Source organism: Pseudomonas putida W15Oct28 (genome assembly GCF_000708715.2).
In the GTDB taxonomy this organism is placed as follows: Bacteria; Pseudomonadota; Gammaproteobacteria; order Pseudomonadales; family Pseudomonadaceae; genus Aquipseudomonas; species Aquipseudomonas putida_R.
The window spans coordinates 113,437-228,779 of sequence record NZ_JENB01000001.1 but is presented as its reverse complement, the minus strand read 5'-3'; the positions used below and the strand labels follow the sequence as shown (position 1 = coordinate 228,779).

Annotated in this window: 96 protein-coding genes (2 of these 96 only partly in view); 46 read left to right on the top strand and 50 right to left on the bottom strand. The window is 61.9% G+C overall.

Translation table 11 applies throughout. The features are described 5' to 3' along the window. Both AK81_RS00970 and AK81_RS00965 read left to right on the top strand, forming a co-directional pair. On the top strand, positions 1-1,250 hold the 3' portion of the coding sequence (locus AK81_RS00970) for a thiamine pyrophosphate-binding protein (protein ID WP_043196059.1). 436 nt of this gene lie to the left of the window's left edge; only the last 1,250 of its 1,686 coding nucleotides appear in the window; its start codon lies beyond the left edge, outside the window; the stop codon is at positions 1,248-1,250. Positions 1,251-1,313: 63 nt separating this feature from the next. Further along, positions 1,314-2,762 carry an NAD-dependent succinate-semialdehyde dehydrogenase gene (locus tag AK81_RS00965; RefSeq protein WP_043196057.1) on the top strand — a complete coding sequence of 483 codons (1,449 nt, stop codon included), beginning with the start codon at positions 1,314-1,316 and terminating at the stop codon, positions 2,760-2,762. A 139-nt stretch (positions 2,763-2,901) separates the two neighbouring features. On the opposite strand, the gene AK81_RS00960 is transcribed toward AK81_RS00965, so the two are convergent. Continuing rightward, complete coding sequence (locus AK81_RS00960; RefSeq protein WP_043196055.1) at positions 2,902-3,627, bottom strand: FadR/GntR family transcriptional regulator; 726 nt, start codon at positions 3,625-3,627, stop codon at positions 2,902-2,904. A gap of 329 nt (positions 3,628-3,956) precedes the next feature. Here AK81_RS00960 and AK81_RS00955 point away from each other — a divergent pair, with 329 nt between their 5' ends. The 5 genes from AK81_RS00955 (at position 3,957) to AK81_RS00935 (ending at position 8,915) form a co-directional block, all read left to right on the top strand. Beyond that, positions 3,957-5,105 carry a branched-chain amino acid ABC transporter substrate-binding protein gene (locus AK81_RS00955; RefSeq protein WP_241496043.1) on the top strand — a complete coding sequence of 383 codons (1,149 nt, stop codon included), beginning with the start codon at positions 3,957-3,959 and terminating at the stop codon, positions 5,103-5,105. A 130-nt stretch (positions 5,106-5,235) separates the two neighbouring features. Beyond that, positions 5,236-6,174, top strand: a complete 939-nt coding sequence (locus AK81_RS00950; protein ID WP_043196052.1) for a branched-chain amino acid ABC transporter permease — start codon at positions 5,236-5,238, stop codon at positions 6,172-6,174. A gap of 10 nt (positions 6,175-6,184) precedes the next feature. Then, the gene (locus AK81_RS00945) at positions 6,185-7,432 is read left to right on the top strand and encodes an ABC transporter permease subunit (protein ID WP_043196051.1); all 1,248 of its coding nucleotides are present in this window, start codon (positions 6,185-6,187) and stop codon (positions 7,430-7,432) included. Continuing rightward, the gene (locus AK81_RS00940) at positions 7,429-8,202 is read left to right on the top strand and encodes an ABC transporter ATP-binding protein (protein WP_043196050.1); all 774 of its coding nucleotides are present in this window, start codon (positions 7,429-7,431) and stop codon (positions 8,200-8,202) included. The genes AK81_RS00945 and AK81_RS00940 overlap by 4 nt, the downstream gene beginning before the upstream one ends. Further along, positions 8,199-8,915: an ABC transporter ATP-binding protein gene (locus AK81_RS00935; protein ID WP_043196049.1), complete on the top strand. Its 717-nt coding sequence runs from the start codon at positions 8,199-8,201 to the stop codon at positions 8,913-8,915. Before AK81_RS00940 ends, AK81_RS00935 begins: the two co-directional genes overlap by 4 nt. Positions 8,916-9,114: 199 nt before the next feature. On the opposite strand, the gene mrdA is transcribed toward AK81_RS00935, so the two are convergent. Beyond that, positions 9,115-11,010, bottom strand: coding sequence for a penicillin-binding protein 2 (mrdA, locus tag AK81_RS00930; RefSeq protein ID WP_043196048.1), 1,896 nt, complete (start codon positions 11,008-11,010; stop codon positions 9,115-9,117). A gap of 569 nt (positions 11,011-11,579) precedes the next feature. Between mrdA and AK81_RS00925 the strand changes: the two genes are divergently transcribed. After that, the gene (locus AK81_RS00925; protein ID WP_043196047.1) at positions 11,580-12,911 is read left to right on the top strand and encodes an MFS transporter; all 1,332 of its coding nucleotides are present in this window, start codon (positions 11,580-11,582) and stop codon (positions 12,909-12,911) included. Here the strand turns inward: AK81_RS00925 and AK81_RS00920 are convergent. Beyond that, positions 12,908-13,804, bottom strand: coding sequence for a LysR family transcriptional regulator (locus AK81_RS00920; RefSeq protein WP_043196046.1), 897 nt, complete (start codon positions 13,802-13,804; stop codon positions 12,908-12,910). The two genes, AK81_RS00925 and AK81_RS00920, sit on opposite strands and share 4 nt — an antisense overlap. Before the next feature lie 117 nt (positions 13,805-13,921). On the opposite strand from AK81_RS00920, the gene mdlC reads away from it, so the two are divergent. The 5 genes from mdlC to AK81_RS00895 all read left to right on the top strand — a co-directional run bounded on the left by mdlC (position 13,922) and on the right by AK81_RS00895 (position 20,762). After that, entirely contained in the window at positions 13,922-15,508 is a 1,587-nt protein-coding gene (gene mdlC, locus AK81_RS00915) for a benzoylformate decarboxylase (protein WP_043196045.1), read from the top strand. Positions 15,509-15,563: 55 nt separating this feature from the next. After that, entirely contained in the window at positions 15,564-16,904 is a 1,341-nt protein-coding gene (locus AK81_RS00910; protein ID WP_043196043.1) for an MFS transporter, read from the top strand. A 14-nt stretch (positions 16,905-16,918) separates the two neighbouring features. Further along, on the top strand, positions 16,919-18,394 hold the full coding sequence (locus AK81_RS00905) for an aldehyde dehydrogenase family protein (protein WP_043196042.1): 1,476 nt from the start codon (positions 16,919-16,921) through the stop codon (positions 18,392-18,394). 119 nt (positions 18,395-18,513) lie between these two features. Beyond that, positions 18,514-19,767 carry an OprD family porin gene (locus tag AK81_RS00900; RefSeq protein WP_193393738.1) on the top strand — a complete coding sequence of 418 codons (1,254 nt, stop codon included), beginning with the start codon at positions 18,514-18,516 and terminating at the stop codon, positions 19,765-19,767. Positions 19,768-20,048: 281 nt separating this feature from the next. After that, a complete protein-coding gene (locus tag AK81_RS00895; RefSeq protein WP_043196040.1) occupies positions 20,049-20,762 on the top strand; it encodes a GntR family transcriptional regulator in 714 nt (237 codons plus the stop codon). A gap of 6 nt (positions 20,763-20,768) precedes the next feature. Here AK81_RS00895 and AK81_RS00890 read toward each other — a convergent pair whose 3' ends face one another. Continuing rightward, on the bottom strand, positions 20,769-21,719 hold the full coding sequence (locus AK81_RS00890; protein ID WP_043196038.1) for a PDR/VanB family oxidoreductase: 951 nt from the start codon (positions 21,717-21,719) through the stop codon (positions 20,769-20,771). A 12-nt stretch (positions 21,720-21,731) separates the two neighbouring features. After that, positions 21,732-22,799 carry an aromatic ring-hydroxylating oxygenase subunit alpha gene (locus AK81_RS00885; protein ID WP_043196036.1) on the bottom strand — a complete coding sequence of 356 codons (1,068 nt, stop codon included), beginning with the start codon at positions 22,797-22,799 and terminating at the stop codon, positions 21,732-21,734. 504 nt (positions 22,800-23,303) lie between these two features. On the opposite strand from AK81_RS00885, the gene AK81_RS00880 reads away from it, so the two are divergent. Further along, positions 23,304-24,164 (top strand): DMT family transporter, encoded by an 861-nt coding sequence (locus AK81_RS00880; RefSeq protein WP_193393737.1) that lies wholly within the window; start codon positions 23,304-23,306, stop codon positions 24,162-24,164. A 190-nt stretch (positions 24,165-24,354) separates the two neighbouring features. Here AK81_RS00880 and AK81_RS00875 read toward each other — a convergent pair whose 3' ends face one another. The 5 genes from AK81_RS00875 to AK81_RS00865 form a co-directional block, all read right to left on the bottom strand. After that, positions 24,355-24,618, bottom strand: a complete 264-nt coding sequence (locus tag AK81_RS00875) for a PAAR domain-containing protein (RefSeq protein WP_043196034.1) — start codon at positions 24,616-24,618, stop codon at positions 24,355-24,357. A 389-nt stretch (positions 24,619-25,007) separates the two neighbouring features. Beyond that, positions 25,008-25,358 carry a hypothetical protein gene (locus AK81_RS00870; RefSeq protein WP_043196032.1) on the bottom strand — a complete coding sequence of 117 codons (351 nt, stop codon included), beginning with the start codon at positions 25,356-25,358 and terminating at the stop codon, positions 25,008-25,010. Positions 25,359-26,642: 1,284 nt separating this feature from the next. Next, positions 26,643-26,741: an RHS repeat-associated core domain-containing protein gene (locus AK81_RS30345; RefSeq protein WP_081041994.1), complete on the bottom strand. Its 99-nt coding sequence runs from the start codon at positions 26,739-26,741 to the stop codon at positions 26,643-26,645. Between the two features lie 291 nt (positions 26,742-27,032). After that, positions 27,033-27,542 carry an Imm15 family immunity protein gene (locus tag AK81_RS27750; RefSeq protein WP_160325554.1) on the bottom strand — a complete coding sequence of 170 codons (510 nt, stop codon included), beginning with the start codon at positions 27,540-27,542 and terminating at the stop codon, positions 27,033-27,035. Positions 27,543-27,544: 2 nt separating this feature from the next. Continuing rightward, the gene (locus tag AK81_RS00865) at positions 27,545-28,351 is read right to left on the bottom strand and encodes an RHS repeat domain-containing protein (RefSeq protein WP_241496042.1); all 807 of its coding nucleotides are present in this window, start codon (positions 28,349-28,351) and stop codon (positions 27,545-27,547) included. Positions 28,352-28,948: 597 nt separating this feature from the next. Here AK81_RS00865 and AK81_RS00855 point away from each other — a divergent pair. Further along, on the top strand, positions 28,949-29,695 hold the full coding sequence (locus AK81_RS00855) for an SDR family oxidoreductase (RefSeq protein WP_043196030.1): 747 nt from the start codon (positions 28,949-28,951) through the stop codon (positions 29,693-29,695). 12 nt (positions 29,696-29,707) lie between these two features. On the opposite strand, the gene AK81_RS00850 is transcribed toward AK81_RS00855, so the two are convergent. The 6 genes from AK81_RS00850 to AK81_RS00825 all read right to left on the bottom strand — a co-directional run bounded on the left by AK81_RS00850 (position 29,708) and on the right by AK81_RS00825 (position 38,919). Continuing rightward, positions 29,708-31,432 carry an ATP-binding protein gene (locus AK81_RS00850; RefSeq protein ID WP_193393736.1) on the bottom strand — a complete coding sequence of 575 codons (1,725 nt, stop codon included), beginning with the start codon at positions 31,430-31,432 and terminating at the stop codon, positions 29,708-29,710. Next, positions 31,429-33,522, bottom strand: a complete 2,094-nt coding sequence (locus AK81_RS00845; RefSeq protein ID WP_043196027.1) for a hybrid sensor histidine kinase/response regulator — start codon at positions 33,520-33,522, stop codon at positions 31,429-31,431. Before AK81_RS00845 ends, AK81_RS00850 begins: the two co-directional genes overlap by 4 nt. A 63-nt stretch (positions 33,523-33,585) precedes the next feature. After that, a complete protein-coding gene (locus AK81_RS00840) occupies positions 33,586-35,517 on the bottom strand; it encodes a PAS domain-containing sensor histidine kinase (protein WP_241496041.1) in 1,932 nt (643 codons plus the stop codon). Positions 35,518-35,694: 177 nt separating this feature from the next. Further along, complete coding sequence (mapR, locus tag AK81_RS00835) at positions 35,695-37,104, bottom strand: GntR family transcriptional regulator MpaR (RefSeq protein WP_043196025.1); 1,410 nt, start codon at positions 37,102-37,104, stop codon at positions 35,695-35,697. A gap of 50 nt (positions 37,105-37,154) precedes the next feature. Next, the gene (gene ccoG, locus AK81_RS00830) at positions 37,155-38,558 is read right to left on the bottom strand and encodes a cytochrome c oxidase accessory protein CcoG (RefSeq protein WP_043196022.1); all 1,404 of its coding nucleotides are present in this window, start codon (positions 38,556-38,558) and stop codon (positions 37,155-37,157) included. Between the two features lie 121 nt (positions 38,559-38,679). Continuing rightward, the gene (locus AK81_RS00825; protein WP_043196021.1) at positions 38,680-38,919 is read right to left on the bottom strand and encodes a DUF3203 family protein; all 240 of its coding nucleotides are present in this window, start codon (positions 38,917-38,919) and stop codon (positions 38,680-38,682) included. A 251-nt stretch (positions 38,920-39,170) separates the two neighbouring features. Between AK81_RS00825 and AK81_RS00820 the strand changes: the two genes are divergently transcribed. Continuing rightward, positions 39,171-39,695, top strand: coding sequence for an MgtC/SapB family protein (locus tag AK81_RS00820; protein ID WP_043196019.1), 525 nt, complete (start codon positions 39,171-39,173; stop codon positions 39,693-39,695). A gap of 529 nt (positions 39,696-40,224) precedes the next feature. Here the strand turns inward: AK81_RS00820 and AK81_RS00815 are convergent. The 3 genes from AK81_RS00815 to AK81_RS00805 all read right to left on the bottom strand — a co-directional run bounded on the left by AK81_RS00815 (position 40,225) and on the right by AK81_RS00805 (position 42,601). Then, positions 40,225-41,124: a hydroxymethylglutaryl-CoA lyase gene (locus AK81_RS00815; protein WP_043196017.1), complete on the bottom strand. Its 900-nt coding sequence runs from the start codon at positions 41,122-41,124 to the stop codon at positions 40,225-40,227. A gap of 19 nt (positions 41,125-41,143) precedes the next feature. Then, positions 41,144-41,542: a MerR family transcriptional regulator gene (locus AK81_RS00810; RefSeq protein WP_016487404.1), complete on the bottom strand. Its 399-nt coding sequence runs from the start codon at positions 41,540-41,542 to the stop codon at positions 41,144-41,146. Between the two features lie 180 nt (positions 41,543-41,722). Further along, on the bottom strand, positions 41,723-42,601 hold the full coding sequence (locus tag AK81_RS00805; protein ID WP_043196010.1) for a helix-turn-helix domain-containing protein: 879 nt from the start codon (positions 42,599-42,601) through the stop codon (positions 41,723-41,725). Positions 42,602-42,773: 172 nt separating this feature from the next. Here AK81_RS00805 and pobA point away from each other — a divergent pair, with 172 nt between their 5' ends. Beyond that, positions 42,774-43,961: a 4-hydroxybenzoate 3-monooxygenase gene (gene pobA, locus AK81_RS00800; protein WP_043196008.1), complete on the top strand. Its 1,188-nt coding sequence runs from the start codon at positions 42,774-42,776 to the stop codon at positions 43,959-43,961. A gap of 162 nt (positions 43,962-44,123) precedes the next feature. Here the strand turns inward: pobA and AK81_RS00795 are convergent, their stop codons facing one another. Beyond that, entirely contained in the window at positions 44,124-44,774 is a 651-nt protein-coding gene (locus AK81_RS00795) for an ankyrin repeat domain-containing protein (RefSeq protein WP_043196007.1), read from the bottom strand. Between the two features lie 115 nt (positions 44,775-44,889). On the opposite strand from AK81_RS00795, the gene ggt reads away from it, so the two are divergent. After that, positions 44,890-46,680, top strand: coding sequence for a gamma-glutamyltransferase (gene ggt / locus AK81_RS00790; protein ID WP_043196006.1), 1,791 nt, complete (start codon positions 44,890-44,892; stop codon positions 46,678-46,680). Between the two features lie 44 nt (positions 46,681-46,724). Next, complete coding sequence (locus tag AK81_RS00785) at positions 46,725-47,606, top strand: LysR substrate-binding domain-containing protein (protein WP_016487399.1); 882 nt, start codon at positions 46,725-46,727, stop codon at positions 47,604-47,606. 189 nt (positions 47,607-47,795) lie between these two features. Here the strand turns inward: AK81_RS00785 and ctlX are convergent, their stop codons facing one another. Both ctlX and AK81_RS00775 read right to left on the bottom strand, forming a co-directional pair. Beyond that, positions 47,796-48,749, bottom strand: a complete 954-nt coding sequence (gene ctlX, locus AK81_RS00780) for a citrulline utilization hydrolase CtlX (protein WP_050491822.1) — start codon at positions 48,747-48,749, stop codon at positions 47,796-47,798. 26 nt (positions 48,750-48,775) lie between these two features. Further along, positions 48,776-49,828: an ornithine cyclodeaminase gene (locus tag AK81_RS00775; protein ID WP_043196005.1), complete on the bottom strand. Its 1,053-nt coding sequence runs from the start codon at positions 49,826-49,828 to the stop codon at positions 48,776-48,778. 191 nt (positions 49,829-50,019) lie between these two features. On the opposite strand from AK81_RS00775, the gene AK81_RS00770 reads away from it, so the two are divergent. Continuing rightward, complete coding sequence (locus AK81_RS00770; RefSeq protein WP_016499380.1) at positions 50,020-50,442, top strand: Lrp/AsnC family transcriptional regulator; 423 nt, start codon at positions 50,020-50,022, stop codon at positions 50,440-50,442. Between the two features lie 343 nt (positions 50,443-50,785). Next, positions 50,786-52,204 carry an amino acid permease gene (locus tag AK81_RS00765; protein ID WP_043196002.1) on the top strand — a complete coding sequence of 473 codons (1,419 nt, stop codon included), beginning with the start codon at positions 50,786-50,788 and terminating at the stop codon, positions 52,202-52,204. Positions 52,205-52,364: 160 nt separating this feature from the next. Here the strand turns inward: AK81_RS00765 and AK81_RS00760 are convergent, their stop codons facing one another. From AK81_RS00760 to tssF, 15 genes are all read right to left on the bottom strand, one after another. Further along, positions 52,365-52,964, bottom strand: coding sequence for an START domain-containing protein (locus tag AK81_RS00760; protein WP_043196001.1), 600 nt, complete (start codon positions 52,962-52,964; stop codon positions 52,365-52,367). Positions 52,965-53,437: 473 nt separating this feature from the next. Beyond that, positions 53,438-54,136: a hypothetical protein gene (locus AK81_RS30695; RefSeq protein ID WP_241496040.1), complete on the bottom strand. Its 699-nt coding sequence runs from the start codon at positions 54,134-54,136 to the stop codon at positions 53,438-53,440. A gap of 882 nt (positions 54,137-55,018) precedes the next feature. Then, positions 55,019-55,573 carry a hypothetical protein gene (locus AK81_RS28965; RefSeq protein WP_154100709.1) on the bottom strand — a complete coding sequence of 185 codons (555 nt, stop codon included), beginning with the start codon at positions 55,571-55,573 and terminating at the stop codon, positions 55,019-55,021. A 277-nt stretch (positions 55,574-55,850) separates the two neighbouring features. Beyond that, positions 55,851-56,177: a hypothetical protein gene (locus AK81_RS28960; RefSeq protein WP_154100708.1), complete on the bottom strand. Its 327-nt coding sequence runs from the start codon at positions 56,175-56,177 to the stop codon at positions 55,851-55,853. After that, the gene (locus AK81_RS27745; protein WP_154100707.1) at positions 56,174-57,229 is read right to left on the bottom strand and encodes an RHS repeat-associated core domain-containing protein; all 1,056 of its coding nucleotides are present in this window, start codon (positions 57,227-57,229) and stop codon (positions 56,174-56,176) included. The genes AK81_RS28960 and AK81_RS27745 overlap by 4 nt, the downstream gene beginning before the upstream one ends. Next, a complete protein-coding gene (locus tag AK81_RS30340; protein ID WP_050491821.1) occupies positions 57,202-57,447 on the bottom strand; it encodes a hypothetical protein in 246 nt (81 codons plus the stop codon). Before AK81_RS30340 ends, AK81_RS27745 begins: the two co-directional genes overlap by 28 nt. Next, positions 57,444-57,812, bottom strand: a complete 369-nt coding sequence (locus tag AK81_RS30335) for a hypothetical protein (protein WP_050491820.1) — start codon at positions 57,810-57,812, stop codon at positions 57,444-57,446. Before AK81_RS30335 ends, AK81_RS30340 begins: the two co-directional genes overlap by 4 nt. A gap of 897 nt (positions 57,813-58,709) precedes the next feature. After that, positions 58,710-59,291 carry an RHS repeat-associated core domain-containing protein gene (locus AK81_RS30185; protein WP_241496039.1) on the bottom strand — a complete coding sequence of 194 codons (582 nt, stop codon included), beginning with the start codon at positions 59,289-59,291 and terminating at the stop codon, positions 58,710-58,712. After that, complete coding sequence (locus AK81_RS30325) at positions 59,206-60,396, bottom strand: RHS repeat protein (RefSeq protein WP_043195997.1); 1,191 nt, start codon at positions 60,394-60,396, stop codon at positions 59,206-59,208. The genes AK81_RS30185 and AK81_RS30325 overlap by 86 nt, the downstream gene beginning before the upstream one ends. Positions 60,397-60,687: 291 nt before the next feature. Then, entirely contained in the window at positions 60,688-61,119 is a 432-nt protein-coding gene (locus tag AK81_RS28945) for a hypothetical protein (protein WP_154100705.1), read from the bottom strand. Between the two features lie 2 nt (positions 61,120-61,121). Beyond that, positions 61,122-62,582 (bottom strand): RHS repeat-associated core domain-containing protein, encoded by a 1,461-nt coding sequence (locus tag AK81_RS30180; protein WP_050491819.1) that lies wholly within the window; start codon positions 62,580-62,582, stop codon positions 61,122-61,124. 147 nt (positions 62,583-62,729) lie between these two features. Beyond that, on the bottom strand, positions 62,730-65,840 hold the full coding sequence (locus AK81_RS00720; protein WP_050491818.1) for a DUF6531 domain-containing protein: 3,111 nt from the start codon (positions 65,838-65,840) through the stop codon (positions 62,730-62,732). Positions 65,841-65,844: 4 nt separating this feature from the next. Then, positions 65,845-68,580: a type VI secretion system Vgr family protein gene (locus tag AK81_RS00715; RefSeq protein WP_050491817.1), complete on the bottom strand. Its 2,736-nt coding sequence runs from the start codon at positions 68,578-68,580 to the stop codon at positions 65,845-65,847. Between the two features lie 240 nt (positions 68,581-68,820). Then, on the bottom strand, positions 68,821-69,624 hold the full coding sequence (gene icmH / locus AK81_RS00710) for a type IVB secretion system protein IcmH/DotU (protein ID WP_050491816.1): 804 nt from the start codon (positions 69,622-69,624) through the stop codon (positions 68,821-68,823). 15 nt (positions 69,625-69,639) lie between these two features. Next, the gene (tssF, locus tag AK81_RS00705; RefSeq protein WP_081041989.1) at positions 69,640-71,382 is read right to left on the bottom strand and encodes a type VI secretion system baseplate subunit TssF; all 1,743 of its coding nucleotides are present in this window, start codon (positions 71,380-71,382) and stop codon (positions 69,640-69,642) included. Positions 71,383-71,684: 302 nt separating this feature from the next. Here tssF and tssM point away from each other — a divergent pair, with 302 nt between their 5' ends. Beyond that, positions 71,685-75,359 (top strand): type VI secretion system membrane subunit TssM, encoded by a 3,675-nt coding sequence (gene tssM / locus AK81_RS00700; protein WP_043196147.1) that lies wholly within the window; start codon positions 71,685-71,687, stop codon positions 75,357-75,359. A gap of 67 nt (positions 75,360-75,426) precedes the next feature. Here the strand turns inward: tssM and tssJ are convergent, their stop codons facing one another. Genes tssJ through tssG form a run of 3 tightly spaced genes read right to left on the bottom strand, consistent with a single transcriptional unit; the run spans position 75,427 to position 77,785 of the window. Beyond that, entirely contained in the window at positions 75,427-76,209 is a 783-nt protein-coding gene (gene tssJ, locus AK81_RS00695) for a type VI secretion system lipoprotein TssJ (RefSeq protein ID WP_043195995.1), read from the bottom strand. Beyond that, complete coding sequence (locus AK81_RS00690) at positions 76,206-76,778, bottom strand: FHA domain-containing protein (RefSeq protein ID WP_043195994.1); 573 nt, start codon at positions 76,776-76,778, stop codon at positions 76,206-76,208. The genes tssJ and AK81_RS00690 overlap by 4 nt, the downstream gene beginning before the upstream one ends. After that, a complete protein-coding gene (gene tssG, locus AK81_RS00685) occupies positions 76,775-77,785 on the bottom strand; it encodes a type VI secretion system baseplate subunit TssG (RefSeq protein ID WP_043195993.1) in 1,011 nt (336 codons plus the stop codon). Before tssG ends, AK81_RS00690 begins: the two co-directional genes overlap by 4 nt. A gap of 330 nt (positions 77,786-78,115) precedes the next feature. On the opposite strand from tssG, the gene AK81_RS00680 reads away from it, so the two are divergent. Genes AK81_RS00680 through AK81_RS00670 form a run of 3 tightly spaced genes read left to right on the top strand, consistent with a single transcriptional unit; the run spans position 78,116 to position 82,279 of the window. Then, positions 78,116-78,781 carry an ABC transporter ATP-binding protein gene (locus AK81_RS00680; protein ID WP_043195992.1) on the top strand — a complete coding sequence of 222 codons (666 nt, stop codon included), beginning with the start codon at positions 78,116-78,118 and terminating at the stop codon, positions 78,779-78,781. Next, positions 78,781-81,234 (top strand): FtsX-like permease family protein, encoded by a 2,454-nt coding sequence (locus AK81_RS00675; protein WP_043195991.1) that lies wholly within the window; start codon positions 78,781-78,783, stop codon positions 81,232-81,234. Before AK81_RS00680 ends, AK81_RS00675 begins: the two co-directional genes overlap by 1 nt. Continuing rightward, entirely contained in the window at positions 81,224-82,279 is a 1,056-nt protein-coding gene (locus tag AK81_RS00670) for a lipocalin-like domain-containing protein (RefSeq protein ID WP_043195990.1), read from the top strand. Before AK81_RS00675 ends, AK81_RS00670 begins: the two co-directional genes overlap by 11 nt. 226 nt (positions 82,280-82,505) lie before the next feature. On the opposite strand, the gene AK81_RS00665 is transcribed toward AK81_RS00670, so the two are convergent. Next, positions 82,506-83,252 carry an enoyl-CoA hydratase gene (locus tag AK81_RS00665; RefSeq protein ID WP_043195988.1) on the bottom strand — a complete coding sequence of 249 codons (747 nt, stop codon included), beginning with the start codon at positions 83,250-83,252 and terminating at the stop codon, positions 82,506-82,508. 102 nt (positions 83,253-83,354) lie between these two features. On the opposite strand from AK81_RS00665, the gene AK81_RS00660 reads away from it, so the two are divergent. From AK81_RS00660 to AK81_RS00600, 13 genes are all read left to right on the top strand, one after another. Then, positions 83,355-83,999 (top strand): TetR family transcriptional regulator C-terminal domain-containing protein, encoded by a 645-nt coding sequence (locus AK81_RS00660; RefSeq protein ID WP_016499178.1) that lies wholly within the window; start codon positions 83,355-83,357, stop codon positions 83,997-83,999. A gap of 74 nt (positions 84,000-84,073) precedes the next feature. Then, the gene (locus AK81_RS00655; RefSeq protein WP_016499179.1) at positions 84,074-84,790 is read left to right on the top strand and encodes a response regulator; all 717 of its coding nucleotides are present in this window, start codon (positions 84,074-84,076) and stop codon (positions 84,788-84,790) included. Next, complete coding sequence (locus AK81_RS00650) at positions 84,787-85,572, top strand: substrate-binding periplasmic protein (protein WP_043195979.1); 786 nt, start codon at positions 84,787-84,789, stop codon at positions 85,570-85,572. The genes AK81_RS00655 and AK81_RS00650 overlap by 4 nt, the downstream gene beginning before the upstream one ends. Continuing rightward, positions 85,569-87,821, top strand: coding sequence for a hybrid sensor histidine kinase/response regulator (locus AK81_RS00645; RefSeq protein WP_043195977.1), 2,253 nt, complete (start codon positions 85,569-85,571; stop codon positions 87,819-87,821). Before AK81_RS00650 ends, AK81_RS00645 begins: the two co-directional genes overlap by 4 nt. A gap of 196 nt (positions 87,822-88,017) precedes the next feature. Next, positions 88,018-89,424 (top strand): amino acid permease, encoded by a 1,407-nt coding sequence (locus tag AK81_RS00640; RefSeq protein ID WP_043195975.1) that lies wholly within the window; start codon positions 88,018-88,020, stop codon positions 89,422-89,424. 376 nt (positions 89,425-89,800) lie between these two features. Further along, a complete protein-coding gene (locus AK81_RS00635) occupies positions 89,801-90,595 on the top strand; it encodes an enoyl-CoA hydratase/isomerase family protein (protein WP_043195972.1) in 795 nt (264 codons plus the stop codon). 32 nt (positions 90,596-90,627) lie between these two features. Further along, positions 90,628-91,788 (top strand): acyl-CoA dehydrogenase family protein, encoded by a 1,161-nt coding sequence (locus AK81_RS00630; RefSeq protein ID WP_043195970.1) that lies wholly within the window; start codon positions 90,628-90,630, stop codon positions 91,786-91,788. 17 nt (positions 91,789-91,805) lie between these two features. After that, positions 91,806-93,923, top strand: a complete 2,118-nt coding sequence (locus tag AK81_RS00625; protein ID WP_043195968.1) for an acetate--CoA ligase family protein — start codon at positions 91,806-91,808, stop codon at positions 93,921-93,923. Further along, entirely contained in the window at positions 93,916-95,523 is a 1,608-nt protein-coding gene (locus AK81_RS00620) for a 5-guanidino-2-oxopentanoate decarboxylase (protein ID WP_043195967.1), read from the top strand. The genes AK81_RS00625 and AK81_RS00620 overlap by 8 nt, the downstream gene beginning before the upstream one ends. Positions 95,524-95,557: 34 nt before the next feature. Then, the gene (alr, locus tag AK81_RS00615; RefSeq protein WP_043195966.1) at positions 95,558-96,787 is read left to right on the top strand and encodes an alanine racemase; all 1,230 of its coding nucleotides are present in this window, start codon (positions 95,558-95,560) and stop codon (positions 96,785-96,787) included. Between the two features lie 24 nt (positions 96,788-96,811). Beyond that, positions 96,812-98,002, top strand: a complete 1,191-nt coding sequence (locus tag AK81_RS00610) for a pyridoxal phosphate-dependent aminotransferase (RefSeq protein WP_043195964.1) — start codon at positions 96,812-96,814, stop codon at positions 98,000-98,002. Next, positions 97,995-99,407: an aldehyde dehydrogenase family protein gene (locus tag AK81_RS00605; protein ID WP_043195961.1), complete on the top strand. Its 1,413-nt coding sequence runs from the start codon at positions 97,995-97,997 to the stop codon at positions 99,405-99,407. The genes AK81_RS00610 and AK81_RS00605 overlap by 8 nt, the downstream gene beginning before the upstream one ends. A gap of 43 nt (positions 99,408-99,450) precedes the next feature. Beyond that, positions 99,451-100,152: an NAD(P)H-dependent oxidoreductase gene (locus tag AK81_RS00600; RefSeq protein ID WP_043196146.1), complete on the top strand. Its 702-nt coding sequence runs from the start codon at positions 99,451-99,453 to the stop codon at positions 100,150-100,152. 158 nt (positions 100,153-100,310) lie between these two features. Here the strand turns inward: AK81_RS00600 and AK81_RS00595 are convergent, their stop codons facing one another. Then, the gene (locus tag AK81_RS00595) at positions 100,311-101,537 is read right to left on the bottom strand and encodes an MFS transporter (protein ID WP_043195959.1); all 1,227 of its coding nucleotides are present in this window, start codon (positions 101,535-101,537) and stop codon (positions 100,311-100,313) included. 244 nt (positions 101,538-101,781) lie between these two features. On the opposite strand from AK81_RS00595, the gene AK81_RS00590 reads away from it, so the two are divergent. After that, positions 101,782-102,345, top strand: a complete 564-nt coding sequence (locus AK81_RS00590; RefSeq protein WP_043195957.1) for an adenylate kinase — start codon at positions 101,782-101,784, stop codon at positions 102,343-102,345. A 12-nt stretch (positions 102,346-102,357) separates the two neighbouring features. Here AK81_RS00590 and AK81_RS00585 read toward each other — a convergent pair whose 3' ends face one another. From AK81_RS00585 to AK81_RS00555, 7 genes are all read right to left on the bottom strand, one after another. Beyond that, positions 102,358-103,068: a TetR/AcrR family transcriptional regulator gene (locus AK81_RS00585; RefSeq protein ID WP_081041988.1), complete on the bottom strand. Its 711-nt coding sequence runs from the start codon at positions 103,066-103,068 to the stop codon at positions 102,358-102,360. A 148-nt stretch (positions 103,069-103,216) separates the two neighbouring features. Next, positions 103,217-104,092 carry a universal stress protein gene (locus tag AK81_RS00580; RefSeq protein ID WP_043195956.1) on the bottom strand — a complete coding sequence of 292 codons (876 nt, stop codon included), beginning with the start codon at positions 104,090-104,092 and terminating at the stop codon, positions 103,217-103,219. A gap of 292 nt (positions 104,093-104,384) precedes the next feature. Further along, a complete protein-coding gene (locus AK81_RS00575; RefSeq protein ID WP_043195955.1) occupies positions 104,385-105,398 on the bottom strand; it encodes a methionine ABC transporter ATP-binding protein in 1,014 nt (337 codons plus the stop codon). Positions 105,399-105,439: 41 nt separating this feature from the next. Further along, on the bottom strand, positions 105,440-106,210 hold the full coding sequence (locus tag AK81_RS00570; RefSeq protein ID WP_043195954.1) for a MetQ/NlpA family ABC transporter substrate-binding protein: 771 nt from the start codon (positions 106,208-106,210) through the stop codon (positions 105,440-105,442). Between the two features lie 26 nt (positions 106,211-106,236). After that, complete coding sequence (locus AK81_RS00565) at positions 106,237-106,902, bottom strand: methionine ABC transporter permease (RefSeq protein WP_043195953.1); 666 nt, start codon at positions 106,900-106,902, stop codon at positions 106,237-106,239. A 9-nt stretch (positions 106,903-106,911) separates the two neighbouring features. Then, positions 106,912-108,135 (bottom strand): SfnB family sulfur acquisition oxidoreductase, encoded by a 1,224-nt coding sequence (locus AK81_RS00560; RefSeq protein WP_043195952.1) that lies wholly within the window; start codon positions 108,133-108,135, stop codon positions 106,912-106,914. Positions 108,136-108,251: 116 nt separating this feature from the next. Further along, positions 108,252-109,190, bottom strand: a complete 939-nt coding sequence (locus AK81_RS00555) for a LysR family transcriptional regulator (RefSeq protein WP_043195951.1) — start codon at positions 109,188-109,190, stop codon at positions 108,252-108,254. A gap of 142 nt (positions 109,191-109,332) precedes the next feature. On the opposite strand from AK81_RS00555, the gene AK81_RS00550 reads away from it, so the two are divergent. The 3 genes from AK81_RS00550 to AK81_RS00540 all read left to right on the top strand — a co-directional run bounded on the left by AK81_RS00550 (position 109,333) and on the right by AK81_RS00540 (position 112,903). Further along, positions 109,333-110,475 carry an iron-containing alcohol dehydrogenase gene (locus AK81_RS00550; protein ID WP_043195950.1) on the top strand — a complete coding sequence of 381 codons (1,143 nt, stop codon included), beginning with the start codon at positions 109,333-109,335 and terminating at the stop codon, positions 110,473-110,475. Between the two features lie 43 nt (positions 110,476-110,518). Next, entirely contained in the window at positions 110,519-111,862 is a 1,344-nt protein-coding gene (locus AK81_RS00545) for an MFS transporter (RefSeq protein ID WP_043195948.1), read from the top strand. A gap of 255 nt (positions 111,863-112,117) precedes the next feature. Beyond that, complete coding sequence (locus tag AK81_RS00540) at positions 112,118-112,903, top strand: 2-keto-4-pentenoate hydratase (RefSeq protein ID WP_043195947.1); 786 nt, start codon at positions 112,118-112,120, stop codon at positions 112,901-112,903. On the opposite strand, the gene AK81_RS00535 is transcribed toward AK81_RS00540, so the two are convergent. Next, entirely contained in the window at positions 112,893-113,711 is an 819-nt protein-coding gene (locus AK81_RS00535) for a helix-turn-helix domain-containing protein (RefSeq protein ID WP_043196144.1), read from the bottom strand. The genes AK81_RS00540 and AK81_RS00535 overlap by 11 nt on opposite strands. Before the next feature lie 107 nt (positions 113,712-113,818). On the opposite strand from AK81_RS00535, the gene AK81_RS00530 reads away from it, so the two are divergent. The 4 genes from AK81_RS00530 to AK81_RS00515 all read left to right on the top strand — a co-directional run. After that, on the top strand, positions 113,819-114,133 hold the full coding sequence (locus tag AK81_RS00530) for a DUF2834 domain-containing protein (protein WP_043195946.1): 315 nt from the start codon (positions 113,819-113,821) through the stop codon (positions 114,131-114,133). Beyond that, positions 114,130-114,555: an MAPEG family protein gene (locus tag AK81_RS00525; RefSeq protein WP_043195945.1), complete on the top strand. Its 426-nt coding sequence runs from the start codon at positions 114,130-114,132 to the stop codon at positions 114,553-114,555. The genes AK81_RS00530 and AK81_RS00525 overlap by 4 nt, the downstream gene beginning before the upstream one ends. Positions 114,556-114,633: 78 nt before the next feature. Then, a complete protein-coding gene (locus AK81_RS00520; protein WP_043195943.1) occupies positions 114,634-114,861 on the top strand; it encodes a hypothetical protein in 228 nt (75 codons plus the stop codon). A gap of 102 nt (positions 114,862-114,963) precedes the next feature. Further along, a protein-coding gene (locus AK81_RS00515; protein ID WP_050491815.1) for an NUDIX domain-containing protein crosses the window boundary here: on the top strand, positions 114,964-115,343 show its 5' portion. It continues 10 nt past the right edge of the window; 380 of the gene's 390 nt are visible here — the first part of the coding sequence; the start codon lies at positions 114,964-114,966; its stop codon lies beyond the right edge, outside the window.

Here is a 115,343-nt window from a genome sequence, read left to right as displayed (position 1 = left end):
TGGTCAACCAGGCCTTCCAGCGCGCCATCAGCGGCCGCCCTGGCCCGGTGGTGATCGCGCTGCCAGAAGACATGCTCACCGACCTGGTACGGGTCGCCGATGCGCGCCCGGCCCAGCGTGTCGAGGCTGCTCCGGCGCCACAGGCACTGGGCGAATTGCAGGCGCTGCTGGCCAAGGCCCAGCGGCCACTGGTGATTGCCGGTGGCGGTGGCTGGAACGACCAGGCGGTGGCCGACCTGAAGCGCTTCGTGCAGGCGCAGAACCTGCCACTGGCGGCGTCGTTCCGCTGCCAGGACCTGTTCGACAACACCGACCCGCACTATGCCGGTGACCTCGGCCTGGCTGCCGGCCCGGTGCTGGTCGACGCGGTTAAGCAGTCTGACCTGCTGATCGTGGTGGGTGCCCGCCTGGGTGAGATGACCACGGGCGGTTATGCGCTGGTCGACATTCCAACGCCAAAGCAGGCACTGGTGCATGTGCACGCCAGCGCCGAGGAGATCGGCCGGGTTTACCAGCCGACCCTGGGCATCAATGCCGGCCCCGGCAGCTTCCTGGCCCAGGCCGCTGCTTTGCCGGCAGTGCGCCCGGCGGCGTTCGCCGACTGGGTCGCCAGCCTGAACAGCGGCTACTGCGGCAACTTCGAAACCCCGCGCTCGCCGGGTGATGTGCAGATGAGCGAAGTGATCGCCTGGCTGAACAAGACCCTGCCAGCCGACAGCATCCTCACCTGTGGTGCCGGCAACTACACCGGCTGGGTGCACCGTGGCTACCAGCACCGCGTGTTCCGCACGCTGCTCGGGCCAACCAACGGCTCGATGGGCTACGGTGTGCCGGCAGCGGTGGCGGCCAAGCTCACGTACCCGCAGCGCACGGTGGTGGCTTTCGCCGGCGATGGCTGCTTCCTGATGAATGGCCAGGAGCTGGCCACTGCGGTGCACTACGACGCACGGGTGATCACGGTGGTGGTCAACAATGGCATGTACGGCACCATCCGTATGCACCAGGAGCGCACTTATCCTGGCCGGGTGTCTGGTACCGAGTTGCACAACCCCGATTTCGCCGCTCTGGCGCGTGCCTATGGGCTGCACGGTGAAACCGTCACCCGTACCGAGGACTTCGCTGCCGCTTTCGAGCGTTGCCAGGCGTCCGGCAAGCCGGCGCTGATCGAAGTGCAGGTCGACCCCGAAGCCCTGACCCCGCGCATGACCCTCAGCCAGATCCGCGACAAGGCCCTGCAAGCCAAGCGCTGATTCACCTCAGGTGGGGCGCGGTCCGGCCCCACCTTTTTTCATTCTTCGAACGAGCCAATCGACATGAAACTTGCCGATCGTGACCTGCTGCGTGAAGTTTGCTACATCGATGGAAAATGGCTGGCGGCGGATAGCGGCCAGCGCATTGCCGTGACCAACCCGGCCACTGGCCAAGTGCTAGGCCACGTACCGCGGATGGGGGCGGAAGAAACCCGCCGTGCCATCGCCGCTGCCGAGCGCGCCTTGCCGGCGTGGCGGGCGCTGACTGCCAAGGAGCGCGCCGCCCGGCTGCAGGCCTGGTTCCGCGAAATCCTTGCCCATCAGGAAGACCTGGCGCGCATCATGACTGCCGAGCAAGGCAAGCCGCTGGCCGAGTCCCGTGGCGAGATTGCCTTTGCCGCTGCTTATGTGGAGTTCTATGCCGAGGAAGGCAAACGCATCTATGGCGATGTGATCCCTTCGCCGAACGCTGATCGGCGCTTGATCGTGACCAAGGAGCCGATTGGTGTGTGCGCGGCGATTACACCTTGGAACTTCCCGGCGGCGATGATCACCCGCAAGGCGGCGCCGGCTTTGGCGGCGGGCTGTACGTTGGTCCTCAAGCCCGCTTCGCAAACCCCGTTCAGCGCGCTGGCACTGTGCGTGCTGGCCGAGCGTGCCGGTATCCCGGCGGGCGTGCTCAGTGTGGTCACCGGTGACTCGGCGGCCATTGGTGGCGAGCTGACGGCCAGCCCGGTGGTGCGCAAGTTGTCGTTCACCGGCTCGACGCCCATCGGCATCCAGTTGCTGCAGCAGTCGGCGGTAACGGTGAAGAAGGTGACCATGGAGCTGGGTGGCAATGCCCCGTTCATCGTGTTCGACGATGCCGACCTGGAAAAGGCGGTGGAAGGCGCGCTGATCGCCAAGTTCCGCAACAGCGGGCAAACCTGTGTGTGCGCCAACCGTTTCTATATCCAGGACGGCATCTACGCGCGCTTCGTGGCGCGCTTTGCCGAGCGTGTGGGTGAGCTGGTGGTCGGGCAGGGCGATGCATCGGGTACCCAGGTCGGGCCGATGATCGATGGGCGTGCGGCCAGTGGTGTCGAGCGGCTGGTTGGGGAGGCTGTGGAGGCGGGTGCGCGGGTGGTGACGGGAGGGCGTCGGCATGCCTTGGGCGAGGCCTTCTTCGAGCCGACCTTGCTGGCGGATGTGACGCCGGACATGCGCGTGGCGCGCGAGGAAATCTTCGGCCCGGTGGCGCCGATCTTCCGCTTTGGCAGCGAGGAGGAGGTTATTGCCCAGGCCAACGACACCGAGTTCGGCCTGGCCTGCTACCTGTATGCCCGGGATGTCGGGCGCATCTGGCGGGTGACGGAAGCGCTGGAGTACGGCATGGTCGGGGTCAACGTCGGCGTGGTGGCGACCGAAGTGGCGCCGTTTGGCGGGGTGAAGGCCTCGGGGTTGGGCAGGGAAGGGTCACGCTACGGGATCGAGGATTACCTGGAGCTCAAGTATGTGTGCCTTGGGCTATAAGGTATTCCTGAGCCTCTGAGGTTGCCTGTACCGGCCTCTTCGCGGGCTTGCCCGCTCCCGCAGGATCACCGCAGGGCTCGAACCTGCGGGGTCCTGTGGGAGCGGGCAAGCCCGCGAAGAGGCCGGCACAGGATAATGATCAGGCCTTGCTGTCGAGCAGCCGCTGGTAGCGCGACAGGCTTTCTTCCAGGTGCTTGCGCAGCGCGGTGCGTGCACTGGACACATCGCCCAGGCTGATCGCCGACAGAATCGCCCCGTGCTCACGGGCGATCTTCTTGATGTGTGCCTGGCGGTTCTTGCCGGTGACCTGGCCATGCTTTAGGTTCAGGTCAAGGATGATGTCCGGCCCCAGCGCTTCCAGCAATTGCGTGAAATGCGGGTTGTTGGTGGCACGTGCAATCGCCAGGTGGAATTCGAAGTCGGCCTTGGCTTCTTCTTCCTGCGTGGCACCGTCCAGCGAGTTGAAGCGGTCGAACGCCTCGGTGATCGCCGCCATGCTGGCCGGGCTGCGACGCTCGGCGGCGCGGGCCACCGATTCCGCCTCGATCCCCAGGCGTAATTCAAGGATCTGCGCGGCAGCGCGTACGTCATCGACCACGCTGTCGATGGCAAAGCCGATGCGTTTCACATCCTGCTCGACCACGAATACGCCCACACCTTGACGGGCAATCAGGCGCCCGCCCAGGCGCAGCGAGGCCACCGCTTCGCGGATGACCGGGCGGCTGACGTTGAACTCTTTGCACAGCGCCTGTTCCGACGGCAGCTTGTCGCCCGGGCCGTAGGTGCCGTTGTCGATCCGGCTGGAAAGCTCCTGGATCACGATTTCCGCCAGATTGGCGCGACGCGTGCCTAACGACGCATTCATAGAAGGGTTGCTCCTGAAACTGATTGGCTCATCACGGTTGATTCTCCGGCAGGTTGCGCGCAGCCCTCATGCCCCTTGCGGCGGGATCCGTAGCCAACCAGCGGTGATGTTGTCGGCATATGTTATCAAACATCTTACTAGCTCGTCTGATGCCCCACTTCTTGACCATGCAGATCTCGTCGCCGGAAAAATTATTTTACCTGCTCGCGTAGCATACACCCATTGACAGTTGCCTGCTGACTGTTATCTTACAAGTGCGATGGCGTTCCGGCCAATTCGCATGCGGTAAGCGATGTCGAGGTTCGTCCAATCACTACTGGGAGCTGAGCATGAATAACAACAAGGGAGGGCGCACAGCCCTCGCGACCGCGGTAACATTGCTGATGGCCATGGGGACGGCAAACGCAGCAGACAGTGAAATTGTCAGGATCGGCTTCGCCGGCCCCCTGACCGGTCCTTCGGCGCACCAGGGACAGGACGTCGAGCATGGCATTCAGATTGCCGTAGAAGAGGCCAACCAGCAGCAACTGAAAATCGGTGACAAGGTGGCCCGGTTCAAACTGGTCTCCGAAGACGATGTCGCCGACCCACGTACGGGCACGGCGGTGGCGCAACGCCTGGTGGACTCGAAAGTGGCGGTGGTGATCGGCCACTACAACTCTGGCACCAGCATCCCGGCTTCGAAGATCTACGCCGCCGCCGGCATCCCGCAAATCTCGCCCTCGGCCACCAACCCCACCTTGACCCAGCAGGGCATCCCTTCGGTGTTCCGCACGGTCAACGACGACGCCACCCTGGGCCGTTATGCCGGCAACTACCTGGTCAGCCAGCTCAAGGCCCAACGCATCGCCATCTTTGACGACCGCACCGCCTATGGCCAAGGGCTGGCCGACGAGGTGACCCGGGCGGTCAAGGCGGCTGGCGGCAATGTGGTGGTGCGCGAGTACACCAACGACAAGTCCACCGATTTCAACGCCATCCTCACCACCGCCAAGGCGCAAAAGGCCGACGCGGTGTTCTTCGCGGCACTCGACTACCAGGCTGCACCCATGGCCAAGCAGATGAAGAACCTGGGCCTGAAGGCGCGTTTCATGAACATCGGCAACCTGCCCAACGACTCGTTCAAGCAGATGGCCGGCAGCGCCGCCGAAGGTACCTACGCCTGGAACTACGGCACGCCGCTGCTGGACATGCCCAAAGGCGCAGCCTTCGAACAGAAGCTCAAGGACAAGTTCGGCGTGGGTGTGGTGCAGTCGTCGCCCGCTGCGTATGACGCCACCTGGGCCGCGATCAACGCCATGGTCAAGGCCGGCTCCGACGACCCCAAAGTGTACCTGCCAGTGCTCAAGAGCCAGAGCTATGACGGCGTCACCGGCACCATCGCCTTCGATGACAAGGGCAACCTGAAGAACCCGGCGGCCACCGTGTTCCAGTTCGCCGACGGTGGCTGGAAAACCTTGTCGGTCGAGCGCGACTGAGTTTCACCCCATAACAAGCGGGCGCACGCCTGCGACATAACAAGAAGACTTTTCCCACCTGCCAGGCCAGTCGGCGTGTGGCGCTGAGCCGCCGCGCGCCGACGACAATGCAGTTTCGAGGATTCAGCGCGTGGACGGTAATTTCGATATCTTGTTGCAACAGGTCCTCAACGGCCTGGTGCTGGGCAGCATCTATGCCCTGGTAGCCTTGGGCTACACCATGGTCTACGGCATCATCGGCCTGATCAACTTCGCCCACGGCGAGGTGGTGATGATCGGCGCCATGGTCACCATTTCGGTACTGACAATGCTCGCTGGCGCAGGCTTTGCTCCCGGCATCATCACGTTGCTGCTGGCGATCATGGCCGCTGCGGTGGTGTGCATGCTGCTGGCGCAGGGCATGGAAAAGTACGCCTATCGGCCCTTGCGCAAAGCCCCGCGGCTGACCCCGCTGATCCTTGCCATCGGCATCTCCATCGCCTTGCAGAACCTGGCGATGATGATCTGGGGGCGCGGCTACAAGACCTTCCCCGAAGTGGTCGAGACGCGCCCCGTGGACGTGTTCGGCGCCACCGTCACCAACGTGCAGCTGTCGATCATGCTGGTTGCCGTGGTGATCATGCTTGGCCTGTGGCTGCTGGTGGACAAGACCCGCCTGGGCAAGGCCATGCGCGCCACCGCGCAGAACCAGGAAGTGGCCGGGCTGATGGGTATCAATATCAATCGGGTGATCAGCGCCACCTTCCTGATCGGCGCCAGCCTAGGCGCCATCGCCGGGGTAATGCGCGCCATCAACTACGGCCAGGCCGATGCCTACATGGGCCTGCTGCTGGGCCTGAAGGCGTTCTCCGCGGCGGTGCTCGGCGGTATCGGCAACCTGTTCGGGGCCATGGCCGGCGGCCTGTTGCTGGGGCTGATCGAATCGCTGGCAGCAGGCTACACCGGGCAGTTGACGGGGGGCTTTCTGGGGGCCAACTACCAGGACATCTTCGCCTTTGCGGTGCTGATCCTGGTGTTGCTGTTCCGGCCCAATGGGCTGCTTGGCGAACGCCAGGCTGACCGGGCGTGAGGAGGCAGTCATGAAAAACCTCAAAACCCAGTACCTGCTGATGATTGTCGGCTTCATCGCCTTGCCGTTCCTGGTCGAGGCCATCCCCATGCTGGGCCCCACCTGGGTGCGCATTCTTGGCTTTGCCATGCTCTACGTGCTGCTGGCGTTGGGCCTGAACATTGTCATCGGTTATGCCGGCCTGCTCGACATGGGCTACATCGGCTTTTACGCCATTGGCGCCTACCTGTACGCACTGCTGGCCTCGCCCCACCTGCAAATGGCCGGCCTGCTTGAGGCTGTGCTGGACTGGCCGGTGTGGGTGATCATCCCGTTGGCCGCCGTGGCTGCGGCCATTTGCGGGGTGCTGATCGGTGCGCCGGTACTGAAGTTGCGCGGCGATTACCTGGCCATCGTCACCCTGGGCTTCGGCGAGATCATCCGCATTTTCATGAACAACCTGGACCAGCCGGTGAACCTCACCAACGGCCCCCAGGGCATCAGCAACATTGCCCCGCTGCATATGGATTTCGGGGCATGGGCGCATGCGCCAGGTGCCGGTGCAACACCGGTGTTGTCGCTGCAGCAAAGCTGGAGCCTGTTCGGCCTGCCCGTGTCGCCGGTGATCAGCTACTACCTGTTCTTCCTGTTCGTCGTCATCCTCTGCATCGTGCTGTCCAAGCGCCTGGAAGTGTCGCGTATCGGCCGCGCCTGGATGGCCCTGCGCGAAGACGAAGTGGCTGCCGAAGCCATGGGCCTGAACAAGCGCAACCTCAAGCTGCTGGCCTTCGCCATGGGGGCGACCTTTGGCGGGGTGTCCGGTGTGCTGTTCTCCAGCTACCAGGGTTTCGTCAGCCCTGAATCGTTCACCCTCATGGAGTCGATCATGGTCCTGGCCATGGTGGTGCTCGGGGGCATGGGCTCGATCCGGGGCGTGGTGCTGGGGGCGCTGATCCTGTCGGTGATGCCTGAGTTGTTCCGCGACCTGGTCAACTGGGTCCAGCCGTGGGTGATGGACAACGTTACCTTCATCAGCCGCGACATTCTGCGCAACGTGCTGGATGCCTCAACCCTGCGCATGCTGGTGTTCGGCCTGGCGCTGATCCTGGTGATGCGTTTTCGCCCCGAAGGCCTCTGGCCGTCCAGTCGCCGCCGTGCCGAGCTGCACGATGACGACCCTGAAGCCGAGCCGGCGCCTGCGGTGCTCAGCACTGCAATCCATACCCCTGCCGGTGAAGCCTCCTTCGAACTCCCGATCAAACAGGCGGACAAGGCATGAGCGATATCCTTCTCGAGCTGCATCAGGTGAGCAAGTTCTTCGGTGGCCTGCAGGCTCTGCATGGCATTGACCTGAGCATCCGCCGCGGCGAAATCCGCGGCCTGCTGGGCCCCAACGGCGCCGGCAAGACCACGCTGTTCAACGTGCTTACCGGGCTGTGCCGGGCCGAGCAGGGCCGGGTGATGTTCGACGGCAAGCCGCTGCGCATCAGAAAACCGCACAAGGTGGTGGAGGCCGGTATCTCGCGCACCTTCCAGAATATCCGCCTGTTCCACAACATGACCGCCCTGGAGAACGTGATGATCGGCCGCCACGTGCGCACCCGCAGTGGTGTGTTCGGCGCAATCCTGCGTACCCCGGCCTGCGTGCGTGAAGAGCGGGAAATCCGCCAGGCCGCGCGGTACTGGCTGAACTACGTCGGCATCGGCCACCTGGCCGGTGAACTGGCCAAAAGCCTGTCCTACGGCGACCAGCGCCGCCTGGAAATCGCGCGGGCGCTGGCCACCGAGCCCAAACTGATTGCGCTCGACGAGCCGGCGGCGGGCATGAACGCCTCGGAAACCGAAGGCTTGCGCCAGCTGATGTGCAAGATGAAGGCAGATGGCAAGACCGTGTTGTTGATCGAGCACGACGTGAAGCTGGTGATGGGCCTGTGCGACCACATCACCGTACTGGAATTCGGCCGCAAGATCGCCGACGGCCTGCCGGCCGACGTGCGCAAGGATCCACGCGTGATCGAGGCCTACCTGGGTGCAGAGGCAGTGGCATGAAAAACATCCTGCAAGTGAATGACCTGACAGTCAGCTACGGGGCTATCCAGGCCATCAAGGGCATCGACCTGACGGTGGGCGAGGGCGAGATGGTTGCGCTGATCGGCGCCAATGGCGCCGGCAAGACCACCACCCTGAAAACCCTGGCCGGGTTGCTGAAGCCCAGCGCCGGCAGCATCACCTTCGATGGCAAGGCGCATGCGGCGATCAAGGGGCATGACCTGATTCGCGAAGGGTTGGCGCTGGTGCCGGAAGGGCGGGGCATCTTCCCCAAGCTGACGGTGCACGAAAACCTCGAGATGGGGGCCTTCAGCCGGCGCGACGGCAAGGACGCCATCGGTGCCGACATCGAACGCATGTACGGCATCTTCCCGCGTTTGAAAGAACGTGCCTTTCAGCTGGCCGGCACCATGTCGGGCGGCGAGCAGCAGATGCTGGCCATCTCCCGGGCGTTGATGGGGCGGCCCAAGCTGCTGTTGCTGGACGAGCCCTCTATGGGGTTGGCGCCGATCATCGTGCAGAAGATTTTCGAAACCATCGTCGAGGTGGTCAAGGGCGGGGTAACACTGCTGCTGGTGGAGCAGAACGCCCGCCTGGCGCTGCAGACCTGCCAGCGCGCCTACGTGATCGATGGCGGGCGCATCAGCCTGGAAGGCTGTGCCAAGACCTTGCTGCATGACGACCAGGTGAAGAAGGCCTACCTGGGCGAATGATCCATTGCTGGTGTGCGTGACGCGGCGGCGAGTGGGTATGGCGGGGAGGGCGGTGTTCGGGGGGTGAGAATTTGGGGCTGCTTTGCAGCCCATCGCGACGCAAGGCCGCTCCTACAGGAGAGCGCATTCTCCCTGCAAACGCGATCCCCTGTAGGAGCGGCCTTGCGTCGCGATGGGGCGCAAAGCGGCCCCCAAATTCTCAAATGTGTGGCACGTTCCGGCCACTTGCACCGCCCGCATACTCAGGCTTCAGATGCCCCTGCTCATCCAGCAGATAAGCATCCATCACCTCCCGCACCACCGGCCCCGCCACCCGGCCCCCAGCCTCACCGTTCTCGATCATCACCGCCACCACCACACTCGGGTGGTCAGCCGGTGCAAAGCCGACAAACAGGGCGTTGTCGCGGTGCCGTTCCAGGGTCTTGTTGCGGTTGTAACGCTCGCCCTGCTTGATCGCCACCACCTGTGCGGTACCACTCTTGCCGGCAATCCGGTACTGCGCGCCAGCAGCCGAAGCGCGGGCAATGCCGCGCGGGTCGTGCATGACCATCTGCATGCCCTGGCTGACCTGGTCCCAGGCATGCTTGTCGTGCAGCACGATGTTGGGCATCGGGTTGGGGTCGATCGGCACATCGCCACCCACAGTCATGGCCAGGTGCGGGCGATGCCACACGCCTTTGCTCGCCAGCAGGCTGGTGGCCTGGGCCAGCTGCAGCGGGGTGACCTGCATGTAGCCCTGGCCGATACCCAGGATCAGCGTTTCGCCCGGGAACCAGGCCTGGCGCCGGGTGGCGCGTTTCCAGGCGGCCGACGGCATCAGCCCGGAGGCTTCCTCGAACATGTCCAGCGACACCTTCTGGCCCAGGCCGAACTCGGCCATGTAGTCGTGCAGCCGGTCGATGCCCAGCTTGTGCGCCAGGTCGTAGAAGTAGGTGTCGTTGGACCGCATGATGGCGGTGTACATGTCCACCCAACCGTCGCCGCTGCGGTTCCAGTTGCGGTACTTGTGGTCGTAGTTGGGCAGCTCGTAGTAGCCCGGGTCGAACACCCGGCTGCCCGGGGTGATCACGCCGCTGTCGAGGCCAGCGATGGCCACTTCCGGCTTCACCGTCGAGCCGGGTGCATACAGGCCGCGCAGCACGCGGTTGAACAGCGGGCGGTCGATGGAATCGCGCAGTTCGGCGTATTGCTTGAAGCTGATGCCCTTGACGAACAGGTTGGGGTCGAAGCTGGGGTTGCTGACCATGGCCAGCACGTCGCCATTGGCAGGGTCCAGTACCACCACCGAGCCACGGCGGTCGCCCAGCGCTTTTTCAGCGGCCACCTGCAAGTGGGCGTCCAGAGTCAGGACGATGTCCTGGCCCGGGGTCGGGGCCTTGTGGTTGAGCACGCGCATCACCCGGCCCTGGGCGTTGGTCTCGACCTCTTCGTAGCCCACGTGGCCATGCAGCTGGCTTTCGTAGAAGTGTTCGATACCGGTCTTGCCGATTGACTGGGTGCCACGGTACTCGGTGCTGTCGAGGACCTTGGCTTCTTTTTCGTTGATGCGCCCCACATAGCCCACCGAATGGGCGAAATGCTCGGCCAGCGGATATTCGCGGATGAACTGCGGCTCCACCTCCAGGCCCGGCAGGCGGAACTGGTTCACCGCCACCAGGGCGATCTGCTCTTCGCTCAGGCCCACCATCAGGGTCACCGGTTCGAACGGTTTGCGGCCACGGCGCAGGTCTTTGTCGAACTGCTTGCGGTCGTCGTCGGTCAGGCCCAGCACCTGGGTGAGGGTGTCGAGTACCTTGGCCGAGTCGCCGCCGGCCCGTTCGCGGGTCATGGTCAGGTCGAAGCTGGGTTTGTTGTCGGCCAGCACCACGCCGTTGCGGTCGTAGATCAGTCCGCGTTCGGGGGCGATGGGCAGCACGTGCACACGGTTGTTTTCCGACACGGCGGTTTGCTGGTCGTGCTGCAGCACCTGCAATACATACAGCCGCCCCACCAGCACGGCGACCAGGCTGAAGACCAGGATGGCGCAGGCCAGGAGCCGGCGATTGACCAGGTGCTTTTCCTTTTCGTGGTCCTTGAGGGGGATGGGTTGTGGCATCAGTAGCTCTTTTCAGCAGGTATCGCGGTGGCTGTACGGGCGCGCGATCGGGCCGGGGATGCTACGCAACACCTACCGCGCCCTCAAGGCGAGTGGCGGCTGGCGGTGGGCGGGTAACGGCTGTCCACCCCGAAATCAGGGCGCTGGCGGGGAACATGAAGATTTGTTCATGGCTGCCAAGAGATGATTGGTCAGGTGTGGATTTTAGCGCTTATATGGATCCATAAAATTGTAGTGTTCGATAAACGAACAAAAATTGGCCTAGGCGTTAAATTTTCAACATATTGATTTATATAGGAAAAATAAATTTTGTATTGAGCGTAGACCTTGTTTAGGAGCGGTTTTCATGGAAGGCACAAGCATTGCTTGTTGTTCGTGGATCCATTATCTGGTTGATTAGCGCCTGACAACGGCCGGAGCCCTCCTGCCGTATGCAATAACAATTACAAAAAGGGTTCAGTCATGAATGGCTATCCAGCGGCCCGGAACTGTCAGGGTTCCCTCCGTCTTGCCTGCGCGTGCGCATCTGTCCTCCCGCCTGTGGCCAACCCTGGCCGGCAGGTGACCCCATGAATACCGATCTCAAGCAACGCCTGGACAACGACCCGATGGGCCGCTTCCAGTACCTGGCCATTGGTATTTGCATCGTCCTCAACATGATCGATGGCTTTGACGTACTGGTCATGGCCTTCACTGCGTCGTCGGTGTCCGCCGAGTGGAACCTGAACGGTGCACAGGTCGGGCTGCTGCTCAGCGCCGGCCTGTTCGGCATGGCGGCGGGGTCGCTGTTCATCGCGCCGTGGGCCGACCGCTTTGGCCGCCGCCCGTTGATTTTGCTGTGCCTGGCAGTTTCCGGCGTTGGCATGCTGCTCTCGGCAATGAGCCAGAGCCCGTTGCAACTGGCGCTGCTGCGTGGCCTGACCGGGCTGGGCATCGGCGGCATCCTGGCCAGCAGCAACGTGATTGCCAGTGAGTACGCCAGCAAACGCTGGCGCGGCCTGGCAGTGAGCCTGCAGTCGACCGGTTACGCCCTGGGTGCGACGCTGGGTGGTTTGCTGGCGGTATGGCTGCTGGGGCATTGGGGCTGGCGCTCAGTGTTCCTGTTTGGCGGTATTGTCACCGTGCTGGTGATCCCGCTGGTGCTGTTGTGGCTGCCGGAGTCGCTGGACTTTCTGCTGGCGCGTCGCCCGGCCAATGCCCTGGCACGGGTCAACCGCCTGGCCGTGCGCCTTGGCCAGCCGGCGCTGGCACAACTGCCAACAGCCACGGCAAGGGAACAGGGCGCCGCCCGCGGCTTCCGGCAATTGCTTGCGCCTGCCATGCGCCGCACCACGCTGGTGATCTGGTTGTTGTTCTTCCTGGTCATGTTCGGCTTCTACTTCGTCATGAGCTGGACGCCGAAACTGCTGGTGGCCGCGGGCCTGTCGGCACAGCAGGGCATTACCGGCGGGGTGCTGTTGAGTGTCGGCGGCATCCTCGGTGCGGCGCTGATCGGGGGCCTGTCTTCGCGCTGGCCACTCACCCGCGTGCTGGGGCTGTTCATGCTGATTACGGCGGCGCTGCTGGTGCTGTTCGTGGTCAATGGCGCGTCGGTCAGTGCCGTCTTGGCGCTGGGGCTGCTGATCGGGCTGTTCTCCAACGGCTGCGTGGCCGGCCTGTATGCCCTGTCGCCGGTGGTCTATGACGCCTCGGTGCGCGCTACCGGCGTGGGCTGGGGCATCGGCATCGGCCGCATGGGCGCAATCCTGTCGCCGACCGTGGCCGGCGTGTTGCTCGATGGCGGCTGGCAACCGCTGCACCTGTACGGGGTGTTTGCCATCGTATTCGTGCTTGCTGCGGGTTGCCTGCTGTTGCTGCGCCCGGCGGCCAGCCCCGCGCAGCCAGTGCTGGCCGACGCCTAGGCCTGGCCATCGATGATCGCCTGGGCGACCGTGGCGTAGAACCATTGCAGGGCGGCGGAGTTGTCGCTGTTGGGGTGCCAGTTCAGCGACACGTTGAACTCGGCAACCTGGAACGGCAGCTCAAGCATTTTCAAACCCCCGTCCTGCATGAACAGCCGGCCGATCTGCGCTGGCAGTACGGCGAGCAGGTCGGTGCCGGGGATGATTTTCGGCAGCACCGAGAAGTGCGGCACCTGCAGGCTGATGCGCCGCTGCAACTGCATGCTGGTGAGTACGTCTTCGACACTGCCGTGGCCGGTGGTACGGGTAACGCTTATGTGGCGCTCGGCAATGAACTGCTCAAGGGTCAGTTCATTGCCGATGCGTGGGTGGTCGCAGCTGAGCAGGCATACATAACGTTCGCGCATCAGTACCTGGCTACGCGTGCCCGGCACGGGCGGGCGGCAGATGGCGGCGTCGATCTTGCCGCTGGCCAGCCAGTCGCCCACCTGGTCGACCTGCAGTGGCAGCACCTCGACTTCGGCCTGCGGGGCATCGCGGTTCAGGCGCGCCAGAATCAGCGGCAAAAAGCCCATTTCGCCAAGGTCGGAAAGGGCGATGCGAAACCTGCGTTCGGTGGTTGCGGGGTTGAACTGGCGGGTGCTCTGCACGGCGCCTTCAATGCGCGTCAGCGCGTCACGCAGGGTGCCGTACAGCTGCTCGGCAACAAAGGTTGGCTGGATGCCGTCACGCGTGCGGCTGAACAGGGCGTCGTCGAACAGTTCGCGCAGGCGTGCCAGGCCATAGCTCACCGACGGCTGGGTGACGAACAGGCGCTCGGCGGCAAGGGTGACGCTGCGGGCCTCGTACAGGGTGACGAAGGTGCGGATCAGGTTCAGGTCGATGTGGCTCATGGGGTGCTGGCTTCACATAGATAGGTTTTATTTTTAGTAAAGATAGTATCAATTTGATCAATCTGGCCGTGACTGCAAAAGTAACCCGAATTCCAAAAACAAGCTGCAAGGGGCTTTATGAAAACTGTTCACGGCGCCACTTACGACATTCTTCGCCAGCACGGCCTGACCACCATCTTCGGCAACCCCGGCTCCAACGAACTGCCGTTTCTCAAGGGCTTTCCGGAGGATTTTCGCTACATTCTCGGCCTGCACGAAGGTGCCGTGGTCGGCATGGCCGATGGCTACGCACTGGCCAGCGGTCAGCCCACCTTTGTGAACCTGCACGCGGCTGCCGGTACCGGCAATGGCATGGGCGCCCTGACCAATGCCTGGTACTCGCACAGCCCGCTGGTGATCACCGCCGGCCAGCAAGTGCGCTCGATGATCGGAGTGGAGGCGATGCTGGCCAATGTCGATGCCGCACAGTTGCCCAAACCGCTGGTCAAGTGGAGCCACGAACCCGCTGCCGCGCAGGACGTGCCGCGTGCCCTGAGCCAGGCGATCCACACCGCCAGCCTGCCGCCACGCGGGCCGGTGTACGTGTCGATCCCGTATGACGACTGGGCGTGCGAAGCCCCAAGCGGTGTCGAGCACCTGGCGCGGCGCCAGGTGAGCAGTGCCGGGCTGCCGTCGTCGGCACAGTTGCAGCACCTGTGCGAACGCCTGGCAGCGGCGCGCAACCCGGTGCTGGTGCTGGGCCCGGATGTCGATGGCAGCGCCGCCAATGGCCTGGCTGTGCAATTGGCCGAGAAGCTGCGCATGCCGGCCTGGGTCGCGCCTTCGGCCTCGCGCTGCCCGTTCCCTACACGGCATGCGTGCTTCCGCGGGGTATTGCCGGCTGCCATTGCCGGTATCAGCCACAACCTGGCCGGGCACGACCTGATTCTGGTAGTGGGTGCCCCCGTGTTCCGCTACCACCAGTTCGCCCCAGGCAACTACCTGCCGGCCGACTGCGAGCTGCTGCACCTGACCTGCGACCCGGGCGAGGCGGCGCGTGCGCCCATGGGCGACGCCCTGGTCGGCGACATTGCGCTCACCCTCGAAGCCGTGCTGGGCGGCGTGCCGCAGAGCGTGCGGCCGATGCCCACCGCTTTGCCTGCTGCCGAAGCGGTGGCGGATGACGGTGGCCTGTTGCGGCCTGAAACCGTGTTCGACCTGCTCAACGCCCTGGCGCCCAAGGACGCCATCTACGTCAAGGAGTCCACCTCCACCGTGGGGGCGTTCTGGCGCCGCGTGGAAATGCGTGAGCCGGGCAGTTATTTCTTCCCCGCAGCCGGTGGCCTGGGCTTTGGCCTGCCAGCAGCCGTAGGCGTGCAGCTGGCATCGCCAGGCCGGCAGGTAATCGGCGTGATCGGCGACGGCTCGGCCAACTACGGCATCACCGCGCTGTGGACCGCCGCGCAATACAACATCCCGGTGGTGTTCATCATCCTCAAGAACGGCACCTACGGCGCGTTGCGCTGGTTCGCCGATGTGCTGGACGTCAACGACGCGCCCGGGCTGGACGTGCCTGGCCTGGACTTCTGCGCCATCGCCCGTGGCTATGGCGTGCAGGCGGTGCATGCGGCCAGCGGCAGCGCCTTCGCCCAGGCCTTGCGTGAAGCGCTGGAGAGCGACCGGCCCGTGCTGATCGAAGTGCCGACCCAGACCATCGAACCCTGAACCCGACACACACGCACACCACGCGACACCGACAAAAACAATAAACGAGGTGGCTATGAAGACGACTTCCGTCAGTGAAGTGATCGATGCTGCACCCTTCAACCGCACGCACCTGCTGATACTGCTGTGGGGCTGTTTCATCATGCTGTTCGACGGCTATGACATGGTGATCTACGGCTCTGTGGTGCCACGCCTGATGCAGGAATGGCAACTCACTGCCATCGAAGCCGGCACGCTCGGCAGCTGTGCGCTGTTCGGCATGTTGTTCGGCGGTACCTTGCTGGCGCCACTGGCCGACCGTTTCGGCCGGCGCAAGCTGATCATCCTCACCACACTGCTGGCCAGCCTGGCGGCGTTCATGACCGGGCATGCAGAAACCCCGCTGGAGCTCGGTGCCTGCCGCCTGGTGACCGGGCTGGCCCTGGGCGCGCTGGTACCCAGCGCCGTCAACCTGATCAGCGAGTTCGCCCCACAAGGGCGGCGCAGCACCATGATCACCGTGATGTCCAGCTTCTACTCGGTGGGCGCAGTGCTGTCCGCCTTGCTGGCGATTGCGGTGATCCCGCAGTGGGGGTGGCAGGCTGTGTTCTATGTGGCGGTGCTGCCGGTGCTGGCCGTGCCGTTCATGCTGCGCTACCTGCCGGAGTCGGCGGCGTTTCTTGAACTCAAGGGCCGCCGTGCCGAGCTTGAGCAGTTGCTGGCGAAGGTCGACCCGGCGTTTCGCCCAAGCACCGAGCTGCGCCTGGCGGGCAGCGACCAACCGGTAGACAAGGCACGCCTGGCGCAGTTGTTTGGCCGTGGTCAGGCCCTGGCCACCTTGTTGCTGTGGGTGGCGTTCGCCATGTGCATGCTGATGAGCTACGGCCTCAATACCTGGTTGCCCAAGCTGATGGCGCAGGGCGGCTACGCCCTGGGTTCGAGCCTGGCGTTTCTGGTCACGCTGAACATTGGCGCCACGGTCGGTGCGTTGTTTGGTGGCTGGCTCGCCGACCGCCTGGGGGTGCAGCGCACGCTGGCGCTGTTCTTCGTGCTGGCATCGCTGTCGCTGGCGGCGCTGGGGCTGAACCCGGGCCCGCTGCTGCTGAACCTGCTGTTGCTGATTGCCGGCGCTACCACCATCGGCACGCTGGCAGTAATCCACGCCTATGCCTCTATCGCCTACCCGGCGCACATCCGCTCCACTGGGGTGGGCTGGGCTGCCGGTATCGGCCGCCTCGGCGCCATCGCCGGGCCCATGCTGGGCGGCACCCTGCTGTCGTTGCAGCTGCCGATCCAGCAAAACTTCCTCGCCTTCGCCCTGCCTGGGGTGATCGGTGCGCTGGCCATCGCCTTCATCCAGGTGCGTGCGCCACAACAGGCCGGTGAGCCTGAAGCTGCCAACAAACCTACGTGCTGACCAAGGAGCCTTGCATGTCTGCCATTAGCCCTCGTTATCAAGACCTTCAACTGCTGCCGATTGCCGGCCAGTGGCGCGCCGGCAGTGCCGGCAAGACCCTGAACGTGCACAACCCGTACAACGACGACCTGTTGCTGCAGGTTGAACAGGCCAACCGCGCCGACCTTGATGTCGCCTACCAGGCGGCAGCCCGGGTACAGCTTAAATGGGCGGCACTGGGGCCCGCCGCACGCGCCGCGGTGCTGTACGAAGTGGTGGCGATCTTTGATCGTCGCCGCGACGAAATTATCGAGTGGATCATTCGCGAGTCTGGCAGTACCCGGCTCAAGGCCCAGCTGGAATGGGGCGCGGCGCGGGCAATTGCGCTGGAGTCGGCATCGTTCCCGTCGCGGGTGCACGGGCGCATTGTCGAGTCCAACGTGCCGGGCAAGGAAAGCCGCGTGTACCGCAGTGCCCTGGGGGTGGTCGGGGTGATCAGCCCGTGGAATTTCCCCCTGCACTTGACCCAGCGCTCGATTGCCCCGGCGCTGGCGCTGGGCAATGCCGTGGTGGTCAAGCCTGCCAGCGACACCCCGGTGTGCGGCGGCCTGCTGCTGGCACGCATCTTTGAAGAGGCCGGGTTGCCGGCCGGGGTACTTAGCGTGGTGGTGGGCGCGGGCAGCGACATTGGTGATGCCTTCGTCGAGCACCCGGTGCCGGCGCTGATCACCTTCACTGGCTCCACCCCGGTCGGGCGCGGCATTGGCCGTATTGCCAGCGGTGGCGAACACCTCAAGCACGTTGCGCTGGAACTGGGCGGCAACAGCCCGTTCGTGGTGCTGGACGACGCCGACGTTGAACAGGCAGTGAATGCGGCCGTGTTCGGCAAGTTCCTGCATCAGGGGCAGATCTGCATGGCAGTGAACCGGATCATCGTTGACGACAGCCTCTACGACGCTTTTGCGCAGCGCTTCGTCGAGCGTGTCAGGGCGCTGGTGGTAGGCGACCCGGACTCGCCCGCTACGGTGATCGGGCCGGTGATCAATGCCCGGCAATTGCAGGGCCTGCTGGACAAGATCAGCCTGGCACGCGGCGAAGGTGCCGAGCCGCTGTACGAGGGCGGGGTCGACGGTAACTTGCTGGCGCCGCATGTGTATGGCGAGGTCACCGTCGACATGGACGTTGCGCGTAACGAAATCTTCGGCCCGTTGGTGGGCTTGCTGCGCGCGCGTGACGAAGCGCATGCCCTGGAGCTGGCCAATGCCAGCGAATTCGGCCTGTCCAGCGCGGTATTCAGCCGCAACCTGGAGCGCGCCGTGCGCTTTGCCCGCCAGGTGCGTGCGGGCATGAGCCACATCAACGACATCCCGGTGAACGACGAGGCCAACGCGCCGTTCGGCGGCGAGAAGAACTCGGGGCTTGGCCGTTTCAACGGGGACTGGGCCATCGACGAGTTCACCCGCGATCACTGGGTCAGCGTGCAGCATGTGCCGCGTCAGTATCCGTTCTGATGCATTAAGCCACTGAGTAGCGCCCGGCCCAGGCCGGGCATTCATGCAGCCTCTCGACCACGGGCTCTGTGCAGCCTGCGGGGGCCGGCTGCGCCCAAGTAACGCGGAGAACAATAATAATGATGCACACAACCTGCACCCTGGCCCGTTCGGCCCTGGCGGTTTCGCTGGCGCTTGGCCTGGGTTTGCCGGCCTGGGCCGAGGAGGGGGGCTTCCTTGAAGATGCCAAGGCCGGGCTGACCCTGCGCAACTACTACTTCAACCGCGATTTCCGCGACCCGGGGGCGGCCAAGAGCAAAGTCGAAGAATGGGCCCAGGGCTTCATCTTCAAGTTCAGCTCTGGCTACACCCCGGGGCTGATCGGTGTTGGCCTGGACGGCATCGCCATGTTCGGCGTGAAGCTGGACAGTGGCCGCGGTACCAGCGGCTCCGAACTGCTGCCGGTGCACGACGACGGGCGTGCGGCCGACAACTATGGCCGCGCCGGGCTGGCAGCCAAGCTGCGTGTTTCATCGACCGAGCTGAAGGTGGGTGAGTTGCTGCCGGACATTCCGCTGCTGCGCTACGACGATGGCCGCCTGCTGCCGCAAACCTTCCGGGGCGCCATGCTCGACTCGCGGGAGATCGAAGGCCTGAGCCTGCAAGCCGGCCAGTACCGCGAGGTCAGCCTGCGCAACTCGTCCGACATGCAGGACCTTTCTGCCTGGGCCGCGCCCATGGTCACCTCGGACGGCTTCAACTACGCCGGTGCCGAGTACCGCTTCAACCAGCAGCGCACCCTGATCGGCGCCTGGCATTCGCAGCTCGAGGACATCTACCAGCAAAGCTACTTCAACCTGCTGCACAGCCAGCGGGTGGGCGAGTGGACGCTGGGGGCCAACCTGGGTTACTTCATCGACCGGGATGATGGCCAGGCACGCATCGGCGACATCCAGAGCCGCACGGGCTACGCCTTGCTGTCGGCCGCGCACAGTGGCCACACGCTGTACCTGGGCTTGCAGAAGGTCAGTGGTGACAGCCAGTGGATGTCGGTGTACGGCAGCAGCGGCCGCACCTTGGGCAACGACATGTTCAACGGCAACTTCAGCAACGCCGACGAGCGCTCGTGGCAAGTGCGCTACGACTACAACTTTGCCGCGCTGGGTGTGCCGGGGCTGCTGGCCATGGTGCGTTACGGGCATGGTGAGAATGCAACCACGGCGGCGGGCAGCAATGGCAAGGAGTGGGAGCGCGATACCGAGGTGAACTACACGTTCCAGAGCGGGACCTTGAAGAACCTCAACATCCGCCTGAACAACGCGACCAACCGGCGCAGCTTCAACAGCGACTTCGACCAGACTCGCCTGATCGTCAGCTATCCCCTGACACTGTAAGCAGCAATATCCCTGATGCGTACGGCCCTGGTGGGAACAACTGTCCTGCGCAAAATCTAAACGTTAGCGCGATCACTGTGGGAGCGGGCGTGCCCGCGAACACCGGCGTAGCCGGTGCCATGCAGCGCGTCGAATTCTTCGCGGGCACGCCCGCTCCCACAGGGTAACGCGGCAGGCACCACTCGTGGCTTAAGCCAGCACGGTGGTGCACGCTGAACAGGCCTGTAGCAACCCTCCGCCTTGCGCTAAGATGCCCGCTCACGCCCCTGGAAGAAGCCTGGATGAGCAAACCCGGTCAAATGGTGCTGGTTGCGCTGCGCAAGATGATCGCCTCGGGCGAGCTGGCGGCCGGCGAGCGCCTGATGGAAGTCCCCACCGCCGAACTGTTCGGCGTCTCACGCATGCCAGTGCGCATGGCGTTTCGTACCCTTGAGCAGGAAGGCCTGCTGGTGCGCTTCGGCGGCCGGGGGTTTCAGGTGCGCTCGGTCAGCGCCGAGGATATCGCTGGCGCGGTCGAGGTGCGTGGTGTACTGGAGGGGTTGGCCGCTCGCCAGGCCGCAGAGCGTGGCTTGTCAGCGCAAGCACGCGCGGCGCTGCAACAGTGCCTGGTCGATGGCGACCAGCTGTTCGACAAGGGCTTTGTGACCGAAGAAGACCTGCAGGCCTACCACGACCTGAACATGCGCTTTCACCAGGTGATCATCGAAGCCAGCCACAACCCGGCCATCGCCGATGCCCTGGCGCGCAACGACCACCTGCCTTTCGCGTCGGTCACCGCATTGGCAGTGGACCGCCATGACCTGGCCCGCGAATACCGGCGCTTCAACTTCGCCCATATGCAGCACCACGCAGTGTTCGACGCCCTGAGCAACCGCCAGGGTGCCCGCGCCGAAGCGATTATGCGCGAGCATGCCAATGCCACCTTGCGTTACGCAGAGACCTTTGGCGGGGCAACGGCAGACGCGGGCATGAAGGTTATCCTGCCCTCGTCGTAAACCGGTTCAGATATCCAGCACCAGCAGCGGCGTTTTCGAGCGCGAGCAGCAGGGCGTGAACTGATCGTTCAGCGCCTGCTCCTCTTCGGTGAGGAACATGTCGCGGTGGTCCGGCGTACCCTGCAGCACACGGGTCAGGCAGGTGCCGCAAATACCCTGCTCGCACGACATGGCAATCTCGATACCGTGCTGTTCCAGCACCTGCACCACGGTCTGGTCCGCTGGCACCTCGAACACCTGCCCCGTGCTGCCCACCTGCACCGAGAAACTGCCGTCGTTGCTGGCATCCACTGGCGCCGCTGCAAAGTACTCGCGGTGCAGGTTGGCCTCCTGCCAGCCCAGCCCCTTGGCGCTGTCCAGCACATGCTGCATGAACCCGCCAGGCCCGCAAACATACAGGTGCACACTCTCTAGCGGGTTGCCCAGCACCCGGGCGATATCCAGTGCGGTTTCCGGTTGCTCGTCAAAGTGCACGAACAGGCGATCAGCGAACGGCGCGTTGCGAATACGCTCGACAAAGGCCGCCCGCTCGCTGGAGCGTGCGCAGTAGTGCAGCTCGAAGTCATGGCCGCTGTGGGACAGTTGCTCGGCCATGCACAGGATCGGGGTAATGCCGATGCCGCCGGCAAACAACAGGCTGCGCTGCGACCCCTCGGCCAGCGGGAACAGGTTGCGCGGCGCGCTGATGCGCAGCCGTGCGCCGGCCTGCACCTGCTCGTGCAGGCTGCGTGAGCCGCCCCGCGAAGCCGGGTCGTTGAGCACACCAATCAGGTAGCGGTGGCGTTCTTCGGGGTGGTTGCACAGCGAATACTGGCGCACCAGCCCATCGGGCAAGTGCACGTCGATATGCGCACCGGCGCTGAACGCCGGCAGCAGGCTGCCATCCGCTGCCGCCAGCTCGAAGCTGCAAATACCCTGCGCTTCATCGTTACGGGATACCACTACGGCATCGATCATGTCGGCTGTTCCTCAGGCAGGGGTGGCGCTGGTAGCGATCAGTTGCGGTTGCGGCGCACGCTCTTTGGCGATGATCCGCTCCAGCACCTTGCGCGACTGCACGCCGCCAGCATCGATGTTCAGCTTCAGCAGGTTGCGCTCGGGGTAGGCCAGCAGGTTCTGTTGCTGGCGCTCGAGCATCTCCAGGTCTTCACTGAAAATCTTGCCCTGGCCCTCACGGATGTTGTCGGTGAGGGTCTGGTCGTGCGCGGCGAAGTTGCGCGCCATGCCCCAGAAGTACCAGATCGAGGTGTCGGTTTCCGGGGTGATGAAATCCACCACGATGCTCGACGCCTTGTGCTGCGCCTCCGCGTGGTAGCCACCCTTGCCCGCATGCGCCACGCCCACTTCGATCAGCACATGGCTGGGCGGGGTGAAGCGGCAGATCTGCCAGCGGTCCACCGGCACATCGTCGGCCAGCCCGTTGCCACGCAGGGCCATGCGCCAGAAGGGCGGGGCCATGATGTTTTCCATGTGCCGCGAGGTGACCACCTCGTCGCCGGTGACGGTGGTGACAGGCGGCGCCTCGTCGATTTCCTTCTGGCCGATGCTGGAAGCGTGCACGTAGGTTTCGTGGGTGAGGTCCATCAGGTTGTCGATCATCAGGCGGTAGTCGCAGCCGATGTGGAACAGGCCGCCACCGTAGGCCCACTCATCATTCACCGCCCATTCAAGGTGCGGAATCAGCGCCGGGTCGGCCTGCGCCTGGTCGCCGGGCCAGACCCAGATAAAGCCATAGCGCTCGACGGCGGCGAAGGTCTTGTTGCAAGGAAATCCCCGCACACGCTGGCCCGGCATCGACACGGTCTTGCCATCGCAGCCCATGACCAGGCCGTGGTAGCCACACACCAGGTTGCCGTCTTCTACATAGCCCAGCGACAACGGTGCGCCACGGTGCGGGCAAAAGTCCTCGACGGCGGCCACTTTGTTCTCCTGGGCACGGTAGAACACGATCTTTTCCCCGCAGATCTGCCGGCCCAGCGGCTTGGTGGCGATCTCATCGGGGGTGCAGGCGACGTACCAGGTGTTTTTGGGGTACATGGGAGGCTCTCCAGGGTTTTGTTTTTATTTAATGGATCCATTAGAGCCGTGGCGGAGTCGTGCGGTCAATACGTGTAAGCAGTGTTTTGCGGGTTTTGTGCGATTATCGGATTTTTCATGGATCCATTGACTCTAGGGTGCGGAAATTCACCCTACGGTGAGGTGAGGGCGGCTTCAGCAGCACGTCACCAGGTCAGAAGGGCGCCTGCGAAATCGGCTAATGCGGTCGGTGTAGGAGCGGGCTTGCCCGCGAACACGGGCGCAGCCTGTGCCATTTGGATTGCAATTTATGTGAGTAATCGAAGGAAGGACTGAATCAGTCGTTAGTTTTGTAGGATATTTATTCTTTTTGTTGTCAGGTGATTCCTTTGCGATGAGTTTGTAACTTCCGCTCGTATTTGGGGTGTTGACAGCCTTATCAGTCGGCTTATTGAATGAATTGGTCGCGAGCGCAAATAGTGTGGGCGAGGAGAGACACGCTAGATAAAGGCAAGGGGAATCAGTGTGGATGTAATAATGGGGTTGTTGGCGGCTGTGTGCTGGGGTGTCACAGACTATTTGGTAAGTGTAAACGGCAGGTCGCTCGGTATCAGGCGCTCAGTGCTCTACAGCCAGATAATAGGCCTGATTGTCCTGAGCTTTGTTGCTTTGCAAACAAGCAGCTTTAATTCGATTGTCGCAGTCAGTGTCGTATCCATGATCATCTGTCTTGTCGCGGCGGTGTTGACGCTACTCGGTGCTCTTTCCCTGACCAGGGCGTTAACTCAGGGGCGCACAGCAATTGTTGCACCGCTGGTCACGTCCTACGGTATTGTCACAACGGTCTTGGCCTGGGCAGGGGGTGAACGCTTGACTGCTTATCAGTTTCTTGGCATCGCTATCTGTGCATTTGGTGTGATGGCTGTGGGCCTGGGGCATAGCAATCCCAACTCTCGTTTGAACCGTCGCGAAGGGCAGGCGATTGTTTTTGCGCTCGTGGCTGCTGGGTGTTACGGCGTCAGTTTCTGGGTTCAAGGTAAATATGCACTGCCCGCTATTGGGCCAATCAATATGCTCTGGTTGAACTACTGCGTGGGCACGCTGTTTCTGTTGCTTATGTATCGTGATTTTCGAGGGTGTAACAATTTGACCTTAAAGGATTATGGCGCCTTGAGCGGAGCGAGTCTTTTCAATCTGGGTGGTTTTGCAGCGTTTTCATTTGGGGTACTTGAGGGCTCTATTGCTGTTGTCACTGTTATTAGTACGCTTTCTGGTGGAGTGGCGGCCTTGCTCGGCTATGTGTTCTATAAAGAGCGTTTAGTGTCAGGGCAGCTTCTGGGTGTGGGCCTCGTTTTGCTTGGTGCGGTATTTTTGCATCTGCTATAGGTCGGGCGTGGGCCTCCATGGTTCCTCTCAGAGCAAAAAGTCATGTTGGTGGCCAGTGAGCGCGAGCCGCTGCAGGGCAGGTCCCGAGAGTTAGTGCGTTTTCTCACCCCGGCATTCGCAGGAAGCATCACCAAGGGGGCTGCCAACAAGCCCCCTCTTTGGGTTTTTCACGAGCAATTCAAATCGTGTTTCAGCCGTGCACACTGCCGTGGGAAATGCTGGCAATCAAGTTAGCCCCGCAAGCCGTTTTCATCCCGTCCAATGCCACAGGCGTACCGTTGACCCTGTAGGTGCTGCTACCTTCGATAATCGGGAAGATGCCTTTGCACAGCGGGCAGGACACCATATTACCTTTGCCGGCCATGGGCTTACCGTTGAGATTGGTGTGGGGGATAGATTCGACTACCAGGCCGCCATGGGTGGTCGAGTCTCCGAGGCGTACGATATTTTTCATTTAAATTACTCATGTGATTATTTAGGTTTTAGCTTTGTCAGCTCTGGTTTGTTTTGTCATATTTTGGTTAATCAGGATTATGTCTATGTGATTGGTTTGGGAGAAATTTGAAGATAGATCTTGAAGGTGTATGTGCTCGATTTCGTTTTTCTCCATTTCAAATGCCGCGTTTATCAAGAAAGCACCTAGGCTTCGAATCATTGTTGGCGTTGTTAGTATTGATATTTCGTCGAGTCTTATAGGTTTCTCGCTACCTACCTCTGTGCCCCATGCACTTATGTTTTCGAGTTCTATCATTGGCTAAATCTCCGGGTTGATGTTTTTAAGTGGCGTGGGTTTTATAGTCTATTTTCATAGTTGAGGGTTTTGGTGTTGGTTTGGTGTTGGTGTTAGGGAGCTCTAGTCCATTCCTTTAGGGTGGCTATGAGTTCTGGAAGGTTAGCTATCCCGCCAAATACTATGGTCTCTTCTCCGTAGTCGGTATTCTTGTAATCTGTGGATATTTTGTCCACTTCATCCTCTATGATGATTCGGATTATTTTCTTTCGTTCTATGTCTCTAGCTGAAAATATAGGATTTGCATCGCCGAAGGGTTGTCCGTTGTCGAATGTAGTCCTGTAGAAAGGGGCTATGAGGTTTGCGTGGTCCTTATATTTGCTGACTGTCTGTGTGAAGGCGTCAGTAAACAACTGCTCGAGTGCAGTGTGGGCTGTGCTATTTGTCAAGTAGTCTCCATGCATTGGTGGTTAGTCCTTGATTGGGCTTGCAGTAATAGTTTCAATTATTTTCTATTTCGCAGTTAAAAGTTTTTAGCTTGATTGTGCTTGTTTATTTCATTGCCTAGCAATGCTCTGCTTGTTAAAAGATCTAAATGCGCGGCGCTAGATGCTGCTATGCTGTTCTTGGGGTTTTTTAGGAAGTTTTCTATGCCTTCTTCAAGCGCTTTAAGTAACTCTCGGTGGCTTGTCTTAATGCTTTAATTTTTCCCGTGAATTATTGGAACTACATCTTTTTGCTTTTTGAATCTTATGCGAAACGAAGAGTCAGCTGCGATTAATTCAAAATTTGTACTATTTCTTGTAATCCCGTCGATCAGTGATGTGATTGAGAGGTATACCATGTTCGAATGTTTTGGATTGAACTTCGAGGTTATGCAGGTATTTTCTGAGATCAAGGAAATACCCCATGGTCAAATTCGTGTGCAAGATAGGAGTCACCGACTCGTGTAAATTCAAATTTAATCATGGCTTCTTACGTCTTACTTGGAGCATGTTAATGGTTCTCCCGTAGTGCTCTCGTGCAGAATGTCAATATGACGTCAGGTTTTTTTGTTGAGCGATCCACAATGAAATGTCTTGGCGTGCCGAAACTAATTTCGGAGATCTTCATAACTAGGCAGATCTCTTCAGATTCGTCAATGGTATTGTGGTTTCTTGCATACTCACTCACGTCTTCAGTTATGACGATTCTTAAAATGCTGCCCGTCTCCGTATTCACAGCTGAGAATATTGGGTTCCCATCCATGAATGGGTTGCCATCAGCAATGAGCACCGTAATGAGGGGTTGTATATTTCGCGCGGATCGACTTTTGCTTTTCAAACTCTTCATTGAAGATGTTTAAAAAAACTCCTCTAGTAGCTTGTATTTTTCTGGGGATTCTAGGAAGTCTGCATGCATATTATTGCTCCGTGAAAGCTTTGCCTGACCTGGTTTCGATATCGACACGTTCGTGAGCCGTACCTTTAACTTGAAAGGTGCGTCGCTCTTCTTTTTGCAGTCCACCGCATTTGCATGCCCTGTCAATCCAACGCTCTGCTTGCTCAAAAGTTCCCTCGCGTATTTTTAAATCTTTTTTTGAAAGCTTCCCTTTTAGCTCTTCAGTTTTTTGTTTTGCATCAACAACTGTTAATGGTGTGTCCTGATTCCAGCTGACAGACTCCTCAAGCTTTACACCTTGTGCTTGAATACGTCCTCTATAGTGCGGCTAAGCCAAGCGGGTCCACCCATCCGACCGGGTTCGTTGTTTACGTATAAATGTTTAACCCGCCAGAAAAGCCAATCGGATCCTTCCCACTAAATCGCCCTACCTGCGGGTCATAGTAGCGATACCGGTTATAGTGCAGCCTCGTCTAAACATCTCAATACTGCCCCTGAAAGCGTAGCGGATTCCGGATGCCCCCCCACTTCGCCTTGTCGCTCCGTGTCTCCTCCGCCAACCCCTAAGGCTTGTGGGGCCCGCGCCAGGAAATCTCGCGGTCAAGAGGTCATCTTCCTAACCCCGCAATCGGTTTAGAGATCACAGAGAAACTGGCCCTGCTTCAGCAGGCTGCCTCGCTCGTCGTAGCGCCGCGGCGTGTAGCGATACGCTGTTTTCTATTTGGTATGAGTGCATCATGGATGCAATATTGAATTTATTAATTCAGGACTGCATAGACTCTTATAATATCCTCGTTGCAAGCCGGATCAAAGAAACGGCTTTCGTAGAATGAAAATAATGGCCTTATCCTACATGCATCAAATCGCTCTTGGACTAGTTTCATTTCTGGCGAGACTTCCATTTTTTGCTTTTTTTTCAGCTTTTCTAAAGAGCTGATTTTTGTAGTATTTGGATTTACAAAGAAATTGGGTATTGGGGGTTCGGTTTTATTTTCAAAATTAAAATCAGTGTAGGTTATTGCGATAAAGTGTTCTTCGTTCTTTGCTTTTTTTGTGCGCATGTATAGCATGGCTGAATTGAGTACAAAGAACGAAATGTTTAGCAGTATGTCTGCTGCTTCTGATTGTTGTGGGTTGGCTTTCAAGATTTCTAGTTTTTTGTATCGTGAAATTATAGGTATCTCCTCGAAGGTCTCATGTTCTTCCAGGAATACATTAAGGTTGATGTAGGGTTCCTTTTCTACTAATTTGTCGAATAGTTTTTGCATGTTCATTTTTTGGGGATACTCCACCCGTGATCGTTTAGCCATTCTATGGTTTTGTTTGAGAAGGTGACATCCCCTTTGCCTTTGTCATGAATTGAACCGTCTAAATTGTATCCTGATCCACATGGGCAATGTGAATGCCATTGACTTTTGGGGACATCTTCCTCTGGAGCATCAATTCTCGTTATTTCTTTCGGGGCCTGTCCTCGTTCTACCTTTCTCTTCGCCTGCTTAGGTACACCGGTTGGCCTGTTTTTAGCGAGACCTAATGGATCATTCCACTCTGTCGGATTTGGAGCGTAGAGGTACACATTAAGACCTCCTTCAAATCCAATCGGATCCTTGCCAATAAAACGCCCTACCTGCGGATCATAGTAGCGATATCGGTTGTAATGCAGCCCCGTCTCAACATCCCAATACTGCCCCTGAAAGCGTAGCGGATTCCGGATATCCGCCCACTTCGCCTTGTCGCTGCGTGTCTCCTCCGCCAACCCCCAGGCCTTGTACGTCCCGCGCCAGGCAATCTCGCCATCCTCGCCGGTCAATTCCATCGGCGTGCCCAGGTGATCACACTGGTACCACGCCAGCGCATCAAACGGCTTGGGCGTTGGCTTGTGCTGCCACACCGGATCTTTGTCGATGTCATACGGGAAGACATACACCGGCTGCGGTATCAGTTCGACCACACGGTTGGACACCGCCTGCGCCACCGGCACAAAGGTCCCGGGTTCGAACACGTAATGCGTGCTTCGCCCATGGCGCTCGCGGTCCCGGCATTCAAACGCCAGCGTGTCGATGGCCTTGCTTGCCATCGGTGGTGCGCTCCAGCAGGTTGCCGCGCTCGTCGTAGCGGTACTGCGTGCCGCAATAGCTGCGCAGTACGTTGTCGCTCAGCCGTTGCGGTGAGTGCCGGTTGGGGCCGGGCGGTGCCTTTGGGTCCAGCAGGTTGCTGGCGGGGTCGAAGGCGAAGATTTCTTTTTTTACCTTGCACCTTCGCCCCCTTGGAAGATTGAGTCAATCAATAGAGGCGACAGGTAGGCTGACACGGGGGGAACGCGACAAAAAGTAACCAAAAAACACTGCGCTCCGATCATCCGGCCCCTGCGCTACGCTCCGGGGTTCCCTCACTCCGGCCTTGCTCCCGGGAGGACCGCGCTGCAGGCCACATCCTGTGGCCCAGCGCTTGACGGGCATCCATGCCCGTCACCTCCCTTCGCAAGGCCTGCGTTCGGCCTCCTGAAGTCGCGAAGATCAAAAGCCAGAGCCAGAGCCAGAGCCAGAGCAAGAGCAAGCGCAGGGCGGAGCGGAGCAGGGCAGGTACAGGGATGTTTGAGCTGATCCTGGTCATTCCCATCTGTAATCTTTTCGCCTATTGTCGATCCTCCCTTCCCCAAGCGATTGGCAAATTCATGGAGAACGTCATCGTCATCACCGGCGGCAGCCGCGGTATCGGTGCCGCCACGGCGCTGTTGGCCGCCCGCCAGGGCTACCGCATCTGCATCAACTACCACGCCGACGACCAGGCCGCCGAAAACCTCCTCGGCCAGGTCCGCGCCCTGGGCGCCGAGGCCATCGCCGTGCGCGCCGACGCCAGCGTCGAGGATGAGATCATCCAGCTGTTCCAGCGCGTCGATGAAGAGCTCGGCCCGGTCACCGCACTGGTCAACAACGCCGGCACCATCGGCCAGCAAAGCAGGGTCGAGGACATGTCCGAGTTCCGCCTGCTCAAAGTCATGAAGACCAACGTCGTCGGCCCCATGCTCTGCGCCAAGCACGCCTTGCTGCGTATGGCGCGCCGGCATGGCGGGCAGGGCGGGGCCATCGTCAATGTGTCATCGATGGCGGCGCGCCTGGGCTCACCCAACGAATATGTCGACTATGCCGCCTCCAAGGGCGCGCTCGACACCTTCACCATTGGCCTGGCCAAAGAAGTGGCAGGCGAGGGCGTGCGGGTCAATGGCGTACGCCCGGGCTACATCCATACAGGGTTCCATGCCTTGTCCGGCGACCCGGACCGGGTCAGCAAGCTTGAGCCCGGTTTGCCCATGGGGCGCGGCGGACGCCCCGAGGAAGTGGCCGAAGCCATCCTCTGGCTGCTCTCGGACAAAGCGTCCTATTCCACCGGCAGTTTCATCGACCTGAGCGGCGGGCGCTGAGCGCCCACTGCTTCACGCTTCAAGCATCTGGCTGACGCGGGTTGCCAGTGCTGGCAGGGTGAACGGCTTGGTCAGAACACTCATACCGTCGTCCAGGGAACCCTCGGCGAGCACGGCATGCTCATCGTACCCGGTAACGAATAAAACCTTGAGGCCCGGGTAGGACAAACGCAGCCTGTCGGCCAGCTGCCGCCCGTTGATACCCCCCGGCAAGCCGACATCGCTGATCAGCAGGTCGGGCCGAGGGCGGCCCTCCATCCCGGCAAGCGCGGTGGGGCCGTCTTCGAACACCTTGACCGTATGCCCCAGGTCATGCAGCGTTTCTGCAATGACCAGGTGCATGGCGTCTACGTCTTCCACCACGACGATCTCTCGCACGGTGCTTGCAGGCAGGTACGCCACTGATTGTTCCGGGTCGGGCAAGCGGGCGTCTGGACGCGCATGATGCCGCGGCATGAACAGGCTCACCCGTGTCCCCTGGCCCTGCGCCGACTCGATTTGCAACTGCCCCCCTGACTGGCGCACGAAACCGTACACCATCGACAGGCCAAGCCCGGTACCCTGGCCCATGGGTTTGGTGGTGAAGAACGGGTCTACAGCGCGCGCCCTGACTTCATCTGTCATGCCGCGCCCGTTGTCCTCGACGCTCAGGCACAGGTATTCGCCTGGCGCCAGGTCCAGTGGCTCGGCGCGTTCTGCAGGTATTTTCAGATTATCCAGCGTTATCCGGATCATGCCCCCGGCAGGGAGGGCGTCGCGTGCATTTATGCAGAGGTTGAGCAGTGCGCTTTCCAGCTGTGGCGGGTCGATGCGCACCACCCACGCAGCCTCGTTGCACCAGCAGTCGAGCGTGATGTGCGGCCCAATAGTGCGGCTGATGAGCTCCAGCATGCCATTGACCAGCTCTGAAACATTCGTGGGGCAGGGTTGCAAGGTCTGCTGGCGGGAAAATGCCAGCAGGCGGTGGATGAGCGCGGCAGCCCGATGCGCGGCATTGTGCGCACTGTCCAGCAGCGCCGGAAGCGTGGCTTGTTGGTGTTCGTCGGTCACCCTGCACCTGGCAAGCTCTAGAGCCCCAAGCACGCCACCGAGCAGGTTGTTGAGGTCGTGCGCAAGCCCCCCCGTCAACTGGCCGACCGCTTCGAGCTTTTGCGCCTGCTGCAAGGCTGCTTCAGCTTTTTGGTGCTTGGCAACAGCCAGTGCGACGCGTTCCTCAAGTTCTTCGTTCAGGGCCCGTAGTGCATTTTCAGCGTGTTTGCGTGCAGTCACATCACGAAATATCACGGCGACCAGGTGATCTTCGGACGTTTCGATTCGGATCGCTGCCAAGCCCAGGCAGCGCCCGGTGGAGAGCAGCTCATGCTCGAAGTACAGCGGTTCTCCCGTGCGCTCCACGGTGCCGAAGTAATTCAGCCAGACATCCGCCTCGTCAGGAATGACTTCTCGCAATCTGCGCCCCACCACATTGGTGAGCCCTGCATGGCGGCAGTAGGCCGGGTTGGCCATCAGATGAACATAGTCACTCAGAGGCCCGTGGGGGCCGTCGATGAACTGAATGATGCAAAAGCCTTCCTCCATGTTCTCGAACAGAAACCGGTACCGATCCGCCTCTTGCAGGCGTTGGGCAATGCCTGTCAGTGCGGATTGCAGCTGGTGATTATGCCGTTCGAGGTATGCAATTCGTTCGTGCAGGCGTTGCAGTTCTTCGGCTACTTCCAAAGGGCAGTCATTGCTCATCCCTGGCGCTCCGTGTCCACAGGCAATTGCCCCAGCAACCTCGTCACTTCATTGGCCAAGGTAGTCAGGTCAAAGGGTTTGGTAAGCACGCTGGAGTGCTCCAGCGGCTGCCCCTGGTTCAGTACTGCGCTCTCATCGTAACCGGTGATGAACAGCACTGGGGTGAGCGGGTGCCAGGCTCGGCAGCGCTCGGCGACTTGTCGGCCATTCAGCCCGCCGGGCAGGCCGATGTCGCTGATCAGCAGGCCAGGCGTGTTGCAGCTTTCCAGATAACCCAGTGCTTGCGGGCCCGTCGCAAACGCCTGAACAACATGACCAGACTCCTCCAGCACTTCGCGCAGAACCGCGCGCAGCGCTGCCTGGTCCTCGACCAGCACGATAAGGGCGCCGGTCACCCTGCCGTGCGCTTCAAGCGTTGCAGGCGAACCGGCGTGTTCTGCAGCCTGCTGGCTATGGTGGCGTGGCAGGTATATATCCACGCACGTGCCTTTGCCGAGTGCGGAATCAATTTGCAGCTGACCACCTGACTGGCGCACGAAACCGTAGACCATGGACAGCCCCAGGCCGGTACCTTGGCCCATGGGTTTGGTGGTGAAAAATGGGTCCATCGCCTGCGCTACCACCTGCGGTGACATACCCAGCCCATTGTCTTCGACACCCAGGTGAAGATAGTCGCCGGGCAACAAGCCCAATGCCTGCGCGCGCTGCAGATCGAGGGTGAGATTTTCACCGTAGAGCAACACTTTGCCGCCATCAGGCAGTGCATCGCGTGCATTGAGGCACAGGTTGAGCAGGGCGCTTTCCAGCTGGGGCGGGTCAATGAACGTTGGCCAAAGCTGTTCGTGGAAACTGTAATGCAGCTCAATAGCGGGGCCGACACTGCCTCGGATCAATGCCTCCATGCCCGCGATCAGGCGGGACACGTCGGTTGGCTGTGGTAACAGGGTTTGCTGGCGCGAGAACGCCAATAGCCTGTGTACCACAGCGGCTGCACGCTGTGCGGCGCCACTGGCAGCCTGCAGCAGTTCGGGCAACTGGTCGTAACGCTTCTGCTCAAGCCGCCGCTGCATCAGCTCCTGTGCGCCCTGAATGCCCCCAAGCAGGTTATTGAAGTCGTGGGCAATGCCGCCACTGAGGTGCCCTACAGCTTCCATTTTCTGCGCTTGGCGCAGTGCATGTTCGGTTTGAAGCAGGCGCTGCTGGTCAGCGACCCGTTCGCTGATGTCGTAAGCAAACAGATAGGCGCTGTGAACGGTGCCGTCCGGGTCACGCATGCAGTTGAAGCGCAGTTCGTAATGCCGTTGCGTTGGCTCTGTACCAAACACGCCAGTCGTCGTGAACTGCTCGCCAGACAAGGCCCGCTTCCAGAGAGGCAAAATGAAATCCTGGTCTTGCGTGTAACCGGCCATCAGGTCGGTAAGGCCGTCACCCACCTCCGGCGTCATCCCATAGATGTGATGAAAGTCGAGCTTGGCCTGACGGTTTATGGCTACCCAGCGCATGCCAGTGTCGATCATATGCACGTTGGCAACGCTGTGTTCGACCAGTTCGGCAAAGCGCGTGCGCTCGGCCAGCGCTGCGCGGACCCGCTGCTCCAGTTCGTCATTGAGGCGTTGCAGTGCCGCTTCGGCCTGCCGACGTTCAGTCACGTCCTTGAACAGCACCGCGACCTGGCGCTTGCTGGCGGGCTCGATGCGGAAGGTGGTTACCGACAGAACATGGCCGGTGGCGACCAGCTCCTGCTCAAAATGCAAAGGTTCACCCGTGCGCAGCACTCTTCCGTAGCGGGCCACCCAGACGTCGGCCTCGTCGGGCACCATCTCGCGCAGCTTCTGGCCGGCTACGTTGGGGATGCCGGCGTGCTTGGCGTAGGCAGCGTTGGCGATGACGTGCACATAGTCGCTGAGTGGGCCATGCGGGCCATCGAAGAATTCGATGATGCAGAAGCCCTCGTCCATCGTGTCGAAAAGAAAACGGTAAACGCTGTGGTCCTGATCCTGCTGTTGCCGAAGCTGTGATTCCAGCTGCGCGTTGTGTTGACGCAAGGCCTCGAGTTCCCGGCGCAGGCCGGACAGGTCGCGGTGGGGCATGGCGACATTCCAGAAAAGTATCAGTCAGACTTTACTGTGACTGGGCCTCGAACGTATAGCCGTTCATTGCGGCGGATGCAGGTTTGCCAGCAGGTTTTCGATTTGTTCATCGAGCGACGCCAGGTTGAATGGCTTGCACAGCACGCTACAGTGCTTTGATGGCGTGACACCGACTTGGTCGGCGCTGTAGCCGGTGATGTAGAGCATTGCCACGTCTGCGGGAAGCACTGCGGCCAACTGCCGGCCGTCGATGTCACCCGGCAGGCCGATATCGGTGACCAGCAGGTCAGGCCGCAGGCCTGCCTGCAATGCATCCAGTGCGCTGCGTCCATTGACGAATGTGCGTACATCGTGCCCGAGTTCTTGCAACACTTCTTCGATCACCAGGCGCATGTTTACCTGGTCTTCCACGAGCATGATCAGGCGAGGCGTACATCGAGGTTTGTCCGGCGTGGGTTGAGCCGGCGCAGGCGCAGTCTCTATCGCCTCGCTATCCTTGGGCAGATACAGGTCAATACGGGTCCCGTGCCCAGGCGCGCTGATGATCTGCAATTGCCCGCCGGATTGGCGAATGAAACCGTAGACGATCGACAGCCCAAGGCCTGAGCCCTGACCCAATGGTTTTGAAGTGAAGAAGGGCTCCAGTGCGCGTTGTGCCACGTCAGGGGTCATGCCAAAGCCGTTATCGCTGACACATATCTGCAAGTAGTCACCCGGTGGGAGCTCCAGTACGCGGGCCTGGGCTTCATCCAGGTGGGTATTCGCGCAACAGATGCACAGTTTGCCACCCATTGGCATGGCATCGCGGGCGTTGATGCACAGATTGAGCAATGCACTTTCCAGTTGCGGAGGGTCAATCGCTATCGCCCATTGGCCGGCCAGTGTCTGGTCAACGAAATCGATGCCTTCATGCAGCGAGCTATTGATCAGGTCGTGCATGCCGGCCACCAGTTGATGCACATCTGTAGTTTGCGGAATCAAGGTTTGCTGGCGTGAAAATGCCAGCAGGCGTTGTACCAGAGCGGCGGCACGCCTGGCGTCCTGTCGGGCGATGGCTAGCAGCCGGGTGGCTTCAGGGTAGCGGTGTTCGGCCTGGCGTTGGGTGGCCACTTCCAACGCTGCCAGAATACTGCCCAGCAGGTTGTTGAAATCATGTGATATACCCCCGGTCAACTGGCCGACAGCTTCCATTTTCTGGGATTGGCGCAAAGCGTTTTCGATTTCTCGCAGGCGCTCCTGCTCGGCGACGCGTTCTGTGATGTCGTAGGCAAACAGGTAACCCCCCTGGATTTGCTGTTGAGCGTCACGCAAAGGGTTGTAGCGGAGTTCGTAATGGCGCAGGGCTTGCGGGCCCCCCAGGGCGATGGTCTCGACGAATGCCTCGCCCGCCAGTACGCGTGGCCATACCGGCTCCAGTTGGCTTTTGATATCCGGCTGGCGTGACAGGAATTGCGGAATGTAGTCACCCACCTTGGGTACGAAACCGCGCAGGCGCTTGAACGTTTCCTGTGCTGTGCGGTTGATCGCCAGCAGCCTGAAGCTGCGGTCGGCGGCGAACACGTTGGCCAGGGTGTGGTCGACCAGCTCGCCAAGAAGCCTGCTGTTGGCTTGCTCCTTGTCGACCCTGTTCGACAGTTCATGGTTAAGTGCCTGCAGGTTATCGAGGGTTACCTGTTCGGCCGGCACCCCGGTAAAGACCACCGCCACTCGTTTCTGGCTGGCGGGCTCCAGGCGATGCACCGAGAGCTTGAGCCAGCGGTCGGTCACCGCCAGCCGCTCCTCGAACTGCATCGGTAGCCCAGACCGCGCCACTTCGGCAAAGCGCGGAAGCCAGGTTCCGATTTCTTCCGGGATCGTTTCACGTGCCGTCTGGCCCAACTGTTTTGGGTGGGCGGTGTGTTGCAGGCAGGCGTCGTTGGCAAGGATGTAACGGTAGTCGTACAGCTCCCCGTCACTGTTCTCGAGCATTTCGAGTACACAGAATCCTTCGTGCATGTGGCAAGACATGACGTCATAACAGGCCGCCTTGATGCGCAGTTCGGCATTCTGCGCCTCCAGTTCGAGCAGTTTTTGTTGTAGTTGCTCTATGCAAGCTTGGGTGTTGTCGGGGGGGCATGCTGGCTATCCTGCCTGCGAGTCCGACAACTATAGCTGGCATTCGACAGCTTTCATTCAGAACGAGCGGATGATTCGCCCCAGGGTCTCCATGGCCCGTTCGGCGCCGTCATGCCAGGGGCTGCCGTAGTTGAGCCGGATGCAGTTGCCGAAGCGGCGGGTGGGCGAAAAGATCGGCCCTGGGGCGATACTGATGCCTTGGGCCAGGGCCATATGGAACAGCTTCAGGGCGTCCATCTGCTCGGGCAGCTCCAGCCACAGGAAGTAGCCGCCGGACGGCTGGCTGACCCGCGTCTGCGCCGGGAAATGGCGGGCAATGGCCGCCAGCATGTTGGCCTGCTGGCCCTCCAGGGCGTAGCGCAGCTTGCGCAGGTGGCGGTCGTAGCCGCCGTGCTGCAGGTAGTCGGCAATCGCAGCCTGGGCCGGCATCGAGGCGCACAGCGAGGTCATCAGTTTCAGCCGCTCGATCTTCTGCGCAAAGCGCCCGGCCGCCACCCAGCCGATGCGGTAACCGGGTGCGAGGCTTTTGGCGAACGAGCCGCAATGCATCACCAGGCCCTGGGTATCGAAGGCCTTGGCCGGCTTTGGCGCCTGTTGCGAGTAATACAGCTCGGCGTATACGTCGTCTTCGATCAACGGTACCTGGTGACGCGTCAGCAGTTCCACCAGCGCCTGCTTCTTCGCCTCCGGCATGCTCGCGCCTACCGGGTTCTGGAAGTTGGTCATGCACCAGACGGCTTTCACCGGGTGCTTTTCCAGCGTCTGTGCCAGTACCCCCAGGTCCATGCCTTCGCGCGGGTGCACGGGAATTTCCACAGCCTTGAGCTTGAGCCGCTCCAGCACTTGCAGGCAGGCATAGAAGGCGGGGGCCTCGATGGCCACCAGGTCGCCCGGCTGGGTCACTGCCTGCAGGCACAGGTTCAGGGCTTCAAGTGCACCGTTGGTGATCAGCAGCTCTTCCATGGGCAGCATCAGCCCACCGACCATGTAGCGCAGGGCAATTTGCCGGCGCAGCTGGGGGTTGCCGGGCGACAGGTCGGTCACCACCATGCGCGGGTCCATGCTGCGGCTGGCGCTGGCCAGCGAGCGCGACAGGCGCTGCAGCGGGAACAGTTCGGGGCTGGGGAAGGCTGAGCCGAACGGTATGGTGTTGGGGTCCTTGATCGAGTCGAGGATCGAGAACACCAAGCCGCTCACGTCCACGTCCGTCGACTCGCTGACTGGCTGCAATGCCTGCGGCTCGCTGAACTGGCGCGGCGCGTGGGCGTTGACGAAATAGCCCGAGCGCGGCCGGGCACGGATCAGCCCGCGCCGCTCCAGCAGGTAATAGGCCTGGAACACGGTGGACGGGCTCACCCCGTGGGTCTGGCTGGCGTAGCGCACCGAAGGCACGCGTTGGCCTGGGCCCAATACCCCGGAGCGGATCAGTTCGGCAATGTCGTCGGCGAAGCGTTCGTAGCGTTTCATTCTGGCCTTCTGTCGAAGCCTGGCAGGCAAGGTGGCGTCAGTGTAAGGGATCAGCGGTTCATCGGTGCGACGAAGCGGCTTTGCGCCACGCTGCGAATGGCAGGGTCGTCGCGCTCGCTGATTTCGAAGCTCAGCGTTTGCGAACTGCTGGCCGGGCGCTCGGCCAGCATCGCCACCGATACCGGCAGTTCGCTCATTTCGCCGGCCGGGATCACCAATGCGGTGTTGCCCTGCAAGGTGAAACCGTCAGCGTCCAGCAGGCGCAGTGCATAGTGCCGGGTGCGTTCGGTCTTGTTGATGACCTTGAGCAGGTAGATGTTCTCGATCTGGCCCTGGGCATTTTCACGGAACAGGCCGCGATCCTTGATCACGTCCAGCGAAACCATCGGGCGCATCTGCAAGGCCACCACCAGTGCTGCGATCATCACCCCGAGCGCAGCGGCGTAGCCCAACAGGCGCGGGCGCAGCCAGTGGGTGCTGCCGCCCTGCAAGCTGTGTTCGGACTTGTAACCGATCAACCCGCGGGCGTAACCCATCTTGTCCATCACCCCGTCGCAGGCGTCGATGCATGCCGCGCAACCGATGCAGGCCATTTGCAAGCCATCGCGGATATCGATGCCGGTGGGGCACACTTGCACACACAGCGTGCAGTCGATGCAGTCGCCCAGGCCTTGGGCGCCTACGTCACTGCCTTTCTTGCGCGGGCCACGGGTTTCACCGCGGCGCGGGTCGTAGGCGACCGCCAGGGTGTCCTTGTCGAACATCACGCCCTGGAAGCGCGCATACGGGCACATGTGCAGGCACACCGCTTCGCGCAGCAGGCCTGCGTTGATATAGGTGGCAGCGGTAAAGAACAGCACCCAGAACAGCGCCACGCCGCCCAGTTGCAAGGTGAACAGTTCTGCAGCCAGTGGCCGGATGGGCGTGAAGTAGCCAACGAAGGTCAGCCCGGTGACTACGCCGATGGCCAGCCACAGGCTGTGCTTCAGGGTGCGGCGTGCCAGTTTGTTCAGGCTCCAGGGCGCGGCGGCGAGCTTGATGCGCTGGTTGCGGTCGCCCTCGGTAACCTTTTCGCACCACATGAACAGCCAGGTCCAGGTGCTCTGTGGGCAGCTGTAGCCGCACCACACGCGGCCGGCGTACACGGTAATGGCGAACAGGCCGAAGGCGCAGATGATCAGCAGCGCCGACAGCAGGATGAAATCCTGTGGCCAGAAAGTGGCGCCAAAGATGTGGAATTTGCTTTCGCTCAAGTCCCACAGCACGGCTTGGCGGCCGTTCCAGTTCAGCCAGGCGGTGCCAAAGAACAGCACGAACAGGGCGCCGGCAAAGCCGATGCGCAGGGTACGGTACAGCCCGGTAAAGCTGCGGGTGTGGATGCCGCTGTCGATGCGTCGCGGAGGGTGGCTGGCTGGGGCGGCGGCGATCTCTGTAAAAGGGATTCTGTTATTCATGGTTCGGTGCTCATCAGGCCTCGATCAGGCATGAGCACTATGGCCCTGAGGCTGTTATCAGCACAGGCTCAGATTTTGCGATAAAAACCGTATCAGATTACCCGGTCGGCCCCGCCAGGCCTTAGATCACCGAGCCTGGCACACTGGTCTTCAGGTGCCTGCGGCTATCCACCGCACCCGCCACGGTCAGTGCATCGGCCTCGGATTCAGTGATGGGCACGCGTTGGCCTGCGAGCAAGGCCACTGACATGCGCAGCTGTTCGTCTGTGATGATTTCGATATCGGGGCCGTCACCCTCGATGCGCAAGTCTTCGCCGATCAGGGTGCAGCGTTGGGTGGATTCTTCGATTTCAACGGGCATGATGAAGTCCTCCTCGGGATGTACAGAGTGGACCGCAGTGAGGGGCTGGTTGCTGCATCAACAGGCTGAGCGGCACTTTGCCCTGTGTGCAGAGGTCAACTCTGCATAGGGCAGGCCTGGCCTCTTCGCGGGCACGCCCGCTCCCACAGGATCACCACAAGTATCTAGAACTGTGCAGTACATGTGGGAGCGGGCATGCCCGCGAAAAGGCCGGACCTGGCCACACAAGGCTCAGCATGGGGACAACTGTGATGGACGTCATCTGGCAAGCAATCCAGGCCGAATTCGCCGATGTCACCGATGAGCGCGAGGTCACGCGCATTCTGGTGCGCCTGCTGATGGCAGCCATACTTGGCGCTGTGCTGGGCTTTGAACGCGAACACAAAGGCAAATCCGCCGGGGTGCGCACCCACATGCTGGTCTCGCTGGGCGCCGCGCTGTTCGTGCTGGCGCCGAGCATGGCCGGGGCTGATGAACAGGCGTTAAGCAGGGTAATCCAGGGGATCGTCGCCGGTATCGGCTTTCTGGGGGCGGGTACCATCCTGAAAGGTAACGGGAAGGACACCAGCCATGTGAAAGGCCTGACTACCGCCGCAGGGCTATGGATGACTGCTGCCATCGGTACGGCTGCCGGCATGGGGCGCGAAGCCACGGCGTTGATCAGCACGGTGCTGGCCCTGCTGGTACTGGGCACGATGCCGTTGCTGGTGGAGAAGGTCGAAGGACAGAGCGAGGAAAAGCAGAAGGAAGAGGAGGAGGAGGGCAGGAAGCACTAAGGGGAGCCGAAGCTCCCCCCAAAGCGTTGCTGCTTGCTCTTTTTTTATTATTGAGACCGGCTTTTTGTTGTTTTTGTTAGCCTGCCTTGGTGTTGCGTGCGACCCCCATGCGGGGTCAAGAGCAAACGTATTTTTTTGAGCGCTGACCTGCTTTCATCATTGATCCGAACCTGGCTGTAGCTACCTTGAGGTAGTTTTGTTGTTCTGTGCCAGACCGCGGGGCGTACCCCTGAAAAGCGTGTCGACTCCAAAAAGATCTGCTTGCTACGCCTCTGCCGTGTTGTTCTTGTTATGTCAGAGTCGTTACCTGTTGTTTTTATTGGGTGTCACATTTTTTTTGTTCTTGTACGAAAGATATAGCAGGGTGCGTGCCAACTTTTTCAAATCCTTTAAAATCAAGCACTTAGCGTTTTTCATAGAAATTGCCAGGCCTGAAATTCTGTCGATTTGTTTCCCTGTTACCCGATTTTTTGCTGTGAAACGTGGGGGCGGTAACACTTCACCCACACGTATGTGACACCCGTATGACTTATTGCGCGCTGCGCGCCCGTGCTACCCGCGACCCATTGCCGCGGCCGAGCACGCTGCTGATGCGTTGGCCCGCGGCGATCAGCCGGTCCAGGTCGATGCCGGTAGCAATGCCCAGCCCCTGCAGCAGGTACACCACATCTTCCGTGGCGATGTTGCCGGTAGCGCCTTTGGCGTAAGGGCAGCCACCCAGCCCGGCCACCGAGCTGTCGAACACATTGATACCTTCGAGCAGGCTGGCATAGACGTTGGCCAATGCCTGGCCATAGGTATCATGGAAGTGCCCGGCCAGTTGCTCGCGTGGTACCAGGGCCGAAACCACCTCGAACAGGCGCCGGGTATCGCCGGCGGTACCTGTGCCAATGGTGTCGCCCAGGGAGACCTCGTAACAGCCCATGTCATGCAGGGCGCGGGCCACCGGGGCGACCTGTTCGGCGCTGACCTTGCCTTCATAGGGGCAACCAAGTACGCACGACACGTAGCCGCGTACGCGCACACCGTGGTTGCGCGCAGCTTCCATGATCGGTTCGAAGCGCTTGAGGCTGTCGCTGATCGAGCAGTTGATGTTGCGCTGCGAGAACGCTTCAGAAGCAGCTGCAAACACCGCCACTTCCTTCACCCCGGCAGCCAGGGCGTCCTCGAAGCCGCGCAGGTTTGGCGCCAGCGCCGCATACGTCACACCGGGGCGTTGCTGGATACCGGCGAACACCTCGGCGGAACCGGCCATCTGAGGCACCCACTTGGGCGAGACGAAACTGCCCACCTCGATATAGGCCAGGCCTGCCTCGGTGAGGTCGTCCACCAGGCGCACCTTGTCGGCAACGCTGATGGGCTGGGCTTCGTTCTGCAAACCGTCGCGGGGGCCTACTTCGACCAGACGGACTTCTTTGGGCAAGGGCATGGCGGGTTTCCTGTGGCGTTCAGCGGTTGTCTTTGTTGTTCAGGGTGGCGGCCAGGGCTTGTTCACAGCGCTCCTGGGCGGTGTCCAGTTCCAGTTGCATCTGGTGGATGTCGAGCATCTGCTGTTCCAGCTGGGCACGCCGCTCGGCAATTTTCGCCAGCATGCTGTTGAGCTGCTTGAGGTTGCCGCTGGTGGGGTCGTACAGTTCGATCAGCTCGCGGCACTCGGCCAGCGAAAAGCCGATGCGCTTGCCGCGCAGGATGAGCTTCAGGCTGACCTTGTCGCGCGCTGTGTAGATACGTTCCAGGCCTCGGCGTTCGGGGCTCAGCAGGCCCTGCTCCTCGTAGAAACGGATGGCGCGGGTGGTGATGTCCAGCTCGCGGGACAGGTCGGAGATGCTGTAGGTCTGGGTGCTCATGCTGGGGCTCGGCGTGGGGTATGCGGTTATCCTGAAGGCAGGTTTACGTATACGTCAAGCAAGGGCTGAAACTGTGTGCTGCTTTTACCGGCCTCTTCGCGGGCTTGCCCGCTCCCACAGAGGCGCAATACCTGTGGGAGCGGGCGAGCCCGCGAAGAGGCCGGTACAGTCAGCCACAATTCATTCCGGCTGCACCGACCTGCGATACCCATTGGGCGTCTGCCCACTCAAGCGCTTGAACCACCGGGCAAAGTAAGTCGGGTCGGTGAACCCCAGGTTATCCGACAGCTGCCCGATACTCATCCGCGTATAAATCAGGTTGCGCCGCGCCTCCAACAGCAAGCGTTGGTGCAGCACCTGCAGCGCAGTCTGGCCACTCAGCGCCCGGCACAACTGGTTCAGTTGCAGGCTCGGCACATTCAATCGCGCGGCGAAGTCCTCCACCGACAGGTGCTCGCGGTAATGCGCTTCGACCAGTCGCAGGTACTGCCCCAACAACTGGCGGTCACGTTCATCGCGATTGCGCGGCGCTTGCCCCAACTGCTGGCGGCGGCTGATCCACACCATCAGCGCGGTCACCAGCGCTTCGAGCATGGCCGCCCGCGCGGGGGCATTGCCCTGGTACTCCTGGTGCAAGGTGCCGATCAGGCTGCGCAGGTGCACACGGTCCTGGCCTAGCGGGTAACACGCCGGTTTCGCCAGCACCGTCAGCGGCGCGCCCAGGCGCTGTTCCAGGTTTGCCACCAGTGCGGTGCCAAACGTCAGCACATACCCCTGGATATCGGCACTGAAGCGAAAGCCATGCACGGTCATCGGCGGCACCACCTGGATCGCCGCCTCGCCGATGGCACTGCGCACGCCTTCGACCTCCACCTGGGCCTGGCCGCGCTGTACGTAAAGCAGCTGGAACAGCTCGGCATGCTGGTGCGGCTTGATTTCCCAGTGGTGCAAACGGCTACGCGCCGGGATGGACTCGCAGTGCAGCAGGTCGGTGCCGGGCCAGGCCTGGTTTTCGCCATACAGCTTGAACAAGGGGACGCCGGGGAGGGTGGATTTCATGCGGGTAGGTCTGTCCGTTAATCGAACGATTTTTGTAAAAGTGCAGGTTATTCATGGAATAGCACACTTAATGGGCAATTTTTGCCAGTAAAAATGCAAGGGCAAACCCTAACAGCAGATGCCGCCCCACTGCCAGTCCAGGGCCGGCATCGTCCGAACAGAGACAACAACAATGAAAACTCAGGTTGCAATTATTGGTGCAGGTCCGTCTGGCCTGCTGCTGGGCCAACTGCTGCACAAGGCCGGTATCGATAACGTCATCGTAGAGCGCCAGACGCCCGAGTACGTCCTTGGCCGCATCCGTGCCGGTGTGCTGGAGCAAGGCACGGTCGACCTGCTGCGCGAAGCCGGTGTGGCCGAGCGCATGGACCGTGAAGGCCTGGTGCACGAAGGTGTCGAACTGCTGGTTGGCGGGCGCCGTCAACGCCTGGATCTCAAAGCCCTGACCGGGGGCAAGACGGTGATGGTGTACGGCCAGACCGAAGTCACCCGTGACCTGATGCAGGCCCGTGAAGCCAGCGGTGCACCGATCATCTATTCCGCCAGCAATGTCCAGCCGCATGAACTGAAGGGCGAGAAGCCGTATCTGACGTTCGAAAAAGATGGCCGCGTGCACCGGGTGGACTGCGACTATATCGCCGGCTGTGACGGCTTCCATGGCGTGTCGCGGCAAAGCATCCCCGAGGGCGTGCTGAAGCAGTACGAGCGGGTTTACCCGTTTGGCTGGCTGGGCATGCTTTCAGACACGCCACCGGTCAATCACGAACTGATCTATGCCCACCACGAGCGTGGTTTCGCCTTGTGCAGCCAGCGCTCGCAAACACGCAGCCGCTACTACCTGCAGGTGCCTTTGCAGGACCGCGTCGAGCAATGGTCGGACGAGCGCTTCTGGGACGAGCTCAAAGCCCGTTTGCCCGCCGATGTAGCGGCTGACCTGGTCACTGGCCCAGCCCTGGAAAAAAGCATCGCGCCGCTGCGCAGCCTGGTGGTCGAGCCCATGCAGTACGGTCACCTGTTCCTGGTGGGTGACGCTGCGCACATCGTCCCACCTACCGGCGCCAAAGGCCTGAACCTGGCAGCCTCGGACGTCAACTACCTCTATCGCATCCTGGTCAAGGTGTACGGCGAAGGGCGTACCGACCTGCTTCAGCAATATTCGCCGCTGGCCCTGCGCCGGGTATGGAAGGGCGAGCGTTTCAGCTGGTTCATGACCCAGCTGCTGCATGACTTCGGCAGCCACAAGGATGCCTGGGACCAGAAGATGCAGGAGGCAGACCGCGAGTACTTCCTCAACTCCCCAGCGGGGCTGCTGAACATTGCCGAGAACTATGTAGGGCTGCCGTACGAAGAAGTCGTCTGACCTGCCATTGCGCAACGCCCTTCCTGTAGGAGCGGCCTTGTGTCGCGAACGGGGTGCGCAGCGCCCCCAACATTTCAGCTTCGCCGCATAAATTGCTGGGGCCGCTTTGCGGCCCTATCGCGACGCAAGGCCGCTCCTACAAGGATCGTATCCGGCGGCAAATCAGCGGGTCAGTAGCGTCTCCATTTCTCGGTACCCTCGCTGGCGCGCATGCTCCAGCGCGGTAACCCCGTCCTTGTCGGCAATCTGCCGATCCGCGCCCGCCGCCAGCAGCCGGCGCACAATCTCCACATGTCGCGGTCCGCCATCCCCCAGGATCACTGCCTCCATGAGCGCGGTCCAGTGCAGCCGGTTCAGGTGGTTCACGTCCACCCCAGCGTCGATCAGCATCTGCACGGTCTCGACATGCCCACGCTCGGCCGCAGGGATCAACGCAGTTCCCCCGTAGCGGTTGGTGCTCTTGAGGTCGGCGCCGTGGCTCAAGGTCAGCCGCAGGATGTCGTTGAGGCCGCGGGCACCGGCGTACAGATAGGGGCTGTCATCAATCTTGTCTTTCGCGTTCACGTCGGCACCGGCCTCGATCAGCGCTTGGGCCGCCGCAACCTGGTTGCCGTGGGTGGCCACCAGCAGGGCAGTGCGGCCTTGCTCATCACGGCTGTCCAGTGGGGCACCTTGTGTCAGCAACTGTTGCAGGGTGCGCACGTCGTCCTGGCGGGCGGCGTTGTGCAGGCGGTTGTCCATGGTGGTGTTCTCGGCGTGGGCGGCAAGGCTGGTGAACAGGGCTAGCAGCATGGCTGCGGCTGATCTACGCATGGGGTGGCTCCTGATTGACCTCCCAGCATCCTAGAAAAATCACACCAAGTCTTGAAGTTAAGTTTGCGCATGACCCACAGTGGCCTGCTGAATAGACAAGGCAGGAAGCAAAACGATGAAGTTCTCCACACCGCTGATGAGCGCGCTGTGCCTGGCGGTCGCGAGTGGGTGGGCCTGTGCCGACCAGGTGTTGCCCGCGCCACCTGAACTGGCCTCCGGCTACCGCACTGGCCTGCAGCCTGTGCACGCCGACCGGCATATGGTCGCCGCCGCCAACCCGCTGGCCAGCGAAGCGGGGCGGGCGATGCTGCGTGCCGGTGGCAGCGCCATCGACGCGGCCATCGCCATGCAAATGGTGCTGACCCTGGTCGAGCCGCAATCCAGCGGCATCGGTGGCGGGGCCTTTATCCTCTACTGGGACGGCAAACGCGTGCAGGCTTTCGACGGCCGCGAGGCAGCCCCGGCGCAGGTAACGGAAAAACTGTTCTTGCAAGCCGATGGTTCACCGATGCCGTTCAGGTCGGCGCAGATCGGCGGGCGTTCAGTGGGTGTGCCCGGTGTACTGCGCGCGCTGAAACTGGCTCACGAGCAGCACGGCAAGCTGCCTTGGCAGCAACTCTTTGCCCCGGCCATCAAGTTGGCTCGTAACGGCTTCCCGGTTTCCGCACGCCTTCACACCCTGGTGGCAGGTGACCCGTATATCGCTCGTTCACCCGCCATGGCGCGCTACTTCCTGGATGAAAAGGGCAAGCCGCTGCCGGTGGGCACGACGTTGCGCAACCCCGAACTTGCGCAAACGTTCGAGCAGATTGCCGCGCACGGGCCCCAGGCGTTCTACACCGGTGAAATCGCCCGGGCCATCGTGGCCAAGGTGCGCAGCCATGCCAATGCCGGTTATCTGTCATTACAAGACCTTGAGCAGTACACCGCCAAGGAACGCGAGCCAGTGTGCGGCCCCTACAAGGCCTGGCGTATCTGCGGTATGCCGCCGCCATCGTCGGGTGGGGTGACGGTGTTGCAGACGCTGGGCATGCTTGAAGCCGTGCAGCGCGCCACGCCACAGCGCGACCTGGCGGCGCTGCGGCCGCTGGCGAGCGCGTCCCCGGCAGGCCTGGAGGCACCGCCGCTGGCCGTGCACCTCATCGCCGAAGCCGAGCGCCTGGCCTATGCCGACCGCGCTCAGTACCTGGGCGACAGCGACTACGTGCCGGTCCCGGTCAAAGCCCTGACCGACGCCACCTACCTGGCCAGCCGAGCAGCGCAGATCGGTGATCACAGCATGAAGCGCGCTCGCCCGGGCCAGCCCCAAGGCGCCGACCTGGCCCTGGCACCCGATCGCTCGCCTTTGCGCATTTCCACTTCGCACCTCAGCGCAGTGGATGACAGCGGCCAGGCATTGGCCATGACCACCTCGGTGGAGGCCGCGTTCGGTTCGCACCTGATGGTCAGGGGCTTCTTGCTCAACAACCATCTGACCGACTTTTCGTTTATCCCCCAGGAGCACGGCAAGCCCGTGGCCAACCGGGTACAGCCGGGCAAGCGGCCGCTGTCGGCGATGGCGCCGACATTGGTGTTCTCGCGTGCTTCTGGCGAGTTTGTGGCCAGCCTTGGTTCGCCGGGCGGCTCGCAGATCATTGGCTACGTGAACAAGGCCCTGATCGGCTTGCTGGATTGGCAGCTCGACCCGCAGCAGGCTGCCGGCCTGCCCAACTTCGGCAGCCGCAATGCCGGCACCGAAGTGGAAGCCGGGCTGGCCAGCCCAGCGCTTGTCCGCCAACTGGCGGCCTGGGGCCATGAGGTGACACCGATGACCATGACCAGCGGCATGCAGATCATCCAGCGCAGCGGCGATGGCTGGTCCGGTGGCGCCGACCCACGGCGTGAAGGTGTGGCCCTGGGCGACTAGCCGTGATAGAACGCAGTCTTGCCATTCAGCAGTTGAATACCAAGATGTCTATCAGCGTGAAATCGAATAGAGCCCTGTTCGACCTCGACCTGCTACGCGCCATTGTGGTGGTGGCCGATTGCGGCAGCTTCACCACGGCGGCGGCGCGCCTGCACTCGACCCAGTCGACCATCAGCCAAAAGGTCCGCCGCCTGGAAGACATGGTTGGCCACCGCTTGCTGGTGCGGGGTAACCGCGATGTGCTGCCGACCGACGCCGGGCAGACCTTGCTCGGCTATGCCCGGCACATGCTGGCGCTGAATGACCAGATGCTCGAAGCCCTGGCCGGGGCGATGGTAGGCACCACCGTCCGCCTGGGCGTGCCTGAGGACTTCGTTGGCGGGCGCACCACCAATGCGCTGTCGGCGTTCAGCCGGCTGCACCCGCAAGTGAAACTGGAAGTGACCAGCGGCCTGTGCCGCGACCTCAGCCAGGCCTACGACAACGGTGAGCTCGACCTGGTGCTGCTCAAGCAGCGGCGCAACACCCGGGAGGGCGTGGCCTGCTGGCCCGAGCGCCTGCAATGGATCGACAGTGCGCGCACCCCCGCCTTCGAGCTGGACCCGATCCCGCTGGTGACCTTCCCGCCGCGTGGCCTGTACCGCGAGGACATGATCAACGCTATCGAAAGCATGGGCCGGCGCTGGCGCATCAGTTTCACCAGTTCCAGCCTCAGCGGTATCCAGGCGGCAGTTGCCGATGGCATGGGCATCAGCCTGCTGCCACCAAGGGCGGCCACGGGTGAGCACCGGGTGTTGGGGGCAGGGCAGGGGCTGCCGGAGGTCGACAGCTATGAAATCGTTATCGTCCACCGGCCGACGGCAGACGTGATGGTCAAGGCATTGGCCGAGGTCATGACACAACTGCTGGCGGGTGGTGGGATCTGACGATCTGGGCGGAATGTGGAATTCAACGCCCCGGTGTTGGATGGGTATCCTACACCGGGGCGCAGCTCACATCACTGTGGGAGCGGGCGTGCCCGCGAACACGGGCGGAGCCCGTGCCAGGCACCGTGTTGGAGCCTTCGCGGGCGTGCCCGCTCCCACAGGAGATCGAGTCGGCCGACGGTTGATTGGTCAGGCGCAGGCCGCAGCCAAGCGTGGCGACAGATGAATGCCGGCAATCATGCAGCGCACCGAGCCGCCGGCCATCTCGATGGTGGGCACGTCCAGCGGTACCAGCCGCGCCGAGCGCTCGATGCGCTGGCGCTGCTCACCGGTCAGGCTGTCGTAGGCCTTGCGTGACAGCGCCAGAATGCGCCCGTCACGCCCGGACAGTTCGATGGCATTGCCGGCAAACTGGCTGATCTGCTGGTTGCTCAGGTCAATCACGTCGCGGCCCGACTCGATCAGCCGCATGCGCACTTCCTCGGCCCGCGCCTTGTTGGTGAACGTGCCAAAACCCACCAGTGCAAACTCGGTCGCCACGCACATCAGTACGTTGGTGTGGTAGATCGGCGTGCCTTGCTCGTCGGCGGTGTCGAATACCATCGGCTCGAAGTTGAAGTGCGTGCTGAAGCGCTCCAGGGCTATCGGGTCGGCGCGGTTGGAGCGCGCGGTGTAGGCAACCCGCGAGAGGTGGTCGAACACCATGGCACCGGTCCCTTCAAGAAACAGTTCATCCTGCTCCAGCCCCGAATAGTCGATCACGTCCTGCACGCGGTAATCGTGCTTTAGCATCTCGATCACATCCGCGCGCCGTTCGCGGCGGCGGTTGCGCGAGTACATCGAGTAGATCGCGATGTGCCCGCCAGGGTGGGTGGAGAACCAGTTGTTGGGGAAGACCGAGTCCGGGGTGTTGTGTTCGCCGAAATCGTCGAACAGGTGCACGCGTACACCTTCGGCCTCCAGCCTGCCGGCGGCCTGGGTGACTTCATCGCGTGCCACATCGGCCAGGGCTTGCGCCGCGATATCGGGGCTGCTGCGCTGGAACGAATTGTCGGCTGCCGTTTCCGGGTTGGGCGTGAAGGCATGTGGCCGGACCATGACCACTGCCGCAGGTGCTTGAATCGAACGCGTTGGGAATGCCATCTGGAAGTACCGGGTAGGAAGCTGGGTTAGGCAACGCGTCGGATGCGGCTTTTTGCGGCGCGGCCGCGGGTGTGGCTGAACAGGTCTTTCGGGTCGTCTTCCACCCATGGCACCAGGTCGATCTTCGTGCCCATGCCGCGCTTTTCTGCTTGCTGTAATACGTAACGTAGTACGGTGTAGTCCTCCAGAGCAAAGCCCACCGAGTCGAATACGGTGACCTGGCTGTCAGACTGGCGGCCCTCGGTTTCGCCGCGCAGCACGCGCCACAGGTCAACCACCGGGAAGTCCGCTGGCAACTGCTGGATGTCGCCTTCAATACGGGTTTGCGGCTCGTACTCGACGAACACCCGGGCGTTGCGCAGCACGTCGGCGTGTAGCTCGGTCTTGCCCGGGCAGTCACCGCCCACGGCATTCAGGTGCATGCCGGGTTCGAGCATGTCGGGGGTGATGATGGTGGCGTAGGCCTTGTCGGCCGTCACCGTGGTGATGATGTCCACGCCTTTCACGGCTTCGGCCACCGAGCCGGCCCGGCGAATGGTGAGGCCGCTGTATTCCTTGAGGTTGGCAATCAGCTTGGCGGTGGCCAGCGGGTCGGTGTCGTAGGCGACGATCTCTTCGATGCCCAGGTGCTTGTGGAAGGCCAGCGCCTGGAATTCGCTTTGCGCGCCGTTGCCGATCAGCGCCATCTTGCGCGAGTTCGGTCGGGCCAGTGCCTGGGCTGCCATCAGCGATGTGGCTGCGGTGCGCAGGGCGGTGGCGATGGTCAGTTCGGACAGCAGCACCGGGTAACCGGTTTCGACATCGGCCAGTACGCCGAAGGCCATCACCGTATGCAGGTCACGAGCGGTGTTGGCCGGGTGGCCGTTGACGTATTTGAAGGCGTAGCGGCTGTTGTCGGCGACCGGCATCAGTTCGATCACGCCCACTTCCGAATGGCTGGCAACCCGCGCGGATTTATCAAACTCCTGCCAGCGTTTGAAGTCGTCCCGAAGGGCCGCGGCCAGTTCGCCAATAAACGGCGCTACGCCAATGTCATGTACCAAGTCCGACATGGTTGGAACATCAATGAAATACGTCATGCTCTTGCACCTTGTTATTGTGCGTTGCCCCTCAAGTATTGACGGGTGAACGCTTAGGGTTATCGAAGTGTCGCCGGCTCGAACATTTTGATGAAAGGTTGCGTCAACAGGAAGAATGCAGGTTGCCAGTTTCGTCAACTTTCTAGACAATCTGCCACCCCAAAGTAGCAATCTGATTATTTGGCAGGCTTATGGACACTATCGATCGGGAACTGATTGCGCTGTTGCGGGACAATGCCCGTACCCCCGTGCTGACCCTGGCGAAGAAGCTCAAGGTGGCCAGGGCTACGGTGCAAAACCGCATCACCCGGCTCGAAGAGCAGGGCGTGATCATCGGCTACACGGTACGCTTGCGCTCCGATGCGCTGGACCAGGGCGTGCGGGCCATTACCAGCATCGGCATCAGCGGCCACCACGCCGCAGAGGTCAAACACGCGCTACGCGGGCACCCTAATGTGGTGGCCATTCACACCACCAATGGTCGATGGGACCTGATGGCAGAGCTGCGCGCCGACACCCTTGAAGCGTTCGACCGGGCGCTGAACACCATCCGCTCGATCCCGCACATCGAGAATACCGAGACCAGCATCCTGCTCTCGACCTACAAGATGTGACCGCTGGGTCAGGCCTTTTGACAGGTGTATTGCGCAAACTGTCACCCAGGCTTTCCACAGTGCAAAAAATCCCTTTGGCTGTGCGCATTCTGTAGCGTTCCGCTTGGCCAAGGCCGCTGGCAGAATGAAACCGTTTTTTGCACAACCGTATCAGGCGCACAACCCAGGGTGCGTTTCAAACAATAAAAAATCCCGCTGCGAAGTTGCACCGGGCGTGAGTCTCCGTCTTCGTTATTATCTGCGCTTTTATCATTTTCAATGACAGGAACCTGCACCTTAGTGCCAATTAGTTGGTGCGGCGCGGGGCGCTGAAGTTTTACAAAAAAAGAATAAGAGGTCGACTATGCATCAAACGTGCAATTCGCAAAGCACCGCGCCAGAAGAGGGCCGAGTGCTCAAGCGACGGCTGGAAAACCGCCACATACAGCTGATTTCAATCAGTGGTGCTATTGGCACCGGGTTGTTCATGGGCTCGGGCAAGATCATTGCGCTGTCCGGCACGTCGATCATCCTGGTGTACGCCATCATCGGCTTTTTCGTGTTCTGCATCATGCGGGCCATGGGCGAAATGCTGCTGGCCAACCTGCAGATGGAGTCGTTCGCCGACCTGGTGCACAACTACCTGGGGCCGCGGGCCGGCTTCATCCTCAGCTGGTCGTACTGGCTCAGCTGGGTGGTGGCGGCAGTGGGCGACGTGGTGGTGGTGGCGGGGTTCGTGCAGTACTGGTACCCGGATGTACCTACCTGGCTGCCGGCGTTTGCCACGATGTTCCTGTTGCTGGGGCTGAACATGCTGGCGGTGAAGGCTTTTGGTGAAGTGGAGTTCTGGTTCGGCCTGATCAAGATTGTCGCCATCGTGTTGCTGGTGGTCACCGGCCTGGTGATGGTCGCCACCTCCTATACCACGCCCGGCGGGGTGACGGCGTCGTTCAGCCACCTGGTGGCGCCAGGCGTGGTCATGCCGCATGGCATTCTCGGCTTCCTCGCCGGGTTCCAGATCGCGATTTTCTCCTTTGTCGGCACTGAGCTGATCGGTACTGCGGCGGCAGAGGCCAAGGACCCCGAGAAGACCCTGCCCAAGGCGATCAACACCATCCCGGTGCGCATCCTGCTGTTCTACATCTGTTCGCTGGTGTGCATCATCAGTGTGGTCTCCTGGGCCAATGTGCCGGCCAACCGTAGCCCATTCGTCGAGTTGTTCCTGCTGGGCGGATTGCCCGCTGCTGCTGGCATCATCAACTTCGTGGTGCTGACCTCGGCTGCGTCGTCGGCCAACAGTGGCGTTTACTCGGGCTCGCGCATGCTCTACGGCCTGTCGCACCAACAACAGGCGCCGACGGCGTTCGGGCGCCTGTCCGGCTCGGGTACGCCGGTGCGTGCGCTGGTGTTTTCGGGGGTATGCATGGCAATTGCGCTGACGCTGCTGTTCGTCATTCCTGAAGTGATGACGGTGTTTACCCTGGTGTCGACCATTTCTGCCGTGATGATCATCGTCACCTGGTCGCTGATTCTGATGTCCTACTTCGCTTACCGCCGGCAAAACCCGCAGGCGCACGCGCAGTCGAAGTTCAAGCTGCCTGGCGGCAAGGTCACCGCCGCGCTGTCGCAGCTGTTCCTGATCTTCGTGCTGTGCCTGCTGGCGCTGGAGCCGGACACCCGCACCGCGTTGTATGTGATGCCGCTGTGGTACGCGGGCCTGTTGCTGGCCTACCGGCGCAGAACCAAAGCCTCTGCCCAACCGCAGACAGCTACCGCTGCCTGAACCTGCACTGGCCTTTGTAGGAGCGGCCTTGTGTCGCGAAAGGGCTGCGAAGCAGCCCCAGCAATTTGTGCATTTACGCTGAAATCCCGGGGCTGCTTCGCAGCCCTTTCGCGACACAAGGCCGCTCCTACAGGGGGCGGTGCAGGTACTTCAGCACTCGTCAGGGCTGGCGCTCAGCAACTGCCCGCAATGTGCGCAACGTCACCACCGGCGCATCCACCACGAACCGGTTGGCCAACCACCCCGGCACATCCCCGGCCGGGTCGGCCTGCAGTTGGTACGTCACCTCGGTCTTGCGCTCGCCCAGCGGTTTCATCCGCCACTCGCCGCTCAGGTGCTGTACACGGATCAGCCCTTTCACCTCGGGGATCCTGCCAGGCTCAGCACTCAGGCGCCGCAGCAGGGTGCCGTCATCCAGGCGTTCGCTGGTCACTTTCAGCACAATGTCCCGCGGCATCGTCGGCCATGGCAAGTTGGTGGTCAGGTACACCCATGTATTGGCGCCATCCACTTCCAGCAGGCGCATCTGGTCACAGGCGTATAGCCACTTGCAGGCCACGCGCAGGTTCTCTTGCAGGTCGGTGAGGGTGCGCACGCTGGCTTTCATGGTGCTTACACCACGAAATTGCTGGTAGGGCGAATCATTCGCGCCACTGAGGTACACGCGGATGCCTTCGCGGTCGTAAGCCAGGTTCCAGTCTTCGGCGGCCGGGGCAGGGGTACACAGCAGCAGGGCGGTGAGCAGCAGGCAGCGGTTCATGGCCGGTACCGCGCGGGGGATGGGTGTTTTAGTATGAGTAACAACGAACGCCTTCGCCATATTTGCGAAGCATTTCGGGCGGATTTGGCCGCCAGAGCCAGTCAGGTCAAAACTTATACTGAACCTTGAGCGTTAGCTGGGAGCGACCACGTAATTTCTATTCACATGAACCGGTTGCCGCGGTAACTCGACCACTTGGTTGGACACCGCAGGTGAAATGGCCTTGCTTGCCGTCCGTGGTGCGCTCCAACAAATTGCCGCGCTCGTCATAGCGGTACTGCGTGCCGCAATAGCTGCGCAGTACGTTGTCGCTCATCCGTTGCGGTGAGTGCCGGTTGGGGCCCGGTGGTGCCTGTGGATCCAGCAGGTTGCTGGCGGGGTCGAAGGCGAAGATTTCTTTCTTGTAGTAGTCGCCGGCTTCGAGCAGGCGGCCGACCGGGTCGTAGCGGTAGAAGGTATCGCCACGCCGCAGGTCATTGATGTGGGTGAGTTGGCCGCTGGTGTCGTAGGCGTAGTCGCGCAGCGCTATGCGCGTGGTGGCGCCGCGCCGGGCCAGGGTCTGCTGTTGTAGCTGGCCGTTCGGCGTCCAGGTTGGCGTCGTATTCATGCTGGAACACCGCGACCTTCGGTTGCTTCATGTACTTGAAGTGCTGATGCTCGCGGGTGTTGTTGCCCGCCAGGTCGTAGAACCCTTGCAGCTTGCAGTCCTTGTTCTCGGCGATCAGCAGGTTGCCATTGCCGTCGTAGGCGAAGGTTTCGGTTTCCCACTCTTTGCCGCCACGCTCGCCCGCCCGGCTTTCCACCAGGCGGCCCATGGCGTCGTATGCGAAGTGGGTGATGCGGTCGCCATCGAGGCGGCGGGTGGGCTGGTGGCTGCTGTGATCGTAGAGGTAGTTGGTGACCTGCTTGTCGAAGCCGGTCTCCTTGATCAGCCGGCCCGCCGGGTCGTACTTGAAGCTGGCTTCGCTGTTGTTCTCGTTGCGCAGGCTCACCAGCTGGCCGAGTTTGTCCCAGCGGTAGGTGAGGGTGCTGTCGTCCGGATTGTGGCGCCGGTGAATCAGGCCGGCTTCGTTGTAGGCCCCGGCGGTACGCCGGTGCAGTGCGTCGGTGTAGCTGAGCAGGCGGCCTTCGGCGTCGTGTTCGAAACGGTCTTCAGTTTTGTCGGGGTACACCAGGCGGGTCAGTTGGCCGGCCTGGTAGTGATATTCGGTGGTTTCACCCGCTGCGTTGATGGCTTTGCTCAGCTGGCCGAGTGCGTCGTACTTCCACAGCGTGGTCTTGCCGGAGCAGTCGGTGTAGCTGGCCAGTTGGCCATCGCGGGTGTAGCCGAGCTTTTTCTCACCGCCGTTGGCGTCGATGATGGCGGTGGGCAGGTTGTCGCTGTTGTAGGTGTACTGGGTCTTGTTCTCCAGCGGGTCGAGAACCTAGGCGCTGACGTATTGGCCATAGGCGATTGTTGAGGTCGCACTTTTTTAGCTCGACCCGCTATTCCGTAAATTTTTAAAGATCAGCCCTGCTTTGTGATTATCGAAGTGTTCGCTTTCTCCGGGTTAGGATTGTTGACGGTAAGGTAGCACTGCCCGTGTTGACACCGATGTCTGTGAGTTGCACCAGTTTTTTTGACTTCTTTGGTGGGATTTAATAATCATCTTATTGTCCTTGTGGAGGTTGTTTGAGTTTTGTGGTTAGAGATTCTTGTCTCGACCTTATAATCTTTATTTATTTATTGAGTTCTGTAAGGTCTGGTGAGTTCTTTTTTGCGCTTTTAGAGTTCTCCCAGGGTCAAACTTTTGATTTTAAAAGCTCCATGCCTTTTTGGGTGAAATCGCTCATTCGTAGTTAGGTATCTATTAGGTTGTTTTGTTTGTCAAATATTCTTTTGGTCAATAGACCTTCTTTTTGGAAAAAGAAGCGTAGAGCCGTTAGTGGTCGAATAACTATTTTTTGGATTGCCAAGTCCGGATTTTCATTGAGGGTCTGATAGCATTGAGCTTCAGACTCTACTCTGCTCCAAATTAGCGAGTTTTTTCTAAATTTAAGTTTTCCGTCATAAGCTATTTGTTTTTTTTGGATTTATTTTTCATAGTTATTTGCGGTGTATACCCTTGTTCTTGATTCTTGGCTTGGTATTTTCCTGCTCTGAGGAATCGATGCCAATTTTTTCTGGATACTAGGGCTCCATCTGTCCAGAAGTGGTTGCTGATAATGTCGCCATTACAGGTCTTCACGCCAGGGCGGGCATGTTTTTTTAACAGCTTTCTAAGCTCTTTGTTTACTGAGCGGCTGGTTGGAGATGGATCTGCGCTAAAGCGGCTTGCACCAAGAGCAAAGTCATCCTCGCCGCCGTAGCTAATGGTTATAAAATTGCTACGCTCTTCCCTTAATACTTGATGCTGTGGCAGGTCTGAAATATTCGACTGGTCTGGTGGAGGGCCGATCAAAACATCTATTTTAAAAGCATTACCCCATTCGTAATTATTGCTCGTGGTCAACGGCTGATAGGGGGTCTCAGTGCTATTAGCTCCATAAGCTGTCAGGCCGGTATTGTTTGATAAGATCTTGCTTAGCTCGATGAGTTCGTCAAGGCTGATGAAAATGTTTATGTCCATTATTTTTTATCCTTGCAAGGGCAGTAAGTGCGAAATTCTACATCGTCAGGAACATCGTTGCCCTGTGTCTGGTGGCGTAAGTCTTCCATAGCTAGAATCTCGCGTTTTACCGGATCACCATTAGCGTAGGTTCTACCCACTTGACCGTCGATTGACATTCCATTGCTATCCTTGAAGATGTAGCGCACTGCGTCTTGCGGCTAATATCTCAATCGTCAATGCGTAGTTTTTGCACTTTCGATATGAGGGTATGCTTCTATGCTTGCAAGGCTTTACGCTAGATATTTTTTAGGCGAAAAGCTTGCCTCAATGAAACTTCATCATCTCTGTCTCCATCCTCAAAGCACCTAAATTTCGCATCAAGTAAGATTGCTGAAAATAATTGATAAAGGTATGGTGTGGGGATCAAAATTTCTAACCATGCACGCGTGTCATCGCACTTTAAAAGTCTTGCGTCGTAACCTTCTAGTGTGTTGCTTTGCTGGTTTTTTATGTGAAGCTCTTCGTGAGTTGCTTTTTTGCATACCCCACTTGCTAGCAATTTTTCAAATAGATCTTGCAGTGACTTGGATTCTTCAAAAATAAGTTCATATTCGTAGCTCATGATCCGTGCCGCCTTCCTCGTACAGTGGGTAGATCAGCTGGGTTGCGTATGCCGATATGGGTCTGGTTCGGATCTTTGGAAATGAATCCACGATCGTTAAGTTGGTTGCCCGCAGGGTCTTCTTTGTGGACGTGTGCGTTATTTCCAGATTTATAAACGCAAGGGCATTTGTTACCATATTTGTGGACTCGTACTTCTGATCCGTCAAGGTGTTTCCATGTCTCATTTATGCCGTTATTTTTCGACCTCAAGAAGCCAGCTTCAGTAAGTGTTGAACCGGTCATGGCCACACTTTGTCCTTTCATTCTTGGTAGGGCGGATGCAGCTGAAAGACCAAGTGGATCGATCCATAGTACTGGATTCGGGGAATACTGGTAGGTGTTCAGACCTCCTTGCAGACCTATAGGGTCTTTGCATGTAAGTCGCCCCACCCTGGGGTCATAATATCGGTGACGGTTATAGTGCAGCCCCGTCTCAACATCCCAATACTGCCCCTGAAAGCGTAGCGGATTCCGGATATCCGCCCACTTCGCCTTATCGCTCCGTGTCTCCTCCGCCAACCCCCAGGCCTTGTACGTCCCGCGCCAGGCAATCTCGCCATCCTCGTCGGTCAATTCCATCGGCGTGCCCAGGTGGTCACACTGGTACCACGCCAGCGCATCAAACGGCCTGGGCGTCGGCTTGTGTTGCCACACCGGATCCTTGTCGATGTCATACGGGAAGACATACACCGGCTGGGGTATCAACTCGACCACCCGGTTGGACACCGCCTGCGCCACCGGCACAAAGGTGCCGGGCTCGAACACATAATGCGTGCTTCGCCCGTGGCGCTCGCGGTCCCGGCATTCAAACGCCAGGGTGTCGCCTTCCCACACATACCAGGTGAAGCCACACCCCAGCTGTTCATCCAGCTCTCGCCGCTGGTTCTCGTTCCACAGCGGGCCGGCTTGCCGCCGGTCGCGGTACTTGGCGTGGGGTTTCTTGTACAGGCGACGACCCAGCGCGTCATAGCCGAAGCTGACGGTCAGGCGGTCATCTTCGTAACGGCGCAAGCGGTTGTGGAGATGTGGTAGTCGCCGGCTTCGAGCAGGCGGCCGACCGGGTCGTAGCGGTAGAAGGTATCGCCACGCCGCAGGTCATTGATGTGGGTGAGCTGGCCGCTGCTGTCGTAGGCGTAGTCGCGCAGCGCAATGCGCGTGGTGGCACCGCGTCGGGCCAGGGTCTGCTGGTGCAGCTGGCCGTTCGGCGTCCAGGCCTGGCGCTGGATCAACCCGTTGCCTTGCTCCCGGGCGATTTCCCGGTGCAGGTCGTCGCGCCATACGTCAGCCAGCTGATCCGATGGCCATCCGGCCGGGTGGTGGCCACGCGCAGGTTGAGGGCGTCGTATTCATGCTGGAACACCGCGACCTTCGGTTGCTTCATGTACTTGAAGTGCTGATGCTCGCGGGTGTTGTTGCCCGCCAGGTCGTAGAACCACTGCAGCTTGCAGTCGTTGTTCTCGGCGATCAGCAGGTTGCCATTGCCGTCGTAGGCAAAGGTCTCGGTTTCCCAGTCTTTGCCGCCGCGCTCGATCAGCCGGCCCGCCGGGTCGTACTTGAAGCTGGCTTCGCTGTTGTTCTCGTTGCGCAGGCTCACCAGCTGGCCGAGCTTGTCCCAGCGGTAGGTGAGCGTGCTGTCGTCCGGGTTGTGGCGCCGGTGAATCAGGCCGGCTTCGTTGTAGGCCCCGGCGGTACGCCGGTGCAGGGCGTCGGTGTAGCTGGCCAGTTGGCCGTCGCGGGTGTAGCCGAGCTTTTTCTCGCCGCCGTTGGCGTCGATGATGACGATTGGCAGGTTGTCGCTGTTGTAGGTGTACTGGGTCTTGTTCTCCAGCGGGTCGAGAACCTAGGTGCTGACGTATTGGCCATAGGCGATTTTTTAAGGTCGCACTTTTTAGCTCGACCCGCTATTCCGTAAATTTTTAAAGATCAGCCCTGCTTTGTGATTATCGAAGTGTTCGCTTTCTCCGGGTTAGGGTTGTTGACGGTAAGGTAGCACTGCCCGTGTTGACACCGATGTCTGTGAATTGCACCAAATTTTTTGACTTCTGTGGTGAGATTTAATAACCATCTTATTGTCCTTGTGGAGGTTATTTGGTGTTCTCTGGAGTTGCCTGTTGTTTATTTGAGTTTTGTGGTTAGAGATCCTTGTCTCGACCTTATAATTTTTAGTTGTTTATTGAGTGCTGTAAAGTCTGGTGGGTTCTTTCTTGCGCTTTTGGAGTTTTCCCAGGATGAAACTTTTGATTTTATAAGCTCCATGCCCTCTCGGGTAAAATCGCTCATTCGTAGTTCGGTATCTATAAGGTTGTTTTGTTTGTCAAATATTTTTTATCAATAGACCTTCTTCTTGGAAGAAAAAGCGTAGGGCTGTTAGTAGTCGAATAACTATTTCTTGGCTTGCCAAGTCCGGGACGAGATCATTGTTTTCATCGAAGGTCTGATAGCGTTGGGCTTCAGACTTAACGGTGCTCCAAATTAGCGGGTCTTTTCTCATTTATGGTTCTCTGATAATTATAGAGGGGCCGGTAATAGGTACTAGATTTTTTGTTTTTCTGTCTCGTATGTAAGTTCCGCCGTTCTCAATAATTCTTCTTTCTTTCTGAGATTGGGATCTTTTGTCTGCAGTGAGGCTAGTGATTTCATAGGTGTGAGCTTTTCCGTCTTCGATTACCACAGTGTCTATTCGACGTCTAGTGTTTGTGACGTCAGTGTCGTAAACAGAGTTTCCAGCAGAGTCTCGCAGGTAGCATTCGCATTGAATTGTTGCATTTGGATGCGCAGACGTTAATTTTTCGTTCACGGTCCTGTGTCGCCTATCGCCTTCAATAGGGTTTCTAGTGCGGGCGAGGCCAAGAGGGTCCAGCCATTGAATAGGGTTGAATGCGTAGGTATATAAGTTAGGTCCGCCGTTGAGTCCGATCGGATCTTTACTAATGAATCGCCCTACCTGCGGATCATAGTAGCGATATCGGTTGTAATGCAGCCCCGTCTCAACATCCCAATACTGCCCCTGAAAGCGTAGCGGATTCCGGATATCCGCCCATTTCGCCTTGTCGCTGCGTGTCTCCTCGGCCAACCCCCAGGCCTTGTACGTCCCGCGCCAGGCAATCTCGCCATCCTCGTCCGGGTTCGAACACGTAATGCGTGCTTCGCCCATGGCGCTCGCGGTCCCGGCATTCAAACGCCAGCGTGTCGCCTTCCCACACATACCAGGTAAAGCCGCACCCCAGCTGTTCATCCAGCTCTCGTCGCTGGTTTTCGTTCCACAGCGGGCCGGCTTGCCGTCGGTCGCGGTACTTGGCGTGGGATTTCTTGTACAGGCGCCGACCCAGCGCGTCATAGCCGAAGCTGACGGTCAGGCGGTCATCTTCGTATCGGCGCAAGCGGTTGTGGAGGTCCCAGGTGAAATGGTCTTGCTTGCCATCGGTGGTGCGCTCCAGCAGGTTGCCGCGCTCGTCATAGCGGTACTGCGTGCCGCAATAGCTGCGCAGTACGTTGTCGCTCATCCGTTGCGGTGAGTGCCGGTTGGGGCTCGGTGGTGCCTGTGGGTCCAGCAGGTTGCTGGCGGGGTCGAAGGCGAAGATTTCTTTCTTGTAGTAGTCGCCGGCTTCGAGCAGGCGGCCGACCGGGTCGTAGCGGTAGAAAGTATCGCCACGCCGCAGGTCATTGATGTGGGTGAGCTGGCCACTGCTGTCGTAGGTGTAGTCGCGCAGCGCTATGCGCGTGGTGGCGCCGCGCCGGGCCAGGGTCTGCTGGTGCAGTTGGCCGTTCGGCGTCCAGGTTTGGCGCTGGATCAACCCGTTGCCTTGCTCCCGGGCGATTTCCCGGTGCAGGTCATCGCGTTGGTAACTGAGCAGTTCGCGGTCGTCGAGCTTGAGGCTGAGCAGGTGACCGCTGCCATACGTCAGCCAGCTGATCCGATGGCCATCCGGCCGGGTGGTGGCCACGCGCAGGTTGAGGGCGTCGTATTCATGCTGGAACACCGCGACCTTCGGTCGCTTCATGTACTTGAAGTGCTGATGCTCGCGGGTGTTGTTGCCCGCCAGGTCATAGAACCACTGCAGCTTGCAGTCCTTGTTTTCGGCGATCAGCAGGTTGCCATTGCCGTCGTAGGCAAAGGTTTCGGTTTCCCACACTTTGCCGCCGCGCTCACCCGCCCGGCTTTCCACCAGGCGGCCCATGGCGTCGTACTTGAAGCTGGCTTCGCTGTTGTTGAAGTTTTTAAAGAGCGAGCACCGGCTGCGGTATCAGTTCGACCACACGGTTGGACACCGCCTGCGCCACCGGCACAAAGGTCCCGAGTTCGAACACATAATGCGTGCTTCGCCCATGGCGCTCGCGATACCGGTACTAAAAAGTCAATGTATCGCCTTTCCACGATTACCTTACGATCCAAAACCCCCAAATGCTCAGTCAGCGGCTATTGCGCAATGTTATTTAATCACTGGCTTAAAGCTATTGAATTTCCTAGGCTAATCGGGTTTATGTATTTTTTTTCTTAGCAAGGATCTGCTTGTTAAAAGATCTAAATAAACGGCGCTAGATGCTGGTATGCTGTTCTTCGGGTTTTCGAGAAAGCTTTCTATTCCTTCCTCAAGCGCTATAAGTAATTCAAGGTACTTTACCTTAAAGCTTAAAGATCTCCCGTGAATTATTGAAACTGCATCTTTTTGTTTTTTGAATTTTATGCGAAATGAAGAGTCAGCTGCGATGAATTCAAAATTCTTATTATTTTTAGTGAGTCCGTCAATCAGTGATGTGATTGATAGGTATATCATGTTCGAATGTTTTGGGTTGAGTTTTGAAGATATGCAGGCGTTTTCCGATATCAAGGAAATATCTCCGTGGTCAAATTCGGTTGCAAGATAGGAATCATCTGTTCGTGTAAAATTGAATGTAATCATGGCTACTCACTTCTGACCGGGAACATAGTAATGGTTCTATTATTATCACTGGAGTCAAAAATTCCGCGAACTCTGTCCCGTTTTCCGTTGATTTTCATTCTTTTTTCGAAGGTCTGGATTCGTTTATCTGGTTCACTCACTCTGGTGCCGTGTTGTATAAGGCATTCGCAGGCTTGTTGTATTTGAAGCTGCGTCGTTCCCGCGGCAAAAAGATCTCCGTGACCTTTTTGCGTGTTTGTACCGCTAATATGTCTTTCATCTATATGTCGCCATCCTTCCTTGGAGTTTCCTGGCGCAATCCATGGTCTAGGTAACTTTCTTCCAGCTAATCCGAGTGGGTCGACCCAGTCTGTGGGGGATAGACAATAAGTATAAAGGTTGAGGCCTCCGTCAAATCCTATCGGGTCTTTCCCAATAAAACGCCCTACCTGCGGGTCATAGTAGCGATAACGGTTGTAATGCAGCCCCGTCTCAACATCCCAATACTGCCCCTGAAAGCGTAGCGGATTCCGGATATCCGCCCACTTCGCCTTGTCGCTGCGTGTCTCCTCCGCCAACCCCCAGGCCTTGTACGTCCCGCGCCAGGCAATCTCGCCATCCTCGTCGGTCAATTCCATCGGCGTGCCCAGGTGATCGCACTGGTACCACGCCAACGCATCAAACGGCTTGGGCGTCGGCTTGTGTTGCCACACCGGATCCTTGTCGATGTCATACGGGAAGACATACACCGGCTGCGGTATCAGCTCGACCACACGGTTGGACACCGCCTGCGCCACCGGCACAAAGGTGCCGGGTTCGAACACATAATGTGTGCTTCGCCCATGGCGCTCGCGGTCACGGCATTCAAACGCCAGCGTGTCTCCTTCCCACACATACCAGGTAAAGCCACACCCCAACTGTTCATCCAGCTCTCGCCGCTGGTTTTCGTTCCACAGCGGGCCGGCTTGCCGTCGGTCGCGGTACTTGGCGTGGGATTTCTTGTACAGGCGCCGACCCAGCGCGTCATAGCCAAAGCTGACGGTCAGGCGCTCATCTTCGTAACGGCGCAAGCGGTTGTGGAGGTCCCAGGTGAAATGGCCTTGCTTGCCATCGGTGGTGCGCTCCAGCAGGTTGCCGCGCTCGTCGTAGCGGTACTGCGTGCCGCAATAGCTGCGCAGTACGTTGTCGCTCATCCGTTGCGGTGAGTGCCGGTTGGGGCCGGGCGGTGCCTGTGGATCCAGCAGGTTGCTGGCGGGGTCGAAGGCGAAGATTTCTTTCTTGTAGTAGTCGCCCGCTTCGAGCAGGCGGCCGACCGGGTCGTAGCGGTAGAAGGTATCGCCACGCCGCAGGTCATTGATGTGGGTGAGCTGGCCGCCGGTGTCGTAGGCGTAGTCGCGCAGCGCTATGCGCGTGGTGGCGCCGCGCCGGGCCAGGGTCTGCTGGTGTAGCTGGCCGTTCGGCGTCCAGGTTTGGCGCTGGATCAACCCGTTGCCTTGCTCCCGGGCAATTTCCCGGTGCAGGTCGTCGCGTTGGTAGCTGAGCAGTTCGCGGTCGTCGAGCTTGAGGCTGAGCAGGTGGCCGCTGCCATACGTCAGCCAGCTGATCCGATGGCCGTCCGGCCGGGTGGTCGCCTAGCTGAGCAGTTCGCGGTCGTCGAGCTTGAGGCTGAGCAGGTGACCGCTGCCATACGTCAGCCAGCTGATCCGATGGCCATCCGGTCGGGTGGTGGCTACGCGCAGGTTGAGGGCGTCGTATTCATGCTGGAACACCGCGACCTTCGGTTGCTTCATGTACTTGAAGTGCTGATGCTCGCGGGTGTTGTTACCCGCCAGGTCATAAAACCATTGCAGCTTGCAGTCGTTGTTCTCGGCGATCAGCAGGTTGCCATTGCCGTCGTAGGCGAAGGTTTCGGTTTCCCACTCTTTGCCGCCGCGCTCACCCGCCCGGCTTTCCACCAGGCGGCCCATGGCGTCGTATGCGAAGTGGGTGATGCGGTCGCCATCGAGGCGGCGGGTGGGCTGGGTGCTGCTGTGATCGTAGAGGTAGTTGGTGACCTGCTTGTCGAAGCCGGTCTCCTTGATCAGCCGGCCCGCCGGGTCGTACTTGAAGCTGGCTTCGCTGTTGTTCTCGTTGCGCAGGCTCACCAGCTGGCCGAGCTTGTCCCAGCGGTAGGTGAGGGTGCTGTCGTCCGGATTGTGGCGCCGGTGAATCAGGCCGGCTTCGTTGTAGGCCCAGGCGGTACGCCGGTGCAGTGCGTCGGTGTAGCTGAGCAGACGGCCTTCGGCGTCGTGTTCGAGGCGGTCTTCAGTTTTGTCGGGGTACACCAGGCGGGTCAGCTGGCCGGCGTGGTAGTGATACTCGGTGGTTTCACCCGCTGCGTTGATGGCTTTGCTCAGCTGGCCGAGTGCGTCGTACTTCCACAGCGTGGTCTTGCCGGAGCAGTCGGTGTAGCTGGCCAGTTGGCCATCGCGGGTGTAGCCGAGCTTTTTCTCGCCGCCGTTGGCGTCGATGATGGCGGTGGGCAGGTTGTCGCTGTTGTAGGTGTACTGGGTCTTGTTCTCCAGCGGGTCGAGGGTTTCGATGATGTTGCCGCGCTGGTCATGGTCGTACTTCCACAGCCCGCCCTCGGCATCGCGTGTCTTGAAGCGCTGGTCGAGGTCGTCGTAGGCATGGTGCACCAGTACACCATCAGGGCGGGTGTGCTGCAGCAGGTTGCCGCGCTCGTCGTAGATGTAGCGGTCGACACTGCCGTCGGTGTGCACGTGCTGGATGACGTTCTTGCCGTCATCGCGGAACAGCCACTCTTCATTGCCGTCGGGGTAGATGATGCGGTAGGTGTAGCCGAAGTAGTCGTAGTAGTGGCGGGTTTCCTGGCCAAGGGCATCGGTGACGGTGGTGAGGCGAATATGCCTGTTCCACTTCAGGCGTGTGTCGAAGCTGCCATCGTCTGCCCATTCGCGTACGGCTTTGGCATCCGGGCCGTCGCCCAGCCATTCAAGGTTGATGGCCCGTTCCGTACGGTCGGTGTAGCGCGTGACCAGGTGGTGTTGGTACTGATAAGTCCACTGCGCCCCGTGCTCATCGCGTGCCGCGCGCAGGTCGTCGTGCTCGTCGTGGTCGTAGCCGGCCAGCTGGCGTGCCTGCCGGCCATCCTGCATCAGCCAGAGTGCCCGGATGCGGCCGTGCTCGTCGAGCTGGGTCTGCACATGCCGATGCTGGTTTTCATCCTGGTAGGTGATCAGGTCTGAAAGTACGGCCTTGCCCGCGTGTTGATGCTCGTAATGCAGCGCGATGCGTGCGCCGCCACGTTCGATGATGCCGACCAGGCGGTAGCGATCACCCACGCGCAGGTAGTGTTCATGGCGCTGATGACCGTGGGCCAGGGCCAGGCGGTTCTCATCCACCCGGATAAGCAGGGTTTTTTCTACCGGGTCCCAGAGGGGCTTGCCCTCCTTGGGCAGGGCGTAGCGGTGCGTGCGGCCATCGTCGGCGTGGTACAGCACGCCCTCGTCGACGACATCGAACCGCATCGAGAACGGTGTTAGCCAGCGCGCCCCGAATTCGCTGTCATCGTAGGCGTCCAGGCTGGAGCGGTAGGTGCGGTGCCAGGCGATGGGAAATACGCCTGGCAGGTTGAAGTCGACATGCACCAGGGTTTCGGTGCCCCGCGCAAAACTGATGCTCTTGCTGGTGCCGGGGCAGGTGCCGTTGAGGTTGCAACGCGGGTCATTCTTGGGCCGGGCTTCGTTGTGGGTGGCTTCCACGCTGCTTGCGGTGCCTTTTTGCTTCGCCACGCCCGAGCCGTGCGCCGGGGTGTTGACCGAGAGCCGGCGCGCGGGTTTGCGCTTGCGCAGGCCGGCGTTGAGCTGGGACAACAGCCAGGCAATGCTGTTTTGCGTGGCCGGGTTGGCCAGCGCGGTCAGCATTTGCCGGATCAGCACGGCCAGGCCCTTGAGCACTTTGATGTGTGGCTGAACAAGTTTTACTACCAGGCCAGTGTTGCTCGCTGCCGCTTTGTAGCCCTCGGTCGCGCCGTACTGAAGCGCCCCGGCTGCGGTGCTGATGACCGCGCCGGCTCTGTCCAGCAGGCCCCAAAGGGAGGGCTCTTCGATGGGGGCATAGATCGCCTGGGCGCTGTTGACGATCGCCTTGCGCTGCTGGGTGGTGTCGATCTCGCCCTTGGCGATGCGCTCGATGGCATCCGCCAGGCTGTTGAGGGCCTGGAAGCCGGTGTTGGCGGCGTTGTTGAGGATGCCGGGCAGTTCGGTTTCGGCGCGCTCGACAAAGGTTTCGATTTCGCCCATCAGCGTGGCGCCGAGGTGGCCGACCATGAGGCTGATCACGGCTTCGGCAAAGTCGCCTTTGTTTTTCTTCAGCTGCTGCCGTGCCAGGAACAGCACCGGGCGTAGGGTCATGCGCGCGGCGGCCATGGTCGGCGGGACGGGGACCACACCGATCAGGTTGATGCCCAGGCTGACCCAGTCCAGCGGGTCACTGGAGCCGGTCTTGGTCAGGTGGATGATGTCGCCCAGGGCATCGAACAAGGCGACGATGTTGCCGAGCACCGGCACCGCGCCGGCCCAGGCCTTGACGGTGGCGAGGTCGATCTGGTTGCCGCTGAGGTCCAGTAGCCACTCGTTGACGATTTTTTCGCCTTGGCCCAGGTCTTCCGCGACCAGGTTGTTCAACGGGACGAGGGCGACCTCGCGTTCTTCGATTTCTTTCTTGTCTTGTGCATTCATTGCTTCAGCTCCCTTCCTGGATGAGTGCGCTGGCCAGGCGGGCAGCAGTGCTAGGCTGGTTGGCGGGGGTTAAGGAAGGGATGAGGGTGCCCAGCGAGGCGACGAGCATTTGTGCGCCATGCTTGGCGAGACCTTCGCTGTTCTGGAATGAGGTAGGGGTTTTCTGCGCTGTACCCGGGCCTGAGAATTTTTTTGTCAGGTTGTCGAAGTAGCTGCCGGCATCCCACGGGTCGGCTGGGTCTTTGTCGAAATCAACGGCTGTGGGGCCAGGGCTGACCGCTGCTACCCCCGCAAACCCTGTTTCGCCCAGTTTGCCCGTGAGCACCTGGCCCAGTGCGTCCTCCACTTGATAGGCGGCGTCTTTCAATGGGTGGTTGTTGGCGTAGTCGCGGAACAGGTCCAGATTGCCTTTGGCCGCTTTGGGCGCTTCTGAAAAGGTGGCGGCCTGGCTTTGCGCACTCTTGTAGATAAAGTCGCTTGCATGCCCGGTGTAGGTACCTGCCGTCGCATGCAAAATCCCGCCTGCGTTGTAGGTCGTACTGCTACCGCCGCCCTGGATGATCAGCTCCTCTTTGGCCGTCAGGGTGATGCGTTCGGCCGTGGCGGTGATCTTCAGCTTGGCCAGCAGGTTGATGTTGTCCTTGAGCGCTTTCAGGTCGATGTCGCCGGAGGCTGCGACCAGTCGCCAGCCCATGCTCTGCACAAACTGCCGTACCCCTCGGCTGGCACTGATCAGCAACCGCTTGCCGATGGCCATGCTGGTGTGGCCTCCGGTACTCAGGCCCAGGTGTTCGCCGCTGGCGATGTGGGTCGACTCCGGGGTTGTGGTCGCGATACCGGTGGGGCTGGCAAGCACCAGTTGAGGGTCGACCAGTTCCGGAAACCGGTTGGCCTGCGGGTTGCCGCCATAGCCGCAGATGGCGTCATGCTGTGCCTTGAGTGCTTCGCCCACTTCATCCTGATCGCCGCTGTCCTGGGCCTGGTGATCGCGGGCTACCCTGGCAAAGGTGGTGTGGTGCTGCTGGGCGGTCTGCAAGCGCTCGGCGGTTTCGCCCAGGTCGGTGTGATGCTGGACGGCGCGGGCGCGCAGTTCGGTGGTCAGCAGCAAGCCACCACCAGCGCGAATCACGCCGTGGGTGTCGGTGCGCAGTTCGAAACCCTGCCCGCGGGGCTGCCCGCCGAAATGACGCGGATGCGTGAGGTACCCGAGATACAGCGCTGTGTGATCGTGGTCACTCATCAGTGCTGCGCTGATCTGCCCGGTGGTGTCGTCCAGGCGCAGTTCGTTATGCCGCTGGCCGTGGTGCTCCTTGCTGCGGATCGGGCTGAGTGCCTTGAACTCGGGCAGGCGATAGGGTGCGCGGTTGACGATGTGGTAGCTGCGCCCGGTGATCATCGGCTGATCGGGGTCGCCGTTGAGAAAGCTGACCACCACTTCCTGACCTATGCGGGGTATCGCCATGTGGCCCCAGGTGGCACCGGCCCACGCTTGCGTGACGCGGACCCAGCACGAACTCTTCTCATCGTCCTGCCCCTGGCGGTCCCAGGGAAACTGCACGCGCACGCGGCCGTGCTCATCGCAGTAGATTTCCTCGCCGGGCGGGCCGACCACCTTGGCCATCTGCGGGCCTTCGATTACCGGCTTGGGGCGGGCAGGCGCGTGCCACTGCACAGTGGCCGGAATCAGGCTGGCGGTAAGCGTGTACGAAGTCCCGACTTCTGCCTCGGCGGCATCTTCTTCCAGCGCCGTGAACTGGTGGCCCTTGTGCGTGATGCACATAGGCCGCCAGAGGATGTTCATGTCTTCACGGGCATGCCCCTCCAGCTGAAAGGCAATACCCGGTTGCAGGCGCGCATCGTCACCTACGACCTCGGCCACACGGGCGTCACCGAACAGAGCGTCGGCCCGGGTCTGGGTGAACGGTTTGCCGGCGTTGTCGTGCTTGTAGCGGCCGGGGTAGTTGTAGCGCTCATAGTCATTGCCCTGGTTGCCCATGTCCTTGGCGTACAGGGTGTGTTCCAGGTTATAGCGCGGGTGGGTGAAGGTGTAGTCGCGTTGAACCTGCACACTGGTGCTTACCTGCTCGCGGTAGGTGAACTGGTGCAGGCAGGGCTGCGGGTCCGTGCCGCCGCGGTTGGCGACGTACAGCACCGGTTCGCCCTCCAGCATGCCGAACTGGCTGATCTGGTCCGCCTGGACAAGACCATGGCTGCCCTCGCTGTGTTCGAAGATCGAGATCAGGCCTTCTTCGGCGCACAGGCGCCAGAAGAAATCCAGGTCCGGTTCACCAGCCTGCACGCAAAACTCGCGGTTCTGGTGCGAATCGTCCAGATGCTGGGTCAGCGAGCCCCAGCGGCGCGCGTGGAACTGCTCTTCCAGCAGCTTCGGCACCGTGCGGTGCTGGAAGATGCGCCAGTCTGATTGCAGCCCGGCGCGTGCCAGCTGTGGCTCGATCACGGCGCGGTAGCGGGTACGGCGGTGGCCGGTCTTGCCCTGTTCGAAGCGGCTGATCAGGCCGTGCACATGGCGCACCGGCTGTTGTTGCTGCCAGAGGGTCAGCACGGCGGGCTGGTCGAGCAGGTTGCCGAAGTCGGCGTTGTCGGTGAAGCTGACCAGTTGGACTTCCAGGCGATACAGCTGGCTGACCCCTTCGGTCAGTTCGAATGACACCACGTCAAACGCAATCGCCTCATCGGCGGGCGTGCTGAAGGTAAAGCGCACATCATTCAAGTTGCTCATGCAAACTCCTGCGGGTCATCCCATCGGGCAGGTTCATGAAACCGGGCGCGTTATAACGCGCGTGGTACAAGTGCACTCGGGACCATAGCGAGGAATCCATTCCGGGTCGTCAAAAGTGCTTCCTAAAAAGTTGTAGGAAGTTTCTGAAAGTGCGGCTGTAAGGTTTTAACGGGCAAAACTGTACTTGCTGCGTTCATGGGTGCAGTGACTGTAGAGCCAGATAAATCGGTAGTGCCGTGTTTATTGCTGCAGCATTGACTGCAGGGAAACCAGTACTTGCTGGGTAATGTTGTCGAGCTTGCTGGCGAAGTACAGATACACGCCTGTGCAGAACACCACCATGACAACCCACGGCGTCCACCAGGGCAGTTGCCGTTGCATGCGGTAATGCCGGGGCGCGACATTTTTCAGCGGATCGGTCAGCGGTTCGGTGCTGGCCTTTGCACCACGCAGTTCATTGACCCGGTTTCGGATGCGGGTGAGCCAAACCTCTAGCTCCGCGTCGCCATTGGTCTGGTTGGCGTACTTGCCGCGATAGCCCAAGGCCAGGCACCAATACAGGAATACGAACAGGTCATGGCGGCCTTCGGGGGCTGCCAGCAGGCGTTCCAGCACGCTGAAGAACTTCTCGCCGCCCCAGGTTTCCTGGTGGATGGCGCTAAGCAGGGACTCGGCCTTCCACGGTGAGTCGCGGCCCCAGGGCGTGGCCATTACGGCTTCGTCCACCACGCAGCACAGGCAGTACGAGAACACCACGCGGTCACCTTCATCGCAGTGCTCCAGTTGGCGCACCTCCTCGACCATGCCGTGGATCATGGTCTTGACGTGCGCGTACAACTGCTCGACGTGCGCATAGCGTTCGGTGCCCTCCAGGCGAATGACCAGGCCCAGCAAGGGCGAAGCGATATCAAGGATAGGGTTAAGGGTGTTTGATCGGGTGTCGAAGCCCAGTGCGTCAACATGCGGAAACAGTTCGCTGGACGGCGGCGAATCGTGGGTATCTGCCTGGCTTTTTTGGTAATCACGTTCAGGTGCACTATGCATGCGTGGACCTCCTGGTCACATCACCGGTTGCCGCCCGGTGCGGGCGGGCCAAAGCTGGTGGCTTGCGTTGGCGGTGTTGATGATCTGCAGTTGATGAAAGGCGTTGCTGCTGGCGTACAACGCCATGAAATGTGAAAGCACGTTGCCAAACAGCTGCACCTCGCCCTCGCACTCGAAGCCTGTAGGGTCGATGTGCAGGGTGGTACGCAAGCCGCGTACGGGGCGGCCTTTGATCAGCCAGTCATAGGGTTCGCTGTCCACCCGCTTGATGGCGTCGAGGCGCTGGGTGGTCCTGCGCCCCTGCTGCAGGTCATGAGCGCCGACAAAGTCGTAAACCCGCAGCACCGACGCCAGGGCGGCGGGCGAGGAGAGCGACAGGCGGTTCAGGGCCAGATTGGAGATCAGCGCCCAGTGGCGGTCACCTTGGCCACCGCTTTGCAGCATTGGCGGATAGCTTGGGGTGGGGCGGGTCAGGTTGCGATAGTTGACGAACGACGGCGTGTCCTGTGTCGTTGCATCGATTTCGCCAACCTTCAGCCGGTGGGCACGGCCACCGCTGCTGCAGGTCAGGTCAATGTTCAGTTCCTGATGCACGCCAAGGTAGGGCGCAAGGTCGTGATGTACCAGTTGTATACGGTGTCGAACCTGGTCGTTGACCGGCTCATGCTCGATGTCCAGCTTGTAGTAGCGGGCGGGGGTGGGCTCGTCCAGTGGGTAGCCACGGCCTAGCGATTCGAAGGCTTTGAAGTCCTGGACATGGTGCCTGGATTTCTGGCGCTGGCTGCAGACACGGTCAATGCTGAAAATCTCATCCCCTTTGCGGCCCTTGCGCCCCACTTGCACGGTTTCATGGATGGGTTGTCCATTGAGGGGGATGGGCTCGGCCCGGCGGCTGAACAGGTTGATGGCGGGGGTGCAGTTGAGCAGCACAGTTGCCGTGTCGATCTGCACATCTGGCGGAAACGCTGCGTTGAAGTGGAATTCCAGCTGGATGGGGGTGGCCGCCTCATTGGGCCAGTAGCTCCCCAGCCCGTCAATGCGAAACCCATGGAAGCGCTCGGGGAAGCAGAAGTATTCCTGCAGGATGCGGTAGCCGTCCATCTGCTCGCCGGGGCTGGGCAGCAGGGCTTCATCGGCCTCGAAGCCGACAAAAGTCAATGAAGGGGGTAGGACAAAGCGCTGCTGGCCGATGTTGAGATAGAACTTGCCCAGGTGTTGCGCCAGCCACTGATAGAGGGTCAGTGCATTGCGGCTGCCGCCTGCCAGGTGAAAGCGCAACTGGTCGCACTTCATGCGCTGCAACGGTTGCTCAGACAAGGCGCCCAGGTCGATCAACATGACCGCCGATTCGGCGCCGGGCTGCATCGTGACAGTGCGGATTTCCAGTGGCGCGATGGCCAGCTCCGCGCAAGTGCGAAATTCGCAGCTCATGCCCGCAACGGGGCGGGAAAACACCTGTGTGCCCTTGGGCAGCACCTGTGTTTCGCTCAGCGCGTTATCCACGGGCTGAAACTGCATCAGCGTCATGCTTGGCAAAGGGCGCAGGTAGTTGGGGTAGAGCAGTTGCAGCAGCGGGTGAGTCAATTCGGGTAGGTGGTCGTCGATCTTCATGGCCACGCGTGCGGTCAGAAAGGCGAAGTGCTCCAGCACGTGCTCGGCATGCGGTGCCGAGGCTGTGCGGCCGAGAAAAGGCGCCAGCCGCGGCTCGTCCTCGACAAAGTCGTCGCCAAGCTGCTGAAGATACTGTTTTTCGTGCATGAGCCAATCTTTAAACTTCATGTTTGTTCTGCCGCTGCTCTATCTTGCGTCTTTCGCCAAAGTTAAGTGATCTTGACTTTTGTTATTTGTAGGAACGGTCCTACGAGTTGCCGGTCAAGATGTTTTAGATTCGCCAGTGCCCTATTTTGATAGTGCAAAACCTCAGCGGTTGTCTGCCTTGAAAGTGTTAGATCTTATTTCTTGATTGATAGCATTGAATGTTGTTTTGCGGTGCTGCTACTGTCTCTGGCCGTGAGCAAGTTCGATGCTCGATCAATATGCAGTCGGTAGGGTTTGCCGCCATGAAAGTGAAAAGGGAATATCTGCTGCAGGGTTTATCGTTGATTCAACGCCAGGCAATGCCGGTAATTGTTTGTGCGGTGCTGCTCGGTCTTACAGTGGTGCTGGTCTGGTTATGGTGGTCGGGCCCAGACTGGCGTTGGCGCGAGTGGCAACCGCTGGCCGACCTGCCTGTGCGGGTTGCGGTAACTGTGCTGCTGGTGGTCATGCCGTTGCTGGCATGGAGCGCACAGGTGTACCGACGCAACCGGGCAATCGTGCGTGAGCAGCACCGGCAGCAGCGCCAGGCGGATGACCCGTGCCTGGTGTACCTCCAGGCCCAACAGCGTTCGCTCGACGCCAGCCTGGCCCGGTTGCGCGACAGCCAAGGCGGGCGAGGGCATCGCTATGATGTGCCGTGGTACCTCATCCTCGGTGAGGAGAACGCGGGCAAGTCGAGCTTCGTCAGCCGTTCTGATCAACGCTTTGCACTCACACGCACCGAGCGCAGCGCAGCCCAGCGAGTGTCTACCGACCCCGCATTGGTTTTTGCCATCGACTGGTGGATCGGTGACGACGCGGTGCTGATAGATCCGCCGGGTGAATTCATCAGCCAGCCCGAGCGGCCGGCGCCGGAAAGTGTCCCGTTATCGGCAGGCCACGATGACGAGGGGGATGGCAAGGCACTGGCAGCAACGCAGGAGGCGTCAGCGACATCAGCCAACCCGGCCGAGCCTGCCGGGCTGCCAGCCGGCATCGAGCGGCGCCTGTGGCGGCACATGCTCGGTTGGCTCGCCCATAACCGCAGCCGACGTCCCCTCAATGGCGTGATCCTGATGGTCGACATGGCCAACCTGTTTGGCAGGACCGAGCAGCAGCGGCGCGACCTGGCGTTTGTACTGCGTGCGCGCCTGACGGAGCTGGGTGGCGAGCTGGGGACACGTTTGCCGCTCTACGTGGTGATGAGCAAATTCGATTTACTGGATGGCTTTGAAGCGCTGTTCGCCAGGCTTCCGGCCCGCGAGCGGGAAGAAGTGCAGGGCTTCACCTTTACGCTGGGTTCGGTAACGGCCTTCGATGTCTGGCTGGAAGAGCTGGGCAAGGCCTACCTGGCCTTCGTCGAGCGCCTCGGCAACCACTTGATGAATGCTACCGACGCAGCACCACGCTCAGCGCGCAAGAGCGCCTACTCGCTGCTGCGCGAACTGAGCGGCGCGAACGACATGTTGCTGGGTTTTCTGGAGGATGTGCTGGGCAGCGACCGGTACTCCACGCCGGCGCTGGTACGCGGCTTGTACTTTTCCTCGGTCTACCAGCGAGGTGAGGTACACAACCTGCTCGCGGATGCCTGCGCGCGTGCCTTTGCCTTCGATCCCCCTGCGTTATCGATCAAACCCCAAGGCACATCGGTGGTGTACTTCGCGCAGCAGCTGCTGCAACGGGTGGTGTATCCCGAGGCAGGACTGGCGGGCGACAACCACAAGGTCACCCGGCACAAGGCCCGGCTGCTGAAAAGCAGCGCCGTGGCCGCTGGCGTATGCGGGCTGGCCATTGCTGGCGGTTGGTTGTACTTCTACAGCGCCAACCGTGACAAGGCTGAGCACGTACTGGAAAAGAGCCAGGCCTTTGCCAGCACCCGTACGGATGCCAAAAGTGACCTGACCGGGCGCAGCCTGTTGAAGTCGCTGGATGAAATCCGTGATGCCGTGAGCCTGTATGGCGACTACCGCTCAGGCTGGACCGGCGTTACCGACATGGGCTTGTACCAGGGCAAGGCCATCGGTCCGCAGGTGGACCAGGCGTACCTGAATGCGCTGGCCAGGCGCTTTCTACCGGCAATTGCGGGCGGTGTGGCGGCGACCATCAAGCAATCTGCCCCAGGCAGCGACGCGCAACTGGCGGCACTGCGCGTATTGCGCATGATCGAAGAGCGCGCCAATCGCCGGCCGGAGCTGGTCGAACAGTGGATGGCCCGGGAATGGCAAAAGGCCTATCCCGGTCAGGGCCAACTGCAAGCCGCATTGATGCGCCATCTGCAGTACGCCTTGGCTTATGCCGATGTCGAGTTGCCGGAGTACCAGAAAGTCGTGGCTGAGGCCCAGCAACAGTTGCGCAGTTTGCCACTGGCCCAACGCGTCTATATCAGCCTGCGACAGCACGCCCGGGAACAATTGCATGGCGAGCTGGACCTGCGCAACGAGATCGGCCCCGCTTTCGATATCGTCTATGCCCCACTGCAAACGCGGGATCACCAGTCGGAGGTCGATGCCAACCTGGCGCTGGCGCCATTGCTGACGGCAAATGGCTTTCGGGACTACTTCGAGCATCACAGCCAGAACGTGGCAGACCATGCCTTGGTCGACCAGTGGGTTTTGGGTGAGCGACGTAACCTGGACTACTCCGAGGTAGACCGCCAAGCCTTGACGGAGCGCCTGCGAGCCCTGTACAGCGCCGACTACATCGACAGCTGGCGGCGGGTGCTGAACCAGTTCTCGGTTACCGAATTCACCGATCTGGCCCACGGCTTGAGTGTTCTGGAACAGGTAACCGGGCCCGCCGCGCCGATTCGCCGCATGCTGGAAACCGTGCGCAGTAATACGCTGATCTATCCGCAAGCCATCCAGGAGGGCGAGCAGGCTTTAGCAGAGCAACGCGGCCGCACACAGGCCATGGGCATTTACCGATCCTTTGCCGGCCTGTCCGGCATGCTCGATGTGCAGGGTGACAAACCGTCCTACTATGACGAAACGCTACAGGCGATCAGCGCCGTTCATGACTATGCCAAGGCAGTCCAGGACAACCCCAATCGCGGCAAGGCTGCGCTTGCCGTGGCGTTGAATCGCTTTTCGGAAAAAGATCCCGACCCCATTCGCAACCTGCAGCGCATTGCCACCGGTTTGCCGGAACCCTTGAACCGGCATGTTCGCCAGCTCGCAGAGCAAACCTCTCAGGTGCTGATGGTCATGGCGTTGCGAGAGCTGGAACAGCGTTGGGACGCAGAGGTATACAGCGTCTATCAGCAGCGACTGGCTTCACGCTACCCCATCCACCCGGGCGGGGAGGATGTATCGCTCAAGGACTTCGAGGCGTTTTTCGGCCCGCAGGGCCAGCTCAGGCGTTTTCAGGACGAATACCTTACGGTGTTTCTCAAGGACAACCTCAATGCGCTGTACTCCAGTGCAGAAGAAAGCTATCTGGTACGCCCCCAGGTCATGGTGCAACTCAAGCAGGCGGATGTCATTCGCAACGCGTTCTTCGACAACCGCGGCGAGCTGAAGGTTAGCTTTGGTCTGGAACCGGTGGCCGTCAGCAAGGGATTGCGTGGCAGTGTGTTCGGGCTTGATGGGCAACTGCATGCGTTTGCCGACAGGGGGAACGAGCCGCTGGGCATGACGTGGCCCGGCCCGGCCGGGGAGAGCGGGTACAGTCGGGTCTCTCTGGTGCAGGCGGCAGGTACTACCGTGAGCCTGGGGTATCACGGCCCCTGGTCGTTCTATCGCCTGCTCAGTCGCGGTGGGCTGAACGCCCGCACTGGAACCAGCGTCGATCTGAGTTTCAACATTGCCGGCGATACAGCGCGCTACAGGTTTCACGCGGCGGATGCCAACAACCCCTTTACCCATCAGCTCTTCGCCGGCTTCGCCTTGCCGCAGCGGCTATTGCGGGACGTAGGTGACAACGCCGTGGCCGAAAGATAGGGGCCCACGGCGCTATGAAAGTCCCGATGCCAGGAACCTGCATCGGGATTTTTCTGTAAATGCAAAGTTACTTGTCACGGCGGTATTCACTGTCGTGCCTGAGCTCCACGCCGTTATTCTCGAAGTGAACGTTTACAGTGTGGTTGTAACCGCGCGTCTGGATGCGCACTGCATCTTTCCAGCTGCCCTGCGGGTTGTCGCCAAGTCGAGCCACGACGGCGATGTAGCGTGTACGTTCGTTGATTTTTTCATGCTCGATGAACTTGAACTGGCCTGGGACCAGGCGATAGTCATCGACACGGATCAGCGTGGTGCCCAGTGCCTTGTCCAGATCCTCTTCGATTTGCTCATAGGTGGCATCGAGCAATAGCGAGTTGTCCCTCAGTTGAAGGACCTTGAAGGCAATGGAAGAGGGAGGGTGCGGCTGCGGTAGCGGGGTGGCGTCAGTGGGTTCGTTGGTTTGCATCGCTGCATAACTGGCCAGTGCAGCAGGTGCTGTAGCACCGTTGATAGCTTGTTGATCGTAGACTGTCGCGGGATCGTTCTGGTGCAACTGTTCGGCCAGCGCACTCAGCTTGTCATGCAGTTCCTCTGCATTTTTAGCGCCCAGGTTGGCCGCCAGACTCGTCGAGTGCTCAGGTAGCCGCGACCGACCCTGCGCATCAACTTGCGCCGGGCTGATGATCGCCGGTGGGGCGACTGAATAAAGGCTCAGCGCCACATGGCTGATGTCGTTGTTGGGGCCACCGATTGGCAGGGATGGGTCCATTGTTACCTGATACACCCTGCTGACCGAGGTGCAGCCACCGAACGCCAGGCACGCAAACAACAACCCAATGCGCTTGTTCATCTCACCTCCTTACCGAAGATTTCAGCAATGGCGGGGTCAACCCGGGCCGCTGCGGCCTTCTCCAGATAGGCCAGAGGATCGCGTTCATCTGCCGGTGCAGCTTGCGGTGCCCCAAGGAAACTCAACAGGGCGGTCGCGGGCGTACCCAGTGCCTGTAACGGGCACATCTGCTGCTTGAGCCGTAGCTGCGAAAGCGGGTCATTGGCAGCCTGCTGTTGCGGGTCGTCTTCGCTTGCGTGGCACAGGCGTATCGCAACCTGGTATTCACCGATCTGCAGCCTGTCGTTATGCCTGAGGCGGATGTGCGTGCCTGACAACAGTGGGGCGTCACTGCCATTCATGAAGCTCTCGCCGCTGTGGTCGATGACGCAGAAATGGCCCTCATGCCAGCTGACTTCGCAATGCACCGGCAGGATGCGCGCCTTGCCATCGTGCAATCGCCAGGTGCCTTGGCTGCCAACGCTGCCGCCAGCCTTGTCGAAGCGATGCTGTGGCTCGCTGCCGTGCAACAGTTTTTCCGGATTGAGAACGGCCAGGGTAATGCCGGGCTGGAGAACATTTGTACTCATGTGCGTACCGTGATGCGAACAGGGGGAGGGGTAGGGTCATTGCGATCAGCGATGAAGCTGGTCCAGCCGAGGTGGGTGCCGTGCTCTGCTCGCAGGCTGAAGGGCGGTGCTTCTTTGGGGTTCAGGCGCAACTCCAGGTCGTACGCCCCGACGTCACGGAGCAGGAAGTCGAGCAGTCGGCTCAATTTCTGGAAGTTGCCACCGCTGGGCAGGAATTCGCGGAACTGCTGCTGGCTCAGGCCTGCGATCACGATGGTGAATTTGCTGCTGCGTGACTCGGTGCGGCCGCCGAGCAGGAAGTTGCAGCCCGCCTGGCTGTTGCAGCCGCCCAGGCGATTGCGCTGGGATGGCGGAATTTGCACGCTACGCTTTTCGAACTCGCGAATGGCAACCTGTTCGAGGTCGAAGCAGTGCGCGATCATGCCTGCCACCATGCCGGGCGAGCGGCTGCGGCTGGCGATCATGCCCACAAAGCTGAGCAACCGGCTCCAGGGGAGCGGCGTAGTTCCGCGCAACTGCGCATCATCCAGGCCGATCAAGGCGAAGATGTAGCGGGAGAAACCGTCTGTCGCGCCGGGCTGAAAGCGCCGGTAATAGCGGTATTTGCGCCAGCCCTGATGCAGCAGGGTATGCAGGCGATGGTTGAAGAAGTTGAAGTACGCCGGGCGCAAGCCGATGCCATGGGCATTTTCGTAGGCGATTTCGTCGAGGTAGTAGGTGGGCAGCGGTGAGTCGGTGCCATGCAGGCCGAGGAAGCTGGCCTCGATACGGTAACGATCACTTCCCAGGCTATCGGCACGCAGCACGTCGGCAACAGGGAAAGACAGGCGGGGGGACACCTCCAGGCGCAATCGGCGACGCGTCTCGCGAGAAGGCGGCCGCTGCTCCAGGTCATCACCATGCAGTTGGTACAGTAACTCAAGCAGTTGAAAATAGTTGTACTGGTGGGCGGCCTTCAAAACAGTATCGACCTTGCCCGTCGTGTGCTGCTTGTCTGAGTCTTCCATGGCTGAGCCTCTTGCCGGGACAACGAAGTAGAGGCTGATCCTAGACCAATGGTTTTGTTTCAGGTCATTGATTTCATGTCAAAAAGTTAATGTTTATAGATCAAGGAATATTCTGTAGGAACTTTCCTTTATTGTTTTTTGGCGATTAAAATTTTTGTTTATTGTCGGCTTCGATGAGTTTGGTGTTGGTAGCGGTTTTTTCTGGCTGGTGATTTGAGCACCAAGTATCAAGGCAGCGGGTTATTTGTCGCAAAAACTGGACGAGTGTTCGGGTGTATTTCCCTGAACCTGCTATTCCTGAAAGGACACCCAACCCACCAAGGCCCGTCGATGCTCGCCATCGAACAGCTCCACAAATCATTCCCCACCCCCCAAGGCCCGCTCCCCGTCCTGCAGGGCGTGGACCTGCGCCTGGCACGCGGTAGCAGCCTGGCGCTGATGGGCGAGTCGGGCAGCGGCAAGAGCACGTTGCTGCACCTGATTGCCGGCCTGGACCGTGCCGACAGCGGCCGCATCCTGATCGACGACATCCCGCTCGACAGCCGCTCGGAGGCGTCGCTGGCGCAGTGGCGACGGGAGGGGATTGGCCTGGTGTTCCAGCAATACAACCTGATCAGCAGCCTGGACGTGGCGGCGAACCTGGCCTTTCAGGCCAGGCTGGCCGGCAGGCATGACTCGCAATGGGTGGCTTACCTGGCAGAGCGGTTGGGCCTGGCAGGTTTGCTGGCGCGCTACCCTGAGCAGTTGTCCGGTGGCCAGCAGCAACGGGTCGCCATCGGCCGTGCCCTGGCTGGGCGCCCGGCCTGGCTGCTGGCCGACGAACCCACCGGCAGCCTTGACGAAGCCAGCAGCGATGAGGTGCTGAGCCTGTTGCTGCAACTGGTCGCCGAGGCCGGCAGCGGTGTGTTGATGGTGACCCACAACCCCCGGTTGGCGGCACGCTTGCAGCGGCGTTGCCAGCTGCAGGCCGGTCGCGTTCAGCCAGAGCTGGAGTGATGAGGCTTTTGTCGCTGGCCCTGTTGGCGTTGCTCAGCCATTGGCGGCGCCATCGTGTGCAGTTTTTCAGCATCTTCACCGGGCTGTGGCTGGCCACAGCGCTATGGACGGGCGTGCAGGCGCTGAACAGTCAGGCTCGCAGCGACTACGCCCGGGCCAGTGCCGTGCTGGCCGGGCCGCTGCAGGCGCAGTTGGTGCCGCGCAACGGGGAGCGCTTCGACCAAGGGCTTTACGTGCGATTGCGCAAGCAGGGTTGGCCAGTGACGCCGGTGCTGGAAGGGCGCTTGCGTTTGCCTGGGGAGCCCGCGCGCAGCGTGCGCCTGCTGGGCATCGACCCCTTGAGCCTGCCACCGGCCAGCAGCGTCGCCGGTGTGCAGCCGCAAGCATTCGACGTACAGGCGTTCATCGGCACACCTGGGCAAGCGTGGGCCGGGCCAGACACCTTGCGGCAACTGGGCGCAGAGCCTGGGGCGTCAGTGCGCGACAGCGAAGGGCAACTGCTCCCGCCCATGCACCTGCAGCCTGCGCTGGCGCCCGGGGTTGTCGTGGTCGATATCGGCCATGCCCAGCGGTTGCTGCACGCACCTGGGCAACTGTCGCGATTGCTGGTGGCCGGCAAGCCGGGGCCGCTGCCTGCTGATATTGCGGTTTACCTCGAACTGCAACCTCTACAGGACGACGGCGGGTTGCAGCGGCTGACCGAGAGCTTTCACCTCAACCTGACCGCCCTCGGCCTGCTGGCGTTTGTCGTCGGCCTGTTTATCGCCCATGCCGCAATCGGTCTGGCGCTGGAGCAGCGGCGTGGGTTGATCCGCAATCTGCGCGCCTGTGGTGTCAGCTTGAACACCCTGCTGTGCGCCTTGGTGCTGGAGCTGGGCCTGTTCGCCGTTTTGGGCGGGCTGGCCGGCGTGGCCAGCGGGTATGTGCTGGCCGCGTGGTTGTTGCCCGATGTGGCGGCCAGTTTGCGCGGGCTGTATGGCGCCCAGGTTGCCGGCACCCTGAACCTGCCCGCATGGTGGTGGCTGGTGGGGGTGCTTGTGAGTGTGCTGGGGGCATTGCTGGCAGGGCTGGGCAGCGTGTTGCGTGCATCCCGGTTGCCGTTGCTGGCGTTGGCGCAGCCTCAGGCCTGGCGGCTGGCACAGGGGCCATGGTTGAGGCGCCAGGCTTGCGTGGCGGGCGTTCTGTTGCTGCTGGCCTTGGGCTGTGGCGTGCTGGGTAACAGCCTGGCCAGCGCGTTTGCCATGCTGGCTGGGCTGTTGCTGGCGGCGGCGCTGTTGTTGCCGGCCTTGCTCGACCGGGTACTGGCCTTGCTGACGCGGTACTGCCAGCGACCCTTGGCGCAATGGTTCGTCGCCGATTGCCGCCAGCAACTGCCGGCCCTGAGTTTGGCGCTGATGGCACTGTTGCTGGCGCTGGCTGCCAGTGTCGGCGTGGGCAGCATGACCGAGGGCTTTCGCAAGACCTTTGTCGGCTGGCTGGACCAGCGCCTGTCTGCTGACCTGTATGTCACCCCTCGGGATACCGCCCAAGGTCTGGAGATTGCGCAATGGCTCGGGCAGCAATCGCCTGCCAGGGTGGTGCTGCCCGGCTGGCGTGTGGAAACGCAGTTGCAGGGCTGGCCGGTGCAGCTTCAGGGCATCGTCGATGACCCGGTCTACCTCAAGCGTTGGCCATTGCTGCAGCAGCAGCCTCACGCCTGGGAAACGCTGGCCAGCGGGCATGCCGTGATGCTCAGCGAACAGCTGGCCAGGCGCCTGAAGCTGCAACTGGGTGACCGCCTGGCGCTGCCTTCAGAGGCGATGACGGTGGTGGGAATCTATGGCGATTACGGTAACCCCAAGGGCCACGTGCTGGTCAATGCCAGCTGGTTGCGCAAGCATTGGCCACAGGCAACGCTGACCGGGTTGAGCGTTGACCTGCCCACCGAGCAAGTGCCCGTCATCAAGGCCGCGTTGCAACAGCACTTCGCCCTGGACGACAGCCGTGTGGTGGAGCAGGCGCGCCTGAAACGCTGGTCCACCGAGGTGTTCAACCGTACCTTTGCCGCCACCGCTGCGCTCAACAGCCTCACGCTTGGCGTGGCCGGCGTGGCGCTGTTCATCAACCTGCTTACCCTGGGCCAAACGCGGCTGAGCCAGTTGGCGCCCCTGTGGGCGCTGGGTGTGCAGCGCCGGCAACTGGCGTGGCTGAGCTTGGGGCAGACACTGACGCTGAGCAGTTTCACGGTACTGCTGGCAATCCCGTTGGGGGTGTTGCTGGCCTGGTGCCTGGTGGCGGTGGTCAACGTGCAGGCGTTCGGCTGGCGCCTGCCGCTCTACGTCTTCCCTGTGCAGCTGCTGCAACTGGCCGCGCTGGGGCTGTTCACCAGCCTGTTGGCCAGCGCCTGGCCGCTGTGGCAGCTGGCGCGCCGCCAGCCCCGCGAACTGTTGAGGCCGTTTGCCGATGAAGCGTAACGCCTTGCTGTTGCTGTGCGGCCTGCTATGCGCTTGTGACCCGCCGGCGCCACAAAGCTATGCCGGGCTGGGGCAGCAGGCGGGCGGTTTCAGCCAGGTGGCCCGCGCGCATCGCCTGGAATTCCCGCGAGACCACGGCCCGCACGATGGCTTTCGCATCGAATGGTGGTACGTCACCGCCAACCTCAAGGACGCCCAGGGGCGTGACTGGGGCGCGCAGTGGACGCTGTTCCGCTCGGCCCTGCGCCCCGGCCCTGAAACCACCGACTGGAACAGCCCCAACCTGTGGATGGGGCACGCGGCCCTGACCGGTCCGGGCGGTCACCAGTCTGGCGAAACCCTGGCGCGCGGCGGTATCGGCCAGGCCGGCGTGCAGGCCCAGCCGTTCCGGGCGTGGATCAATGATTGGTCGTTGCAGGGCAGGGGGGGTATCGAAAGCCTGCAAATGGCTGCCGGTGGCGAAGGTTTTCGCTACGACTTGCGTTTACGCAGTGACCGCCCCTTGGTGCTGCACGGCGATCAGGGCTACAGCGAGAAATCCGGCAAGGGGCAGGCCTCTTACTATTACAGCCAGCCGTTTTACCGTGTGCACGGGGAGGTAGAGCGTGATGGCATGTGCATCGCGGTCACCGGCCAGGCCTGGCTGGACCGGGAATGGAGCAGCCAGCCGCTGGCGGCGGGGCAAACGGGGTGGGACTGGTTTTCACTGCACCTGGACAGTGGCGCCAAACTGATGCTGTTTCAGGTGCGGGAGGCGCAGGGGGAACCGTATCGCGCCGGCACCTGGGTTGGGCCGCAGGGCGAGGTGGCGGCGCTGGACGGAGCACAGATCCAGTTGCAGGCGCAGGCCTGGGCCGAGCAGAAGAATGGCAAGCGGGTACCGACGCGATGGCGGGTGCAGGTGCCGTGGCATGGGGTTGATGTGCAGGTTGATGCAGTGGAGCCGCAGGCCTGGATGGATACCCGGTTCCCGTATTGGGAAGGGCCGGTGCGCATGAGCGGGAGTACGGGGGGGCGCGGGTATCTGGAGATGACTGGGTACTAGTACAACACGTTCCCGCCATGATGCACTCTCCCTGTGGGAGCGGCCTTGCCGGGGCGCCGGACCGGTCGGAAAGGGGTGCGAAGCGCCCCCCAAGATCTGCGCCTCGCCGCAGAATTGCCGGGGCCGCTTTGCGGCCCTTTCGCGACACAAGGCCGCTCCTACAGTAATCGCGTGGGCTTTTAAAGGTTGAGCCAGACCGTAGCCCCAAAAGATCGCAGTAGGCCATTTAATCCTTGATCAGCCCTCGCAGCACGGCCCGTGCTTCTTCGGTGCGCAAGCATTCAATGAACAACCGGCTTTCCCGCGCCACGGTTTCCTCCAGCGCCGCCCGCTGGCTGTCCTTGAGCAGCCGCTTGCTGATGCGCAGCGCCGCCTGCGGGTAGCTTTGCAGCTGCCGCGCCAGCTTGCGTGCTGCGGCCAGGCACTGTTCGCCATCTTCGTGCAGTTCATTGGCCAGCCCCCAGGCCACCGCCTGCTCGCCATCCAGCAACGCGTTGCCCAGCAGCAGGCGGGCCGCCCGGGCCTGGCCAAGCATGCGCGGCAGCAGCAGGCTGGAACCGAACTCCGGGCACACACCCAACGGTGCGAACGGCATGCGCAGCTTGGTCGAACGGCTGACCAGCACCTGGTCGCAATGCAGCAGCAAGGTGGCGCCGATGCCGATTGCTGCGCCACTGACTGCCGCGATCAGCGGCTTGTCCAGGCCCATGACCACCCGCATCAGGCGGAACACCGGGCTGTCCAGGTCAGTGGGCGGGTTGTCGAGAAAATCCCGCAGGTCGTTGCCAGCGGTGAAGCAGTGGGGGCCACCGGTGATGATGATGGTATCGACGCCGGGGTCTTCGCCCGCTGCCAGCAGCAGGTCGCCCAGTTGCTGGTACATGGCGGTGTTCAGGGCATTGAGCTTGTCGGGGCGGTTGAAGGCCAGGGTCAGCAGGCCTTGGTCCAGCTCGCGTGTGATCAGGTCGTTCATGGCAGCCGCTTTTGTTGTTGTGGGCAAGTGTGCCAAGGGTTTATCACGCAGTCCGGCTTGTTGTACAGTCGTTCAGCCCAGCCCCTGAACCGAGAACCCTTGATGAGCCAGGAAGCCCGCTACCACCGCATGCTGCCGGAATTGCGCAAGGCCAACCTGGTCGAAGCGACCCTGGTGTGCCTCAAACGCCATGGATTCCAAGGGGCTTCGATCCGCAAGATTTCGGCCGAGGCCGGGGTCTCGGTCGGGCTGATCAGCCACCACTACGCCGGCAAGGATGAACTGGTGGCCGAAGCCTACCTGGCCGTCACCGGCCGGGTGATGGGCCTGTTGCGTGAGGCCATGGCCCAGGCTGCGCCCAATGCCCGCGAGCGGCTGTCGGCGTTTTTCCGCGCCTCGTTCTGTGCAGAGCTGCTCGATCCGCAACTGCTCGACGCCTGGCTGGCGTTCTGGGGCGCGGTCAAGACGGCCGATGCGATCAACCAGGTGCATGACCATTCCTACGGCGAGTACCGCAAGGAACTGAGCCGGTTGCTGGCCGAGCTGGCCACGCAGGAGGGCTGGCAGGGCTTCGATGCCGATCTTGCGGCCATCAGCCTCAGTGCCCTGCTCGATGGCCTGTGGCTGGAGTCGGGGCTCAACCCCGGCACCTTCACCCCCGAGCAGGGCGTGATTATCTGCGAGGCCTGGGTCGACGGCCTGCAGGCCGGCGGTCGGCGGCGCTTCAGCCTGCCCGAGGGCTGTTGATCGTCTGTTCAGTAACGAGTACGCTGCTGGCGCGAGTGTGTAGAACAACACCAATAAAAAAGAGACAACACGCAATGACGCCTCGGGTATTGATCGTTGATGACGATCCGCTTATTCGTGACTTGCTGCAGGCCTATCTGTCCCAGGAAGGCTATGACGTGCACTGTGCCGACACGGCGGAAAAGGCCGAGGCCCTGCTCGGCAGCCAGGATGTCGACCTGGTGCTGCTGGACATCCGCCTGCCTGGCAAGGACGGCCTCACCCTGACCCGCGAGCTGCGGGTGCGCTCGGAGGTGGGCATCATCCTCATTACCGGCCGCAACGACGACATCGACCGCATTGTCGGCCTGGAATGCGGCGCCGACGACTACGTGATCAAACCGCTCAACCCCCGTGAGCTGGTATCGCGCGCCAAAAACCTGATCCGCCGCGTGCGCCATGCCCGCGAAGTGCACCCGGCACCGGCCTGCGCGCAGTCGTTGAAGCAGTTTGCCGACTGGGCGCTGGACACCGACCGCCGTCGCCTGATCGACCCACGCGGTGGGCAAACCCTGCTGACCCACGGTGAGTTCCAGCTGCTCAGCGTGTTCCTGCGCAACAGCGGCCATACCCTGAGCCGCGACCAGCTGATGGACCAGATTCGCAACCGCGAGTGGGTACCCAACGACCGCTCCATCGACGTGCTGGTCGGTCGCCTGCGGCGCAAGCTGCACGATGACCCGGCCGAGCCGCAACTGATCATCACCATTCACGGCACCGGCTACCTGTTCACTGCCAGCGTGGCCGCATGACCCACCGCGCCCGCCGTGCCTGGGGGATGGCGCTGGCGTTGCTCAGCGTGCCGGCCGGCGCGGCGCAGACGGTGCGCTACTGCGATTACCCGGTGTACCCGCCGATGTCCTGGAGCGACGGCCACCAGGTACGCGGCCTGGCGCCAACCGTGGTGCGCGAACTGTTCGCACGCATGGGCTACGACGTGCAGACCGTGGTGCTGGGCAACTGGAAACGCTGCCTGATGGACGCTGCTGCCGGGCGGGTGGACGTGGTGCTGGCCTACAACAGCGACCAGCGTGACCAGCGCATGCATTTTTCCACGGAGCCGGTGGTGCGCGAGGAAGTGGCCGTGTTCTACAACCGCAAGCGGCCGGTGCAGTTCCAGCAGCTGGAAGACCTGGCCGGTTACCGCGGCGGCCTGTTGTACGGCGAAAGCTACGGCGCCGAATTCGACCGCTTCGTCGCCCGCCACCAGAACATCGAACGGGTGTCTTCCAGCCAGCAGAACTTCGGCAAGCTGATCCGCGGGCGCATCGACTACGTGATCCAGGAGCGGCGCACCGGCCAACTGTTCATCGAGCACCTGCCCGGTGCGCAGGATATCCGCGTACTGCCCAGCGCACTGAGCGTGGACTACCTGCGCGTTGCCGTATCGCGGCAATCACCCCTGAGCCAGCACATGGACGAAATCGACGCGCAGCTGCGGCGCATGAACCAGGCTGGCGAGATCGCGCGCTGGCTGGAGCAGAGCGAGGTCACTTACCGCGACATGATCAACCTGCCGGCAGATGCCCGATGATCCGCCTGCACACCGATGGCCTGCTGCGCCGCCTGCTGCGGTTCATCCTGTTGTTCAGCCTGTGCTTCACCGTACTGGCCAGTAGCGTGCAGCTGTATTTTGAATACCGCCGCGAGATGCGCGACATCGAGGCGCGCATGGCGTTGATCCGCGCCGGTTACCTGGCCAGCCTGGAGCGCAGCCTGTGGGACCTGGATGAGGCGCAGCTGGATACGCAATTGCGCGGTTTGGTGGATTTTTCTGACGTGGCCCGGGTGCGCCTGGTCAGCGACGATTTTCAACTGCTGCGAGGGGAGGCCGAACCCCAAGGGCCGCTGCGCATCGAGCGCTTCCCCCTGGACTATCAGCCCCCCTCGGGCCCGGCCAGGCACCTGGGTGAGCTGGAAGTGAGTATCGACCTGGGGGCGGTGCACCGTCGGCTGTACGCCACCGGCCTTGCCAGCCTGCTGTGGATGGGTGTGTTCCTGTGTGGCCTGGCGGTGGCGCTGTCGGGGCTGTTCTATCGGCTGGTCACTCGTCATCTGCAAGTGATGGCCGAGTTCGCCCGGCGTATTGGCGCCGGCCAGTGGCAGGAGCCGCTGCGCCTGGGGCGCCGCCGTTCATCGCGCCCCGACGAAATCGACACGGTGGCCAATGCCCTGGACGACATGCGCCGCGCCATCCTCAGTGACATCGAACGCCGCGAGCGCGACCGCCTGGCGTTGCAAGACAAACGCGACGAACTGCAGGCCATGGTCGAACGACGTACCGCCAGCCTGGCCCGGGCCAAGGATGACGCCGAGGCCGCCAACCTGGCCAAATCGCGCTTCCTGGCGACCATGAGCCACGAGTTGCGCACCCCGCTCAACGGTATCCTGGGCATGGCCGAGCTGCTACGCGGTGGCCGGCTGGAAGCCGCCGACCGCCAGCGCCTGGAAGCCTTGTACAAGGCCGGCGAGGGGCTGTTGGCGATTCTCAACGAAGTGCTGTATTTCGCCCGGCTTGAAGAAGGTGAGAGCCGCGCCGAGCTGGTCGGTTTTTCGCTGCGTCAGTTGTGCCAGGAAGTGCTGGCGCTACTCGAACCCATGGCCGTGGACAACGGCGACACACTGCATCTGGAGGTTGATGAGCAATTGGCCGGTTACCAGCACGGCGCCGAGCAGTACCTGCGCCAGGTGCTCAGCAACCTGCTGGCCAATGCCATCAAGTTCACCGAGCACGGCCAGGTGCGGCTCAAGGTGCAGGTGCTGGCCAGCGATGCGGCCACGCAGCGCCTGCGGCTGTCGGTCCATGACAATGGCATCGGCATCGAGCCGGCCGTACAGGCAAAAATCTTCGACCGCTTCGTCCAGGCCAGCGAGGCCGTGGCCCGCCGCTATGGCGGCACCGGCCTGGGCCTGGCGATCTGCAAGCACCTGGTGGAAAACCTGGGGGGCAACATTGGCCTGGACAGTGTGCAAGGGCAGGGCAGTTGCTTCTGGTTCGAACTCGACATTGCCCTTGGGCAGCCAGATGCGGCCACTACCCCGGCCCCGGCGGCCAGCGCCAGCCTGGATATCCTGGTGGTCGAGGACGTCGCGCTGAACCGAGAGGTGGCGGGCGGCCTGCTGGTGCGCGATGGCCACCGGGTGAGCTTTGCCGAAGATGCCGGGCAGGCTCTGCAGCTGTGCGCACAGCGGCGCTTCGACCTGATCCTGCTCGACGTTCACCTCCCAGGCATGAGCGGAGTGGAACTGTGCCGGCAGCTTCGCGCCACCCCCGGGCCTAACCACCGCAGCCGCATAGTGGCGCTGACCGCTGGCGTGCAACCGGGGCAAGTGTCGGGTTACCTGGAAGCCGGCATGCAAGGGGTGCTGGCCAAGCCTCTTCGGCTGGCCAACCTGCGTCAGGCACTGGCCGACGCGACGCCGACCGAACAGGCCAGTATTGACGCGAACATGGACTGGTCGCTGCTGGCCACCCACCGCTCGCTGCTGGGCGAGCAGAAGCTGCAAGGCCTGCTGAACGTGTTGCGCCAGTCACTGGAGCAGCACGCCACGGCGTTGGCCGAGGCGCTGCCAGCCCAGGACTATACCGAAGTGCTGCACCTGGCCCATCGCCTGGCCGGCAGTTGTGATTCCCTGGGGTTTTCTGGCCTGGCTGCGCTGTTGCGACGCCTGGAGGATGCGGCCCGCGAGCATGACGGGCAGGCACTGAACACCCTCGCCGAACCACTGGCAAGCCAGCTCGGCCAGGCCCGTGCGACCCTGGAACACTTGATCCAGAGCTGACGTACAAAAAACTTACGACTTTTTACATCTTCGATCCGTTCGTACAACGGCACCTTACATCCGTTTCCAATAATCGATGGCAACCGTGTTGCACGCGGTCCATGAGGCTTATTGGAGACAAGAATAATGACATGCCGTAGCGCTCAGCCCCTCCTTCGCATCACCAAACGTACCTGCCGCAAGGGTGAGGTGCGCCATGACTGACCCCGTTGAAAAAATCCAGCTCACCCGCGCCCTGAAAAGCCGGCACATCTTCATGCTGTCGCTGGGTGGGGTGATCGGCACCGGCCTGTTCATGGGTTCGGGCGTGACCATCAACCAGGGCGGGCCGGTGGGCGCGATCCTGGCCTACCTGGTGGCCGGCCTGCTGATGTACCTGGTGATGGTCTGCCTGGGCGAACTGTCGGTGCAGATGCCGGTGTCCGGCTCGTTCCAGGCCCATGCCACGAAGTACATCGGCCCGGCCACCGGCTTCATGATCGGCTGGGTGTACTGGATGAGCTGGGCCACAACCGTAGGCCTGGAGTTCACCGCCGCCGGCATGCTGATGACCCGCTGGTTCCCCGAGGTGCCGATCTGGTACTGGTCGGCACTGTTCGTGGTCGTGCTGTTCGGCCTCAACGCCCTGGCCACTCGCGCTTTTGGCGAGGCCGAGTACTGGTTCTCGGGCATCAAGGTGGCGACCATCGTTGGCTTCATCATCATCGGCCTGCTGGTGATCTTCGGCGCCATCCCGCTGAGCAGCGGGGCACCGGCGCCGATGCTGGACAACCTGGTGGGCGAGTCGCTGTTCCCCCACGGCCTGTCGGCAGTGTTCGCGGTGATGATGACCGTGGTCTATGCGTTCCAGGGCTGTGAAATCATGGGCGTGGCGGCCGGTGAAACCGAGCACCCGGAAAAGAGCATCCCGCGGGCAGTGCGCAACGTGGTGTTTCGCGTGCTGATTTTCTACGTGCTGGCGATTGCCGTGTTGTCGGCCATTGTGCCGTACGAGCAGGCCGGGCTGATGGAAAGCCCGTTCGTGCAGGTGTTCGACATGGTCGGCATTCCCTTTGCTGCCGACGTGATGAACTTCGTCATCCTCACCGCCATCCTTTCGGTGGGCAACTCCGGGCTGTATGCCTCTACGCGCATTCTCTGGGCGATGTCCAAGAGCGGCATGGCGCCGAAAAGCCTGGCACCGCTGAGCAAGCGCGGCGTACCGCTGCGGGCGCTGAGCATCACCCTGTGCTTTGCCCTGGTGTCGCTGATGACCAGCTTCATTGCCGCCGACACCCTGTTCATGGTGCTGATGGCGGTGAGCGGCATGTCCGGCACCGTGACCTGGATCGTCATCGCCCTGGCGCAGTACCGCTTCCGCCAGGCCTACCTGCGTGAAGGCGGGCAGCTGCAGGACCTGAAGTACAGGGCGCCGCTGTACCCACTGGTGCCGCTGCTGTGCATCACCCTGTGCAGCTCGCTGTTCGTGTTCCTGGCGCTGGATGAAACCCAGCGGCCGTCGTTGTACTGGGGCTTTGGGTTCATTGCCCTGTGCTACGCGGCGTACTTCTTCGTCAACCGCCGTCGGCAGGGGGCCTTTGAGCCGAGCGCGCCAGGGGTTTGATTGCGGTGTTGGGCTGAAGATTGCCGGGGCCGCTTAGCGGCCCATCGCGACACAAGGCCGCTCCTACAGGATTTCGCGCAGGTCCGACCAGCGTTCACGCAGGTCCTGCCTCACGCGGTCTCTTGTAGGAGCGGCCTTGTGTCGCGAAAGGGGCGCAAAGCGCCCCCGGCAATCTCCCAGTTGTACAAAGTTGTAACAATCACCCCGAAATCCACGGTCATAAAAATAAATAAACTTTTTAAAAAACAATAGGTTAGGTAGGTTTCGAAGGCTGTTACAGGCCAACCCCCCGACAATTGCCGCCTTGTTGAACACTCGTTTAGTATCTCCCTCATCAAGCCCTCCCAAAACCATCACAACAACACCGAGGCCCCCCATGACCACCCCGTCGTCGTCACTGTTGAGCAAGGTCGAAGCCGGCGTTGCCTGGATCACCCTCAACCGCCCAGAGCAGCGCAACGCGCTGGACATCCCCACCCTCAAGCAACTGCACGCCTTGCTCGACAGCCATAACGCCGACCCGGCCGTGCGCGTGGTGGTGCTCACTGGCAGCGGCCGCACCTTCTGCGCCGGTGCCGACCTGGCCGAATGGGCTGCCGCCGAAGCCGCAGGCACCCTGGAAAGCTACGGCTGGACCGAAACCGCCCACGCCCTGATGTTGCGCCTGCACAGCCTCGACAAGCCCACCATCGCCGCCATCAACGGTACCGCCGTGGGCGGTGGCATGGACCTCAGCCTGTGCTGCGACCTGCGTATCGCCGCCGCCTCTGCGCGCTTCAAGGCCGGCTACACCAGCATGGGCTACAGCCCCGATGCCGGCGCCAGCTGGCACCTGCCACGGCTGATTGGCAGCGAGCAGGCCATGCGTTTGTTGTTCCTCGATGAACTGTGGGGTGCCGAGCGCGCCCTGGCGGCCGGGCTGGTCAGCGAAGTCTGCGCCGACGAGCAACTGCCCGCCGTGGCGGCCGAGTTGGCCGGGCGCCTGGCCAATGGCCCGACGTTCGCCTACGCGCAGACCAAGCAGCTGATCCGCGACGGCGCCCACCGCACCCTGGCCGAGCAGCTGGAAGCCGAGCGCCACGCCGGCCTGCTGTGCGGCCGCAGCCAGGATGGCGCCGAGGCGCTGCAAGCCTCGGTTGAACGCCGCGCCCCCCGTTTTACCGGCCAGTAACCCGATACCGACCCTGACCAGGACCTTCGCAGATGAATTTCCAACTGACCCAAGAACAAGAAATGTTGGTGGAAGCGGTACGCAGCTTTGTTGCCAAAGAGCTGCTGCCCCATGAGGAAGCGGTAGACCGCGCCGATGCCGTGTCGCCTGAGCTGGCCGCGCACATCCGGGGCAAGGCCATCGCTGCCGGGTTCTATGCCTTCAACATGCCCGAGGAAGTCGGCGGCGGTGGCCTGGACTACCTGTCCCAGGCGCTGATCGAACGCGAGCTGTCCAAGGTGTCCTGGGCGCTGCACGTGTTTGTCGCACGCCCGTCGAAAATCCTCATGGCCTGCAAGGACGAGCAGATCAACGACTACCTGCTGCCTTGCGTGCAGGGCGAGAAAACCGACTGCTTCGCCCTCACCGAGCCGGGTGCCGGCTCCGATGCCAACGCCATCAAGACCCGCGCCGTGCGCCAGGGCGACGACTTTGTCATCAACGGCAGCAAGCACTTTATCAGCCACGCCGGCCACGCCGATTTCGCCATCGTCTTCGCGGTCACCGACACCTACGAGCACAACGGGCGCAAGCGCAATGCGGTCACGGCGCTGCTGGTCGACCGTGGCACACCGGGCATGACCATCCGCCGCGGCCCCAAGTGCGTGAGCAACCGTGGCTACCACACCTATGAGCTGTTCTTCGATGACTGCCGGGTGCCGGCCAGCAAGGTGCTGGGCGAGGTCGGCAAGGGCTGGGAAGTGGCCAACGCCTGGCTCACCGCCGGCCGTGTGATGGTTGCCGCCAACTGCGTGGGCCAGGCCCAACGCGCCCTCGACCTGTCGCTGCAATGGGCCGCCGACCGCAAGCAGTTTGGCCAGCCCATCGGCAGCTACCAGGGCGTGTCGTTCAAGCTGGCCGACATGGCCACGCAGATCCGCGCCGCCGAAATGCTCACCCTGCACACCGCCTGGAAGATGGACCAGGGCAGCATGACCGACGGCGAAGCCGGCATGGCCAAGCTGTTTGCCAGCGAAGTGCTGGGCAAGGTGGCCGACGAAGCCGTGCAGCTCTTCGGTGGCATGGGCCTGATGGACGAAGGGCCGGTCGAGCGCATCTGGCGCAACGCGCGTATCGAGCGCATCTGGGAGGGCACCTCGGAAATCCAGCGGCACATCATCGCCCGCGAACTGCTGCGCCCGCTGCTGCGCTGAGCGCCAGGAGAACACCCATGTCGCAATCGATTCGTGACAACCTCAAGCGCCTGCTGGCGCCCCGGCACCTGGCCTTCGTTGGCGGGCGCAGCATGGCGCGGGCGCTCAAGCGCTGCGCCGAAGGTGGCTTTGGCGGCGAGCTGTGGCTGGTCAACCCGCAGCATGAAAGCCTGGAGGGCATCCCGTGCGTGGCCCGCGTGGCCGACTTGCCTTACGCCCCGGACGCGGTGTTCATCGCCACCAACCGTGAGCTGACCTTGCAATGCGTTGCCGAACTGGCCGCGCGTGGCGCCGGTGGTGCCATCTGCTATGCCTCCGGCTTTGCCGAAAGCGGCGAAGAGGGCCGCCAGTTGCAGCTGCGCCTGCTCGCTGCGGCCGGCAACATGGCCCTGCTCGGCCCCAACTGCTATGGCCTGCTCGACTACCTGCACGGTGCAGCCCTGTGGCCGGTGGCCCATGGTGGCCAGCAGGTGGAGAAGGGCGTGGCGATCCTCACCCAGAGCGGCAACTTTGCCTACAACCTGTCCATGAGCGACCGCTCGCTGCCGGTGGCCTACATGGCATCGGTCGGCAACCAGGCGCAACTGGGCGTGGCCGAGCTGATGGACGTGCTGCTCGACGACCCACGGGTAACGGCCATCGGGCTGCACCTGGAAGGCTTGAAGAACGTGCCGGGTTTTGCACGCGCCGCGCACAAGGCGCTGCAGCAGGGCACGCCGATCATTGCCCTGAAGACTGGCGTGTCGCAGATCGGCGCTGAACTGGCGCTCAGCCACACCAGCTCGTTGTCCGGCTCCGATGCCTTGTACGACAGCCTGTTCCAGCGGCTGGGCGTGATCCGCGTCAGCGGCCCGGTGAGCTTTGTCGAAACGCTCAAGGCCGCCGCTTGCGGGCGCTTGCCGGCAGATGGCGAACTGATCGCGCTGGCCTGTTCAGGCGGCGATGCTGGCCTGATCGCCGATTATGCCGAACGCAACCATTTACACCTGCCCAAGCTTGAACAAGGGCAGGTGACGGCACTGGCCGAAGTGCTGCCGGCCTATGCCAACCTGGTCAACCCGCTTGATTTCACCACTGCCATCTGGGGCGATGAAGCGGCGCTGCAACGCATGCTCGACAGCACGCTGAGCGGGGCAGCTGATGCCGCCATGCTGGTGCTGGACTATCCGGCGGCGGTCACTGGCGAGCGCAAGGAGTGCGACCTGCTGTTGGCGCTGTACTGCGATGCGCTGGAGCGTCACGGCAAGATCGGTTTTGTCACCTCCGCCTTCCCGGAGCTGCTGCCCGCCAGTGCGCGTGAGCGCCTGCATGCCCGGGGCATCGCCGCGCTGCAGGGCGTGGAAGACGGGCTGGCTGCGTGGGGCCGGATTGTCTCTTATCAACGCAACCGCCAGCGGTTGCTGGAGCAGGGCGAGGCTGCACGGATACCGCTGTGCCCGCAGGCCCTCACGGGCGAAAGCCGGTTGCTGGACGAATGGCAATCCAAGCAAGCCCTGCGCGCCTTCGGCTTGCCGGTGCCAGCGGGCCTGCTGAGTACGCCCGGGCGCGCCGTGGCAGACGCCGCCCGCGTGGGTTACCCGCTGGTAATGAAGGCGGTCAGCGCACAGCTGCCGCACAAGACCGAGGCCGGTGCGGTGGCGCTGAACCTGCGCGATGCCGCCGCCCTGGAAGCCGCACTGGTGCAGATGCGCCAGCGCATCGCAGCCTACGCCCCGCACGTCGCGTTCGACCAGGTACTGCTCGAACCCATGGCAGAGCCGCCGCTGGCCGAGCTGATAGTGGGCATCAAACGTGAACCCGACTTTGCCCTGGCCCTGGTGATTGGTGCCGGTGGTGTACTGGTCGAACTGCTCAAGGACAGTGTCAGCCTGTTGCTGCCCACCACCGACAGCGCCATCCGCGCCGCACTGCTCAACCTGCGCAGCGCCAGCTTGCTGCAAGGCTTCCGTGGCCGCCCGGCCGCCGACCTCGACGCCTTGGTGGCGGCCATCCGCGCGGTGGCCGATTACGCCTGCGAAAACGCCGGGCAGCTGCTGGAGCTGGATGTGAACCCATTGATGGTCGGTGCCCACGGCACCACCGCGGTCGACGCGCTGATCCGCCTCGGCCAGGCGCAAGGAGAACGACATGAATGACCTTACCCTGACTGCCGGCCAGGCGCTGGTGCGCCTGTTGGCCAACTACGGCGTGCAGACCGTGTTCGGCATCCCCGGGGTGCACACCCTGGAGCTGTACCGTGGCCTGCCGGGCAGCGGTATTCGCCATGTGCTGACCCGCCACGAGCAGGGCGCCGGTTTCATGGCTGACGGCTATGCGCGGGTGAGCGGCAAGCCGGGGGTGTGCTTCGTCATCACCGGCCCGGGGGTGACCAACGCCGCCACCGCCATCGGCCAGGGCTATGCCGATTCCATCCCGATGCTGGTGATTTCCAGCGTCAACCATACCGCCAGCCTGGGCAAGGGTTGGGGCTGCCTGCACGAAACCCAGGACCAGCGCGCCATGACTGCGCCGATTACCGCGTTCTCGGCCGTGGCGTTGCGCGGCGACGACCTGCCCGAGCTGATTGCCCGCGCCTGGGCCGTGTTCGACAGCGAACGGCCGCGCCCGGTGCACATTTCGGTGCCGCTGGACGTGCTGGCTGCCCCTGTCAGCCGCGACTGGAGTGATGAGGTGGTGCACCGCCCCGAGCGTGGCCTGCCGTGCCGCGAAACCCTCGACCAGGCTGCGCTGAGGCTGGCAGCGGCCAAGCGGCCGATGATCATCGCCGGTGGTGGTGCGCTGCACGCGGCCGAGCAGCTGGCGCAGTTGAGCGCCCGGCTGGCGGCACCGGTGTTCACCAGCGTGGCCGGCAAGGGCCTGCTGCCGCCGCAGGCGCCCCTGAATGCCGGTTCCAGCCTGTGCGTGGAACCTGGCTGGCAGTTGATCAGCGAGGCTGATGTGGTACTGGCCGTGGGCACCGAAATGGCCGACACCGATTTCTGGCGCGAGCGCCTGCCGATCACTGGCGAGCTATTGCGCGTGGACATCGACCCGCGCAAGTTCAACGACTTCTACCCCTGTGCCATTGCCTTGCAGGGTGATGCCCGGCAAACCCTGGCCGGCTTGCTCGAACACCTGCCAGCACTCGACCGAGACCCGGCCCAGGCCAGCGAAACGGTGCGCAACCTGCGCCAGGCCATCCGCAACGGGCATGCACCGTTGCAGGCCACCCATCAGGCGATTCTTGACCGCATTGCCGCCGTGCTGCCCGACGACGCGTTCATCAGCAGCGATATGACCCAACTGGCCTACACCGGCAACTACGCCTTCGCCAGCCGGGCGCCGCGCAGCTGGCTGCATCCTACCGGCTACGGCACACTCGGCTACGGCCTGCCGGCCGGCATCGGCGGCATGCTCGCCACCGACCATCGCCCGGGCCTGGTGCTGGTGGGCGACGGCGGTTTCCTTTATACCGCCCAGGAGCTGGCCACGGCCGTAGAGGAGCTGGACCGGCCGTTGGTGGTGCTGTTGTGGAACAACGACGCCCTCGGCCAGATCCGCGATGACATGCTCGGCCTGAACATCGAGCCGGTTGGCGTGCTGCCGCGCAACCCCGATTTCATCGGCTTGGCCCGTGCCTTTGGTTGCGCGGTGCGCCAGCCGCGTGACCTGGACGCGCTGCAGGCCGACCTGGCCAGCGGTTTCGCCACACCCGGCGTGACCTTTATCGAACTCAAACACACCAGCGTCTGTTAAGGCGCGCACAACGACAAGAACAAGAGAAACCCACATGCCATTTCGCCGTTCACTTCTGGCCGCATCCCTGGCCCTGCTGATCACCGGCCAAGCCCCACTGTATGCCGCCCCCCCGCTGTCGATGGACAACGGTACCAACGCCCTGACCGTGCAAAACAGCAACGCCTGGGTCGAAATCAGCGCCAGCGCCCTGCAGCACAACATCCGCACCCTGCAGGCCGAGCTGGCCGGCAAGTCCAAGCTGTGTGCCGTGCTCAAGGCCGATGCCTATGGCCACGGTATCGGCTTGGTAATGCCGTCGATCATCGCCCAGGGCGTGCCCTGCGTGGCGGTGGCCAGCAACGAGGAGGCCCGCGTGGTGCGCGCCAGTGGCTTCACCGGGCAACTGGTACGGGTGCGCCTGGCCAGTCTCAGCGAGCTGGAAGACGCCTTGCAATACGACATGGAAGAGCTGGTGGGCAGCGCCGAATTCGCCCGCCAGGTCGATGCCATCGCCGCGCGCCACGGCAAGACGCTGCGCATTCACATGGCGCTCAACTCCAGCGGCATGAGCCGCAACGGGGTGGAGATGGCCACCTGGTCCGGTCGTGGCGAAGCGCTGCAGATCACCGACCAGAAGCACCTCAAGCTGGTCGCGCTGATGACCCACTTCGCCGTGGAAGACAAGGACGATGTGCGCAAGGGCCTGACGGCCTTCAACGAGCAGACCGACTGGTTGATCAAGCACGCAAAACTCGACCGCAGCAAGCTCACCCTGCACGCCGCCAACTCGTTCGCGACCCTGGAGGTGCCGGAGGCGCGCCTGGACATGGTACGCACCGGTGGCGCGCTGTTCGGTGACACCGTGCCGGCGCGCACCGAATACAAACGCGCCATGCAGTTCAAGTCACACGTGGCAGCGGTGCACAGTTATCCGGCCGGCAACACTGTCGGCTACGACCGCACCTTCACCCTGGCCCGTGATTCGCGCCTGGCCAACATCACCGTCGGCTATTCCGATGGCTATCGCCGGGTGTTCACCAACAAGGGCCATGTGCTGATCAACGGCCACCGCATACCGGTGGTGGGCAAGGTGTCGATGAACACGCTGATGGTTGATGTCACCGACTTCCCGGACGTGAAGGGTGGCAACGAAGTGGTGCTGTTCGGCACGCAGGCCGGAGGCGAAATCACCCAGGCCGAGATGGAAGAAATCAACGGCGCACTGCTGGCCGACCTGTACACCGTATGGGGCAGCTCCAACCCGAAGATCCTCGTCGACTGAAACCGCCATTCAAGGGAGATTGCCATGCGCTACGCCAAGCTTACCCAACGCATCGCCGGCGACGGGGCTGCGGCCTGGGACATCCACTACCGCGCCCTGGCGCTGCAGGCCGAGGGCAAGGACATCCTGCTGCTGTCGGTGGGTGACCCGGACTTCGACACCCCCCAGCCGATTGTCGAGGCAGCCATCGACAGCCTGCAGGCCGGTCATACCCATTACGCCGATGTACGCGGCAAGCTGGCCCTGCGCCAGGCCATCGCCAGGCGCCACCAGCAGCGTAGCGGCCAGGCTGTCGACGCCGACCAGGTGACGGTGCTGGCGGGGGCCCAGTGCGCGCTGTACTGCGTGGCCCAGTGCGTGCTGGACCCTGGCGACGAGGTGCTTGTCGCCGAACCGATGTATGTGACCTATGAGGCGGTGTTCGGTGCCTGTGGCGCCAAGGTGGTGCCGGTGCCGGTCAAGCCGGAGAACGGCTTCAGGGTATGCCCGCGAGACGTGGCCGAGCGCATTACCCAGCGCACCCGCGCGCTGGCCTTGAACAGCCCGCACAACCCGTCGGGGGCAAGCCTGCCCCGTGCTACCTGGGAAGCACTGGCCGAACTGTGCATTGCCCACGACCTGTGGCTGATCTCCGACGAGGTGTACAGCGAGTTGCTGTACGAGGGCGAGCATGTCAGCCCTGCCAGCCTGCCGGGCATGGCCGAGCGCACCGCCACCCTCAACAGCCTGTCGAAGTCGCACGCCATGACGGGCTGGCGGGTGGGCTGGGTGGTCGGTTCGGCCGAGCTGGCCGCCCACCTGGAAAACCTCGCCCTGTGCATGTTGTACGGCTCGCCGGACTTCATTCAAGACGCCGCCGTGGTGGCGCTGGAACAGCCGTTGCCCGAGCTGGACGCCATGCGCGAGGCCTACCGCCAGCGCCGTGACCTGGTGTGCGAACAGCTGGCTGGTTGCCCGGGCCTCAAGGCGCTGAAGCCCGATGGTGGCATGTTCGTGATGGTTGATATCCGTGAGACCGGCGTAAGTGCCCAGGCCTTTGCCGACTACCTGCTGGACAGCCAGGGCGTGTCGGTGCTTGCCGGCGAAGCGTTCGGCCCCAGCGCTGCCGGGCATATCCGCCTGGGCCTGGTGCTGGGCAATGCGGCGCTGGTCGATGCCTGCCAGCGCATCGCCTGCTGTGCCGACGAACTGAAGCGGGAGTACGGCCATGCGTGAGTATGCGCGGCTGTACATCGATGGCGCCTGGCAGGTGCCGAGCGGGCAGGGCATGGCTGAGGTGATCGACCCGGCCACCGAACTGGCCATTGGCCGGGTACCGCTGGGCGCCGAGGCCGATGTCGAGCGGGCGGTGATGGCGGCGCGGCGGGCCTTCGATGGCTGGTCGCGCACGCCGTCCAGCGTGCGCGCCGGGTACATCCGGGCATTGGTCGCACAGCTGAAAAACCGTGCGGGGCAAATGGCCGAGGTCATTACCGACGAGTTGGGCATGCCGGTGCAATGGTGCCAGGCGGTGCAGGTCGAAGGCCCGATAGCCGGGCTGGAACAGTATGCCGAACTGGCCGGGCTGATGGACGAGGTGCGCGAAGTCGGCAATTCGCTGGTGTACCGCGAGGCGGTTGGCGTGTGCGCATTCATCAACCCGTGGAATTATCCGCTGCACCAGATGATCGGCAAGCTGGCGCCGGCCCTGGCTGCCGGGTGCACGGTGGTGGTCAAGCCCAGCCAGGAAACGCCGCTGCACGCATTTGTGCTGGCCGAAATGATCGATGCCATCGGCCTGCCGGCCGGGGTGTTCAACCTGGTCAGCGGCCCGGGGGCCAAGGTGGGTGAGGCCCTGGCCCGGCACCCGCAGGTGGACATGGTGTCATTCACCGGCTCCACCGGTGCCGGGGTGCGGGTGGCGCAAGCGGCCGCGCCGACGGTGAAGCGGGTGTGCCTGGAACTGGGTGGCAAATCGCCGTTGCTGGTTACCGCCGACGCCGACCTGCACGCTGCGGTGCGCCATGGTGTACAGGACGTGATGATCAACTCGGGGCAGACCTGCACGGCACTGACCCGCATGCTGCTGCCGGCCAGCCGCTACGCCGAGGCGCTGGAAATCGCCGAGGCCGAAACCCGTGCACTGGTCATGGGCGACCCGCGTGATCCGGCCAGTTTCCTGGGGCCGATGTGTTCGGCAGGCCAGCGGCGCACGGTGCTCGACTACATTCGCCAGGGCCAGGAGGAGGGCGCGCGCTTGTTGTGCGGTGGTGATCACGGCGGCTTCGAGCGCGGGTTCTACGTGGCGCCCACGTTGTTCGCCGACGTCGACAACCGCATGCGCATTGCCCAGGAAGAAATCTTCGGCCCGGTGCTGTGCCTGATCCCCTACGCCGACGAGGCCCAGGCGCTGGCGCTGGCCAATGACTCGCCGTTCGGCCTGTCCAGCGCGGTGTGGGCGGGCAGCCGCGACCACGGCCTGGCGCTGGCGCGGCAGATACGGGCCGGGCAGTGCTTCATCAACGGTGGCGGGTTCAACTACCAGGCGCCGTTCGGTGGCTACAAACAGTCGGGCAACGGCCGCGAGTGGGGCGAAGAGGGCCTGGCGGAGTTCGTCGAGGTGAAAGCCGTACAGTGCTGAGCCACCGCCGCAAGACAACCTGTTTTGTGTAAGGAGAATGTTTGTGAATGTACTGATCGTCCACGCTCACCCCGAACCGCAATCGTTCACCGCTGCCCTGCGGGACCAGGCCGTGGAAACCTTCCGCGCCCAGGGCCACCAGGTGCAGGTCAGCGACCTGTACGCCATGGGCTGGAACCCGGTGGCCAGTGCCGATGACTTCCCCCAGCGCGAGAACCCCGAGTACCTGGTGTATGCCCTGGAGCAGCGCCAGGGCGTCAAGCGCGGGGCCATTGCTGCGGACATCCAGCAGGAGCTGGACAAGCTGTTGTGGGCCGACTTGCTGGTGCTGAACTTCCCGATTTTCTGGTTCTCGGCACCGGCCATGCTCAAGGGCTGGATCGACCGGGTGCTGGTGTCGGGGGTGTGCTATGGCGGCAAGCGTTTCTACGACCAGGGCGGGTTGGCGGGCAAGAAGGCGCTGGTGACCGTGACACTGGGCGGGCGCGAGCACATGTTTGGCGACGGGGCGATTCACGGGCCGCTGGAGGACATGCTGCGGCCAATACTGCGGGGCACGCTGGCCTATGTCGGGTTCGAGGTGCTGCCGCCGTTTGTGGCCTGGCATGTGCCGTATATCAGCGATGAGGCGCGCCAGGGCTTTTTGCAGCAGTACCAGCAACGGCTGGAGCAGCTTTCGGACGACCAGCCACTGGTGTTCCCGCGCCTGGCGCAGTTCGATGAGGCGTTGTACCCGCTGGCCTGACCTTTCTTCTGTATCGACCATTGGGGCCGCGTGGCGGCCCTTTCGCGACACAAGGCCGCTCTTGCAGGTACAGCGTGGGCACAACGCGGCGCGGAACCTGTGGGCGCGGCGGTGCGGCGATCCGGTTTACCCGCCAGGCAATCGCCTTGGGCGGCTGCTCAGCCCGGCTGTGCTGCCAGGTTATTGCTGACGTTGCGGCCCAGCACCAGCACGGTGACAAAGCCGCAGCCCACCAGCGCCGTGGCCAGGCTCAACAGCACCGCGGTGCCCATATGGTCGACCACCTGCCCGCCGAAGAACGAGCCCAGTGCAATGATCACCTGGAACATGGCCACGAACAGCGGCATGCCACGTTCGACATCCTTGGGCGCTACCACAAACATCCAGATGTTGGCGCAGGCCGGGAACGCGCCGAAGGCGAAGCCCCACAGCGCGATCAGCATCGCGGCGCCGGTCATGCCGGTGGCGAAGTGCGGGAACAGGGCGGTGCTGACAGCAATCATGACCGCGACCAGCATCAAGGTATGCCGCACGCTGCGGTTGGCAGCGTAGCCCGCGAAAATGTTGCCCATGAACCCGGCGACGCCGTAAAGCAGCAACAGTGAGCCAATCGTAGGCCCGTCGAAGCCGGCATTCTGTTTGAAGAACGGGGCAACATAGGTGTACGCGGCAAAGTGCGCCAGGCCGATCAGCAGCACGGCGATCAAGCCGACCCGCGCTTGCGGGTTGATGAACAAGGCCGGCAGGTCGCTGATGCGAATGGCCTTTTCCGGCAGCAGACGCGGCAGCAAAAATACCTGCGCCAGCAGCACGGGTATGCCCACCAGTGCGGTAACCAGGAAGGTCATGCGCCAGCCCATCAGGCCGCTCAGCCAGGTGCCCACGGGCACGCCCACTACGGTCGCCAGGGTAACGCCGGCCATGATGATGGAGTTGGCCTTGGCCACGCCCATGCCGTCGGGGGCCAGGCGGCCGCTGAGGGCGATGGCGGTCGCCCAGAAGCCACCGATACTGACACCCAGCAGCACGCGGCCGACCAACAGCAGGTTGAAGTCGACGGCGTAGGCCACGATGGTGTTGGCGATGATCATGATCAGCGTCAGGCCAATCAGCAGGTAGCGCCGGTCCAGCGCGCCGACGCCCACGGAAATCAACGGGGCGGCCAGCGCGGCCATGATGCCGGGCAGCGTCACCATCAGGCCGGCAAGGCCTGCACTGATGCCAAGGTCACTGGCCACATCGTTGAGCACCCCCACCGGGAGGAACTCGCTGGTGACCAGGGCAAATGCACCCACGGCGACCGAGAGGATTGCCAGCCATTGCTGTGTGACACTCTGTTGATTATGTTCGGGAAGGCCGCGAGGGGCCTGGCGGTTGCTTGGCATGGGGGTCGGTTCCATGAGGGATGTCGCCTGTAGCAGGCGCAGGAGCGGAAGGATTTGCAGGCAATTATAGGGACGGCCTTGCCATGCCGACAGGCAGGCCGCTTGATAGTAATCATCAGCGCTATCGATGAAACGCCTGGCATAGAGCGGCAGGTGACGCATTGTGATCGAAGTTCCAAGCCGACGAGGCGCTTATGGGATATCTTTCCGGCCCGGAAAACCGCTGGTATTCAAGGAGGAACAATTGCGCATCTACATTACCGGTGCATCGTGTGCAGGCGTGACCACGCTGGGGCAGCACCTCGCCACGCAACTCGATCTGCGCCACGCCGACGTCGATGACTTCTACTGGATGCCCACCAATCCGCCGTTTACCACCAAACGGCCGGCCGATGAACGTGTGCCTTTGATCCAGCAAGCGCTCGGCGAGGACGACTGGGTGCTGAGCGGCTCTTGCATGGTCTGGGGTGATGCCTTGCTGGCCCATGTCGACCTGACGGTGTTCGTGGTAACACCAACGCCCGTGCGTCTTGAACGGCTGGCTGCACGTGAAAAGGCGCGCTTTGGCGAGCGCATCGCCCCGGGTGGTGACATGCACGAGATACACGTGGGGTTCAGGGAGTGGGCTGCTCAGTATGACGACCCGAACTTTACCGGCCGCAACCGGGCGTGGCATGAGCGCTGGCTGGCAGGGCAGGCAGCCCCGGTGTTGAACGTGGACGGGGCAAGCAGTTCTGCAGCGTTGCTTGCGCAAGTCACATCGGCGCTTAAACAGCTACCGCTTCGCCAGTCTGGTGATCTTGCGTAGGTAAGGCAAGCTTCATGACGATGCCATAGCCGCTTTCTGGCCCGGCACGACACCGCCCAGCACCATCTGGGTGACCGTGCGGGTGGCACGATCAAAGTCCGACTTGTCAGGCCGGGGCACGCCTCTGAGCTGCGACATTTGCCAGGCCAGATTGGTGTAGGTGCGCGTTGCCGACCAGATGAAAATCATCAGGTGCTCGGGGTCGCAGGGTGCCAGCCGGCCATCATCGATCCAGTTGCGCAGGCAGGCGACGTTGCGCCTGGCTTCCTCCAGCAGCATGTTCTTGCACACCTCAGGCAGGCGCTTGCCCCCTGAGAGCAACTCCTGGCTGAACACGGCGGCGCTGAACGGGTGCTCCCGGATGATGCGAATGCGGGCTTTGATATAGGCCCGCAAGCCCACGATCGGGTTGTCGCTTTTTCGCAATGCGGCCGAGGCCCTCACCAGCGGCTCGATAAAACCCATCAGCACTTGGACGTACAGGTTCTCTTTTGTCTGGAAGTAGTAATAGAGATTGGCCTTGGGCACCCCGGCGCGCTCGGCAATATCGTGCGAGTGGGTGGCGGTGAAACCGGTCGTGGCGAACGATTCGCTGGCAGCTTGCAGGATCAGTTTGCGATTCTTGCGTTGTATACCGGGGTTGCCCAGTGAGTGATTGATCGCGGCTAACGGTGCGTCAGCGTCATCGTTGGCAGTGTCTGGCATGACGGGTTGAGCGTACATCACGGTTTCATCTGGGCTTTTGAAAGTCGATATATAGAAAAGTATATAGCGAGTGTCGTGCTTTTCTTGAACCGTTGCAAGGCTGCCATTTACACACTAGCGCAAGAGGGCAGCCCCTGGATGGAGGCTACCCGTCGGGTTCGGAGCGTCAGGGAGAGACCAGCACATCACACTGCGATTCGTTCAGTACGTGCTTTGTGACGCTGCCAACCAACAGCTCCTCCAGCGCGCTTGCACCCTGCTTGCCGACCACGATCAGGTCGCACTCCAGCTCCTGTTCCTGTTCGGCAATGAGCCAGCCAGGGTCACCGTGCACCAGAATCTGCCGTGCATCGGCCATGCCGGCAGCCTCACTCAGCGCAGCGAGTTGCGCCTCCGCATCCTTGCGGATGACATTGCGGTAATGGGTAAGGGTGTCGTGGTCGATATGGGCGAAGCGCACGCTGCCTTCGAACGGGGCTTCGTACACGTGTAGCAGAATGATTTCGGCCTGCGGGGCAATGGTTTTGGCCAGTTTGATGGCGCGCAGCGAAACCGGTGAGAAATCGACTGGCACCAGCACAGTGCGGTAGGCGTCACGCGGGGCCGGTTTGACCACCAGCAAAGGGCAGGGCATGTGGTTTAGCATTTTCTGCACGGTTGAACCCAGCAGCAGGCGCCGCGCCACGCTCTGGCCCTTGGCTCCGCATACCAGCAGGTTGCTGTGCTTGTCCTGCACCACCCGGGTGATCTCGGTGATCACCGAGCCGCTGGCGACCTGCACCCCAGCAGAAATGTCGTAGCGCTGGAACAGCAGGGCTGCCAGTGCGCGGGTTTTTTCGCCGGCGCTGTCCAGCACGCGCTTCAACAGGTCGTCATCAGGCGCCACCAACTGCTTGAGGCGTTCGAAGGGGGCCGGGTTGGCAACGTAGAGCAGGTCTAGTGAGGCCTGCTGCGCGTTGCTCAGGTAGGCAGCACGCTCCGCCGCGTTGCGAGCGTGGGGGGACAGGTCGGTGGCGACCAGGATGTGTTTCAGCGGGCTCATGTGGGGCTCCTTGTCCAAGGCCGCGCACAGTGATCTGGGGTGAACCCCTAGCGCTGTGCGCCTGGCGGTGCTTGAGTCATTCCTTGCTTGCAGCCATCCTCGCGCGAACCCGGCGCGGGGGCTTGATTTGGGTCAATGGAGTGCAGGTGCAGCGGCAGATCATGCCGGCAACAGACCGAAGTGCCGATCGAAAAGATCAAGCTGACCACCGAGCTGCCGGTGTAGCAGTAATACCCTGTGCTCGGGCTGCCTCCTACCTGGAACTGTGAATGTCTTGAGGTTAATGTTTGATTCATACCCACTCGGCACGGTCTGCCAGCAGCCTGGCCTGATGCAACAGCTCGTCGTCCGGCGTCGCACTGGCGATGGCCAGGCGCAGTTGCCCAAGAAACCGCCCTTGAATCGGCGCGATCGAGCCCGAGAACAGGCTCACCCCATCGCCCAGCGCGGCACCGATGGCTGCCAGGTCTGGCGTTAGCCCTTTGCCGCCGGTGTAGTGCAAGTCGAGGTAGCGATTGCCGGCAGTACTGGCCTGCGCTGCTGGCGTGGCCTCGCTGAGCAGGATGCGGCTGACGGCGTGCCGGGGGTTGCCGAACACTTCCCACACCGCGCCGGTCTCGACGATGCGGCCTTGTTCCAATACGGCTACACGGTCGCACAGGTCGCGGATTACTTGCATTTCGTGGGTGATCAGAACAATGGTCAGGCCCAGCCGCTGGTTGATGCTGCGCAGCAGGTCGAGGATCGCCTGGGTGCTTTCCGGGTCCAGCGCCGACGTGGCTTCGTCGCACAGCAGAATCTGTGGCTCCAGCACCAGCGCCCGGGCAATGCCGACGCGCTGCTTCTGGCCACCGGACAGTTGCGCGGGGTAAGCGCCGCCACGGCCGGCCAGGCCGACCAGGCGCAACAGCTCGTCCACCCGGGCGCTACGCTGCTGTTGCGGCACCCCGGCCATGCGCATCGGCAACTCGATGTTCTCGGCCACCGTGCTGTTGGCCAGCAGGTTGAAGTGCTGGAAGATCATCGCCACCTTGCGCCGCAGCGCGTGCAAGGGCTTGCCGTGCAGCCCGGCGATGTCCTGGCCGTCGATCAGTACCTGGCCGGCGCTGGGGGCTTCCAGGCGATTGAGCAGGCGCAGCAGCGAGGACTTGCCCGCACCGCTGCGGCCGATGATGCCGAACACCTCGCCACGGCGTACCTGCAGGTCGATGTCGTCGAGCGCACTGACCGCGCCGTAGAGTTTGTGGATGCCACGCAGGCACAGCTGGGCATCGGTTGGCTGGATTTGCTGCTGGTAACGGCTCATGTTCGGGTTCCATGCCCTCCGTCACCAGAGGGCGGCAGGGGTCAGAAGCCAGGGGCGATCTGGCCTTTGTAGCGGGTCAGGATGAAGTTGCGCACTTCAGGCGAGTTGAGTGCCTGGGCGAGCTTCTGGATGCCAGGGTCCTGCAGGTTGTCGGGGCGGGCAACCAGGTACTCCACGTACAGGTCCTTGCCTTTTTCCACGATCAGCGCGCTGTTGGTATCGATGCCGGCCTCAAGGGCGTAATTGGCGAAGACGAAGGCGAGGTCGACCTGTTTCACCGAGCGCGCCAGCATGGCGCCCTCCAGCTCGCGGATTTTCAGGTGGCGGGGGTTGTCGGTAATGTCGCGCTGGGTGGACTGTGGGTTGGCCGGGTCCTTCAGCTTGAGCAGGCCGGCCTCGGCCAACAGCACCAGGGCACGGCCAGTGTTGACCGGGTCGTTGGGGATGGCGACGCTGGCGCCTTCGGGCAGCTCTGCCAGGTGCTTGTACTTGGCCGAGTAGGCGCCGAACGGTTCGATGTGCACGCCCACCACTGGCACCAGGTCGGTGTGCCGGGTCTTGTTGAAATCGTTGAGGAACGGCCGGTACTGGTAATAGTTGGCGTCCAGGTTCTTCTGCGCCAGTTGCAGGTTGGGCTGGATGAAGTCGTTGAACACCTTGATGTCCAGGTCGACCCCTTGCTTGGCCAGGGCCGGTTTGACGAATTCGAGGATTTCCGCGTGCGGCACCGGCGTGGCGCCGACCACCAGGTGTTCGGCGGCCTGGGCACTGAAGGCGAGGAAAGCGGCGAGGGCGGTGAGGGTCTTTTTCATGGTCGGTACCTGAGAAGAGTTAGGGCTCAGCGGCGGGTGAAATGCCTTACCAGGCGGTCACCGCTCATCTGCAGCGCCTGCACCAGCAGGATCAGCAGCAGCACGGTGACCACCATCACATCGGTCTGAAAGCGTTGGTAGCCGAAGCGGATCGCCAGGTCGCCCAGGCCGCCGCCGCCGATCACCCCGGCCATGGCGGTGTAGTCGACCAGCACGATGGCGGTGACGGTGACCGCTGCAATCAGCCCGGTGCGTGCTTCGGGCAGCAGGGTGTAGCGGATGATCTGCGCGATGCTGCCGCCCATGGCCTGGCTGGCCTCGACCAGGCCGCGGTCCACTTCGCGCAGGGCGGTTTCTACCAGCCGCGCAAAGAACGGCGTGCAGCCGACCACCAGCGGCGGGATGGTACCTTTCACCCCCAGCGAGGTGCCGGTCAACAGGGTGGTCAGCGGAATCAGCACGATCAGCAGGATGATGAACGGCAGCGAGCGCAGCACGTTGACCACCACCGACAGGCTTCGGTACAGCGGGCCGTGCGCCAGCAACTGGCGCTGCCCGGTCAGGTACAGCAGCACGCCAAGGGGCAGGCCGAGCAGCACGGTAAAGCCCAGCGCGGCGCCCAGCATGCTCAGGGTTTCCAGGCAGGCCTGGGCGATTTCTACCCAGTCGACGTTGGTCAGCAGGTCGTTCATTGGCGTGCCTCAGTTCCAGTCGTGGCGAGGCGGCTTGATGCCGTTCAGTGCCCAGTTGCCGACCAGGTGGTACTTCCAGCGCACCGGGTCGTGCAGGGTGTGCACGCGGGCGTTGCGCCAGTGGCGGTCGAAGTTGTGGCGGGTCAGCGACGAGCGTGTGCCGCCCAGTTCGAACAGGCGGTTGCTGGCCTCGATGGCGGCCTCGGTGGTCAGTACCTTGGCCTTGGCCACCGCAATCGACGCTTGGGCCACGTTTTCTTCGTTCGGTGCGGGCCTGGCCGCATCCAGGGCCTGGCCTGCGCGTTCGAGCAGTGCCTCGGCGGCTTCTTGGCGAATTTCCAGCGAGCCGACCTGGATGATGGTCAACGGGTCTTCGCTGGCCTTGTCGACCTGGGCGTCGATCCACGGCCGGGCATGCTCGCGCACGAAGGCAATGGTGTCGTCCAGCGCTGCGCGGCCGATGCCGGCGTCGATGGCAGCGGTGGTCAACTGGGCGAAAGGGCCGGCCAGGGTCGGGCTTTCGTAGGAGCGGTAGCTGGGGAACAGGTTGAACGCCGGCACCCGCAGGCCGTCGAGCAGCACCGTGCCGCTGGAGGTGGTGCGCTGGCCCATGCTGCTCCAGTCGTCGACAATCACCAGCCCGGCGCTGCCGCGCTGGACGAAGGCCAGCTGGGCACGGTCCTGCTCGTCCAGTGCCAGCACGCCGAGCCAGTGGGCGTACAACGAGCCGGTGCAGTAGCCCTTGCGCCCGTCGATGCGATAGCCGTCACCTTCGGCGACCAGGCGCGTGCGAATGTCCTGCACGGTCTTGCCGCCGGTTTCCGACAGGGCATTGGCAAAGCGATGGCCTTGCAGTACCAGGTCGTAGAAATAGCGTTGCTGTTGCGCGGTGCCTTGCAGGCGGATGTCTTCGAGCAGGCAGTAGTGGTTTTGCGGAATCTGCCCAAGCGAAGGGTCGGCGGCGGAGACGATGGCGATCACCCGGGCGAGGGTGGCGAATGAAACCTCGGCGCCGCCATAGGCCCGTGGCACGGTGATGCCCCACAGCCCGCTGTTGGAAAACGCGTCGACGATGTCGGCGGGTACTTCGCGGTTGCGGTCGCGTTCGGCGGCGCCCTCGCGTAGCAGCCCGGCGACTTGATGAGCGACGGCCAACGCTTCGGCGTCGTCGCGAATGATGTGTGCCGCCGGTGGGCGGATATCGTAGGTGGCAGATACGGTCAGGTCAGGCATGAGCAGCTCGTGTGCAGTCGGATGACCTTGCATTGCAGCTGCTGTGCCAACGTTCAAGCCCAATGAAATCGGGCTTTTAGATACCTGTTTCGGGCTGTTCCTGCCTTAAAATGCGACTAACTGTTGCTCTGCTGTCGGCCCTGCAACAGCAGTTCGCTGAGTGTGTCCATGGCCGGTGTCGTCTGGCTGCCTTTGCGCGTGACCAGCTCGTAGGGGTCGCTGACCGAGCCCATGGCCAGGGGTAGCATGCACACTTGCTGGTTCATCGCGCATTGCCGGGCCACGTCGATCGACACCAGCGCCACGAAGTCGGGGCGGTCTTGCAGCAGCGACAAGGTGGCCAGGATCGAGGTGGTTTCAACCAGGTGCAGTGGGAAGCGCAGCCCGGCGTCGTGGAACTCGCGCTCCAGTTGCACGCGCATCGGCATGTTGGCCCGGTACACGATCCAGCGGCTCTCGGCCAGCTCGGCAAGGCTCACGGTTTGTGCGTGTTTGAGCGGGTGGTCGACATTGGCGATGACCGCCAGCGTCTCATCCTGGACAAAGGTGCTGGCAAACAGCTGCGGCGTGTTGCTGACGCTGGTGCGGCACAGGGCAATGTCCAGCCGGCCGCTTTCGATCTGTGCCAGCAGCGACTGGCTGGTGTCTTCGATGATCTCGAACGACATCTGCGGCTGGATACTGGCCAGCTGCGACACGGCCCGCATCAGCAGTGGCACGGCGCCCATGATGGCGCCCACTGCCAGCCGGCCGCCCACACCGCGCAGGATTGCATCCAGGTCATGGCGCAGGTTGGCAATATCGGTCTGTACCACGCGCGCGTAGCGGATGGCGCAGTGCCCGGCGGCTGTTGGCTCCAGCCCGCGATTGGTGCGGTTGAACAGCACCGTGCCGAAGGTGGTTTCGATTTCCTGCAGCGCCTTGCTGGCACCGGGCTGGGTAAGCCCGACGCTGCTTGCTGCACCCAGCAGCGAGCGGTGCTCGTCCAGTTCGATGAGCAGGCGCAGGTGACGGGCGTGCAGCCTGGACATGATCGAATTGAGTGATGGGGTCATCTGGTATGCCTCATGGTTATACCGGTATGGATTGTTCTCAATACCATGGCCAGGCGCGCATTCCTATACTGGCGCTGCACGGTGTCGCATCCAGTGCGGCTAAACCGCCCAGAACAACAATGCCAGGAGCCTGCTGAGCCTTATGTCCCTGATCAATTACATCACCCAGATTCAGTTCGAAATCGGCGCCATTGCCCTGTTGCCTGCCGAATGCGAGCGCATTGGTATAACCAGGCCTTTGATCGTGACCGACCGCGGCGTGCGCGCTGCCGGTATCGTCGATACGGCGTTGAACACCTTCGCAGGCAGCGCTGCCCAACTGCCGATCTACGACGGTACGCCACCCAACCCCAACGAGAACGCGGTGCGCGAAGCCGTGGCCATGTTCAAGGAGTGTGGCTGTGACGGCATCATCGCCATTGGCGGCGGCTCGGCGATCGACCTGGCCAAAGGTGTGGCCGTGTGTGCCCGGCACGAAGGGCCATTGAAAAGCTTTGCGGTGATCGAGGGCGGCCTGGCGCGAATCACGCCGGCAACCGCACCGGTGATTGCCGTGCCAACCACGGCCGGGACCGGCAGCGAGGTAGGGCGGGGCGCCATCCTGATTCTCGATGACGGGCGCAAGGTGGGCGTGATCTCGCCCCATGTGGTGCCCAAGGCGGCCATTTGCGACCCGGCGCTGACCCTTGGCCTGCCAGCGCAACTCACCGCCGCCACCGGCATGGATGCGATTGCCCACTGCCTGGAAACGTTCATGGCGTCTGCCTTCAACCCACCTGCCGACGGCATTGCCCTGGACGGCCTGTGGCGCGCCTGGCGCTTCATTGAAAGCGCTACCCGAGACCCGCAGAACCTCGATGGGCGTATCAACATGATGAGCGCTTCGCTGCAAGGTGCACTGGCCTTCCAGAAGGGCCTGGGCTGCGTGCACAGCCTGAGCCATGCATTGGGCGGGATCAACCCGCGCCTGCACCATGGCACCCTCAACGCGATTTTCCTGCCTGCTGTCATCACCTTCAACCGCAAGGCCGCAACCGTGCTGAACGAGCACAAGATGGCGCGTATCGCCCAGGCGATGGGGCTGGCCGATGAAAGCCAGATCGAACAAGCCATTCGCGACATGACCCGCGCGCTGGGCCTGCCGACCGGCCTGCGCGAACTGGGTGTGAGCGAGGAGCAGTTCCCACGCATAATCCAGGGCGCGTTGGCCGATCACAGCCATCGGACCAACCCGCGTGAGGCGTCTGCCGAGGACTACCAGGGGTTGCTTGAAGCGTCGATGTAGTGCCAACCCGCTGTTCAATCAATAACAACAAAAGTGAACGCCCATGAATACCAAAGTTGCGCAAACCGAGCTTGCTCGCGAGCCGGAAGCAGTCGCCAGCTCGAACCCGTTCAGGAAGTACCAGGTCATCACCGTCAGCCTGTTGCTGGTGATCGGCATCATCAACTACGTCGACCGCAGTGCGCTGTCGATCGCCAATACCTCGATCCAGCGCGACATGGGCATCACGCCGTCACAGATGGGCATTTTGCTGTCGGCGTTTTCCCTGGCGTATGCCTTCTCGCAGTTGCCGCTGGGCATGATCATCGACCGCCTGGGCAGCAAGATCTCGCTGGGTGCGGCACTGCTGGGCTGGTCGGTGGCGCAGACGGCCTCCGGCCTGATCAACAGTTTTTCCGCGTTCATCGGGCTGAGGGTGCTGCTGGGGATTGGCGAGGCACCGATGTTCCCGTCGGCGGCCAAAGCGCTGGCGGAGTGGTTCGAGGCCGAAAAGCGCGGCACGCCGACGGGCATCGTGCTGTCATCGACCTGTATCGGGCCGTGCCTGGCGCCGCCGTTGCTGACGCTGCTGATGATCACCTGGGGCTGGCGCGGCATGTTCATTGTTACCGGGGTGTTCGGCATCCTGGTCGCCGCCTGCTGGTTTGCTTTCTACAAAAGCAAGGCGCGTTACCTGGCCGAACTGCCTGCCGAGGAGCGTGAGCGGCTGCTGGCGACCCAGGCCCATAAACAGCCGGTGGCAAGCGCCAGGCCGAGCCTGCGGGCACAACTGGCGGCCTGGGCCGAGCTGTTCCGCCACAAGAGCACCTGGGGCGCCGTACTGGGCTTCATGGGGGTGATCTACATGCTGTGGCTGCACCTGACCTGGCTGCCGGGCTACTTCGAGCGTGAGCATGGCCTGAGCCTGTACCAGACGGCCTGGGTGGTGTCGCTGGCCTATGTATTCGGCGCGCTGGGCACCATTGTCGCGGGGCGCATCTGCGACCGCCTGGTGAAGAACGGCGCCAGTGTGTTGGGCAGCCGCAAGCGGGTAGTGGTGACGGCGTTGTTCGCGGCAGCGGCATTCACCGTTCCGCTGTCGTTCGGCAGCGGCTTCATGCTCAGCGTGGCGCTGCTGTGTTGCGCACTGTTCAGCGTGAACATGGCCAGCTCCACCGCCTGGATGATCGCCAACACCGTGGTCGACAGCCAGCGCGTGGCCTCGTTTGGCTCCATCCAGAACTTCGGTGGCTACCTGGCCGGCTCGGTGGCACCGATCGTGACCGGGTTCAGCATCCAGCAGACCGGGTCGTTTGCCTCGGCGTTTCTGATCAGTGCTGCGGTGGCGGCGGTGGCGGCGATGGCTTATGTACTGCTGCTGAAGCAGCCGGTTTCCACTGACAGCTGACCACCGCAGCATCTGTAGGAGCGGCCTTGTGTCGCGATCGGGCCGCAGAGCGGCCCCGGCGATCTGTGATGGGTTGCTGAAATCCTGGGGCCGCTGCGCGCCCCGATCGCGACGCAAGGCCGCTCCTACAGGTACATCGCACCAGGCAGGTTAATAACAATTTGTGATGCCAGGTATCATCACAATATATTTATCATTATCAATTTCAGGCCCTAGCATCGGTTGCCCGGCATCGCCCATTTCCATGAGGTCTTGATGAACAGTTCGCTCTTCGTACACCAACGCACCGCGGCCTTGTTGCTGCAACACTGGCGCAGCGGTGACCTGCTGACGGAGCTGCCTGTCAGCCTCAGGCCCGAGACGTTGAAGCAAGGCTATGACAGCCAGGACCAGTTCTTCGCCGACGCCGCCGGCCAGCGTGCGGGGTGGAAGCTGGGTGTCGGCAGCCCCGCAGGCATGCGTGCGGCCAACCTGTCCCGGCCGCTGATTGGCCAACTGGAAGCAAAGCGCTGCCACGCTGATGGTGTGCACATCGAGCTGCCGGCCGTGACACCTGTCACCATCGAATGCGAGATCGCTTTCGTGCTTGACCGCGATATCCCCCCACAAGCCGGACGGGTGCCGGCCAGCGAAGATATCCGCGCTACTTGCGTCACCTTCGAAGTGGTGCGTTCACGCTTCGTCGACCGCAAGAGCGTCGGCTGGCCAAGCTTCGTGGCGGACAACGTGGGCTTCGAAGCGCTGGTTGTGGGCAACAACCTCGGCGCAGGCATCAATGTGCCGTTGCTGGCCGACCTGGCCGAGACCACTGAAGTGTACGTAGACGGCGAGTTACGCGCCCGCGGCTTGTTTGGCGATGCTGCGACCGACCCGCTGGTGTCGCTGGCCCACCTTTATGCCCATGCTGCCGAACGCGGCCAGACCTTGAAGGCAGGTGATGTGGTGACCACGGGGGCGATGTGCCAGCCGTTCGACCTGAATGAAACAGGCCATCAGGTTAGCGCCAGGTTCCTTGGCCAGGCGCTCTCGTTCACGCTGTAACCGCCGACCATTGATCAAACGCCGCCTGCATCCTCTGCCGGGTTTGCGGGTCGGCGGGGATCAGGTGCTCGATCCGCAGTGATTCCACCGTGATGTCCAGCGGCATGCCGAAGGTGGTGAAGGTCGACAGGAACCTCAGCTCGCCATAGGGGGTGCTCACGCGGGTCAGCAACACGGGCGCGATGCCTGCGGCCTGTTCCGGGTTGGCCGGGGCTGGAAGTTTGCGCAAGTGTTCTGCCAGCGCCGGGTTGCCGACTGCCTCCCTGGATGCACGTTGCCAGGCCACGGCACGAATTTCCTGCGCATTGGCCAGATGATCGCCCAGGCCGCCAGGGCGCAGCAGCGTATCCAGAAGGTTGAGGCCGGGCGCAGCCTGCGCCCCAACACCCACCATCGCCAGCAGCAGGCCGGTACTGGCATTGGCAGCGATGACCTCCCAGTTGCTGTCGATGACGATTGCAGGTGCTGGGTTGTTCGCCTGCAGGATGTGTTCGATGGCGGCATGCACCAATGCCAGTTCAGGCGCGTCGAGCGGCGAGGCCGCGTAGCGGGGCGCGTACCCGGCGGCAATGAACACTTCGTTGCAGTGCTCCAGTGGCGCGCCAAGGGCCGAAAGCAGGGCATGCAAGGTGCCAGGGCTGGCCTTGGCGCGGCCGGTTTCCAGGCAGCTCAGGTGGCGCTGCGATACGCCAGCCAATAGCGAAAGCGCCAGCTGGCTGAGCCCGGCCTGCTGGCGCAAGTGGCGCAGGTGCTGGCCTGCCGATGTATCCGGCGCAGGGCTTTTGCGGTGGAACAGATGATGACTCATGCGTTGATCCTGATCGTCCTTGATTGCAGCGTCCATGACCTCAGAGGTCATTGAGCGCAGGCAACCCTATCACTACTGTGCCGGCAAACCCTACCGAGGAAAGGACGATGGGCTTGCGTATCTGCGCGCTGGCGTTGCTGGTGCTGTTTTCGCTGTTTACCGGCTGGGCGATGCTGATTGCCGAGCAGTCGCTGCTAGCGTTCGGGCTGCAACTGATGTCCCGGCCTGACACCGCTCAGGTCGTCATCGACCTGTACCTGATGGCAGGGCTGGCCTGCGTCTGGATGGTCAGGGACAACCGTGCACGGGGCGGGAAGGGGTTGTCGTTGGTGCCCTACCTGTTGTTGACGGCTGTGTTCGTTTCGGCGGGGCCGCTGTTGTATCTGGTCAATAGAGGCGTTGCCGGGGTGCGTCAGCCATGAGCAATGCCTTGAGTGTCTATGCGCTGTGTATGGTGGTGCTGTTCCTGAAGATGTTCATGGTCTCCTGTTACCAGGGCTATCACCGCTTGCGTTTTGTGGCGTTCACCAACCCGGAGGATGCCGCTGTCTTCAAACACGCGGCGCAAGCGGCTGAGCGACCTGAAGTGATCCGCGCCGCCAAGGTCTGGGCTAACGACCTGGAAAACATCCCGGCTTTTTTCGCCTTGGGTGGGCTGGCTATCGCCCTGGATACAGCGGCGCAGCCCATTGTGTGGCTGAGCATTGCTTTCACCCTTGCCAGGGTCCTGCATACCTTGGCCTATCTGCTGCGTCTGCAGCCATGGAGAACGCTGTTCTATGCCATCGGGGCTGTCTGCCTGTTGGGTTTCTGCACACTTATTACCGCGAGAATAGCTGGCTGAACCAAAATATTGCATGAGTCATCTTGATGCCTTCACATAGCAGTACTAATACTTAAGCACTGCCGAAGAGGGACGATCATGCAGACGCGCTTCGTTGTGGTGCCCGCTGTGCCAGTAAAGAGAGAGGTTTACCCTCGGCGTCTTGGCTTTCCTGCCGCCCTGGGAGAGGGTTATGACCTTTACGACACCCAAGAAAAGATGCGCTTGAGCCTCAACTTTTCCACACGGGCCCAGGCCGAGTTCGAGTGCGCATACCGCAACCGCAACCGGGAAGGCGATGAAGCGGGTATTGTCGGCATTGGCTGATTCACCCCCGGCGGTAGTCATCCAATCGACACATTGAGCCTTTAGGGTTGAGGCAGGAGCCATTGCAGTGCTCCAGCCCAGCGAGTCGAACCGGGATGACGCATGAAGGCAATGGACAGCGCTACAGCCAGGCGCAAAGGCATCAAACTCCGCGCCACGGTCATTTACCGCAAGGATGGCCAGGTGCTTTTCGTGCGCAAGCGCAACGCCAAGTGGAACCTGCCGGGTGGCAGGGTAGAGCCGGACGAAACGCCGCTGCAGGCGGCCCGGCGAGAGATGGCGGAAGAAACAGGCCTGGCCTTCGATGAGTTGCGCTTCGTCAGTGAGTACCGCGAGGAGCGGGTCATTCATTACCTCTTCGAAGCCCGCAAAGCCGCAGACAAGCCGCGCCCCCTGAACGAAATCGACGCCTGCCGCTGGATCAAGCCAAGGCAGGTGGCCAAGCGCCGGGTAAGGCGCCCGATCAAGACCTTGCTCAGGCG

Excerpts from the sequence above, each read along its gene's own strand:
- AK81_RS00545 (WP_043195948.1), top strand. The coding sequence starts at position 110,519 with ATGAATACCAAAGTTGCGCAAACCGAGCTTGCTCGCGAGCCGGAAGCA.
- AK81_RS00925 (WP_043196047.1), top strand. The coding sequence starts at position 11,580 with ATGAATACCGATCTCAAGCAACGCCTGGACAACGACCCGATGGGCCGC.
- AK81_RS28965 (WP_154100709.1), bottom strand. The coding sequence starts at position 55,573 with ATGGACATAAACATTTTCATCAGCCTTGACGAACTCATCGAGCTAAGC.
- AK81_RS00570 (WP_043195954.1), bottom strand. The coding sequence starts at position 106,210 with ATGAAAAAGACCCTCACCGCCCTCGCCGCTTTCCTCGCCTTCAGTGCC.
- mdlC (WP_043196045.1), top strand. The coding sequence starts at position 13,922 with ATGAAAACTGTTCACGGCGCCACTTACGACATTCTTCGCCAGCACGGC.
- AK81_RS27750 (WP_160325554.1), bottom strand. The coding sequence starts at position 27,542 with ATGCAAAAACTATTCGACAAATTAGTAGAAAAGGAACCCTACATCAAC.
- AK81_RS00770 (WP_016499380.1), top strand. The coding sequence starts at position 50,020 with ATGGACACTATCGATCGGGAACTGATTGCGCTGTTGCGGGACAATGCC.
- AK81_RS00550 (WP_043195950.1), top strand. The coding sequence starts at position 109,333 with ATGTCCCTGATCAATTACATCACCCAGATTCAGTTCGAAATCGGCGCC.
- AK81_RS00565 (WP_043195953.1), bottom strand. The coding sequence starts at position 106,902 with ATGAACGACCTGCTGACCAACGTCGACTGGGTAGAAATCGCCCAGGCC.
- tssG (WP_043195993.1), bottom strand. The coding sequence starts at position 77,785 with ATGGAAGACTCAGACAAGCAGCACACGACGGGCAAGGTCGATACTGTT.
- AK81_RS00690 (WP_043195994.1), bottom strand. The coding sequence starts at position 76,778 with ATGAGTACAAATGTTCTCCAGCCCGGCATTACCCTGGCCGTTCTCAAT.
- AK81_RS00890 (WP_043196038.1), bottom strand. The coding sequence starts at position 21,719 with ATGATCGATGCCGTAGTGGTATCCCGTAACGATGAAGCGCAGGGTATT.
- AK81_RS28960 (WP_154100708.1), bottom strand. The coding sequence starts at position 56,177 with ATGAGCTACGAATATGAACTTATTTTTGAAGAATCCAAGTCACTGCAA.
- AK81_RS00870 (WP_043196032.1), bottom strand. The coding sequence starts at position 25,358 with ATGCATGGAGACTACTTGACAAATAGCACAGCCCACACTGCACTCGAG.
- AK81_RS00945 (WP_043196051.1), top strand. The coding sequence starts at position 6,185 with ATGAAAAACCTCAAAACCCAGTACCTGCTGATGATTGTCGGCTTCATC.
- AK81_RS00535 (WP_043196144.1), bottom strand. The coding sequence starts at position 113,711 with ATGAGTCATCATCTGTTCCACCGCAAAAGCCCTGCGCCGGATACATCG.
- AK81_RS00850 (WP_193393736.1), bottom strand. The coding sequence starts at position 31,432 with ATGAGCAATGACTGCCCTTTGGAAGTAGCCGAAGAACTGCAACGCCTG.
- AK81_RS00675 (WP_043195991.1), top strand. The coding sequence starts at position 78,781 with ATGAGGCTTTTGTCGCTGGCCCTGTTGGCGTTGCTCAGCCATTGGCGG.
- AK81_RS00940 (WP_043196050.1), top strand. The coding sequence starts at position 7,429 with ATGAGCGATATCCTTCTCGAGCTGCATCAGGTGAGCAAGTTCTTCGGT.
- AK81_RS30325 (WP_043195997.1), bottom strand. The coding sequence starts at position 60,396 with ATGGGCCGCCTGGTGGAAAGCCGGGCGGGTGAGCGCGGCGGCAAAGTG.
- AK81_RS00905 (WP_043196042.1), top strand. The coding sequence starts at position 16,919 with ATGTCTGCCATTAGCCCTCGTTATCAAGACCTTCAACTGCTGCCGATT.
- AK81_RS00645 (WP_043195977.1), top strand. The coding sequence starts at position 85,569 with ATGATCCGCCTGCACACCGATGGCCTGCTGCGCCGCCTGCTGCGGTTC.
- AK81_RS00580 (WP_043195956.1), bottom strand. The coding sequence starts at position 104,092 with ATGAGCCCGCTGAAACACATCCTGGTCGCCACCGACCTGTCCCCCCAC.
- AK81_RS00955 (WP_241496043.1), top strand. The coding sequence starts at position 3,957 with ATGAATAACAACAAGGGAGGGCGCACAGCCCTCGCGACCGCGGTAACA.
- AK81_RS00595 (WP_043195959.1), bottom strand. The coding sequence starts at position 101,537 with ATGCCAAGCAACCGCCAGGCCCCTCGCGGCCTTCCCGAACATAATCAA.
- AK81_RS00820 (WP_043196019.1), top strand. The coding sequence starts at position 39,171 with ATGGACGTCATCTGGCAAGCAATCCAGGCCGAATTCGCCGATGTCACC.
- AK81_RS00765 (WP_043196002.1), top strand. The coding sequence starts at position 50,786 with ATGCATCAAACGTGCAATTCGCAAAGCACCGCGCCAGAAGAGGGCCGA.
- AK81_RS00815 (WP_043196017.1), bottom strand. The coding sequence starts at position 41,124 with ATGCCCTTGCCCAAAGAAGTCCGTCTGGTCGAAGTAGGCCCCCGCGAC.
- AK81_RS00885 (WP_043196036.1), bottom strand. The coding sequence starts at position 22,799 with ATGTACCCCAAAAACACCTGGTACGTCGCCTGCACCCCCGATGAGATC.
- tssF (WP_081041989.1), bottom strand. The coding sequence starts at position 71,382 with ATGCACGAAAAACAGTATCTTCAGCAGCTTGGCGACGACTTTGTCGAG.
- AK81_RS00575 (WP_043195955.1), bottom strand. The coding sequence starts at position 105,398 with ATGAGCCGTTACCAGCAGCAAATCCAGCCAACCGATGCCCAGCTGTGC.
- pobA (WP_043196008.1), top strand. The coding sequence starts at position 42,774 with ATGAAAACTCAGGTTGCAATTATTGGTGCAGGTCCGTCTGGCCTGCTG.
- AK81_RS00640 (WP_043195975.1), top strand. The coding sequence starts at position 88,018 with ATGACTGACCCCGTTGAAAAAATCCAGCTCACCCGCGCCCTGAAAAGC.
- ggt (WP_043196006.1), top strand. The coding sequence starts at position 44,890 with ATGAAGTTCTCCACACCGCTGATGAGCGCGCTGTGCCTGGCGGTCGCG.
- AK81_RS00845 (WP_043196027.1), bottom strand. The coding sequence starts at position 33,522 with ATGCCCCACCGCGACCTGTCCGGCCTGCGCCGGGAACTCGAGGCCTTG.
- AK81_RS00900 (WP_193393738.1), top strand. The coding sequence starts at position 18,514 with ATGATGCACACAACCTGCACCCTGGCCCGTTCGGCCCTGGCGGTTTCG.
- AK81_RS00525 (WP_043195945.1), top strand. The coding sequence starts at position 114,130 with ATGAGCAATGCCTTGAGTGTCTATGCGCTGTGTATGGTGGTGCTGTTC.
- AK81_RS00920 (WP_043196046.1), bottom strand. The coding sequence starts at position 13,804 with ATGAGCCACATCGACCTGAACCTGATCCGCACCTTCGTCACCCTGTAC.
- AK81_RS00605 (WP_043195961.1), top strand. The coding sequence starts at position 97,995 with ATGCGTGAGTATGCGCGGCTGTACATCGATGGCGCCTGGCAGGTGCCG.
- AK81_RS00650 (WP_043195979.1), top strand. The coding sequence starts at position 84,787 with ATGACCCACCGCGCCCGCCGTGCCTGGGGGATGGCGCTGGCGTTGCTC.
- AK81_RS00530 (WP_043195946.1), top strand. The coding sequence starts at position 113,819 with ATGGGCTTGCGTATCTGCGCGCTGGCGTTGCTGGTGCTGTTTTCGCTG.
- AK81_RS00720 (WP_050491818.1), bottom strand. The coding sequence starts at position 65,840 with ATGAATGCACAAGACAAGAAAGAAATCGAAGAACGCGAGGTCGCCCTC.
- alr (WP_043195966.1), top strand. The coding sequence starts at position 95,558 with ATGCCATTTCGCCGTTCACTTCTGGCCGCATCCCTGGCCCTGCTGATC.
- AK81_RS00855 (WP_043196030.1), top strand. The coding sequence starts at position 28,949 with ATGGAGAACGTCATCGTCATCACCGGCGGCAGCCGCGGTATCGGTGCC.
- AK81_RS00840 (WP_241496041.1), bottom strand. The coding sequence starts at position 35,517 with ATGCACGAAGGATTCTGTGTACTCGAAATGCTCGAGAACAGTGACGGG.
- AK81_RS00935 (WP_043196049.1), top strand. The coding sequence starts at position 8,199 with ATGAAAAACATCCTGCAAGTGAATGACCTGACAGTCAGCTACGGGGCT.
- AK81_RS00680 (WP_043195992.1), top strand. The coding sequence starts at position 78,116 with ATGCTCGCCATCGAACAGCTCCACAAATCATTCCCCACCCCCCAAGGC.
- AK81_RS00540 (WP_043195947.1), top strand. The coding sequence starts at position 112,118 with ATGAACAGTTCGCTCTTCGTACACCAACGCACCGCGGCCTTGTTGCTG.
- AK81_RS00555 (WP_043195951.1), bottom strand. The coding sequence starts at position 109,190 with ATGACCCCATCACTCAATTCGATCATGTCCAGGCTGCACGCCCGTCAC.
- tssJ (WP_043195995.1), bottom strand. The coding sequence starts at position 76,209 with ATGAACAAGCGCATTGGGTTGTTGTTTGCGTGCCTGGCGTTCGGTGGC.
- AK81_RS00585 (WP_081041988.1), bottom strand. The coding sequence starts at position 103,068 with ATGTACGCTCAACCCGTCATGCCAGACACTGCCAACGATGACGCTGAC.
- AK81_RS00670 (WP_043195990.1), top strand. The coding sequence starts at position 81,224 with ATGAAGCGTAACGCCTTGCTGTTGCTGTGCGGCCTGCTATGCGCTTGT.
- tssM (WP_043196147.1), top strand. The coding sequence starts at position 71,685 with ATGAAAGTGAAAAGGGAATATCTGCTGCAGGGTTTATCGTTGATTCAA.
- AK81_RS28945 (WP_154100705.1), bottom strand. The coding sequence starts at position 61,119 with ATGATTACATTCAATTTTACACGAACAGATGATTCCTATCTTGCAACC.
- AK81_RS00795 (WP_043196007.1), bottom strand. The coding sequence starts at position 44,774 with ATGCGTAGATCAGCCGCAGCCATGCTGCTAGCCCTGTTCACCAGCCTT.
- AK81_RS00785 (WP_016487399.1), top strand. The coding sequence starts at position 46,725 with ATGTCTATCAGCGTGAAATCGAATAGAGCCCTGTTCGACCTCGACCTG.
- AK81_RS00875 (WP_043196034.1), bottom strand. The coding sequence starts at position 24,618 with ATGAAAAATATCGTACGCCTCGGAGACTCGACCACCCATGGCGGCCTG.
- AK81_RS00665 (WP_043195988.1), bottom strand. The coding sequence starts at position 83,252 with ATGAACGACCTGATCACACGCGAGCTGGACCAAGGCCTGCTGACCCTG.
- AK81_RS00715 (WP_050491817.1), bottom strand. The coding sequence starts at position 68,580 with ATGAGCAACTTGAATGATGTGCGCTTTACCTTCAGCACGCCCGCCGAT.
- AK81_RS00825 (WP_043196021.1), bottom strand. The coding sequence starts at position 38,919 with ATGCCCGTTGAAATCGAAGAATCCACCCAACGCTGCACCCTGATCGGC.
- AK81_RS00620 (WP_043195967.1), top strand. The coding sequence starts at position 93,916 with ATGAATGACCTTACCCTGACTGCCGGCCAGGCGCTGGTGCGCCTGTTG.
- AK81_RS00610 (WP_043195964.1), top strand. The coding sequence starts at position 96,812 with ATGCGCTACGCCAAGCTTACCCAACGCATCGCCGGCGACGGGGCTGCG.
- AK81_RS00655 (WP_016499179.1), top strand. The coding sequence starts at position 84,074 with ATGACGCCTCGGGTATTGATCGTTGATGACGATCCGCTTATTCGTGAC.
- mapR (WP_043196025.1), bottom strand. The coding sequence starts at position 37,104 with ATGAAACGCTACGAACGCTTCGCCGACGACATTGCCGAACTGATCCGC.
- AK81_RS00625 (WP_043195968.1), top strand. The coding sequence starts at position 91,806 with ATGTCGCAATCGATTCGTGACAACCTCAAGCGCCTGCTGGCGCCCCGG.
- AK81_RS00910 (WP_043196043.1), top strand. The coding sequence starts at position 15,564 with ATGAAGACGACTTCCGTCAGTGAAGTGATCGATGCTGCACCCTTCAAC.
- AK81_RS00760 (WP_043196001.1), bottom strand. The coding sequence starts at position 52,964 with ATGAACCGCTGCCTGCTGCTCACCGCCCTGCTGCTGTGTACCCCTGCC.
- AK81_RS00775 (WP_043196005.1), bottom strand. The coding sequence starts at position 49,828 with ATGACGTATTTCATTGATGTTCCAACCATGTCGGACTTGGTACATGAC.
- AK81_RS00895 (WP_043196040.1), top strand. The coding sequence starts at position 20,049 with ATGAGCAAACCCGGTCAAATGGTGCTGGTTGCGCTGCGCAAGATGATC.
- AK81_RS00805 (WP_043196010.1), bottom strand. The coding sequence starts at position 42,601 with ATGAAATCCACCCTCCCCGGCGTCCCCTTGTTCAAGCTGTATGGCGAA.
- mrdA (WP_043196048.1), bottom strand. The coding sequence starts at position 11,010 with ATGCCACAACCCATCCCCCTCAAGGACCACGAAAAGGAAAAGCACCTG.
- icmH (WP_050491816.1), bottom strand. The coding sequence starts at position 69,624 with ATGCATAGTGCACCTGAACGTGATTACCAAAAAAGCCAGGCAGATACC.
- AK81_RS00520 (WP_043195943.1), top strand. The coding sequence starts at position 114,634 with ATGCAGACGCGCTTCGTTGTGGTGCCCGCTGTGCCAGTAAAGAGAGAG.
- ctlX (WP_050491822.1), bottom strand. The coding sequence starts at position 48,749 with ATGGCATTCCCAACGCGTTCGATTCAAGCACCTGCGGCAGTGGTCATG.
- AK81_RS00965 (WP_043196057.1), top strand. The coding sequence starts at position 1,314 with ATGAAACTTGCCGATCGTGACCTGCTGCGTGAAGTTTGCTACATCGAT.
- AK81_RS00635 (WP_043195972.1), top strand. The coding sequence starts at position 89,801 with ATGACCACCCCGTCGTCGTCACTGTTGAGCAAGGTCGAAGCCGGCGTT.
- ccoG (WP_043196022.1), bottom strand. The coding sequence starts at position 38,558 with ATGAATAACAGAATCCCTTTTACAGAGATCGCCGCCGCCCCAGCCAGC.
- AK81_RS00960 (WP_043196055.1), bottom strand. The coding sequence starts at position 3,627 with ATGAATGCGTCGTTAGGCACGCGTCGCGCCAATCTGGCGGAAATCGTG.
- AK81_RS00810 (WP_016487404.1), bottom strand. The coding sequence starts at position 41,542 with ATGAGCACCCAGACCTACAGCATCTCCGACCTGTCCCGCGAGCTGGAC.
- AK81_RS00560 (WP_043195952.1), bottom strand. The coding sequence starts at position 108,135 with ATGCCTGACCTGACCGTATCTGCCACCTACGATATCCGCCCACCGGCG.
- AK81_RS00660 (WP_016499178.1), top strand. The coding sequence starts at position 83,355 with ATGAGCCAGGAAGCCCGCTACCACCGCATGCTGCCGGAATTGCGCAAG.
- AK81_RS00630 (WP_043195970.1), top strand. The coding sequence starts at position 90,628 with ATGAATTTCCAACTGACCCAAGAACAAGAAATGTTGGTGGAAGCGGTA.
- AK81_RS00865 (WP_241496042.1), bottom strand. The coding sequence starts at position 28,351 with ATGGCAAGCAAGGCCATCGACACGCTGGCGTTTGAATGCCGGGACCGC.